The sequence below is a fragment of the Kitasatospora sp. NPDC048298 genome (genome assembly GCF_043201465.1).
Lineage (GTDB): Bacteria > Actinomycetota > Actinomycetes > Streptomycetales > Streptomycetaceae > Kitasatospora.
The window spans coordinates 1-115,343 of sequence record NZ_JBICYZ010000019.1 but is presented as its reverse complement, the minus strand read 5'-3'; the positions used below and the strand labels follow the sequence as shown (position 1 = coordinate 115,343).

The window sequence follows — 115,343 nt, the reverse complement described above, 5'->3', positions numbered from 1 at the left end:
GCATCAGGTCAGCGCTCGGCCTTCTCGCCGCTGGTCTCCAGTGGTCCGGGCCAGTGCGAGGAGGACGGTACGCGTGTCCTCGTTCACATCGGCGCGTTGTGCAGGGGCGGGCAGGACTCGGGTCACATCGGTCGGCATGTCAGAGCTCGCGACTACGCTGGCCGCTCCACAGAGATCGTTTGTCCCCGGCGTGCCCTGTAGGTGAGGCTTGGGCGGGGAGATGGAGCGGCAAGGTGCGTCCGAAGGGAGGTAGCCAGTTTGTTCGATATCATGACTATTTTCAGCTCGCTGCCTGGCGCCTCCCATCCCGCAGGCTCGACGTGTGTTGTACGGAGGAAGAATGTCTGCCCTTGAGGTTGTCGAGATCTGCGCAGGAGCAGGGGGGCAGGCCCTCGGCCTCGAAGGGGCAGGATTCGAACACCAGCTCGCAGTCGAGCTCGACCCGAACGCATGCGACACCCTCAGGCTGAACCGGCCGGCGTGGAAGGTCGCGGAGGGTGATGTCGCGGACGAGTCGGTCTGGAACCCAGAGGAGTACGAAGGGGTCTCGCTGCTGGCAGGAGGTGTCCCCTGCCCGCCGTTCACCATCGCGGGCAAGCAGCTCGGTGCCACCGACGAGCGTGACCTGTTTGCCTGGGCAGTCCAGTTGGCAGGCCGCATCAAGCCCAAGGCGCTCATGCTGGAGAACGTGCGAGGACTCAGTGCCAACCGCTTCTCGGCCTACCGGCAGCACGTCCTGGACACGCTCCGCGACTTCGGCTACGTGGGCGAGTGGAGGCTCCTCCAGGCATCCCAGTTCGGGGTGCCGCAGCTCCGGCCGAGGTTCGTGCTGGTGGCACTCCAGGACGAATACGCAGAGTACTTCCACTGGCCCGAGCCCCTCCCCGGCCCTGCGCCCACTGTCGGTGAGACGCTGAAGGACCTCATGGCAGCCAACGGCTGGGGCGGCGTCGAGGCATGGGCCGTCAAGGCCGACGGCATCGCACCCACGATCGTTGGCGGCTCCAAGAAGCACGGAGGGGCAGACCTCGGCCCCTCCCGAGCCAAGGCGGCCTGGGAGGCTATGGGCGTCAACGCCTGGGGCATTGCCAACGAGGCGCCGAAGCCGGACTTCAAGCCGGCAGTGAGCAAGAAGGGCGAAGTCAGGGGCGGCCCCAAGCTGACCAACCGCATGGCCGCGCGGATCCAGGGCTTCAGCGACGACTGGGAGTTCTCCGGAGGGAAGACCACCGGATACCGCCAGATCGGCAATGCCTTCCCGCCGCCGGTCGCCAAGGCTGTCGGGCTCTCCATCGCAAGGGCGCTCCGGAAGGAAGGCCAGCCCCGCGAGCGGGTCGAGACCACTCACGACCCGGTTTACCGGCTCCTCCGCGGTAAGAGCGAAGCCATGACCGCAGAGCAGATTGTCGCCGCACTGGACAAGACCGGTGTCGTCATGGGCATGCACGACGTCGAGCGACGTCTCTCCCACCTCGGCCGAGACTTCCACATCAAAGAGACCGAGGCCGGCCAGGACGGTGCCATGGCTTATCTGCTCCGCGACTTCAAGGCCTTCGTCGGGCAGAAAGACCACGACCGGCACGAACTCTTCAAGGCGAACAAGGCCAAGATCAGCTGAGTCTGATCGACCTGCCGCCCGCAGGCGTCAGCCTGCGGGCGGTCCTGCGCCTGGACACCCCTGCTTGCCCTCCATACGTCGCCGCTTTCGCTCGGCGAGCTCCCCCCGCCGCGCTACTACGGCGGCTACCACTGCGTCCGCGCATTCCTCAGGCGACTGGTGCGCCCAGAACCGCAGCACGAGCCACCCTTCGTCAGCGAGGCGTTCGTCGGTATCCCGGTCACGGGTGACGTTTCCGCTGATCTTCGACTCCCAATACGAGGGATTGGTCTTCGGCGGAACGAAGTGCTCCGGGCACCCGTGCCAGAAGCACCCGTCGACGAAGACGGCCACCCGTGTGGGACGGAACAGGAGATCAGCCGTCCGCCGCATACCGGGCAGCGGCTTTGCCGCCACCCGGTACCGAAGCCCCTCGGCGTGGACAAGGGAGCGCAGCGCGAGCTCGGGGGACGTGTCCCGGCTCCGGATCGCCTGCATGTTGCGGCGCCTGGCGGCTGAAGAGGCCCATGATCCTTCCGGGGGGACCCATGCGGCAGCATCCGCGCCTACCGCTCCGGCAGCAGCGGTGCCTCGACGACCGGGTCGCGTTCCCGCGCTACCACCCACTTGACGCCCTCCAGTTCCACCCATCGTGCGTCCACATGCTCCAAAGTCCAGGGTGCCAGGCGGACGCTCACGGACTCGCCAGCACCTGGTACCGGCATGCCGAGGCCCTCGGCTACCACCTGGTGATTCCCGTACTGCCCGAGAATCACGATTCCCTCCGGCCGGAGCGCCGATCGGGAGCCACCGTTGTACCGGACCCGCTTCATGAAGTCGTCCTGCTGTGCGACCGTGGCGACCACGCCACGCGAGACGACACGGCCCTGCGTACGCCGGAACAGCTCATGCACCCGCTGTGTGCCGTACCGTGACGCGAAGATCGCGGAGATGTCCTTCTCAGGCAAGCGCAGCAGGATGTTCTCGGGGAGCGGCGCATCCTCGAAGAGCCAGTGAACGGCGGTCTTCCGGGCAATGGCGGTAAGAGACCGCTTGCCGTCCCGGTTTCCTTCCTTCTTGGTAAGCAGCTCCTCAGCGACCCGGAACAGCCCCGCCGACCAGAGCCCAGCGTCATCACTGGCCCACACCCCGAGACACAGATGCCCCATCGCCTCCGGCGGGATCATCCAGCGGCCCAGGTCCTGGGAGTACTTGCAGTCCACGTCGATGCCGTGAATCGAGTAGTCCATCTTGTCGCCGTCAGCGAAACCGAAGGCGCGCTGGAGGTTGATCTCCACGAGGGTGCCGGCATGCGTCTTCTCGGTCTTGTGGAGGTCGTCCCAGCGGAACCGGCCCGTGTGCTGTCCGTCGAGCAGCATGTCGAAGGTGCGGCGCAGGGCTGCACCGAAGATCTCGCCGTACGGGTCCGCCGCCAGGATTCCGGCGTGGACGCGGGCAAGTTCCGGATCAGGGGGCACGGCGAAGGAAATGGGGAATAAGGTATCGGCTGACGTCATACCAACTCAATTCTTTGAATGGAAGATGTAGGAATTCCGGGATCTCGTCTCCGGTGCGTGGCCCGGGTCAGACCCCGGGCGCGGCGCGCTCAGCAGCTTTGCGCTCCCTGCGCCCTCGCTCGTAGCCGGCAACCGCCGCGGCTGCACCCTCCGCAGGCCACGGCTCGGAGCTGATCAGTTCGTAGGTCACCTCGGTAACGCCGTCCGTCTTCCTGCGGTGCGCGACGATGTCCCAGCCGAGGACGAAACGGAGTTCTCGCAGTCGCTTCTTCGGGTCGCCCTTGTGGGTGTCCTGTGCGACCAGCTCGACGAGCTCAACTGGCGTAGGCTTCCCCATCTCCTGGAAGGCGATCAGAAGTTCGCCGATGCGCTCCCACGGATCCGGGTACAGGAGCGCACGCCCGATAGCCGGGCCGAACTCGTCGAGCGACGCGAAGAACGCCTGCTTCCCGTGGTTGTGCTCCTCGCACAGCGGCTCCAGGTTCGAGTACTCCGTCTTGCCACTCCAGGACTCAGGCACGATGTGGTCGATCTGCAACCGGACACCCTCCTGGGGACCACGCCCACACATCTGACAGAAGCGGCCCTTCTGGCTGAAGACCTGCGCCTGCAGCCTGGGCGAGACCTTCACGGCCACGGAAGCCGCCTTCTTCCATCCCAGCAGCTCGTAGATCCACTCCCCGTCACCGGTACGGCGCCGACTCTGCACCACAAAGTGGCTCCGGACCTCGCGCAGGCGCCGCTGGCTTTGCACGTTGGACTTGCCGAACACCTGCTGTGACCGAGCCAGCCACTCCGCCATGGTCGGAGGGCTATCCCGCCGCATGAGGAGGAACCGACAGGCTTCTGCAGTCTCCTGGCTGCTGAAAAGATCGTCGATGGACGGATCAGTGGGGCCGGGCAGCGGGCGCTCACTGTCCACCTCTGCGTGTGTCATCTCTTCCTCCCGCTGAACACGGCGGACTTGAGGAGTCCGTTCCGATCCGTACCGCACCCTGGGCCCGTCACGGCTGAGGGTCCCGGGCCACACTCAATGCTTGTCCGTTGGGCAAGGCTGGGGGCTCAAGGTGGCGCAGGAGTTCCCGGATGTCCGCCATGTCCAGGCCGGTGCTGCCGACAGGCTCTTCGACGAGGTCAGCGAGCTGGCGCACCTCCGGGTCGTCCAGGATGCTGCCCATGAATTCCAGCTTTGCCTCAAGACGCAGTTGGACCACCTCGTCGACGGTGCCTTCCGCGACAAGGACCGTGACCCTCGTCTCCGTTCCGGGGGCCAGGCCCAGCCGATGGATGCGGTCGAGGCTCTGCAGGAACCGGCCGGCCATGAAGTCGCGGTCGACGTAGACCGCGTCGTGGCAGACGTGGTGCAGGCTGATGCCCTCGCCCAGGGTAGCCGGGTTGGAGAGCAGCACCATGCAGTCGGGATCCTCACGGAACCGTCGGATCTCCTCCTCCCGGTCGGCTGTGCCGCCGTGGACGACGGCTGGGGAGTAGGGGGAGAGGAGCTCGGCCAGGGTGGTGATGTTGCGTACGAAGGTGGTCCACACGATCGTCTTGCGGCCCGCTGCCGCGTTGGCGGCGACGATCTGGACGGCCTCCTGGAACTTAGGGGAGAGCTCGTAGCTGGGCAGGTCGCGCAGGAGCGCGTAGAGAGATTCGTCGGCGGCGGCCTCCAAGGGCGGCACCCGGTAGGCGAGTGGCTCGTACGGGCTGCTGCCTTCCACCAGAAGCGCGGGGCTGGTTGCAGCCATGAGCAGGCGCAGTGCAGCCCGCCCGAGGGCCTCGATGTTGCCGCGGGATGCCTCGGCCCGTGGGGAGAAGTTGCCCTTGAGCGCCTCGTACACCTCCCGGTGGATCGGGGGGAGGCTGACGTACCGGACCCTCGGCTCGAACGGGGGCAGGCCCAGTTCGCGCTTGGTGGTGCGGGTGAACAGCGGCCGCAGCACCGTGCTGGCGTAGGCTAGGTCGCCGCCGCGTACAGCGTCGGAGACGACGCGCTTGCCGCGGCCGGGCCAGACGAACGACAGCAGGTTCTCCAGGTCCCGGGCCCCGTTGGGCGCTGGGGTGCCGGTGAGGATGAGCCGCCGGGAAGCCGTGGGCCCGAGCGCGAGACAGGCGGAGCCGTAGGTCCCGTTGGCACCGAGCTTCATGCGGTGTGCCTCGTCGAGCACCAGCATCGACGGTGCCGCGCCAAGCCAGAGCGCGAGCCCCGGTACGGCCCGGGACAGGCGCTCGTAGTTGACCAGCAGCACCTCTGCGCCGTAGTCGGGGGTGCGGCCCATGACGGCGATGCGCGGCGGCGTGTGGAAGCAGAGCTGGCTCTCGGACTGCCATGCCTCGTAGGCCGACTTGGGGCCGACGACCAGGAGCCGCTTGGCCAGGCCCTGTTCACGCATGGCGGCATAGACGGCCAGCGAGACGCGGGTCTTGCCGGCGCCGGGAACGCTGAAGTTCGCGCCGTGCCCGAGCGACAGCAGCTGGGCGGCATCGCGGAGCTGGAAGGGAGTGAGATCTCCGGTCCAGCCGTCGCCCAGGAGACCCAGCACGTCGTCCGGTACGACCGAACCGTGGCCGGCGTCAGCGCCGCTGCTGAGGGTCTGCTCGGCCCGCTCGGCGTCGTCGAGGACGCCGGTGACGAGCTGGACCAGCGCCTCCTCCCACTCGACGCCGTCGTGGCGCCAGGAGCCGAGTTCGATGATGCGGTCGAGAAAGTCATCAAGGCCGAACTCGCCCACCAGCGGCCCGCGCTGGCCGCCAGGGGCGATGCGCGCGGCGAGATCCGCGAAGTCGTGCTCGTGCCCGGGCGTGGTGCGCAGGATCACACGGGTCCGCGACGTGTCGAAGGTGATCCGCAGAGACGGTTCTGTCGGGGTACTCGTCACTGCTGCTTCCCCACGGCCTCATTGAGCCAGGTCAGGCCCTCTCCAGGGAGAGGTACGCTCTTGCCGGCCTCGATGGCCACGCGCTTCATGATGGTGCGCAGCTGCTGCAGGGCATCATCGAACGCTCCTTCGTCCAGGCTCCCGTTGCCGCGGGCGAGGACGAGGTCGGTGACGCACTGCTCCAGGTCCTTGCAGGCGTCGGTCACCCGGTCAGGGGCGGCGAGGCGCTTCTTCCGGAGCCGGAAGTCCTTGCCGGCGAACTCCAGGGCCTCGTTGAAGACGGTCTTGGTGCGGTCGAAGACCTCGGCAGCCGCGGTCTGCTCCTCAGGGGTTGCGGCGGCGCCGGCCGCCTTGACGGCCTTGGCCTGCAGGAGGGAGTCGGTGAGCGCTCTGGCCTCGGCGACCTTCGCCCCGGAGGCCTGGATGGTGCGGCCGAGGCCCGGGATGGCCACTGCCGGGGCCGTGCTGACAGGGGCCGGCTTGAGGTCCGCAGGCAGCCGCTGGTCGAGGAAGCGCTCCTGGAAGTCGGGCTGGATGAACCGGACGTCCGTCTTGGCGAACTCCAGCACGATGGCCGCGAGCCGTCCCTCCCTGAGCAGGTCACCGCGCTCCCGGCTGCGTGCCGACTCGGTGTTGTACGAGCGGTAGAGCTCGAAGAACCGCTCCTTGGCCGCTTCGAAGTCCATGAGCCGCAGTGAGACGGCTCCGGTGGCACTGCGGCTGACGAGATCCCGGAGCTGGGCCAGGATCCACAGGTCGCGGTCGCAGGCCGGCGTGGTGGTGTGGAAGTTCCGGGCGATCTCCGGCATCGGTTTGCCGAGCGCAACCTGCTCCTCCAGCGCGAGCAGGTGGTTGATGTAGGAGTAGTCCCGCCGGGTGTCCGGACGCAGCTGGAGGGAGAGCTCGACGGCGTGGATGTCGTTCCACCCGCAGCTCTCCGGCAGGATGCCGACCCGCATGCTGGTTCGCCCGAGTTCCTTGAGGGCGGCGCGGCGGGTATTGCCGTTGACGAGGACGCCCTCGTGCGTGATCAGCCCGGGCTCGTTCTGCTGGTACTCGCGCAGGCTCTCCGTCAGGTCATCGAAGGCCGGGTCGGTCTTGGAGGGGTCAGCCGGCAGGGCCTTCAGCAGGAAGTGGAGGTAGTCCTGGCTCTCGGGGCTCCAGGGGTCCCGAGTCAGTGCCTGGTCCCGGGCCGGGTCGTAGGCCCGCTGGGCACGGATGCGGTGTGTGCCGGGGTTGTAGCGCAGGACCTCGACCGGCATGTCGATGACCTCGATGTGAATGGGCTTCCCACGCCACTCAACGGTCAGCGTCTCCGGGACGCCATTTCCGTTGCGCAGCTCCTTCAGCCGGTGGGCCACGAGCTCGCGGTTGCCGGCTGCTTCGTGGGGCTGGCCGAAGTCGATCAACACGGGTGTGCTCCTTCGTGTGTGTGAAAGCGATGCCGATACTGCCAGGGCCGGGAACGGGGCGGCACCGGGGGTTCCGCTGCCGCCCCGGGGCGGAACTACAGGAGCATGTCGCGGGCGGCGGTGCGAGCCGCCGCCGGCAGGGTGCGGTAGACGCCCCAGAGCTTCTCGACCTCGTTGAAGCCGCGAGCGTCCTGTTCCATCCAGACCGACAGCATCTTGCGCTCGTACGTCGACAGCCGCGCTACCGCCGCCGCGAAGGCGCCCAGATCGCTGTCGGCGTCGCGCCCGCCTACGCGGCACCGGTTGCACTCGGTGACCAGCTGAACTTCGGTGGCGCCGCCGGGCAGGGTGACCTGGCGCCGCGCGATGTCCAGGTGGGAGGCGACGCCGTGGCCATCGGCGTACGCCTCGCCGTTGCCGATGCCGCAGGTCCGGCACAGGTAGTTGTCGTTCAGGAGCACAGCGCGGCGCTGCACCGCTCCCACGGACCCGGCTGCTTTGCGGCTCCCCTTGCCGGGCTGCCACACCGGAACACCCTCAGTCACGAACCGGTGCTCACTGGGGTCGAGGGCCGGGTCCTCCCTGTTGGTATCGATCTGCCACTCGTGGTCGCGGAGCTCCCTCATGCGGCGGTCGACCTGGCTGACCCCCTCGAATGCGGTCCGCAGCTGTTCCTTGGTGAATACGCTGCCGACCCCGACCTCCTGCACCAGCCACAGCGCGACGCGCTTCATAGTGCCGAGTCCCTCGTCCGTCCAGGACGGAATTGCCACCATGCTCTTCGGATCCTCTCCTGCACAGCGCAGTGACGGCCCTGGTGGGCTGTCAACGGGCCAGTCCCGCCTGCTCTTCAAGCGAAGCGCATGACCCGGAGGCACGGGAAGGCTTCTCTGTCCCCCGGTGTCCCTCCTCTCCCGGTGTCCCGGAGTGTCCCTCCTGCGCTCATGACCGTTCAGCTGTCGTAGGCGTTTGCCAAGATGGGATGACACTTCGCCGACCCCTACCTCCAGGGAGTTTCGTTGCCTCCGCGCGGACAGATGAAGGCCCTTCCGTCCTCCGTTCCCCCCGGCACGCCGTGAACTGGCCGGGGCGGTGCGCGCCATGCTGAGGGCTATCGGCGGCTCGCTGCGTAGCGTCGCAGGTCAGATCCACATCTCCCGCTCGGCCCTCTACCGGCTTGCGTCAGGGAAGGTCCTGTTCCCTGACACGGACACCGTTCTGAAGCTGCACCAGCTCGCGCAGCGCAGGACCGGTGCCGAAGTGATGCCCGAGAGCGACCTGAGGGCTCTCCTGCAGCGGGTTCTCGATGAGGGTGAGCACGCTGCCGCCGCCGACAACAGCATTGCTGAAGCCGACAGGCCGGCTGGGGAAGAGGCCGCTGGCATGGGCGGCGGTGCGCAGGAGGACGGCACCGGTGCGCCAGCCGTTGCGCCGGTCCCGTCCGTTGAGGGGGACCGGCGCAACGAACGTGCGACCGGGCTGCAGTGGCCGGTCGACGAACTGGTGCTGCACCTTGACAGCGGCCGGTACGAGCATGTCGTCGGCATGCTGGACTATGCCGGCGACCAGGCGCCTGCGCTGGAGTCCGCTGCCGCGATTCAGACGTGCCGCAGCCGGGGTCTCGCGCAGGTCGCGGATGTTCTCCTGCGGAAGGTTGGCGGCCGGCCCGACCGTTTCGTCCTCGATGTGGTCGGCCACCTGATGGACGCCGGTGGCCACGCTGATGCCCGGGAACTGATCAGCCGCAGCACGCAGGCCGCATAGCTGCAGCAGTAAGTCAGTTTTAAAACAATGAAGTTGATGCGACGAATTGTGACAACGTTGTACGATCGCGAGCGCTGCTGGTACTAGAGGTCGCATGGCGGCACAAGGGAACTCTCGGGCGGGCTTAGGGGCTGGGTCGGTGGCGGAAGGCGGGTCTGCGCTCCGCGGCGCCTACCTGAGCACGGAGGGGCACTGGCGGAAGCTGCCCGAGTGGGCCGTGTGGTTTGCCCGGGCTGGCGGATGGGCCGCCGAGCTGAGCGAGGCCGGTGACAGCGCCGTCGTCGCGTTGTCCGTCCCGGCCCGTGAATACGCCGCCGTACTTCTCGCGCTGGGTTCGGTGGACCGGACGTCATGGACGGCGCGATCGCGTGCCGAGCGGGAACTCGGATTCGAGCAGGCATGGGCCCTCCCGGCAGGGACCTGCGTTCGGATCGTGCCGGCGGACTTACCAGGTGCGGGGAAGCGCGCATATTCGGGCCTCTTCCTGAGGGCGGTGGAGAACCATCACGGGAAGGTCTACGAGCTGTCGGGACGCCCGGGCCCCGGCGGGCGCCCGGGCATGGTGTCATGGTTCCCGGCGGATCAGTACCGGATTCAGACACTCCCCTGGCCCGATCAGCCCCGGGACTACACCGACCGCAACCGCTTCAGCGAGGAAACCGGAGCACCGGGCGGCGCCAGCGGACTGCTGACGGGCCCGCTGGACGAGTACTACCGGCACTGCTCGCTCGACTGCGTACTGGTGGGGGTCGTGAGCACGGTTCTGGCGGAAGCACAGGAGGTTGTCGCGGCTCCGGGCTGTCCCGGGCTGTCCCTTCAGGAGCTGATGCGTCTGCGCGGTGTGCACACGCCGGGCACTCACTACCGCAGCGTGGTCCTGTCGAGCAGGAGTGATCCGGAGGAGATCCGTGATCCTGTGCGGTCCCGCAAGCCGGCCGTGGCGGTGCTGGACGGTGCCGCGACGGTGCGGCGGTGGATGGCGGCGAGCCTGGCAGATGTGACGATGGCCGTGGTCGAGCGGACGAGTCCCTCGGCCGTGGCCGCGGCGGACGCGCTCTACACGAACCGTGCGCGCCGCCAGGCGGATCTGTCCATGCCCGCCGGTCTCGTACGGGCCCTGCCCGCCGGCGTCGAGGCGCTGGCCTGGCGGACCCGGCGGAGGCAACGGTGAGCATGCTGGATGCGGACAGTGTGTACCAGAGGGCCGACGCCGAGATAGCGGAGCAGCCGGTACGGCACGTCGGGGTCAGCGCGTTCATGCACGCGGCATCACAATTCCTGCGCACGGTGGGGGAGTCGGAGAGCTCCGACCTGTGGCGGCAGCCATGTGCGGAGATCCGCCGGGCACGGTGGCTCATCGGGACGGTGCCCCTGCCGCTCAGCTCCGGCGCACTGGGACTGCGGGAGACCGCGGAAGCCTTGGCCGACCGTGCGAGGGTAATCGAGCGGGTCGCCGACCGCGGCCTGCTGAGGCAGTTCGACGCGGTCACTGACGCGTTGCGGAAGCTGGGGCGGGAGCGTGAGAACCCGCTGGCCCGCGGCGTGATGACGTACCTGGAATCGTCCGGTGCGGGCAGCGTCCTGGTGGTGGTCACCAGCCGCGCCCACCAGGACGACGCGGTGGCCGCATTCACCGCACTGAGGTGCCTGGTCGACGTGGGCACCGCCCGGGACCTCGCCGGGACCTGCGTGTACGGTGCTGCGGTCGTTGTCGGGCCCGTGGGCTGGCTTCCGCCCGGGGTGCTGAACGCTCCGCGCGCCTCCCGGATCGGACTGGTGCACTATGACTTCTACCGCGAGCCGCAGGATGTCTGGCCGCTGTTCGGGGAAGGACCGGTCCGGCGCGGCCGGATGCCGTCGCGGGTCCTCCGGCGTCCGTCCCTCCTCCTCGGGGGATCGCAGGGTCTCCGGTCAGGCGTTCCTGAGGCCAGTGAGGCGCTGGAGCTGACCGGCTTCGATGTGCTCTCCCTGGCTGGCGAAGCGCTCGCGGGGCTGCCCGCAGACGTGCTGGAGCGCCCTGCTCCGGGCGCGCATGAGCGTGTGGCCGCTCAGGCGGCCCAACTGGCCGACGGCTCCTTCGTACTGCTGCCCCTGGACGTGGGCGTTCAGAAGGTGCTGCTCGTCGAGGCGGACGACGAGGGCAGGCCGGCCGTCGAGGCAGTGGACGCGGCGGCGGTGACGATCGGTGATGCCGTCGTACTGCGCGGCGGGTCCTACTACCAGAGCCTGGTCGAGCGCGCCGACGCCGCACTCGGCGAGGACGCCTTCATGCTGCGCGAGATCCAGCGGGCGTGGAAGGCGCAGCTGCGCGACCGCGTCGCCCGCCACCGGGACGGGGTCCACGGCGTCGCCGCCGATCTGAAGGCTCGGGGCGCGACGACCGCGAACCTGGGTTACTGGACGGGTCCTTGGTGCATCCGGACGCGCCTCAAAGCGGACTTCACCGTGGTGATGCGCTATCTCGGACGCGGCGACGAAGCCGACCACGCCTGGGACGCGTTGGGCCGCATCGACCACGCGCACCGCAGCGCCGGGCGCAACTACGCCGAGGTCGTCCAGCGGGCTGTCTCGGGCGGCACCTGGGAGACCCTGCAGTCCGACCAGTGGTGCGACATCTCCCTGGATGACACCCAGGCAGGCGCGCGGGTGGCCCTCATCGACGCGCTGCTGCCCGGGCAGCTGACCGTTCCCGTGCACTACCTGTGCCGGCTCCGTTCCCCGGAGGTTCCCTGATGGCACGTATGATCCCGCCTTCGTTCGATCCGGCCGGCACGCCGAGCCCGGGGGAACGGGAGGTGTTCCAGCGGCTGCGGGACGATCCCGCGACCGGGGGCTGGACCGTCCTCCACTCGCTCGGAATCTCCCAGCACCCGCGACAGATCCAGGGGGAGGCGGACTTCGTCATCATTGTCCCGGGCAAGGGGGTACTCGTCCTGGAGGTCAAGTCGCACCTCCAGGTGCGGCGGCTGCCGAGCGGGGAGTGGCGCCTCGGCAATCAGCCCCTGACCAATCGGAGCCCGTTCCAGCAGGCCGACGAGGCCATGCACGCCGTCAGGAAGAAGCTCCGGGGCCCCAGCGGCGGTGCCGGTGCGGTGCCGGTCGCATTCGCGGTGCTGTTCACCCACAGCCGCTTCGCGGTGTCCGGGCCGATGGAGTGGCACTCGTGGCAGGCACTGGACACGGTTGCCTTCCACAGCCGCTCCGTGGCGGCGCTGGTCACCGGGGTCCTGGACGCGCACCGGGCCCACCTCGCGGCCACACCGGGGGCGGCGTGGTTCGACCCGGCGTCCGTGGCACCCGATGCCGGGCAGGCCGAGCGGATCATCCGGGCTCTGCGGCCCTCGTTCGAGTTCGCCGAGCCGCCGAAGCTGAGGCGGCAGCGGATGGAGCGCGAGACGGAGGCGTTCACCCAGCAGCAGTACGAAGTGCTCGACATGATCGCCAGAAACCGGCGCTGCATGGTGGACGGCGCTGCCGGGACCGGCAAGACCTACGTGGCGGTGGAGGCGGCACGCCGCTATGCCGCCGGGGGACAGCGGGTGCTCCTGTGCTGCTTCAACCGCCACCTCGGCCGCTGGCTCAAGGAGGAGACTGCGGGCCTGCCAGGGGTGACGGCAACCAGCTTCCATTCCTACATGGCCGGGCTGGCCCCATCCGCCCGAGATGCCGGCGGCACCGGAGACTTCTTCACCGAGGTGCTGCCCGAGGCCGCCCTGGACGTCCTCATGGAGAAGGACGAGCCCCCGTTCGACGTGCTCGTCGTGGACGAGGCACAGGACCTGATGCGTGAGTCCTACCTAGATGTCCTCGACTTCTCCGTACGGGGCGGCCTGTCCGCAGGCCGATGGTTGGGCTTCGGCGACTTCACCCGTCAGGCTCTCTACGGTTCTGACGGCGAGGGCATGGACGTCCTGCACAAACGGGCTGGAGAGCTGCCCTCGGTCACGCTGAACCACAACTGCCGCAGCGTCCCCGGCATCACGCTGTACGTGGAGGTCACGTCGGTACTCGACCCCGGATACGCGGGCACCCTGAGGCCCTCCAACGACCGCCAGGCCACGAACTTTTGGTGGGCGGACGAAGAGGAGCAGCAGCGACAGCTGGCCAGCCGCCTCACGGAGCTCACCCGGGAGGGGTTCTCGCCCGAGGACATCGTCGTCCTGTCTCCGCTCCGGGACGAGCTCAGTGCCGCCGGCAACTGCCGTGCCCCCAGCTGGAAGGGACGGCTGACACCCCTGGACTCCCCGAAACCGGGATCCGTCCGGTACGGAACCGTGCACACGTTCAAGGGGCTGGACGCCCCCGCCGTCGTCCTCACCGACATCACCTCCTTCGGCACAGACCGGGACCGAACGCTCTTCTACGTCGGTGCCTCCCGGGCCAGGGACGAGCTCACCGTGCTGATGGCCCACAGCGCACGCCCCGGATACATCAAGCAGGTTCAAGGAGCAGGCAGAGCATGACCACGGCCAGTGACAACCTCGGGTCCAGGGAGGACGTCATCGACGCCCTGCGGGCCGAGCTTATGGGCCCGGCCCCCGCGGGCAAGCCCCTCCACCAGACGTCGTTCGACGGCTGGCCCGCCGCCCGCGGACCGTGGACCGACGCTGACAGCGGCGAGGAGATCCTCGACCGTGCTCCCCTGCTGCGCTACGGCGTTGGCGTCCTCTACCCGGCGACACCGGAGGACACCGCTGGCCAGCGCGCGGACTCCGAGGCGGACGCAACGGTGGACGCCGGCGAAGACGGGCAGGACGGGGAGGAGGACGAAGACGCTCCGGAGGTGCCCGAAGGCATCCAGGAGGCATACGCGCGCAAGGGAGGTCATGCCGACGACGATGACTTCGAACTCCTCGGCGCCAACGACCGGCGACCCAGCGCCATGGGCCTGTCGATCCTCCTGGCAGGAGAACGGGCCGGCCTGCGGATCTCCGCCACTGGTGGCCGCTACCGGCGCCGGACGGTGCACATCGGCAGCAGCGTCCGTCACTGGTGGGTCCGCGGCCCCGTCGCAGCCGTCTGGGATCTGTCGCCGGAGGCGCTCGCCAGCGCCGGCCCCCTCCTGCGAAAACCGCAGCCGTCCTCCGACACCTCGACCGGCCTCGATGGCTTGGACCTCGAACTCACCGTCCGCATCAGGCCCCACCGCGACGGGCGCCTCATTACGGTCGCCCTCGTTAACCGGACGCCGTTGGGCAAAGGGGCCCCCGACGCTCTCAGCCTCTTCCAGACCGAGATCACCGTCGAGCCGGTACAGGGCTGGCTGGCCCCGTACCCGGAGGCGGCCGAAGCCGGAACCCACCCGGACGATGCCTCGTTCAGCCTGATCTACCGGGGTGCCCGCACCTTCGCCGTCGGACACGGCTGTGCGGCGGACTGGGACACGCCGACGGCGGACCGCTCCTCCTGGGCCAGGGCCGATCCCATGCCGCAGTACGAAGCCCCCAGCATCACTCCCGACATCCGGCTGTCCGACGGCACCCCGCTGACCGTCTCCATGGACCAGCTGGCAGGAGACGGACCGGAAGGCCCCGAGCAGCTCAGCCGGGTCATCACCGCCTACGCGCAGTGGATCGAAGGACTCGAGGAGAAGGCCGCAGGACTCGACGGACGGTTCCAGCCGACCGCCGCCAAGCACATCGAGGGCTGCCGCACCGCCCTGGCCCGGATGCGGGAGGGCCTCGAACTCGTCCGCGACCCCAGCACGGATGCCGGCCGCGCGTTCCGCATGACGAACCGGGTGATGCTGCGCCAGCAGCTGCGCTCCGGTGCACCCCTGCGCAGAACCCGTTACGTCAACGGCTGTTACGAGGTGGACGGCGTCCAACTGGACGAAGACACGGCCCGCAGCCAGGGGAAGGGCAACTGGCGCGCGTTCCAGATCGCCTTCCTCCTCGCCGCTGTGCCGTCGACCGCGGACCCGTTCCACGACGACCGTGACACCGTCGACCTCATCTACTTCCCCACCGGCGGCGGCAAGACCGAGGCGTACCTCGGTCTGTCCGCCTTCACCATTCTCCTGCGCCGTCTGCGTGACCCCGCCGACGCTGGGGTCACCATCCTCATGCGCTACACCCTGCGTCTGCTGACCGCGCAGCAGTTCCTGCGTGCGGCCTCCCTCATCTGCGCGCTCGAAGAACTGCGGGAGGACGAGCCGGACCTCGGGGGTCCCTTCTCCATCGGCATCTGGGTGGGCAGCGACACGACCCCCAACAAGCGCGGCGATGCGACCTCGGCCCTCGGCCGGCTCCGGGCCGGCGGCGAGGACAATCCCTTCCTCCTGCTGCGCTGCCCCTGGTGTGCGGCCCAGATGGGTCCCGTCGCCGGCCAAGAAGAGAGCGGCGCGCCCCGCGGGCGTCCCCGCAGGGGCGGAAGGGGCGGTCAGGCTGCCTCCGCGAGCCGCACTCCTGTGGCCGGGTACGTCGAGTACGCGGGGACCGTACGGTTCATCTGTCCGGACTACGAGTGCCGCTTCTCGGCGGACGACACCCCGCTGCCCGTCTTCGTGACCGATGACGACCTCTACGACCGCCGGCCGACGCTCGTCATCGGCACCATCGACAAGTTCGCCCTGCTCGCCTGGCGCCCCGGGGCCCGCGCTCTGTTCGGTCTGGGAGCTTCAGGACTCGGCGCCGACGGTGCCCGGGAATTCTCGCCGCCGTCACTGGTCATCCAGGACGAGCTGCATCTCATCGCGGGCCCGCTCGGCTCCCTCGCCGGCCTCTACGAGGGCGTCATCGAAGAGCTGTGCACCGACCGGCGAAGCGGCACTCCCGTCCGCCCGAAGATCGTCGCCTCCACCGCCACAATCCGCCGCCACGAGGAACAGGTGCGCGCCCTCTACGGCCGTGAGCGGGTTCACCTCTTCCCGCCGCACGGCATCGACGCCTCCGACTCGTTCTTCGCCGTGTACGACCGGAACCCCGAGACCGGTCTGCTCAAGCCCGGACGGCGCTACATCGGCGTGCACGCCCCTGCTCTCGGCTCCATGCAGACCGTCCAGGTCCGCACCTTTGCGGCGCTTCTCCAGGCCGCCGGGGACCTCCCCGAGGACCAGCGCGACCCCTGGTGGACGCTGCTCGCGTTCTTCAACAGCCTCCGCGAGCTCGGCAACTCGCTCTCGCTCATGCAGTCCGACATCCCTGACTATCTGCGCACCATCAACAACCGCTCCACCGCGGACCGCAGCGGCATGCGCTATCTCAACTGGGTCGAGGAGATGACCAGCCGCCTCCGGCAGGATGAGGTTCCCGAGGCCATCCAGAAGCTGGAGCGGCAACTCACCCCGGAACAGCGGGCCGTGGACACCTGCCTGGCGTCCAGCCTGATCGAAGTCGGCATCGACATCCCCCGTCTCTCCCTCATGGCCGTCGTGGGCCAGCCCAAGAGCACCTCCCAGTACATCCAGGTCACCGGCCGTGTCGGCCGTCGGATCCCCGGCCTGGTCGTCACCCTCTACGGCGCTGGCAAGCCCCGCGACCGCAGCCACTTCGAACGCTTCCGCAGCTACCACGAGCGCCTGTACGCCCAGGTCGAGCCCACCAGCTCGACCCCGTTCGCCCCGCCCGCCCTGGACCGGGCGCTCAGGGCCGTCGCCGTCGCCTACATCCGCCAGGCCGGGGGCAAGGCCGTCGACGCTCCCCTCCCGTTCCCGGCCGATCGATGGGAGGAAGCCAGGGAACTGCTGCTCGGCCGCGCTGAATTCTGTGACCCCGACGAGGCCGGCCGTACAGCGGCCCTGCTGGACCGGATGCGCAAGGAATGGGAGGCATGGCGACCCGGCGAGTGGGGCGATTTCGGCCCCGTGGGCCACGGCCGGCTCCTGCGGCCGCTCGGCCGCTACGCACCGGAGAACCAGCGGAACCTGAGCTGGGCGATCCCCTCGTCGATGCGTGGCGTCGATGCCGAATCCGAGGTCAAGGTCACCGTGCAGTACGCGATCGAGGAAGGAAACTCATGATCCGCGGAAGTGTCCGCCGCTCCCAGCTGGTTGTCCCGTTCGGCCCCGGCGCCATGCACGTGCTCTCTGACGGTACGTCCGTCGTGACAGCGGGCCTTGACCACTGGTTCCCGACCGGGAAGGACCGCGACCGTGAGGAGTACCGGATCCACGAGTGGCGCTTGGAGCAGCATCTGAGTATCGACGCGCTCTACTCGCCGCCGGACTACCGGGCCTGGTCAGAGGACGAGATGAACAGAAAGGTCCGTGTCCCCGTCCTCCGGTTCCCTGTCTGGGGATTCTGCCCGAGCTGCCGGACGCTGACCAGAGACCGTCTCCACGCCGACCACCGACCCGTATGCGATCACCACGAGGGCACCCGCCGCAAGCCCGTCATCGCCCAGGTCCCCTTCGTGGCCATCTGCGAGCGGGGACACCTCCAGGACTTTCCGTGGTACGAGTGGGCGCACCGTTCCGCCGCGCCTTCCTGCCGCAACCACGTCCTCTCACTGCGTTCTTCCGGCGGAGGCACCCTCTCAGCCCAGCGGGTCTCGTGCAGCTGCGGCAAGGGCCGGAGCCTGGAAGGCGTGACCTCGACAACAGCCAGCAGGGACAACGGCTCCTCCACCGTTCTGTCCGAGGAACTCGAACCGGGCGGACCCGCCTACCTGTGCCGGGGTGCCGCGCCCTGGCTCGGCATCGAATGCGTGGGAGAGCCCTGTGGCAGTCCGCTCAGGGGAAGCCTCCGGGCAGCCGCCAATGTGTACTACCCCCTTCTGAGCAGTTCCATCTTCGTGCCCGAGGACGGCAGCAGCGCCGCTGACCCCAAGGTTCTGGAAGCCCTCCAGGACGGGACGATCGTTCAGGCCCGGTGGCGGGCAGCCGTGTTCGTGGGAGAGGGAGTGATCCCCTCGCCGGACCTGCTCCGGAGGGTCGCTCAGGGAAACGCCTTCATCCTCGAAGGCTTCACCGACCCGCAGATCGAGGCCGGCCTCAAGGCCCTCCACGACGCCGAGACCACCGGCAGCTCCAGCTCCAGCTCCAGCTCCAGCTCCAGCCCCGGCGGGCCTGTCCTGGCAGAAGACCCAGCGGACTTCCGGGTCACCGAGTACCAAGCGCTGCGTGACTCCATCGAGTCCAGCGAACTCGTGGTCCGCGAGCCAGCGGCGGACTACGGCCAGCCGGTGGCCGGAGCCTTCGCGCGTGTGCGGCTGGTGGAGAAGCTCCGGGAGACCCGGGTGCTCTGGGGCTTCAACCGTGTCTTCGCGGAGTCCTCGTACGACCGCACGTCCCGCAAGGCCCTCCTGCGGCGTACCCCGGCCCGTCCGGGCAGTGGATGGCTTCCCGCTTACGCGGTCAGCGGAGAAGGCATCTACCTCGAACTCGACACCGGCAGGCTCGCCCCCTGGGAGGAACAGTCCGGCGTACTTGAACGAACCGGCCTTCTCACCCGGCGCTTCGCCCGCCTGGCTGTGGACCGGGGGCTGCAGCAACGCGAGCTATCACCCCGTTTCGTGCTCCTGCACACCCTTGCCCACCTGCTCATCAACCAGCTCACCTATGAGTGCGGATACAGCTCGGCCTCCCTGCGAGAACGCCTCTACGTCAGCCCTGGTGCCGACGGCATGGCAGCCCTGCTCATCTACACCGCCGCCGGCGACTCCGAAGGCACCCTCGGCGGCCTCGTCCGGATGGGACAGCCCGGCCGCCTCGAAGACGTGCTCCAGAACGCCCTCGCACAGGCCGCCTGGTGCTCATCCGACCCTGTCTGTATCGAAAGCCCTGGCCAGGGCCCTGGGTCCTGCAACCTCGCCGCCTGCCATAGCTGCGCCCTTCTCCCCGAAACCGCGTGCGAGGAGTACAACCGGTTCCTCGACCGGGCGCTCGTCGTCGGGGGGCTGGAACGGACGGACCTCGGCTTCTTCCCGGCATCCTGAGCTTGGTTCTTACTTTTTTGTCGGGTTTGATGTGTGCCCGACCAGCACGAGAGGCAGGTCCGCCAGGGCGTGGTGGGAGAGGCGCGGGGACTTGTCGGGGACCACGCGTCGTTCTCCCTGGCTGCCTGAGTCGCATCGCGGCGAACGGACAGCGCGGGCTGTCTACCGTCTGATGTGCAGCGATGGCTATGGCCGGGCGACTGGGGGTCAAGGGGTCGCAGGTTCAAATCCTGTCGTCCCGACGTGAGTCGGAAAGGCCGTTGGCCGGGAGAAATCCCAGGCCAGCGGCCTTTCGTGCGATGCGGCATCAGATTCGGCAAGCATTCGTTCGTATGCGGCTGGGGGTCGGATGGGGACCAAGTAGCCCCGGAGCGGTCGAATTCGGGGGCGAGGCCTCCCTCAAGGGGCATTCCCGGTCCCAAAATTGACTACCCACAGTGACCGATATCAAGTCGTGGCCAACGGTTTTTCGACACCCCGCGACGCAATCTGGCCATGCTTTCGGGCAGTTGGGCGACAGTCCTCGAATCTGTCAAGACGTCAGTCGATTTCGCGACCTCGCGCCGGAGGTGTCTCGCGGCTCCTCCCGGACGCATCCGCGCGCCCGTCGGGGATCTGCCTGCTATCCATGATCATCTACGCACAGTGATCATCGCCGAGGCGGTGCAGGTGGGAGAAAGCGGCCGACGACCACGAGTGTGCGGAGGCTGCAGCATCAGACAGGTCCGATCCTCCTACCCGGCCGCCCGGCTGAGGTGGCCGCACGAAGGCTTGGTCCGCATACACCTGGGCCTCGGGCTCGCCCGTGAGGACCTGGTGCCTACGCTGCATGCGGCCAAGAGCGGGGGGCGGCTAGTGACCTGAGTCAGAGAATCGTCGTTGGTCGGGCAGGAGTCGTCCTGGACCTTGTTCGCGACAGGCCCCGGGTTCCTGTGGTACCCAGGAGCCCGTCGATCATGACCCGGAGCGGGCCGCAGAACGAGGGGGACTCTGTGACCGGGCCGTCCACGCCAAGCCGTCCTTCCGGGCCGCCGCCCGCACCCGGGACACTGTCGCGGCCGACCGCCCCGCCGGCGCCGACGGCCGCCCCGGTCCGCCGCAGCGGGATTGACCTCCAGGGGTGGAGCGCCGTGGTGACCGCCGCCGTCGCGGTCGTCGCCCTCGGCGCCGGCTTCGCGGGCGGCTTCTACACCCAGGCTCAGGTGACCGACGACTCCCGGCCGCAGCCGGCCGTCACGGTCACCGTGCCCGGTCCGACCGTCACGGTGACAGGCTCCACCGTGACCGCGCCCCCGGCGGGCAGCCAGGGCTCCGCACCGGTCCTGAACCCGTTGCCCAGCGGGATGGCCGGCAGCCCGACACCGACCGCGGTGCGGGTCCTCAGCGCCTCCCCGGATGGCGGTCAGGGCGGAACGAAGTCGGTCCTCACCGGCCGGGGCTTCCCACCCAACGAGGTCGTCCGGGTGTCCTTCATCATCAAGGGCGACCTCGGCGAGGACTACAAGACGCGCGACCTGCGCGACACCATGACGGACGCCACCGGGGCGTTCTCCGTCGAGGTGGTGATCCCCTCCGACCTGAAGTACGACGCGAACCTGAACGCGTACCTGCGGGCCCGCACGACTGCCACGAAGACCGAGACGGTGTTCGACCTCATCGCCTGATTGGTGCGGGCTGGTCTGCTGGCCAGGCGGAGCCGCCGAAGCGGTCCGCCGGCTCGTCCTGGGCCAGGCGCGGCGCCTGGCCCGGCTTCAGCAGCCGCCGTAAGTTCACCAGAACCAGTGCGATCCCCGTACCCGCTGAGGTTCCCCGCTGACTGGGGCACGCCAGCTCGATGGTGGCGGAACCGAGCGTCAGCAGACTGACGTCAGCCCCGTCAGGGCCGGATACGTTGGCGGCGTCGGAGATCCGGATGGCGCTGTTGACCAGCAGATCCCCCACCTCCGTGCAGGAAGGCCCCTCGCGCCATTTCAGGCAACGACTGGTGTTGCTCCGGCGCGCGGGCACGATCTCGGCGGTGTGGGGCCAGTGCCTCCACCAGGTGCTCGCGCGAACCATCAGCCGGCTGCGCAACGGCGTGCACGGGGTGGGGGCCCAGTGCGGGGCGGCACTTTCTTCGGCAGCCGTGATTCCCGCCGTGTACCAGAACGCGAGGTTCTCCGGGATCTCGGCGGAGCCGGTTTCCCACCGCAGGCGAGAGCGCATCGAGCGCGGGGTGCCGCAGTGGTATTCGCGCAGTTCGAGACGGCCCTGTGTAGGCAGGTGGAGCAAGTGGACGGCGCGAGCGGTGACACGTTCGATCCGCAGCCCCGGGATGCCGAAGTGCACGTGCGAGCCGTCAGCGTAGGTCACGGTCTGCGGCAGCAGGTAGTTCGCCACCTGTGGAGCCACGCTCGCCTGGATCGTCAGTTGGTGCGGCGCGGGTCCCTTACCAGCGCGCGGCGGCTGGTGCGCGCCGCCTTGAGCTGCGGATCGCACCGGTTGTCGCGAAGCCTTGACAGCGCGTCACAGGCTGAGAACCCTGGTGCTGTACTCCAGGGACGCGAGGGACACGGCATGCCATGGGTTGACGAGAGCGGGCGCCACCGGGGTTTCCCGGCGGCGGTGTTGGCGGACGGCAGCGAGCCGGCGCCGTTGCCGGACGGGCGCACCACCTGGTGGCTCTACAACGGTGCCGATGGTCCTCGGGCCGCTGCGGTGCGCGGTGGTTGCAGCTGCGGCTGGCGGGGTGAACGGGTGCACCTGCTGGACTTCGGTGACGACCAGGCGACCGAGGCGGTGGGCGAGGACACCGGGCCGTTCGCGGACTGGGAGTGGCACGTCGACCTGGCCGAGGGTGTGGTGCCGCGCGAGGTCGAGGAACTGGTCGCGGCGTTGGTGGACCAGATCTGTGACCTGATGGAAAGCAGGCCGTACGCCGCTGCCCGCGCGGCCGCCCGGTTCGAGCGCGCCGCGGGTTCGACCGCGCTGCTGGCCGGCCGCAGGGCCCACAGCAACCTGATGTCCTGGGAGTACATCGGCCGCGCCTTCGGCTGCGGGCCGCAGGCCGCGCGGGAGCGGTTCGGCGAGACGCTGCCCGACGTCGACCGGGGCGATGAGGCATAGGTCGTCAGCCTTCACGCGTCGCGCAGGCGGCCGGAGGCGGGCGCCGATCGGCTGATCGGAGCCCCGGGCCCGGACGCCGACATCCGGGCCCAGCGGCATGTTGTCGAGCAGCTCAGCGCCGTACCAGCCGGGCTACACCTGCCGGCCTTCGTCGTGCCACCCGCCTGGCCCGGCCAGGCTGATTGGGTGCGAGCCCTTGGAAGAGGGCATACGCTGACCAGCTTCTGTTGGCGCGGGTCATCGGCGAAGGAGGGCATGCGGCCGAGCGTCCCGGTGCCACCGTGGCCCCATGCAGCAACCGCTCGCCAGCCAGGCACCCTCGGCCACGCCCTGCTCCGGAGGGCCGATTCGTGAGCCAGGCCGGTCCCTGGCGGCCCGGTGACTCCCCCCGCAGTCCGGCTCGGCCGCGCTACCATGCCGGTCGCGGTGCCGGCGTCGCCGCGGACGATCGTGGTCGTGCAGGGGGTGGGCATCGCCATCGGCGTGTGTCGGCCGTTGCCATCGCGAGTGTGGGGCTACAGCACGTCCGGGGTCCAGTGGATCTCGCCGGGATAGACGTGGGCGCCGGGGGACAGGACGCGGGTGCCGTAGTCGGCGTCCGGGGCCACGACCCAGCCGACGCCGGAGTAGGCGGTGGGGGTGGCGGTGCGGGCAACGCTGCACCGGGCGGTGTCGGTGGTCAGTGTCTGGCCGGCCGGTACGGTCAGGATCTGGAAATCCTCCGCTTCCGCTCCGGGGCATGTGCGGAAGTCGGAGGTCTTGGCGGTGTACTTGAGTCGAGCCTTGACTGCCGCCGGTTCGGTGTCGCGGTTGGTGATCTCCAGGGCGAAAGAGACCCGGTCGGCCTGGACCCGCGTGCACACGCGCCACTTCACGGCCCCTGGCCCGGAGTTGGGTGGGCCGCAGCGGCTGTCGGCCCCGAGGGAGTCCTTCTCCAGGCCTGGCTGCTCGGATGGCGAGGCGGGCCTGAGCCGGGCCGGACCGTCGGAGGCGGTGCCGGCCGGCAGCACGGCGGCGGTCGCTGCGCCGGTTGGAAGAGTGTCGGCGGACGCCGAGCCCGGCGCGGACGTGGCCCGCAGAATGGGCCAGGCGACCGCGGTGACGACGGCGCACACGCCGACGCCGACGGCTAGGCGTGACCACCCGCTGGCCAAGGCTCGGCGCCGGGCCACTGGCAGGCCCGAAGGCACAGGGACGTTCGGCACATCTGCCGGCAGGGGCCCGGCGGCCAGCTCGCCGCCGGAGTCACCGATCGGATCGGGTGTGACGGTGGGCGTTGCGGGTGCCGGGGCGGGCCGAACGTACGCGGCTGTGGGCTGGGTGCGGCTCGACCTGTTCGTTGTCGGAACCTCCAGACCGTCGAGATCGGTGTCCTCGTCGTCGAGGTCGTCGAGGTCGTCGAGGTCGTCGAATGGCTCGAAACGCGGGGAGCCCCCATGGGGCGGGCATTTCGCCGGTGTCCGGCTGGCTGGGTTTTGACCGGCGGTGTAGATGTTGGTGTGTGCGGTGGTTCGGTACTTGGCGCGCCGCCTTGTCAGGTGGCGGATACCGGGCTGCGGAGCCGCGGCCGTCAGGTTCTGCAGCCGATGCGGGCGGCTCCGGGGAGCGACGGTGGTGGGCGAGGTTCGTCCCGCGCAGTGTCGCGGGCCGGGTGTTCGTGCTGCAGCTGGTGGTGGTGCTGCTGCTGGTCGTGGCCGCCGTGCTGGAGCTGGTGGTGCAGGCACACGGCGACATCAACGAGAGGGCCCGGAGCCGGGCGATGGGTGTCGCGCAGACCTTCGCCACCACGGCGGGGGTCGCGCCCGCGCTGGCTACCGGCAACCCGTCGGCGATCCTTCAGCCCAAAGCCGAGGCGGCGTCGCAGGCCCTGGGCGACACGGGCATCCAGGTCATCAACGCGCAGTACGTCCGGGTGGCCGACCGCTACCCGTACCGGGTCGGCACCACGCTGGAGCCCCGCATCGTGCCCACACTGTCCCGCGACCATCCGAACTTCGCCGAGGTCACCACCAGCGCGGGCGGCGAGCAGGTGGTTGCCCGGGTTCCGGTGTACGACAACGGCACCTTCGTCGGATGGGTGGCCGCCAGCACCCACATCAGCGACATCAACGGTGTCGTCGGCCAGCGCGTGCGCATCCTGTTCGCCGGGGCCGCCGGTGCTCTGGTGGTGTCCGTGCTGGGGACGGCCCTGATCAGCCGCAAGCTCAACCGGCAGACCCGGGGCCTGGGACCGGCCGAGATGACCCGGATGTACGAGCACCACGACGCGGTGCTGCACGCGGTGCGCGAGGGTGTCGTGATCGTCGACGGTGGAGACCGGGTGGTGCTCGCCAACGACGAGGCGCGGCACCTGTTGGAGCTGCCCCCGGACTGCGAGGGCCGCCCGGTGGCGGAACTGGGTCTGGAAGAGCCGGTGGCCGCACTGCTGGCCGGCGGCAGCGCGGCCAGTGACGAGGTGGTCGCGGCCGGGGAGCGGCTGCTGGCGGTGAACATCCGGACCACCGACGACGTCGGCGGTCCGCCCGGCAGCGTGGCCACGCTACGCGACACCACCGAACTGCGCGCTCTGTCGGGACGGGCGGAGAAGGCACGCGACCGCCTGCGTCTGGTGCACGAGGCCGGCACGAGCATCGGGACGACCCTGGACGTGACCCGTACCGCCCAGGAGCTCACCGAGGCGGTGGTACCCCGGTTCGCCGACTTCGTCACCGTCGACCTGGCCCCCGGAGTCGTGTCGGGCGACGAGCCCGCCGAGCGTGACCACCACGAGGTGGTCCGCGTCGCGATCAGCGGCATCCGCGACGACGCACCCTTCTACCGGCTCGGCCGCACCACCGCCTTCGGCCCGGCCACCCCCCAGGGCTGGAGCCTGGGCACCGGACAGTCCAGGCTCGAACCCCGCCTCGCCGACGCCACCGCATGGCAGGAGCACGACCCGCCCGCCACCCGCGCCCTGATGGACTACGGCGTGCACTCGATGATCGCGGCCCCGCTGATGGCCCGTGGCATCCTGCTCGGGGTCGCCGAGTTCTGGCGTGCGGACACCTCGGCGCCCTTCGAGGAGGACGACCGCTCGGTGGCCGAGGACCTGACCGCGCACGCCGCCCTGTGCATCGACAACGCCCGTCGGTACACCCGCGAGCACACCCTCGCCACCAGCCTCCAACGCCGCCTGCTGCCCGGCGACCTGCTCCCGCAGTCCGCCCTGGAGGTCGCCCACCGCTACCTGCCCGCCCAGGCGGGCGCCGGCGGCGACTGGTACGACGCGATCCCGCTGCCCGGCACGCGGGTCGCCCTGGTCGTCGGTGATGTCGTCGGACACGGGATCCACGCCGCTGCCACGATGGGCCGCCTGCGCACCGCCGTCCACAACTTCTCCAGCCTCGACATCCCTCCGGACGAACTCCTCGCCCACCTCGACGAACTCGTCCAGCGCATCGACCAGGAAACCGCCGACCCCGAGGACACCATCACCGGCGCCACCTGCCTGTACGCCATCTACGACCCCACCACCGGAACCTGCACCATGGCCACCGCCGGCCATCCGCCGCCCGTCGTCGTCCACCCCGACGGCAGCGCCCACTACCCCGACATGCCCCAGGGCCACCCCCTCGGCCTGACCGCACTGCCCTACGAGACCACCCGGCTCGACCTGCCCGCGGGCAGCCTCTTGGTCCTGTACACCGACGGACTCGTCGAAAGTCGCGACCACGACATCGGCACCGGCATGCAACTACTGCGCGAGACCGTCGCCTACCCGCAGCGCACCCCCGAACAGGCCTGCGCCGCCATCCTGCGCAGCCTGGCGCCCGCCCACCAGAGCGACGACGTCACCCTGCTCGTCGCCCGCACCCGCACCCTCGACCCCGGCGACATCGCCGGATGGGACGTTCCCCAGGGCCCCGCCGCCGTGGCCCGCGTCCGGGCAGCGGTGAACGACCAACTCGACGCCTGGGGCATCGACGAACAAGCCTTCGCCACCGAGCTCATCCTCAGCGAACTGGTCACCAACGCCATCCGCTACGGTGCCCCACCCATCCACGTGCGCCTGATCCGCGACGCCGCCCTCGTCTGCGAGGTCTCCGACGGCACCAGTACCGCGCCCCACCTGCGTTACGCCGCCGCCACCGACGAGGGCGGACGGGGACTCTTCCTCGTCGCCCAACTCGCCGACCGCTGGGGCACCCGCTACACCGAAACCGGCAAGATCATCTGGAGTGAACAAGCACTTGCCCACTTTTGAGTCCTGGTGAGCTGTCCCGACCTTCGGGGAGTTCTCGTGACCGCATCGCGGAGCACGTCCGGCGGGGCGTTCGAACGGGGAACTACGGCTGGGCCGGTCCACGGAGGCCCCGGTACCCATCCGGTGAGCCGCCGGGCGGCTGTGGAGCACGGGGGCTGTCGGCCGTGGACGGGCGTTCGCTCCGGTCGTTCTGGGCCGGGGCGAACACCCGTCCCAGGGGGTGTCAACGGGAGCCGCGCTGTGCTGCGGTGGGCGCTGCCTCAGGCTGTGAACGTCTTGTCGCCCTTGCAGGTGACGTCCATCGTCCCCAGGTGGAGTTGGAGGGCGTGGTGGAGCGTTTCCTTGAAGTGGTTGATCAGCCAGAGCACGTAGGGGTACGAGTGGCCCTCTTTCATGGTCAGGCCCTTGATGACCAGTTCCTGTCTGTGCCCTGCTCCTGCTGTGGCGCGTACGGCTGGGGGTGGGTGTCCTGGTGCGGCGGTGCGGGCCACTGGGAGCAGGGCGGCGACTGCGGTGAGTGCGGTGTGTCCGTGCGGTGCTGGGGGGTGGGTCGGGTGGTGGTGCGTCCGGGGCGCAGGGGCCACCACAGGCTGCGGCCGAGGATCGCGGCCAGGGCGGGCACCAGCACGATGGACAGCAGGAACGAGGAGAGCAGGATGCCGAGCCCGGTGGCGAAGCCGATCTGCTGGGTGGAGGGTTGCGGGGTCACCGCGAGGCTGGCGAAGGAGCCGGCCAGGACGAGGCCCGCCGTCGCGATGGCCGGGGCGGTGTGCCGCAGGGCGCGCGCGACCGCTGCCCGGGGCGGCCCGGGGTGTTCCATCTCCTCCCGGATCCGGTCGCTGATCAGGATGTTGTAGTCGGTGCCGAGCGCGACCACGAACAGGAACAGGACCAGGGGCAGCATGAAGTTGACGCCCGGCTTGTCCATCGCGTGCTGGAACGTCAGGGCGGCCGCGCCGAGGGTGGCCGCGAAGCCGAGGCCGACGGAGAGCATCAGGACCACCGGCGCGAGCAGGCTGCGCAGCAGCAGGAGGAGGATCACCGCGATCAGTGCCGCCGCGACCGGGAAGACCAGCCGGAGGTCGCGGCCGGCGGCGGTGGAGACGTCGGCGAAGACGGCCGGGGTGCCGCCGACGTGCGCGGTCAGTTCGGCGGGCGTGTTCTGGGTGACGGCGGCGCGGATCGGGCCGGAGACCAGGTCGCGGGCCCGCTGGGACTGCGGGTCCTCGGTGAGGAACAGGTCGATCCGCGCGGCCTGCCGGCTCTCGTTCAGGACCGGCGCGGCCACCTGGCCGACGCCGGCGACCCGGGTGAGGTGCTGGGTCAGGCCGTCGAGTGCGCCCGGGGAGAGGGGGGCGGCGTTCTTGGTTTCGACGTAGACGCTGGTCGGGTCCGCCACGCCGGCGGGCAGGGCGCGGGCGATTTCGAGGGCGGTGGTCTGGGACGCGGTGCGCGGGCCGCCGCCGCCGACGCCGTAGTCCATCGTGATCCCGGCCAGCCCGCCGGCCAGGGCGCCCAGGAGGGCGAGCGAGGCGACGACCATGGTCAGCGGCCGGCGGGTCACCAGGTCGGCGAACCGGGCCGCGGAGCCGGCGCGGGGTTCGGCGTCGAGGGAGCGGGAGGGCCAGAAGAGCTTGCGTCCGCAGGCGGCGAGCAGGGCGGGCATCAGGGTGAGGCTGGCCAGCAGCATGACCAGGACCGAGATCGCGACGGCCGGGCCGAGCACCCGGAACTGGCCGAAGCTGGCGACGCCGAGGGTGGCGAAGGCGGCGACGATGGTCAGCGCGGCCGAGGTGATCGCGGTGCCGACCTTCTGGCTGACCTCGGCGGCGGTGACGCGGTGGTGGCGGTCGGGTCGGGCCCGCAGCTGCTCGCGGAAGCGGAACATCAGGAACAGGAAGTAGTCGATGCCGATGCCCAGGAGCACCACGCTGATGAGGCCCGGGACGGAGGCGTCGAGCTTGATGCCGGTGAGCAGCGCGGTGCCCACGACCGCGCCGGCGGCCACGCCGCCGATGAGGGTCACCGCGATCAGCGGCAGCAGGGCGGCCAGGACGCTGCGGAACACGAGGACGTGGAGCAGCACGATCAGGGCGAAGGAGCCGACGGCGGCGACGATCTTGAGGGTCTTCCCGTCGTCGGCGGAGTCGATCTGCTCGGGGAGCATGCCGGTGAAGCCGGTTCGCAGGCCCTGGGCGGCGAACTCCGCCCGGGCGTTGTCCCGGAACGCCCGGAAGGTGTTCTCCAGGCCCGGGTCGGCGGGGTTGCCGGTGAGGTTGACGGAGAGCAGCTGGAAGGTTCCGTCGGGTGCCGCCAAGGCCGGACCGACCTCGGGGACCTGCGAGTAGTCCCGCTGGAGGGGCGCCGCGTCCTTGGGCTTGGGCATGGTGACCTTCAGGCGGCTCAGCCGCTTCGCCCCGGCGTCGACCTGCTCGCGGTCCGCGGGGGTCAGCGCCCGGCCGTCGGTCCGCGCGACCAGGACGGTCACCGGGTTGGCGTCGGGCTTCGTCCCGAAGTGGTCGTGGGCGATCTGCATGGCGGCGGCCGAGTCGTAGCTCTTCGGCAGGAAGTCGGCCGTCTGCGTTGCGGTCACCCGGTAGATCAGGGTCTGGCTCAGGACGGTCAGGAGCATTCCCAGGACCGCCCATACGGCGATCACCTTCCACGGATTCCTGGTGGAGAATCCGGTCAGGGCGCGGATCACGATGTCCTCCGGCTTCGGTGCTTCAGCCGGGGGGTTCCGGCACGTCTCCAGACCATCACGGCGTACCGGGCGTTCTCGTCCGAGCGGGGGAGGAGAACGCCGCCGGGACCCGGGCCCGGTACACGGCCCCGACCAGGACCAGGGGCCTGGTCGGGGATCGGTCCGGGGTACCTGCCCGGGTCCGGGGGCCGCTGCGAGAATGGGCCGCGGAGGCTTTCTCCCGGGGGCCGCGGGCCGTCGCGGGAACGGCACCCGGCACCCGGCACCCGGCTCGTGGCACAGGGAACGCGGCTCACGTAGGACGGACGACGGTCGCGGTGAACCGGCGGAGGCCAGTGCCGACCGGCCACAGAAAGGACCAGCACCAGCATGTCGACGCACCACGAGCCCCCGCCCCCGCCGCCGTCGCCGAGAACCGACGGCCTGCCCTGGACGGCCAGTGACGGACTGCTGGCCGTCGGGGCGGCCGCCCTGGACCTCCTCGGCTACGGGCTCGGCGGTCCGGACGGAAGCCGGCCGGTCGCCCTGACCGCGCTGGTCCTGCTCGTACTGGCGGCCATGCCGCTGCTCACCAGGCGCCGCTACCCGCTGGCGTCACTGGCGGTCGTGCTGGCCCTCGGCCTGGCACTGAACCTGAGCGGGCCGGTGCCGCACCACTTCAACTGCACGCTGTGCGTCGCGCTGTTCGCCGTGGCCCGCTCCCGCGGCATCGCGGTGGCGGCGCCGGCCGGCCTGGTGGCGGTCGCCGTGCCCCTGGTGGGCCCGGGGCATCCGCTGCCCCCTCCGGTCGGGGACGTGGCGGCCAACGTGCTCGCCGCGGCGCTGGTCATCAGCGCCGCCGAGGTGCTGAAGCGCTGGCAGCAGGAGGTGGAGGTCAGGCGCAGGTTGCTGGCCGACCGCGCGGTGGCGCAGGAACGGCGCCGCATCGCACGGGAGTTGCACGACATCGTGGCCCACCACATCACCACCATGCAGCTGATGGCCGGCGGCGCTCGAGCGAACCTCGGGCGTGACACCGAGGTGGTGCGCGACGCCCTGGTCACGCTGGAGGGCTCCGGGCGGATGGCGCTGCGCGAGATGCGCCAACTGCTCGACGTGCTCCGGGCGGGCGACGCGCCGGAGGAGGCGGACGGGGCGCCGGCCGCGCCGCAGCCCGGCGTCGGGCACCTCGAAGGGCTCGTCGAGGAGTCCCGCAGGGCCGGTCTGCCCACGGAGTTCGCCGTCCTGGGGGAGGAGCGTCCGCTGCCGCCGAGCACCGGCCTGGCGGTGTTCCGGATCGTCCAGGAGTCCCTCACCAACACCCGCAAGCACGCCGGCCGGGCCCAGGCGCGGGTCCTGCTGACGTACCACCCGGACCGGGTCACCGTCGAGGTGTCCGACAACGGCGCCGGCACGCCGGCCGACGCCCTGGTGGGAGCCCTGGCGGGGGCGGGCGGTGCGGCCGCACCGAGGGCGGGCCGCTCCGGGTACGGTCTGATCGGCATGCGCGAACGCGTCGCGCTGCAGGGCGGCAGCATGGTGGCCGGCGGTGTCGACGGTGGTGGCTTCCGGGTGGTGGCCAGCCTGCCGGTGGCGCCAGGCGGCGGAGAGGAACGGCTCGGATGACGGGAACCCCGGAGCGGATCAGGGTGCTGATCGCGGACGACCAGCCGCTGGTGCGGCGGGGCCTGGCCCTGATCCTGGGACCGGACCCGGCGTTCGAGGTGGTGGCCGAGGCGGACGACGGGCAGCGAGCGGTCGACCTCGCGCACCTGCACCGGCCACATGTCGTGGTGATGGACATCCGGATGCCGGTTCTCGACGGCGTCCAGGCGACCGAGCGGCTCGCGCGGGAGCTGCCCGAATGCCGGGTCCTGGCGCTGAGCACCTTCGACATGGACGAGTACGTGGTGGCCGCGCTGCGCGCCGGCGCCTCCGGCTTCCTGCCCAAGGACGTCTCCCCGGAGGAGCTCTCGGCGGCCGTGCGCACCGTGCACACCGGGGAGGCGGCGGTGGCTCCGCGCCTGCTCACCCGGCTGATCTCCACCTACGTCACCACGCCCCGCCTGCCGCGGACGCCGTCGCCGGTGCCGGTGTCCGACTTCGGCGAACTGACGCCCCGCGAGGTCGAGGTGTGGCACCTGCTGGCCACCGGCCTCGACAACGCCGAGATCGCGTCGGCGATGGGCATCAGCGTCTCCACGGTCAAGAACTACATCACCAGCATCTTCGCCAAGCTGAGTGTCCGCGACCGCGCCCAGGCGGTGATCGCGGCTTACGAGTCGGGCCTGGTGGAGGCCCGGGGCGCGAACCCGGCGGGCTGAAGCGGGTCGGGTAGGACCGGGTCGGAACGGGTCGGGTAGGACCGGGTCGGGCCCGGCCGGGAGGCCTCGCAGAAGGCTGACGGGCTGAGGGAGAGCGGGCAGAAGGCCCCGGCAGTCACGGAGTCGTTCCGACGTTCCGTGACTGCCGGGGCCTGGGCGTGCACCGCACCCCGAGGGTGGGTCAGCGGCAGAGGGCCGCGTCCAGGGCGTCCGCCATGTGCTGCGCGGCGACCGCGCCCGGGATGGTGGTGACCGTGATGGCGGCGGCACGGCCGTCGTCGGTGACCCCGTTGCGGGAGCGGTAGCTCGCGGTGGTGCCGCCGTGGCCCCAGAGGACGCCGCCGCACGACAGCGGCTTGCTCTGCAGGCCCAGCCCGTAGCGGACCCCCGGGCCCAGGAGCTCGGCGGGGACGGTGGTGCGCATCTCGGCGAGCTGCGCCGCGGGCAGGAGCCGGCCCCCGATGAGCGCGGCGTAGAACGCGTTGAGGTCGGTGTTGGTGGAGACGATCGCCCCCGTCGCCCAGGCCGCCGAGGAGTCCGCCTCGGTGTAGTCGACCGGAGCCGCGTCCGGCGAGCTGCGGTAGTAGCCGTGCGGGTGGGCCTCGTGGATGCTCATGTCCCCGGGGGTGGGGAAGTAGGTGTGGCGCAGGCCGATGCGGTCGATGACGCGCTTGGTGATCTCCTCGCCGACGGGCCGTCCGGTGACCTTCTGGACGAGGAGCCCGGCGACGATGTAGTTGGTGTTGCTGTACTCCCACTCGGTGCCGGCGGGGAAGCGGGCCTTCTGGGCGAGGGCGCCGTCGAGGAGGTCGCGGGGCTCGAAGTAGCGGTACTGGATCGCGGCGAAGTCCGAGACCGCGGGGTCTTCCATGTAGTCGGGCAGGCCGCTGGTGTGCTGGAGCAGCTGGCGGACGGTGATGGCGCGGCCGTCGATGCCGTCGCCGCGCAGCAGGCCGGGGAGGTAGGTGTCGACGGGCGAGTCGAGGCCGACCTTTCCTTCGGCGACGAGCTGGAGGACGACGACGGCGGTGAACGCCTTGGTGTTGCTGCCGGCGCGTATCTGCCCGTCCACGGGGACCTTGGCTCCGGTGGCGAGGTCGCCGACGCCGGCGGTGTAGGTGCGGGTGCGGCCGTCGCGGCCCTTGACGGAGGCCAGCGCGGCGGGCATGCCGTCGTCCTTCACCAGCGCGTTCAGGCTCGACTGGACGCTGTCCGGCCTGCCGCCGGCGAACGCCGCGGTCGGCGCCACCGCCGAGGCCGCCACGACGCCGACGGCCAGCGAGGCCATGGCCGCCGCCAACCCGCGCCGGCCGCGCCCGCCGTGGCGGCGCCGGTCGGCCCGGTCGTGCTGTACGTGCTCGTTCACGGAGGAACTCCTGTGCTGCGAAAGGGAATCGGTGGGGAGAGCGGGTTCTGCGCGCAGGTGCGCGCAGAACCCGCCGGTCGTACCGGCGCGGATGCTCAGGCCGGATCGGGGAGGGAGGTCAGCGGCACAGGGCGGAGTCCACGGTGGCCCCCACGTGCTTCTTGACCGTGTCACCCGGGATCACGGTCACCGTGAGGCTGATGGCGCGGCCGTCGTCGGTGGCGCCCCCGGAGCTCTCGTAGCCCGGAATGGTCCCGCCGTGGCCCCAGTACACGCCACCGCACGACAGCGGCATGCTCATCAGGCCCAGTCCGTAGCCGATCCCCGGGTCCATTCCTTCGGCGGGGACGGTGGTGCGCATCTCGGCGAGCTGCGCCGCGGGCAGGAGCCGGCCGCCGAGGAGCGCGCCGAAGAACGCGTTGAGATCGCTGTTGGTGGAGACGACGGCGCCCGCCGCCCAGCCCCAGGACGGGTCCAGTTCGGTGTACTCGCGGAACGAGCCGTCGGCCTCCTGGTGGTAGCCCTTGGGGTGGGCCTCGCGGATGCCCATGTCCCCCGGGGTGGGGAAGTAGGTGTGGCGCAGGCCGATGCGGTCGACGATGCGCCGGTTGATCTCCTCGCCGAGCGGCCGCCCGGTGACCTTCTGGACGATCAGGCCCGCCATCAGGTAGTTGGTGTTGCTGTACTCCCAGTGCGCGCCCGGGGCGAAGTGGGCCTTCTGGGCGAGGGCCAGGTCGAGCAGTTCGCGCGGCTCGTAGTACCGCGTCGGTCCGGCGAGGATCATGTCCTTGTTCACGTACTCGGGCAGGCCGCTGGTGTGCTGGAGCAGCTGACGGACGGTGATGACGCGTCCGTCGATGCCGTCGCCACGCAGCAGGCCCGGCAGGTAGGTCTCGACGGGGGAGTCCAGGCCCACCTTTCCCTCGGCGACGAGCTGGAGGACGACGACGGCGGTGAAGGGCTTGGTGTTGCTGCCGATCCGGACCTGCCCGTCCACGGGGACCCTGGCTCCGGTGGCGAGGTCGCCGACGCCGGCGGTGTAGCTGCGGGTGCGGCCGTCGCGGCCCTTGACGGAGGCCAGCGCGGCGGGCACGCCGTCGTCCTTCACCAGCGCGTTCAGGCCCGACTGGACACTGTCCGGCCTGCCGCCCGCGAACGCCGCGGTCGGTGCCAGCGCCCCGGCCGCCATGACCCCGGCGGCCACGGCGGTCACGACCGCCACCGCCCGGTGCCGGCCGCCGCGGCGGGAGAGCGGGAAACGGCTGTGCGGTGCGTGCTCGTACACGAAAGGACCCCTCCGATGAATGGCGCCGGTGATTCCCGGCCTTCATCAAGAGGACCATTCGGGGGCAGGGGAGTTCGTCCGCGCCCAGGACGAAACCGCGCCCGGGAGCAGACTCCGGGAGTCGCCCCCGGCCAGGACCGTACTCCTGGCCGGGGGCGCCGATCGACCCCGGCAAGAGAGGAGTGCTCGCACTCCTCTCCCACGACAGGACACCGGCCGCCCCGCGTCCGCGGGCCCGCACCGAAGGCGGCCGGCTACTGGCGGGTGCAGGTCGGGTCGGTGTCCGGAAGGCGTCCGCCGGCCAGGTAGGCGTTGACCGTGTCGTCCACGCAGGCGTTGCCGTAGATCCCGTACAGCTGGTGCTGGTTGGCGCCCTGGAGGGTCAGCAGGCGCGAGCCGGGCAGCATGTCGTGCAGGGCGACGCCGCCGCGGTAGGGGGCGCGGGGGTCGCCGGTGGCGGAGAGGATCAGCGCCCGGGCGTCGCGGAGCACCTGGGTGGGCGCCTCGCGCGGGCGGTCCCAGAAGGCGCAGGGGGTGATGTTGTCGAGCAGCGGGCCGAACAGCGGGCTCTCGGCGCGACTGCGCTCGATCTCGCGCCAGTAGTCTTCGGGGTCGCGGGACGCGGTTCCGTCCGCGCACGCGATGGCCTGCATGGCGCTGCCGGCCGGCGACCCCTGCGGGCTGAACAGGAACTGCAGCAGGGCGGTGGTGTCCGCGGTCGGGGTGACCGGCCGGCCCGCCGCAGCCTCGGCGAGCATCGCCACCTGCTCGGCGAGGGAGGCCCGTTCCGGGGCGGAGTCGCCCTGGAGCCCCGCGAAGAGCAGCAACGGCACCCGGGAGTCGTCGAGTTCGAAGGCGTCGGCGCCGGTGCCGACGACGAGCGGGCGGTTCGCGGCCGTCTCCACGGTGTGCAGGATCCCGGCGGTCACCTCCTCGCGGGTGCGGCCGAGCCCGTACGTGCCGTGGCGGGCCGCCGTCCAGTCCGCCCAGTCGGCGAACGCGTGCTCGAGCCCGGGCAGTTGGCTCGGGACCAGCGCGGGGCCGACGTGGCCCGGGTCCAGCGCGCTGTCCAGGACCATCCGGTCGACGCGGCCCGGGAACATCTGGGTGTACACCGTGCCGAGGTACGTGCCGTAGGACAGACCGAGGTAGGAGATCCTCCGCTCGCCGAGCGCGCCCCGGACCACGTCCAGGTCCCGGGCCGTGTCGCGGGTGCTCGCGTACGGCAGCAGATCGCCGGCCGCCGAGCGGCACCTGGCCGCGAGGTCCCGCTGGAGAGTGACCTGGCGTTCGAAGCCCGCCCGGCCGGTCCCGGAGGACTGGATGCTGAAGCCGACGGGCCAACCGCAGTCGATCTGCGCGCTGCGGCCGACGAAGCGCGGGTCCAGCCCGACGATGTCGAAGCGGTCGGCGGTCTCCTTGAGGGCGGCGTGCACCCGGGGTGGTGCGCCGAGCGTCGGGCTGCCGGGGCCGCCGTCGTTGAGCAGCAGCGCGCCGATCCGGTGGCGGGTGTCGGTGGCCTTGATCCGGGAGAGCGCCAGCGTGACAGTGCGTCCGCCGGGGTTCGCGTAGTCGAGCGGCACGGTGACGTCCGTGCAGCGGGCGCCGGCCCGTTCGAGTGCGGCACCGTCCTGGTCGTCCGGGCCCAGGACGCAGCCGTGCCAGTCGAGGTGTTGCCCGTAGTAGCGGTCGAGCCCCCGGGCGAGGCCTTCCGCGGCTTGCGCGGGCAGGGTCGCGGCGGCGGGCGCGGTCAGGCAGGCCGTGAGAGCGAGGCCGGCCGTGAGGGCGCGGCCGGCCGCGACGGTGCGCCGGAGGATCCGGGGCCGTCGGGCGGCGGGAGCGGAGCGGCTGCGCTGGGGGTCGGGCATGAGGCCTCCTCGGCGACGTGGACCTCTTCCCCGCAGAACCAGCGGAGGAGAGCCCCTGTGATCAGCCTTTCCTTCTCCGTCCCCGGGCCGGATTCGTCGTGGTGGAGCACCCGGGACGAAGCGAAGCACCTGGACCCCGAGGCCGTCATGGAGACGGCTCTGCGGTACAAGTACTTCAGCGTAGACGCCGAACTGTCCTTGGATGGTGCAGAGTTCGTATTGCGTCGTAGTTTCGTCCCGGTGGTCGACCTTGCGCTCTCCTTTCACGCCGCTTGCCCGTCGTGGGTCTTGTGGGCCGGACTCCGTGGGGCCGTCCGGCCGGTGTGGTCGGTGCCCGGCGCCGCGTCGGCGGGGTTGCCCTCTCCCCACTGCTGGGCGCCCTGCTTGGGCCGGGGGATGAGGAAGGTCGCCAGCATGCCGAGGGCGAGCAGCGAGGCACAGGTGTAGCCGTTGATCTGAATAGCGTGGGACATGGCGTCGCGGGCGGCGTCGGCGGCGGACGCCGTCTGCGGGTTGTCGCCCAGCCCGGAGATCATCGCGCCGGCGCTGTCGGAGACCGCCGAGGACAGCTGGTCGGCGGCGGCCTCGGGTGTTCCCTGCCGGACGAGCCGGTCCGACAGGTCGGAGGCCAGTGCCGTGAAGAACGTCGAGGTCAGGACCGCGATACCGAGTGCGGAGCCGAGCTGGCGCGCGGCGCTCTGGATTCCGGAGCCCTGGCCGGCCTGCCGCGGCGGCACGTCCGCCAGGACGACGTTGGTGACCTGGGCGGTGGCGAAGCCTACCCCCATGCCGTACAGGAACAGGGCGATGGCGATGACCCACCACTGGGAGTCGCTGCCGGCCAGCAGGCCGAACATCAGCAGGCCGGCGGCCTCAAGGACCAGGCCGATCCGGACCAGGCGGATCGGCCCGGTCTTCTGGGCCATGCCGAAGCTCGCGCCGCTCGCGAAGAAGCTGCCGACCGCGACGACGAAGACCAGCAGCCCGGTCTGGACCGGGGAGTAGTCCAGGGCGTACTGGAGCCACAGCGGCAGCACGGCGAGCATGCCGAACTCGGCCAGGGCGATGACGAGTGTCGCGATGTTGCCCGTACTGAAGGACTTGATGCCGAACAGCGAGGTGTCCATCAGCGGCGCCGTACCGTTGCCCCGGGTGAGCCGTACCTGGAGGAACAGGAAGAGGGCGAGACACACCATCGCGACGGCCAGGGCGACCGGGATGACCGACAGGCCCGTGCCGTCCCCGAAGGGACCGAAGTCCTTGCGCGGTTCCCACCACCCGTAGTTGCGTCCCTCGATCAGCGCGAACGCGAGAAGTCCGAGGCCCAGTACCGACAGCACCGAGCCGATGGCGTCGATCCGTCCCGGCTGGCGGGGGGAGGGCCGGAGGAACTTCATGATGCCGACGAGGATCAGCACGACGACCACGATGTTGATGCCGAAGGCCCACCGCCAGGAGTAGTCGGCGAGCCAGCCGCCCAGCAGCGGTCCGACCGCGGCGGCCGCCCCGATCGTCGACCCCCAGATGGCGAACGCCTTGCCGCGGTCCGGCCCTTGGAAGGTCAGGTTGAGCAGCGCCAGCGAGGTCGGCATGATGATCGCGCCACCGACACCCTGCGCGAACCGGCCGGCGATCAGCAGTTCCCCGGTGGGCGACACCGCCGCGGCGATGCCGGCCAGCCCGAAGATCACGGTCCCGACCACGAACAGCCTGCGCGCTCCCAGGATGTCCGAGAAGCGGCCCATCACCAGCAGCAGGGCGGCCAGGATGATCGCGTAGGACTCCTGGATCCACTGAGCGCCGAAGGCCGAGATCTCCAGGTCGTCGATAATCGGCGGCATCACCACGTTGACGATGGTGAAGTCCACGACCACCAGCGAGACACCGAGGGAAATGGCGACAAGGCCCAACCACGCGTCCCGGTTGGTGGGTGAGGGCCGAGCCGGATTCTCGGACACAGCGTTCCTCCGTTCTGTTCGATGGGGTGCACCCGGTTCCGTCGCCGAGGGCGAGGTACTGGGGTGCCGGGGAGGCGTCCCGCCTCCGAGCCACTGGCACCCTGCCAGAAGAAGAGGACGTATTCTGACCTCTACTCACACCGACCCGGAGGGCAGTCCGTGATCGCCAACCGAACGCTGGAACTGCTCAGCCTGCTTCAGGCCCAGAAGGAGTGGACCGGTGACGGTCTGGCCGAGCGGCTGGGGGTGTCCCCGCGGACGGTCCGGCGCGACATCAACCGACTGCGCGAACTGGGCTATCCCGTCACGGCGCGCAAGGGCCCCTCAGGCTTCTACCGGCTGTCCCGCGGAGCGCGGCTGCCCCCGCTGATAGTCGACGACGAGCAGGCCATCGCCATCGCGCTGGCCCTGCAGACAGCTCCGGCCTCGGTGACCGGCATGGGGGACGCCACGAAGCGGGCGCTGAACTCCATCAAGGAGCTCCTGCCTCCCCACCTGGCCCGCAGGCTGGCGACCTTCTCGATCGAGCAGATCGAGAACGCCTGGGAGCTGGCCCCGCCCCAGGTCGATCCCGCGCTGCTGGCGCAGCTGAGCGTCGCCGCGCAGCAGCGCGAGCTGGTGCGGTTCGTCTACCGGTCCATCGACCGCGACCCGGTGGAGGACGACGAGGTCCTGGCCGAACCCCATCGACTCGTCGTCTGGTCCGGTCGCTGGTACCTGGTGGCGTACGACCAGCGCAGGAACTCCTGGCACACCTACCGGCTCGACCGCATAGGGCAACTGGCCTCCACCGCCTGGCGGTTCGGTCCTCGGGAAGTGCCGGAGGCGGACATCACCAGCTTCGTCCAGAGCCAGCCCGACCGGGGGGACACCGCGGACACCTGGCCGTGCTGGGGCACCGTCCTGATGGAGTGCCCCGCGACGCTGGTGGCGAAGTGGGCTCCGGGCGCGGCGAGCTTCGAGGCGATCGACGAGCGGATCACCCGGATCCGGATGGGGGCGTGGTCCTGGTCGGCGCTCATCGGCTTCCTCGTCACCTTCAACTGCCGGTTCACCGTCGAAGGCCCACCCGAACTCGCCGAGGCGGCGCGCCAGGTGATCGGCCGCCTCGCGGACTGCGGGCGGTTGATCACGGACGGCCGGTAGGCGACGGGCTGCCTGAGTACTTCCGGACGGCGGATCTGCCTGCACTACTCCTTCGGGTTCCGGGCGCCGCCCCCGCCGGGGTCGGGGCGGCGGGGGCGCCCGGTGGGGTGGGGTGTCAGGACGGGACGGAGATCAGTGCGGTGACGAGTTCCCGGCGGCCGGAGATGGAGAGCTTGCGGTACACGCTGGAGAGGTGGAACTCGATGGTTCGGACGGTCAGGCAGGTCATCTGGGCGATGTGCCGGTTGCTGTGTCCGGCGCGGGCCAGGTAGGCGATCTTCTCCTCCTGGCGGGTGAGCTTCGAGGTGTTGGCGGGGGCCTGGAGGCGTTCCAGGGCGAAGCGGACGCGTTTCTGCCAGAAGGCGTTGCGGCACTCGTACGCGACCATGGCCGCCTCGACGAGCCGCCTGCGGCCCGCTGACACGTCCTGGCGCCGGATCTGCATCATGCCGAGGTCGTAGAGGGCCTGCATGAACTCGGTGCGCGCGTGGCCCTGGGCCAGCAGTGCCACGGCCTCCTCGAGTGCGGCGACGGAGGTGTCGTCCCGGCGTGCCACGCCCACGGCGTGCAGGGCGATGCCGATGCCGCGCGGCGATCCCCACTTCCTCGCCGCGATGAGTTCCTCCTCGGCGAGGGCGAGTGCCAGGTCGTACCGTCGGATGCCCAGCGCCCCGAACACGGCCCTCGAACGCCAGGGGATCACCGCGGGGTTGACGACGAAGCAGGTGTCGAGGACCCAGCCGCACGCCATGTAGTCGTCGATGGCGTGCCGGAACTGCCCGCCGGCCAGGTGGAGGGCCCCGCGGGCGGCCAGGACGTGGGCGCGGTCCGGCAGGTCGGGGTCGAGCGGGCCGGCCAGCTTGCTGTCGAGCAGTACCTGGTGCGCCCGGTCGAGTTCGCCGAGGTGGACCAGCGCCTCGATAAGCCAGGCGATCGCGAGGCAGGCCGACTGCGTGGACGTGCCGCGATCGAGCATGGTCTGGAGCATGTCCGCGGCCTGGCAGGCCTTCCCCGCGAGCAGGCTGCTCCGCGCCCGCAGCAGGGTGAGCAGTTCCCGGCGCGGGGCCGAGCCCGTCCACGCGGGGTCGTCCCTGAGCCTCCTGCACTGCGCGTCGGCGGATTCGAGGTCTCCGGCGTAGAGCAGGGCCAGGATCGCGAGCCAGGCGCGGTGCGGGTTCCGGTGCGGTTCCGCCGTGTCGAGCAGCCATTTGGCCTGCTCGTTGACCATCACGCGGTCGACTCCGCGATTCGCGAACTCGATGGTGCTCAGGGCGAGACTCAACTCGTCGGGTGGCAGGAGTGCGCGGTTCTCGGTGAGGGGGATTCCCGGTACGTAGGTATTCGCCACGTTCCTGGCCGTCGGGAACGCGGGGGCCTCATCGGTTCTGGTAGCGATCTTTGTGGTTTGGCAATTCCTATCGTCTCCGGCCATTTTCTGCCACCCCCATAGCTGACGAATGGTGCCACTTCACAGCACGACGCGGACTGGGGCGCGTCGGGCCGGCCGCCCGCGGCTGACCTCGGGATCTGCGGCATCGCCATTGATGGCCGTCGGCGGAGGTCGGGCTGGGAACTGCTCGGCGAAACGGGGAAGTCACGACCTGGGCCGTGCCCCCGGTGCCGGCAGGGGATTTGACGGTGATATCGGTCGGAAAATGTAACGAGGCCGCCGCCCCGCCCTTGGGTGAACCCTCTTGCCGAGAGCGGCCCCTGGCTCTGAAAGCTCCGCGCGGTGAATCTCTATTGATACTGGACCGATCGGTCCACGCCCCGGTGTGGGAATCATGTCACGATACGAAGCTTCTGTCAAAAGGTAAACAAGCGGTAAGGCGTCGAGCCCCGCGGGGTCATGGGGGAGGGCCGCGGGAGGGGCGGGGAATCTGGTGGAGACCCGTAGAGACAGCGCGGCCGGTCCGGGTCCAAGGTCGCCTGACGGGCAGACCCGGACGCCCAGGACCAGGGAGGAAACGTGGAGCAGTCACAGCGGGTGGTGCTGATCAGCGGTGCGAGCCGCGGGATCGGAGCGGCTACCGCGCGGGAGATGGGAAGGCGCGGCTACCACGTGGTCGTGAACTACCGTCAGAACGCCGACGCGGCAGCGGAGGTGGTGCGTTCGATCGAGGCCGCGGGCGGATCGGCCCAGGCGCTGCGGGCCGATGTCTGCGACCCCGGGCAGGTGTCCGGGATGCTCGACCGCGTCCGCGCCGACCGGGGTCGCCTCGACGCCCTGGTCTGCAACGCCAACACGGTGAACCCGCCGTTCGAGCCCCTGCTCACGCTCTCCTGGGACCACTTCATCGGGAAGGTGACCGGGGAGTTGGCGGGAGCGTACTTCCTCACCCAGGCCGTGCTGGGCGCCATGGTGGAGGAGCGCAGGGGCCGGATCGTCTACGTCTCGAGCACCGCGGCGGACTCGATCGGCACCGTCGCGGCCCACTCCACGGCCAAGGCCGCGCTCAACACCTTCAGTCGGCACGTCGCGGGAGTCGCCGCCCAGTACGGGGTCGTCGTCAACACCGTCGCCTTCGGCGCGGTGCGGACCGACGCCACCGCGGGTGTCATGACGGACGACCTCCGCACGTTCATGGAGAGCCGGTCGGCGTCCGGCCGGCTGCTCGAGGCCGACGAGGCGGCCCGCAGCATCGCGATGCTCGCCGACGAGGACTTCAGCGGATCGGTGGGCCAGGTGATCCGGGTGGACGGCGGATTCGAGGTCCTGGACCGGCAACTCAACCCGATGGTGCGGCACTTCGAGTAGACCCGCGGGCGCTCGCGTCGCGCCGGGTGCCCGCCGCGCACCGGGCGTCCCGTGGGGCCGGCCGCCGGCGCCCGGCCCCACGGGAGCGCCGTCAGCGGAAGCTGTGCGCCAGGGGGTGCAGCTGCTGGTCGAGGACCTCGAAGCCGCCGTCGACCCGGATCACCTGGCCGGAGGTGAAGGCGAAGCCGTCGTCGGCGACGAGGGCCACGGCGCGCGCGGCGTCCGCCGGCTCCACCGGGCGTGCCGCCACCGAGCGGTCGGTCGTGTACTTCCAGAACTCCTCGCTGAACTCCGCCGTGGCGTCGGTGTGCACGGCGCCGAGGGCGACGGTGTTCACGGTCACCCCGTACTCGGCGGCGATGCCGGCGATGTGGCGGCTGAAGGTGTTCAGCGCCGCCTTGGCGACGGAGTGGGGCAGGGCCATGCCGATGGTGTCCGAGGCCGTGCTGGAGATGTAGACGATCCGACCCGACCGCTGTTCGCGCATGACGGCGAGCGCGTGCTGGGTGAGGAAGAAGGAGCCGGCGAGCTCCCCGTTGACCTTCGCGGCGAACGCGTCCCAGCTCAGCTCGGCGAAGGAGGCGAAGGGCGGTGTCACGGTGTTGGCGTTGCAGATCAGCAGGTCGATGCGCCCGTGGTCGGCCCGCACCCGCTCGACGAGGGCGCCGACCTGGTCGGCGTCGCAGACGTCGGCCTGCGCCGCCTCGGCCGTGCCGCCGCGCGACTCGATCTCCGTGACTACGTCCGCCGCCGCCTCGGCGTCGCTCCGGTAGTTCACGATCACGTGGTAGCCGCGGCCGGCCAGCTCCTTGGCCGTCGCGGCGCCGATGTTGCGGCCCGCACCACTGATCAGGGCTATGCGCTTCGACTGCTTCACGGTGTCTCCCGTCGGGTGTCGCCGGCGTTCCTGCAGCTCGACCCTAGTCGCGCGGGGGAGTTGGAGGATTGCGGGCCGACCACAGGAAAGGCGTGCGGGCCTTGTGACGCCTGTCCCGCGGCTGCGACTCTCGGTCCGGTTCCGGCACGAGGCGGAACGGGATCCGAGGCGCTCGGGAGGATGCACGATGGCGGACGAGGTTGACCTGGCGGCACGGATCGACGAACTGTCGGCCAGAGTGCGGGAGCTGGAGGCGGTCCGTGAGCTCACGAAGCTGCGCAACGCCTTCCACCACTGCCTCAACTCGCGGGACTGGCAGGGCCTCGGCGCCCTGTTCACGAAGGACGCGCACCTGGACTACGGAAGCTTCGGCGACGCCCGTGGGCGCGCGGCGATCCAGGAGTACTACAGCGCGCTGCTGCCGAAGATGGTCGAGCTCCAGGGCGCCTCCGAGGTGGCCCTGAGGAACTTCAACCAGGTCCACCAGGTGGAGGTCGAGGGCGACGACCGGGCGTCCGGCGCCTGCTTCTTCGTGGAGCACGTCCGGTTCGACCGGGCGGACCTGGTGCACCAGAGCGTCGGCCGGTTCTCCGACACCTATGTGTTCGAGGACGGACGGTGGCTGTTCGAGCGTGTCGAACTGGAGCACTACTGGGTGGTTCCGCAGAACAAGGAGTGGCGCTGGCCCTGGTGAGGTCGCACGCGTGCGGCGGATTGACACGTGGATAAAACCGCTACTAGCGTGGTTGCAGTTGGATCGGCGAGGCGACCGTCGCGAAGGGGTCATCACGGTGAGCATCAGCAGCAGGAGCGCGGTCGCGATCCACGCACTCACCATGCTGGGGCGCTGGGACCACTCGCTGACCTCCGTGGAGATCGCGGAGAGCCTGGCCAGCAATCCGGTTCTGGTGCGGCGGATCCTCGGCAGCCTGCGGGACGCCGGCCTGGTCTGGTCCACCGAGGGGCGCAACGGCGGTTGGTCGCTCGCCAAGCCCGCCCGCGAGATCACGCTCTACGACGCGTACACCGCGGTGGAGGCGGGGCCGATCCTGTCGCGGCACCCGCATCCGCCGAGCGCGGAGTGCGAGGTGGGGCGGAACATGCAGAAGCTGCTCGAGGCGGAGTTCCAGGACGCGGAGCGGGCCATGAAGGAACGGCTCGGGCGGACGACGATCGCCCACCTCGTCCGGCAAGTGCTGGCCAGTGAGCGCGAGCTCGCGCAACGCGTCACCAGCTGACCGATGGCGGAGGCAGTGCCTCCGCCGTCCTTTTGCCCTAACTGTAACTATCATGGTGGCGGATAAGTCACCCGAAGGGCCTGGAATGACTTCCACGTCGACAACGACCGAGCGGACCGGCTCGGGGATGGGCTTACTCGCCGTCCTGATGCCGGCGATCCTCGCCACGGTCACGGCCAGCGACATGGTCAACCTGATGCTTCCGACGATCGGGTCCGAGTTCGGCGCCTCCGAGGCGGAACTCGCCTGGGTCGTCACCGGCTTCCTGCTGATGTTCTCCGTCGGGATCCCCCTGTACGGCCGCATCTCGGACCGGGTGAGCCTGCGCCGGCTCTTCGCGTTCGCGCTGCTCACCTACGCCCTCGGAAGCCTGATCTGCGCGCTCTCCCCGAACCTGGCCGTGCTCGTGACCGGGCGGATCGTGACGGGCATCGGCGCGGCCGCGATCCCGGTGCTCTCGATCATCGCCGTCACGACGCTGCTGCCGCCGGAGCGGCGCAGTGTCGGGATCGGCGTCGTCTCCGCCGGTGCGGGCGTCGGCACCGCCGCCGGACCGGCGCTGGGCGGCGGCATCGGGGACGCGCTCGGCTGGCCCGCGCTGTTCTGGATCATGCTCGCGGTCTCGCTGCTGCTGCTCGTCCCGGCCCTGCGCGTACTGCCGGACGAGACTCCGCAGGGCTCGGGCCGGCTCGACCTCCCCGGCGGCCTCCTGCTCGGCCTCGGCGCCGGCCTCGTCCTGTTCGGCATGACCCGGGCGCAGGTCTCCGGCTTCACCGACCCGCTGGCCTGGGGCAGCCTGTTGGTCGCCGTCGTGGCGCTGGTGGTCTTCGGGGTGCGCACCGTCCGGGTCGACCAGCCGTTCGTCCCGCCGGCGCTGTTCACCAACCGCGTCTACCGGACCGGCATCCTCGTCGCGTTCCTGGCGATGATCGTCAACCTCGGTGGTCTGGTGTTCGTCCCGCTGCTGCTCGTGGAGGTCAACGAACTCACCCCGGGCAAGGGCGCGTTGGTCATGATCCCGGCCGGCGTCGTGACCGCGCTCCTCTCGCCGTGGATCGGCCGCCTGGCCGGCCGCGTCAACGCGCGTGTCCTGGTGATCTTCGGGCTCGGCCTCATCGGGCTGTTCTCGCTGTTCCTCTCGTCCTTCACCGGCGGCTCCTCGGTGGTCTTCGCCGGCATCGGGATCCTCGGGCTGAGCATCGGCTTCATGTTCGTGATGACCACCATCATCGGAGCCGCGGCGAGCGAACTTCCGCCCGAGCAGGTCGGTGTCGGTCTCGGGATCCTCCAGGGCGCCCAGTTCCTCGGGGCCGGTACCGGCCCGGCCGTGTTCGGTGTGCTGGTGTCCGCGAGGCAGCAGAGCGGCAGCGACGCCATCAACCCCCTCTTCTCCGGCCACCACGGTGCGGCCTACTCCGACGTCTTCCTGGCCATGGCCGTGGTCGTCGTCCTCACGCTCGTCGTCGCGTCCCGGATGCGTCCCACGGCGGCGGCCGCGGCCGGAGCGAACGACGAGGCGGGAGCGAAGGGCGAGGCCGGAGCGAAGAGCGAGGCCGCGGCGAAGGCCGAGGCGGCCCCGGTGGCCGCGTCGGCGCAGGAAGTGAACAACGTCCAGTAGGAACGCGACTCGCCCCGTCCGGGGCGCACCGGATCCACCGAGTGTTGGTTGACGAGCTTGCGAGCGACAAGGGGACCGGCATGACCACGAAGCGGACTTTCTCCCAGGACGACAAGGAATACGAGGCGTTGTACGCGGGGCGCGCGTCCTTCGACGGCGTCGCCCCCGGTGAGGTGTTGATCCCCTGGGACATCGGCGAGCCCCAGCGGGCCGTGGTGGACCTGGCGCGCGCGGGAGGCTTCAGCGGCAAGGTGCTCGACGTGGGCTGCGGACTGGGCGAGAACGCCATCCTGCTGGCGGGCCAGGGGTACGAGGTGACCGGCGTGGACGGTTCGCCCAGCGCGATCGAGGAGGCGGCGCGGCGGGCCGGGGCCCAGGGCGCGCGGGTGCGGTTCCTGACCTCGGACGCCACCGAACTGGACGGTGTCGGAAGCGACTTCGACACCGCGCTCGACAGCGGCCTCTACCACTGCCTGAACGACGAGCAGCGCTCGGCGTACGCCGCCGCGCTCCACCGGGTGTGCCGGCCGGGTGCCACGCTGCACCTGTTCTGCTTCGCGGAGTCCATGCCGTCGGGGACGCCGATCACGGAGGAGGCCCTGGTCAGCGAGGCCAACCTGCACGCGAACCTCGGCCCGCACTGGGAGATCGAGGACATCGCCGAAGCCGTCTTCGCGACGACCTTCACCCGCGAGATCCTGGCCAAGCTGGGTACGGCGGGCGCCCCGGACACCGGGGTCAGGCCGGGCCCGGACGCGATCCGGGTGGACGAGCGCGGCCGGGTGCTGACACCGATGTCCCATGTGCGTGCGCGGCGCAGGTGAGGCTCCGTCGTCCTGGGCCGCGCGGGTGGCGCGGCCCAGGGCCCAGGGCCCGCGCACGGTGGCCGCGGTGCGCCGCAAGTGCGGTCGTGACGACCGGTGTTCGGCCGGGACGGGACCGAATGGTCTGCTAGCCTCGGCCCATGGCCCGGAAACCTGCTGCCGGTACCCGCGAGCGCATCCTGGACGCCGCTGCCCACCTCTTCGACCAGCGGGGCGTGCACGCGGTCGGCATGCAGCAGATCATCGACGAGGCCGGCTGCGGAAAGCAGTTGCTCTACCGGGAGTTCTCCGGCAAGGACCAGCTGGTGGTGGCCTACCTGGAGCGGTCCGCCGAGGACTGGGACCGGCTCGTGACCGGTGTGTGCGCCGCGGTGCAGTCACCGGAGGAGCGGCTCGTCGAGTTGGTCCGGGCGGTCCGGGCCATGGCGCCGAACGCCAGGGGCTGCCCGCTGCGCAACACCCAGGCGGAGTTCCCCGACCCGGACCACCCGGCGCACCAGGTCTCCGTGAAGCACTTCCGGCGCGTGCGCGAGCAACTGCGGGACCTCGCGCGCAGGACCTCGGCCGCGAACCCGGAGCGGCTCGGCGACCGGATCATGCTGATCATCGACGGTGTCTACGTGAACGGGTCGACCCTGGGTTCCACCGGCGCCGCGGAAGCGGCCGTCGAGTTCGCCGGCGACGTGGTCCGGGCGGAGATCGCCGCCGCGGTCGGCTGATCTCCTTTCGCCGACCCCTTTTCCCGATTTCTCTCTTTCCCGATTTCTCTCTTTTTCGCAATCCGTCCCGGGGTGAAGTCTGCCCGCGGGCGGGAGCTCTTCTGCTGCGCAGAATCTCACGACCCAGTGTTCCGAGGAGGATCACGGTGAAGACCATTGTTGTCACGGGGGGCACTTCCGGTATCGGGCAGGCGCTCGCGAACACCTATCTCGGCCGGGGCGACCAGGTGGTCGTCATCGCTCCGGACCCGGTGAAGGGGAAGAAGTACCTCGACACGGCGCAGAAGTCGGGCGCGGCCGACCGCGCCTTCTTCATCGAGGCCGACCTCAGCCTCGTCAGCGAGAACCGGCGCGTCATCGCGGAGATCGAGGACCGGTTCGAGGCGGTGGACGTCCTCGTGCTGTGCGCGCGGTACTTCCGCAGCCACCGGATGGTGACCTCCGAGGGGATCGAGCACAACTTCGCGCTGTACTACCTCAGCCGGTACCTGCTCGGGTACGGCCTGGCGGACCTGATGAACAAGGCCGAGACGCCGGTCGTGATGAACATCGCCGGTCCCGGTGTGGGGGCGCCGGGCGTCCACTGGAACGACCTCGGCCTCGAACGGGGCTACGACGGCTGGTCGGCCATGTTCCAAGGCGGCCGGCTCAACGACCTCCTCGGCGTCTCGTTCGCCGAGGGCGGGAGCGCGCGTCGCGCCCGGTATGTGCTGCTGTTCCCCGGTGGGACGCGCACCGGCTTCGCGGGCGAGTTCGACGCCGCCACCGCGGCGCACATCGACCAGATGAAGCGGGCCGCGCAGCCGGTCGAGTTCACCGTCCCGCCGATCCTCGAGATCATCGACGCCCCGCCGCGGGAGCCGCTGAGCGCCTTCGTGGAGGGCACGCCCCTCAGCCTCCTGCGCCCGGCGTTCGACAAGGGCGCCGCGGCGCGGCTCGACGGCATCACCCGGGAACTCCTGCGCGAGAAGGCGAGCGCCTCATGACGAACCGCCCGCAACCGGTGGCCGCTCCGCGCTGAATCGCCCTCGTGCCGTCAGGAAGGAAATGAACGCCATGACCGAACCGGTGTCGATGCCGCACAACCACCGTCAGGCCGAGTGTCCGTTCCGGCCCGGGCCCGCTCTGGTGGAACTGCACCAGGACCCGTCGCTGCACCGGGTCCCGGTGCCGAACTCCCAGCTCGGCGAGGTCGGAGCCGTCCTCATCACCCGGGAGGACGACGCCCGTACGGTGCTGTCCGACGCCCGCCACGAGGTCGGGTTCGCCTTCGATCCGCACTGGACCGGCCCGCGCTCGGTGATGAACCAGCCGGGCGTCCTGCTCAACTACGACGGGGACGAGCACACCCGGTACCGCCGGATGCAGGCCGGCGCCTTCACGATGAAGCGGATCCGGGCGCTCAGCGGCGTGATCGAGCAGATCGTCGAGAAGCACCTCGACGCGGTGGAGGCGGCCGGTCCGGGCGCCGACCTGATCAGGACCTTCGCCGAACCGCTGCCCCTGATCGTGATCTGCGAGCTGCTGGGGGCACCGATCGAGGACCGGGCGGGCATCCTGGAGCGCAGTTCGATCGCGAGCAGCGTCGACACCACGCTGGAGGTCCAGCAGGAGAACTTCGCGGCCATGACCGACTACATGGCCCAATTGGTCGCCGCGCACCGGTGGGATCCGGGCGACAACATCCTCGGGGACCTGGTGCGCAAGCACGGCGAGGAGCTCAGCAACGACGAACTCGTCGGCATGGGCCTGGACGTCCTCGTGGCCGGACACGGGACGCTCTCCGGCATGATCGGGCTCAGTGTCCTCGCCCTGTTGTCGCACCCGGAGCAGCTGGCGGTCCTGCGCGACGAGGACGAGCTGTCCGGTGGCGCCGTCGAGGAGCTGCTGCGGTTCCTCGCGGTGGCGCCCCCGCTGGTCAGGAGGGCGAGCACCGACCTGTCGGTCAACGGCCAGGAGGTACGCGCCGGCGAGTACGTCGTCGTCTCGACGCTGATGGCCAACCACGGCGCCGACCTGCCCTCGCCCGCGGACGCGCTCGACCTGCGCCGCAAGCCGGTGCCGCACCTGGCCTTCGGCTACGGCCGACACCAGTGCGTCGGTCAGCAGCTCGCCCGCCTCGAACTCGGCATCGCGCTGCCCGCGCTGTTCCGCCGCTTCCCCGGCCTGCGGCTCGCCGTCCCGTTCGAGGAGATCGAGTACCGCACGGAGTCGCTGGTGTACGGGGTCAGGAGCCTTCCCGTCGAGTGGTGACCGTGTGGCCTTCCGCCCGGGGACGCCCGGGCGGAAGGCCACACACGCGTGAGCCGCCCTCCTGGTCGGAGGGCGGCTCCGGGCTGCTCGCGGGCCGCTCGCGACGGGCGGTCGGGGGTCAGCCGCGCGGCCGCGGCCCCTGCGCCACGCGGATGGCGGCGGCCGGGCAGAGGGCCGCCGCCGCGCGCACCCCGTCGTGGGCCGCGGCGGGCGGCCGGGCGTCGAGCAGGATGACGACACCGTCCTCGTCACGCTGGTCGAAGACCTCCGGCGCGGTCATCACGCACTGCCCCGAGGCCACGCAGCGGTCCTCCTCGACGGTGATCTCCAGGGAAGCGGTCATGGCGAGTTCCTCTCCGTGCGCGGCCCGGGGCCGACGCGGGCGACGCCCGGCCGGCCGGAGCGCGTCCCGGTGACCGCGACGCCGACCCCGGCCGCCCCGGCGAGCGCGACGGCCAGGAGCGCCGGCCGGTGGCCGCCGAAATGGGTGAGCAGGGCGGCGGTCAGCGGCAGCATCAGGACGCCGCCGAGCTGCACGCCCGTCTGGAACAGCGGCACCGCCGCCGCGCGCAGGCCCGGTTCGACGTCCTGGGTGGCCTGCATGTTCAGGGCGGCGAAGGACAGGGCCATGGCGGCGCCGACGAGGAGGAGCGTCGGCAGCAGACCACCGGCGTACGAGGCGGGTTCGGGGCGCAGCAGCAGGAGCAGCTGGCCCGCGAACGCGGCCGCCGCCCCGGCGGCGATCTGCCGCCGGGTACCGAAACGGGCGACCAGGCGGCCGGCGAACGGCACGGACACCGCGAGCGGCACGCACGCGGGGAGCAGCGCCAGCGCCACCTGCCAGGGCCGCCACCCGAAGCGGTCGTGCGCCTGGAAGGTGACCAGGAGGAGCAGTGCCGCGTAGGTGCCGTTGAGGGTGGCCGCGCCGAGCGTCGCGCGGACCAGCGAGCCGTTGCGGGCGAGTTCCGCCGTCAGGCGCGGCGGCGTCCGGCGTCCGGTGTCCGGGATCACCCGCAGGCCCCACACCAGGAGCACGAGGGCGAGCGGCGCGGGGAACAGGAACGTCCAGCGCCAACTCGCCGCGGTGAGCACCCCGGAGAGCAGCAGGCCGAGGGTGAACCCGGCCGCGCCGAACAGGGAGTACACCGACACGGCCCGCCGCTGCGGCGGGCCGTCGGGGACCGTGGTGGTGATCAGGGCCAGCCCGGCGGGCGCGGTGAGCGCGGCGCAGCCGCCCTTGAGGACGCGCGAGGCGATCAGGAGGGCGGTCGAGTCGGCCAGGCCGCCCGCCACCGAGGCCGCGGCGAACACCAGCATCGCCACGAGGTAGCAGCGGCGCAGGCCCCAACGGGCGGTGGCGCGGGGGCCGAGGAGCAGCATCGCGGCGAATCCGGCGGCGAAGCCGCCCATCAGCCACTGCACCGTCCACACGGACAGGCCGCGGTCGGCGCCGATCCAGGGCAGGGCGACGAGGACCACCGAGACCTCGATGGCGTCGAGGACCATGTTGCCCGACAGGATGAACAGGAGCCGCCAGGTGCCCTGTCGGGCCGGCGCGGAGAGGGGCTGCGCGGCGGGCGCCTCAGTCACCTGCGGGCACCTTGCCCGGGCGGGATCCGGCGCCGGCCCCGGATCCGGTGGCGTCGGACCCGGCGGCCTCGGCGAGCAGCGCGGGCAGGCGCTCGCTGACCAACTCGATGTTGCGTACGACGAGGTCGTCCGGCATCCCGGCGATGCTCGCCCAGAAGATCAGGTGCTTCACCGGGAGGCCCTTGGTCCGCTCGTGGATGCGGGCCGCGGCGTCCTCGGGGGTGAGGATCTCCAGCGTCGACCAGGAGCCGTCGGCCTTCGGCGCCTCCGGGAAGTCGTCGGCGCCGAGCAGCGGCGGCCTGGGGTGGTCCGTGCCCTCCACCGAGCCCTGCCGGTAGGTGTTCATCTGGTGGGCGAGGTGCGGTGCGACGCGGGGCCAGGCCGCTTCGGGGTCGTCGGCGAGCATCACGGGGAGCAGGTCGGAGACCCGGGCGAGCTCGGGGTCGTGGCCGCCCTCGATCAGGCCCTCGCGGTAGTGCCCGTACGACGCGTGCGAGATGTGCAGGAGACCGATGCCGAGCCGGCCCGCGATGCGGGCGCCGCGCGGACCGTAGAAGCCGCCCCACAGCGGGACCGGCGACTGGAGCGGTCCCGGGGTGATGCCGCCCTCCTCCCAGAGCCGCCTGACCTCGCTGATGTTGCGTTCGACCTGGGTGAAGCGGCTCGTGAAGTCGGCGTCGAACAGGTCGTACTCGGGCACCCGGTAGCCGGCGCCGAAGCCGATCTCCAGCCGGCCGCCGCTGATCAGGTCGACGACCGCGGCGTCCTCGGCGAGCTGGGCGGGCTTGTGGAGGTTGGGGAGCACGACCGCGGTGCCGATGCGGGCGTTGCGGGTGCGGGCGGCGGCGGCCGCGGCGAACGTCAGGGGCGAGGGCAGGTAGCCGTCCTCGAAGAGGTGGTGCTCGGTGAACCAGAGGCCGTTCGCGCCGAGCCGGTCGGCCTCCTCGCAGAACTCGAGGGAGCGGGCGTAGTGGTCGGCCCAGGGCCGGTGCCACTGGTCGGGGTTGCGCAGGTCGAAGAGAAGTCCGACATCCATGCTCTGGTCTCCGTGTCTTGGGGGGTGCGGTGCTCAACTGAGGCCGTGCCGCCAGGTCCTCGGGCCCCGGAAACCGGGCGAGCGCTCCAGGCGGCGCCAGCGCGCCGACGGGTGCCCGGACTCCCGCGGCTCCTCCTGAGCCGCGGCCAGCCGGGCGTACAGGACGGTGACGAGGGCGCCCAGCTCGATCGGGTCCGGGCTGCCCCGCTCCACGCGCAGGAACGAGGACCCGTCGGAGCCGGCCGGCCGGCCGCTCACTGCGGGGGGTTGCCGTGCTTGCGCTGCGGCAGGTCGACGTCCTTGCGGCGCAGCATCGCGAACGCGCGGATCAGGACGGAGCGGGTGTCGCCGGGGTGGATGACGTCGTCGACCAGGCCGCGTTCGGCCGCGTAGTAGGGGTGGACGAGCTCCCGCCGGTACTCCTTGATCTTCTGCTCGCGGGTGGCGGCCGGGTCCTGGGCCGCGGCGATCTCACGGCGGAAGACGACGTCGGCCGCGGCCTCCGCGCCCATCACCGCGATCTCGTTGGTGGGCCAGGCGTAGGACAGGTCGGCGCCGATGGAGCGGGAGTCCATCACGATGTACGCGCCGCCGTAGGCCTTGCGCAGGATCACCGAGACCCGGGGCACGGTCGCGTTGCAGTAGGCGTAGAGGAGCTTCGCGCCGCGCCGGATGATGCCCTCGTGCTCCTGGTCGACGCCGGGCAGGAAGCCCGGCACGTCGACGAGGGTGAGCAGCGGGATGTTGAAGGCGTCGCAGAACTGCACGAACCGCGCGCCCTTCTCGCTGGCCTTGATGTCCAGGACGCCGGCCAGCGAGGACGGCTGGCTCGCGACGACGCCGATCACCTGGCCGTCGAGCCGGGCCAGGGCGCACACGAGGTTGGCGCCCCACTGGGCGTGCACCTCCAGCACCTCGTCGTCGTCGACGATCTCGGTGATCACGTCGCGGATGTCGTACGACCGGTTGCCGTCGGCGGGCACCAGGTCGAGCAGGCGGTCCACGCGCCGGTCGGCCGGGTCGCCGTTCGGGGCCGCGGGCGGCAGCTCCCGGTTGTTGGACGGCAGCATCGACAGCAGCAGGCGCACGTCCGCGAGGCAGCTCTCCTCGTCGTCGTGCACGAAGTGCGCGACGCCCGACACGCCGCCGTGCACGTCGGCGCCGCCGAGCCCGTCCTGGGTGACCTGTTCGCCCGTCACCGAACGCACCACGTCCGGGCCCGTGATGAACATCTGCGAGATGCCGCGGACCGCGAACACGAAGTCGGTGAGCGCGGGCGAGTAGGCCGCGCCGCCGGCGCAGGGCCCGAGCATCACGCTGATCTGCGGGATGACCCCGGAGGCGCGGGTGTTGCGCTGGAAGATGCCGCCGTACCCGGCGAGCGCCGAGACGCCCTCCTGGATGCGGGCGCCCGCTCCGTCGTTCAGCGAGACCAGGGGGGCGCCCGCCGCGATGGCCATGTCCATGATCTTCTGGATCTTCTGGGCGTGCGCCTCGCCGAGCGCGCCGCCGAAGATGCGGAAGTCGTGCGCGTACACGAAGACCGTCCGGCCCTCGACGGTGCCCCAGCCCGTGACCACGCCGTCGGTGTGGGGGCGCTTCGCCTCCAGGCCGAAGCCGGTCGCCCGGTGCCGCCGAAGCTGCTCCACCTCGGTGAAGGAGCCCGGGTCGAGCAGCAGGTCGATGCGTTCGTAAGCGGTGAGCTTGCCCTTGGCGTGTTGGCGCTCGGTGGCCTTCGGGTCGGCTCCGAGCCGCGCCAGTTCCTTGAGTTCCCTGAGTTCGCCGAGCCGGTCGCCGGCGGTGGTCACGGGTGCCTGCGCGGTGGTCATCGTCGCTCCTGGTGGTCCGGTCGGATCGGCTCAGGTCGGGTCAGCCGAGCAGGGTGCCGCCGCTGGCGTCGACGAAGGACCCGGTGATCCAGCGGGCCTCGTCGGTGGCCAGGAAGGTCACGACGTCCGCGACGTCCCCCGCCTGGCCGACCCGCTTGAACGCGGACAGCTGGGCCATCTGCTCCACGGCCTCGGGGATGTCGAAGACCGCGCTGCCGTTGTCGGTGATGCCGGGCGCCACGCTGTTCACGGTGATGCCGCGCGGGGCGAGGTGCCGGGCGAAGTGCAGCGAGAGCTGCTCGATGGCGCCCTTCGTCATGGCGTACGCCACCTGGTCGGGGCTGGCGAAACGGGTGAGACCCGACGAGATGTTGATGACGCGGCCGCCGTCGGCGAGCAGCGGGAGCGCCCGCTGCACGATGAAGAACGGGGCCTTCGCGTTCACGGCGAAGAGCCGGTCGAACTCCTCGGCGGTGACGTCCTCGGGGGCGAGCCCGGCCGGAGTGGTGGCGCCCGCGTTGTTGACCAGGATGTCGAGCCTGGTCTCCCCGGTCCGCTCCTTCAGGCCCCGCTCCACGCCGAGGAACAGCTCGTGCACGTCGCCGGGGACGCCTAGCGGCGCGCGGACCGGGAAGGCGCGCCCGCCGTCCCGCTCGATCAGCTCCACGGTCTTGTCGGCGGAGGCCCGGTCGGAGGCGTAGTGCACGATGACGAGGGCGCCTTCCCGGGCGAGGCGCTGTGCGGTGGCGCGGCCGATGCCCCGGCTGGAACCGGTGACCAGCGCCGTCTTGTCGGTGAGCCTGCCCATCGTGGAACTCCTGTCGGTCGATGCGGTCGGGACGGGTGGGGCGCCCGCGAGGGGGGAGGTGTGCGGTGCCGTGGGGGCGTGGGGGCGGCCGAGGCCGCTGATCATGCGGGCCAGGTGGCGGCGGACCCGGGCCAGGCCGAGGAGTTCGCCGAACACGTCCCGCAGCTGCTCCACTTCGGGCCCGCCGAGGAGCAGCAGCGACTGCGCCCGGATGTTGTCGAGGGTGTGCGCGCCGATGGGCCTGCGCACGAGGTCGTAGCCGTCGAGCAGGTCGTCGCGGTCCTCGGACCCGACCCGTTCCGCGAGGCGCCCGCCGAGTTCGGCGGCGTCCTGCAGGCCCAGGTTGAGCGCCTGCCCGCCGACCGGCATCTGCACGTGGGCGGCGTCGCCCGCGAGCAGGACCCGGCCCCTGCGGTACCGGGTCGCCTGCCGGCTCGTGTTGTCGAAGGCGTTCAGCCACCGGGGCGTGCCGTGGCCGATGTCCTCACCGGTGACCTCCGCCCACGCGGTGACGACCTCGTCGAACGTGGGCGGCCCGGTGCGCTCCTTCGGGTCCGTGCCGAAGACGTGGACCATCACCCGGGTGCTGCCGTCCGGCCAACGGTGCGCCACGGCAAGGCCGTTGGGGTGTCGCTCGAAGCGCCGGGCCGGCACGTCGATGCCCGCCACGTCGGCCCGCAGCATCTCGCGGGTCGCGGCGTGGCCCGCGAACTCGAAGCCGGCGAGCCGCCGTACGGTGCTGTCGCCTCCGTCGCACCCCACCACGAACGCGGCGGTGACGCGGACGCGTTCGCCGTCCTCCCCGACGGCCTCGACCAGGACGTGCCCGTCCCGGTCGGTCAGGGACACCACGCGCAGCCCGCGCCGCAGCCGCGCCCCGAGCTCCACGGCCCGCTCCTGGAGGACCGACTCGATGCGGGTCTGCGGGCACTTCCACTGGCCGGCGTACCGGTGGCCGGGGTCGGCGGCGGTCAGGTCGAGCCGCATGCCCCCGAAGTGGCCGGGGCCGCCGTCCGGCAGCTCACCGAGCCGATCGAGGATGCCGCGCTCCTCGAACAGCGTCATGGTGCGGGCGTGCAGCGTGGACGCCCGGGACTCGGTCATCGGCGCGCCGAGCTGTTCCAGGACGGTGGTGCGCACGCCGTGCGTGCGCAGGTCCCCGGCGAGCAGCAGCCCGACGGGCCCCGCGCCGACGATCACCACGTCGGTGTCCGTCGGGGGAGTCGAGGTGGACGGCATGGGTCAGCGCCGCGCTTCCGCGTACCGCTTGGCGTGCTCCAGGGTGGCCCGGCTGTTGGTGCCGAGCGCGTCGCGCAGGAACGTCCTGGCCCGCTCGACGTCCGCGTCCGGGCCCAGGATCCTGGCGATGTTCTCCGCGTTGACGACGACGGTGTGCTGCGAGGAGGCCGTGACGACCCCGTCCTCGCCCTCCTCGAACTGCCAGGTCCCGGTGTGCAGCGTCATGAGCGCGGGCAGCGTGGTCTGCTTGTACGCGATCCGCCGGTGCGGGAAGCACACCCGCACCGACTCGGTGGTGTGGGTGGAGCCGTCCCTGGCGACGGTGTCCATCCGCAGGACCTGCAGGCCGGGGGTGTCCTCGGTGAGCTTGACGGTACCGACGTGCGGCAGGCGCTCGACCCACCGGTCGGCCTCGTTGACGAAGTCGTACAGGTCCTTCGTGGACCCCTCGACCCGCACCGAGTCCGTGAACGACAGCGTCAACTCCGCGGTCCGCGCGGCCTCTTCGAGCCCGGCCTTGAGCGAGGGCAGCTCGGCGCGGCTGTTGCTGTCGACCGCCTCGTCGATCCAGGCGAGCGACCCGGGGTCGTCGTCGACGGCCCGGTAGGAGTGCAGCAGCCGCAGCCGGGTCTCCTCCGGGCCCAGCGGCTCGATGATCCAGGTGCCGCTCATCTCGGCGATCGGCGGGGACGACACCTCCTGCCGGAAGGTGATGCGCAGCCCCTCCGGGTCGAGGTCGCGGCGCGAGGTCCAGTTCTTGGCCTCGCCGTTGGCGGTGGCCCAGATCCGGATCCGCTCCCGGTCGCCCTCCCGCTCCAGGGTCTCGACGTACACGTTCGGCGGGAACAGGCGCGGCCAGTTCTCCACCTCGGCGAGCAGCCGGTAGACCTCCTTCGCCGTCGCCGCGACGGTGATCTCGTGCTCGACCTCACGGGTCGTCATGATGGGTGCTCCTCAGTCGGGTCGGGCGGGATCAGAAGTTGCCGAGGCCGCCGCACACGTTCAGCGCCTGGGCGGTGATGGAACCCGCCAGGTCGGAGGCGAGGTAGCCGACCAGGCCCGCGACCTCCTCGGGCGTCGAGTACCGGCCGAGCGGGATCTTCGACTGGAACTTCTCCAGGATCGCGTCCTCGGTGGTGCCGTACGCGTCCGCGTAGCCCTGGCGGACCCGCTGCGCCATGGGGGTCTCCACGTAGCCGGGGCACACCGCGTTCACCGTGACGCCGGTCGGCGCGAGCTCGTTGCCGAGGGCCTTGGTGAAGCCGACCACGCCGTGCTTGGACGCCGAGTAGGGGGCGCCGAGCACCACGCCCTGCTTGCCGGCGGTGGAGGCGATGTTGATGACGCGGCCGCGCGCCTTGGCGCGCATCCCGCCCGCGTTGAGGACCTCGCGGGTCACCAGGAACACGCTGGTGAGGTTGGTCGCGATGACGTCCTCCCACAGCTCGTCGGCCAGGTCGGCGGTCACCCCGCCGCCCGAGCGGCCCGCGTTGTTCACCAGGACGTCGATCGGCCCGAAGCGGGCGACCGCGGCCCGCACCACGTCGGCCACCTGCTCCTTGGAGCGCACGTCGCCGGTGGTGCCGTCCACGTCGAGGCCCTCGTCCCGCAGGGTCTTGACGGTCTCGGCGACGGCCTTCTCGTCGCGGGCGCACAGGAACACCCGGTGCCCCTGCTCTGCGAGCAGCCGGGCCGAGGCCAGGCCGATCCCGCTGGTCGCGCCGGTGACCAGGGCGACCCTGCGTGCGGTGGTGTCGGTCATGTTCGGCTCCCGGTCAGGCGGCGTGGGCGGCGGGCAGGTGGGCGGTGACGAGGTCGATCAGGGCGCGCGGGGTGCGGGCCTCGCCGAAGGCGTCCTCGTCGAGGCTGATCCCGTACTCGCGCTCGATGCGCCCGGCGGTCTCCAGGAGGGCGAGCGACTCGTAGCCGAGGTCGGCGAACTCGGTGTCGAGGATGTCCCCGTCCAGGTCGGCCTCCGCGTCGGCGCCGGCGGCCTCCAGGAGGATCCGCTTGAGCTCGGTGAGGGTGAAGTCGGTGGTGGACACGGGGTTCCTTCCGTCAGTGGTGGGCGGCCCGCACGACCATCGCGGAGTTGAATCCGCCCTGGCCGCGGGCGAGTACGAGGGCGGCGCGCACCGCGTGGGGGCGGGGGGCGCCGGTGACCAGGTCGATGTCGTAGTCCGGGGACAGGGTGGAGCCGGTGGTCGGCGGGATCACGCCGTCGCGCATCGACAGGAACGCGGCCGCCAGGTCCAGCGGTGCCGCGCCCGAGTAGAGGCGGCCCGTCATCGTCTTCGGGGCGGTCACCGGTACGGCGCGCACCCCGAACACCTTGGTGATCGCCTCCGCCTCGGCCCGGTCCAGGTCGGGCACGGCCGCCGCGTCGGCGAACACCACGTCGATGTCGTCCGGCGCCAGGCCGGCGTCGGCCAGGGCCAGTTCCATGGCGCGCTGCAGGGTCGGCGCGCGGTCGCTGCCGGGCCGCGGGTCGACCGTGGAGGCGTGCCCGGCGATCTCCCCGTACACCTGCGGGGCGCCGCGTTCCAGGGCGTGCTCGGCGTTCTCCAGGACGAGCAGGGCGCCGCCCTCGCCCGGCACGTGGCCCGAGGCCCGGTCGTCGAAGGGCAGGTAGGCGCGGTCCGGGTCGTCGCTGGTGGTCAGGCGCCCGCTGGTCAGCTGGGCCACCCAGCCCCACGGGCAGATGGAGGCGTCGACCGCCCCGGAGATCACCATGCGGGTGCCCTTGCGGATCTGCCGGCGGGCCTGCGCCACCGCGTCGAGGCCGCCGGCCTGGTCGCTGACCACCACGCTGCTCGGGCCGCGCAGTCCGCCGCGGATGGAGATCTGGCCGCTGTTGACCGCGTAGAACCAGGCGAACGACTGGTAGGCGCTGACGTACTGGCCGCCCTTGCTCCACAGCGCGCGCAGCTCGTTCTGCCCGAACTCGAAGCCGCCGGAGTGGCTCGCCGTGATGACGCCGACGTCGTAGTCGGGCAACTCGGACGGGACGACGCCCGCGTCGGCGAACGCCCAGTCGGCGCCGACCAGGGCGAGGCGGGTCATCCGGTCCGTCTGCGGGAGCAGCCTGCCGGGAAGGTGCTCCTTGGCGTCGAAGCCGTGGATCTCGCCCGCGAGCCGGGAGTCGTACGGCGTCGGGTCGAACCGGGTGACCCGGCCGATCGCGCCCCGTCCGGCGAGCGTCGCCGCCCAGTAGTCCGCCAGCCCGAGGCCGGTGGGCGCGACGACGCCCAGTCCCGTGACCACCGTGCGCGAGCTCATCGGGCGCCCGCCCGGTCGGGGGCGGCGAGCACGATCGCGCTCTGGAAGCCGCCGAACCCACTGCCCACGGAGAGCACCGCGTCGGTCTTCCACTCCCGGGCCGTCAGCGGTACGTAGTCCAAGTCGCACTCCGGGTCGGGGTTGTGGAGGTTCGCGGTCGGGGGCACGACGTCGTGGGCCATGGCGAGGACCGAGGCGGCCACCTCGATCGAGCCGATCGCGCCGAGCGAGTGCCCCACCATCGACTTGATGGAGCTGACCGGCGTGCGGTAGGCGTGGTCGCCGAGGCTGCGCTTGAACGCGGCCGTCTCGTGCCGGTCGTTCTGCTTGGTGCCGGAGCCGTGCGCGTTGATGTAGTCGATGTCCTGCGGGGCGAGCCGCGCCTCGTCGAGGGCGACCCGGATCGCCTCGGCCATCTCCTTGCCGTCGGGCCGCAGCCCCGTCATGTGGAAGGCGTTCGAGCGGGTCGCGAAGCCGGCGACCTCGGCGTAGATCCGCGCGCCGCGCCTGCGGGCGCTCTCCAGCTCCTCCAGGACGAAGACCGCCGAGCCCTCGCCCAGGACGAAGCCGTTGCGGCTGTTGTCGAAGGGGCGCGAGGCGTGCCGCGGATCGTCGTTGCGCGGTGTGGTCGCCTTGATCGCGTCGAAGCAGGCCACCGTGATGGGCGAGATGGGCGCGTCGGCGGCGCCCGCGATCATCACGTCCGCGGAGCCCTCCCGGATCACGTCGGCGGCGTATCCCACCGCGTCGAGACCGGAGGTGCAGCCGGTGGAGACGACCGTGCTCGGGCCCTCGGCGCCCACCGCCCAGGCGACCTCCGTCGCGAAGGAGCTGGGCACCATGTAGTTGTAGAGGTGCGGTACGGCGTAGGCCTGGTCGACCAGTTCGAGGCGGCCGCCGTCGCTGACGGTCCGGTACTCCTGGTCGAGGCCCATCGTGGCGCCGACCGCGCTGCCGATCGTCACTCCGGTGCGGTGCGGGGCGAGCGTCTCGAACTCCAGGCCGCTGTCGGCGACCGCCTCGCGCGCCGTGACCACCGCGAACTGCGCGGCCCGGTCCATGCGCCGGATCTCCTGGGGGGTGAGTCCGGACAGCTCCGCGTCGAAGTCGACCTCGGCGGCCACCTGCGAGCGGAACGGCGACGGGTCGAAGAACGAGATGCGGCGCGTCGCCGTGCGGCCGTCGGTGAGCAGCTTCCAGAAGCCCTTGGTGCCCTGACCGCCCGGCGCGGTCACCCCGACACCGGTGATCACGACCCGCCGGCCGTGGGCGTCGCCCATCACGCGCTCCATTCGTAGAAGCGGCGGGCCATGGCGTCCGCGGGGGAACGCCAGGTCGCCGGGTCGTACGCCTCGATGTACGGCCTGAGGTCCTCGCTGACCGTGGTGAACAGCGGGTCGGTCTTGGCCTCCTCGATGCGGCTCGCGCCGTTGTCGTCGTCGAAGTCCTGGAGGTGGAAGTACAGGCCCCGGTAGGAGAAGAGCTGGCGGCGGCGGGTGCCCATCCGGCCGGGCATGTCGGTGCGGTCGAAGGCGCCGAAGAGCTGGGCGACGTCCTGGGCCGAGGAGGGGGCCATCCTGGCCACGATCAGAGTGCTGTGCATGGTTTTCCCTACTCCCTTGCTTGTCGAGCGGGCCCGAACCAGCGGTCCAGGGCCATCGGTAGGTCGTGGTGGCTGCCGGGAGCGGCCCAGGCGACGTGTCCGTCCGGGCGCACGAGCACCGCCGAAGTGCCCTTCAGGTCGCTGCCGTCGGGTACGCCGACGGGGGTCGCCGTCACGATGTCGATCCGGTCCCGCCAGGCGTCGGCCCGCCCGCGCAGCGTCGCGTTGTCGTCGAGGTCGAGCAGCAGGCCGCGCCCGGTGCGCAGCAGCGCGGTGCTCGTGGTGCGCCCCCGCTCCCGGGTCAGGTCGAGGTGCGGCAGACGCGCGCCGAGCAGCGGACTGGGCCCGCCGCCGACGTCGTAGCGGATGTCGAGGCCGCTGACCCGCGCCGCGAGATGGCGGACCACCTCGGGGTGGACGAGGAGTTCGCCGAGCATCTCCCGTACGGGGGAGACCTCCTCGCCGCCGAGGATCAGCAGGCTCTGCGCCCGCGTGTTGGCCAGCAGCCGGCGGCCGACCTCGTGCCGCTCCTCGTGGTAGCTGTCGAGCAGCGCCTCGTGCGCCGTGCCCCGCACCACCGCGGCGAGTTTCCAGCCCAGGTTGACCGAGTCCTGGACGGAGGTGTTCATCCCCTGGCCGCCCGCGGGGAGGTGGACGTGCGCGGCGTCCCCGGCGAGCAGCACCCGGCCGCGCCGGTACTCGGTGGCCTGCCGGGCGGCGTCGCTGAACGAGCTCACCCAGACCGGCTCGGCACCGGTGAGGTCGATGCCCGTGAGCCGCTTCCACACGTCGGCGACCTCACCGAACTCCGGCGGCCCCGAACGGCGTTGCGGAGGGGTGCCGCGCTCTCCGACGATGATCCGGTGGATGCCGCCGGGCAGTTTGGCCACCATCACCAGGCCGCCGTCGGTGGGCTGCCCGGTCATCCGGGGCTCCAGGTCCACGCCCTTGAGGTCGGCGAGGAACAGCTCGGTGGTCGCGGGCGTGCCGGGGAAGTCGAATCCGGCGAGCTTGCGGACGGTGCTGCGACCGCCGTCGCAGCCCACCACGTAGCGGGCCCGCAGCGCCCGGGCCGAGTCCCGGAGGATCACGGTCACGCCCTCGCCGTCCTCGGCGAGGCCGGTGACCTCCGTGCCGCGCCGGATGTCGGCGCCCAACTCCCGTGCCCAGGACTCCAGTACGGCCTCGGTGGCGGACTGGGGGATGGCGCGCGCCGACGCGTGGGCGGCGTTCAGGGCCGCCAGGTCGAGCGGGAGGCCGCCGAAGTGCCCCTCCTCGCTCGTCCGGATCCCGCCGAACCGGGGCAGCAGGCCGCGCTGGTCGAACACCTCCATCGTGCGGATGGTGAAGCCGATCCCGCGCGACTCGCCGGTCCGTTCCGGCAGTCGGTCGAGCACGATCGTGTCGACGCCCGCCAGACGCAGTTCTCCGGCCAGCATGAGACCGGCCGGCCCGGCGCCGACGACAATGACTGAAGCGTCCATGTGAATCTCCAGAGCGTCCGGGGAGCCGATCCCGGGGGTGGATGTCGGAAAATCCCTACTTGTTCTCGATGTTGGCGGCTATGCGAGCCAGTACGTCATTGGCGGCGAGGAATTCGGCTTCGGAGATTCCGGTGAGCGAGCGGGCCGCGTGGTCGTTCACCAGGACCTCGGCCCGCTGGTGCGCCGCGACGCCGGATTCGGTGAGCGTCACCGTGTCGCCCTGACGGAGCACCCAGCCGCGGTCCACGAATCCGTCGACCACCGACCGGTAGGAGTCGGAACGGTCCACGGCCAGGAACGGGGAGAATGCCGCGTCGATGTCCGCGACGGTCCGCACGCCGATACTGATGGCGTGCAGAACCTGCCACTGCCGTCGGTTCAGATTCTCTCCGGCGAGGGCCTTCGCGGTGGCCTCGTCGAAGAGCCGGTGCAAATGCAGAAGCCAGTATCCGATGCGCTTTGTGGTGTTCTGCTGGAGCATGAAGCGCCTACTTCCTCGGCGGCGGGGAGGGATTCTCGACCCGCCTGTTCCAACTCGCGGTTGAATGTCCGACCACTCGACATTCGCATGATCGGCTGCCGCGCTACAAGGCTCCACGGGCAAGCCTACGGGCGACCCGCAGGGTCCCTTGCGGGTCGCCCGTAGGACCCTTTGTAGGAACCCCTGAGACGCGGCTCTTCCGGCGCGTCGGTGGGTGTGTCCACGCGGATCGGCGGGGTGGCCACGCGGGTCGGCGGGCGCGGCCGTGACGGGGCCGGCGGCGGCGTCGCACCGGGCGCGGCGGGCACCGCGTCGGGTTCCGCGAGGCGAACCGTGGTCGGCGTGAGGAGCCGGGAAATGCGAAACGCCGCCCACCCGGACCACGGGTGAGCGGCGCGTGAACGGAGGGGTTACACGGCGGAGGAACAGTGGTCGGCCCGGAAGGAGGAGAGCCGCTGGGTGTGGAGTGCGGAGTGCAGCTCGCTCCGGCCGGAGATGGCGAGTTTGCGGTAGACGCTCGACAGGTGGAACTCGACGGTGCGGATCGCCAGGAAGAGGGTCTCGGCGATCTGCCGGTTGCTGTAGCCGGCGCTCGCCAGCTGGCCGATGTGCAGCTCCTGGCTGGTGAGGCTGGGGGCGTCCAGGCGCTCCAGGGCGGACCGCAGGCTGCGCTGCCGGCGCCGGTTGCCGCTCTCCCGGGCCACCATGAGGGCGGCCTCCAGGTGGCGGCGGCCCGCGGACTGGTTCTCGCGGTCGATCTGCAGGGTCCCGAGGTCGTCCAGGACCTGGATCAACTCGCCCCAGGCGTAAGCGAGATGGAGCAGCACCACGGCCTCTTCCAGGAGCGCCACCGAGGTGTCGTCCCGGCGGGCGACCGCGACGGCGTGCAGCGCCAGGCCGATACAGCGCGGCGAGCCCCAGGTGCGGGCCGCGGCCAGTTCCTCCTCGGCCAGCGCGAGCGCGAGATCGCCCTGCTGGGTCGCGAGCGCGGCCGACGAGGCCCGTGAACGCCAGGGAATGACGGCGGGGTTGGCGACCTGGTGCTCGGCGAGCAGCCGTCCGCACGCCATGAAGTCCTTCAGGCTGTGCTGGAACTGGCCGGCCGCCTGCTGCAGTGCGCCGCGCGCGGCCAGAGTGTGGACGAGGTCCGGGCGGCTGGTGTCGAGCGGTCCGGCCAGGCCGTGCGCCCGCAGCACCTGGTGCGCGTGCCCCAGTTCGCCGGACAGGACGTGCGCCTCGATGAGCCAGGCGACGGCGAGCCCGCCGAGGTGCGGCGAGAGCCCGCGGGTCAGCTGTGCGGTGAGCAGGCCGGACGCCTCGACGCCGTGGCCCTCGAGCAGGCTGATCCGCGCGCGCAGCAGGGTCAGTACCTCCTGGTGCCGCGGTGAGCCGGACCAGCGGGCGTCGTCGGCCAGTCGACGGCACTCGGCGTGCGCGGTGACGATGTCGCCGGTGTAGAGGAGCGTCATGATCGCCGGCCACATGCCGTACGGGTCGCCGCGGTCCTCCTCCGCCGCGAGGGCCGCCTCGACCTGCTGGTGGACGAGGGCGCGCCTGATCCCCAGGTTGGCCAGTTCGACGGTGCGTAAGGAGAGGCCCCGCTCGGGAGGTGATATGTGTTCGTTCTCGACGGAGTCGAAGCGTCCCGGTACGTAGACGTCGCGGCCTTCCCGCAGGACCCCGGCCTTCGTCCCGGTCGCGGTGGCCGCCCGGGCCGCGGCGAGGTGTCTCGGCCGGGGCATGTTCCTGAGGTCGTGATCGAGCATCTTTTCCCCCTTGCTGTTCATCCGGTCACTGGCATCGATCTGCCGCCGGGCGCGGGCGCGGGCTGTCCCCGGGTGTATTCCGCTTCGTGGACGCCTCATTCGGATCCACGCTACAGGGCGCCCATTGCACACGCATCAACGATCCCGGCCGCCCGATAACGTGTCGACCGGTGGGTGCCGACCGAATGCCGGGGCGACGCCCGGTGCGCTGTCCCGGCGCGCTGACCTGGTGATTCCCGGGTGGGTTCGGGCGCGCTGTCCGGTGCGCTCCTTACGGCTTCCTGATGCGGGCGAGATGACGAAACGTGACCGTTGCCACAATCCGTCGACCGGTACGCCGATAGCGCCACCGGCGGAAATGTGTGGCGTTCCTCCGGGAAATGGGAAGAATTGATTCCATTTGCCTCACCGTGAGTGCCGGGGGCTTGAGCCGCGGATATCGGTGCGAAACGCGGACGGTGGCGGTGACGGTGGTGCCCATTCGGGAGGTCCCGGGGGGTTCGGCATTCGCGGATGCGGCGTCGTTCCCTCGGGGGCCGTGCACGCCGAGTCACCGTTCATGGTGCCGTGGTGGTGCTTCGGTGAAGAATTCGGCGCCGCGGGGATGAAACTCCGCCCATCTCGTTCCTTGAGACGGGGTGTCGGCTGTCGGTGCCGCCCGGGGCGGGCGCCGGGTCTTCGGCGACCGGCCACGAGGACCGTCGGCCCGGGAGGAGAGCCGACGGCGATGTAGCGTTGGGTAGAGATGGCATGTACGCTGCGTGTCGCTGGTTGAGCGGAACGAGGGCCCGGCCGCTGCTCCGTGGGGGGAGTCGCGCCCAGGCCCGATGGCCGGCCGGGGCCCGGTCGCACTCGTGGGGGAGTCGCGGCCGGGCCCGTCGCCGGTGGGACGCCGCAAGGGCGGGTCAGACGTACCGGCGCTCGCCGGTGCCGTCGAGAGGGGACCACCACTGGTCGTAGTTGGTGGCGCCGTCGCCGAAGAAGCCGGCGTGGCCCTCGACGATCAGGCCGTCCTCCCAGCGGAAGACCTGGACGCCGCGGGCGTCGAGGACGTCGTACGGCGAGGTGCTGCCCTCCGGGGCCCCGGGGCGGACGGCGTGGACCTGGACGACGTCCATGTTCTCGTTGCCGCTGATCATCGAAGTGACCAGCTCCACCTCGAAGTTGCCGCCGGCGGCCGCGGTGAGGGCACGGCGGAAGGAGAGGAGGGCGTCCAGGCCGACGTGCCAGCCGGCCTGGAGGTGGCGGCCGGGGACGGAGAAGCGGACGTCCTCCGACCAGTACTGGGCGGCCTCGGCGCGGTCGCAGGAGATCAGGGCGAGGTAGGCCTTCTCGACCAGCTCGGGGGTCACGTCGGTCATGGGGTCGGCTCCTGTTCGTCGGTCAGCGGGCGGGTGAGCCAGCTGTGTACGGCACGGGCGGTGGGGGCGGCCTGCTCCTCGAGGAGCGAGAAGTGGTCGCCGGGGGTCTCCCGCACGGTGGCGGCGCCGGCCCAGGACGTCGCCGGGGACGTGGTGCCGGGCAGGGCGTCGGTGGCGCGCAGGAAGAGGGTGGGGGCGGCGACGGGTCCGGGGGTCCAGTTCTCGAACACCCGGAAGTAGGCGCCCATGGCGGTGAGGGAGTGCGGGTCGGCGGTCGCGTCGGCCTCCCCGCGGCGGGCGAACAGGCCGTCGGTGAAGGCGGTCGCGAGGGCGTCGTCGGTGTCGCCCTGCAGATAGGTGTCGAGCAGGACGAGGGCCCGCGGCCCGTGGCCGGACGCTTCGAGCCGGGCCGCCACCGCGTGGGCGACCCAGCCGCCGGAGGAGTAGCCGAGCAGCGCGACCGGGGCGCCGTCGGCGTACCGCAGGACGGCCTCGGCCTGGGCGGCGACGAGCGCGTCGAGGTCCGCCGGCAGCGGTTCGCCGGGCAGGAATCCGGGCTGCGGCAGCGCCACCACCTCGCGCAGGCCGCGCAGGGCCCCGGCGAACCGGGCGAACTGGTGCGGCCCCGAGTGGGCGACGACGGCGGGCAGGCAGACCAGCGCGGGCTCGGCCGGGCCGGCCGCCAGCCGGACGGGCCGGGGCGGGGCGGGCAGCTCGGCGGGGGTGCGGAAGGCGGGCAGGAAGCGGGAGGCCGTGCGCAGGAGGCCGATCCCCTCCAGGGTGTGGCCGGCGCCGCGGGCCTGGTGGAAGAGGGCGGCGAGGGCGGCGGTGGCGTCGGTGGCAGCCGGGGCGGGGGCCTCGGCGGGGGCGTCGGCGGTACGGGTGGCCAGTCGGCTGCGCAGGTGCTCGACCAGGGCCGGGAGGGTGGGATGGTCGAAGGCCACGGTGGCGGCCAGGCGCAGCCCGGTGGCCGCGTCGAGGCGGTTGCGCAGTTCGACGGCGGTGAGCGAGTCGAGGCCGAGTTCGGGCAGCGTGCTGTGCTCGTCGACGACCTCGGGGGACGGGAAGCCCAGGACGGTCGCGACCTCGGTGCGCACCACGGCCGGCAGGTCCGCCGCCGTCGCCGGGGCCGGGACGCCGCGGGGCTGGCGCGGGCGTCCCGGGCCGGTGTCGGCGAGGCGGTGCGCGGGGGCGGTGCGCAGCGGGACGAGGAGCGGGTCCGCGACCGCGCCGGTGAGGGCGGTGTCGAACAGGGCGAGGCCCTGCGCGGGGGTGAAGGCCTCGACGCCGCCCCGGCTGAGGCGCTCCAGCTCCCCGGCGCCCGCCATGCCGCCGCCGTCCTGGTCCCAGGGGCCCCAGGCGAGGGAGTGGGCGGGCAGCCCGAGGTGGCGCCGGTGGTGGGCGAGGGCGTCCAGGAAGGTGTTGGCGGCGGCGTAGTTGGCCTGGCCGGGGGCGCCGAGCACGCCGGCGGCGGAGGAGAACAGGACGAAGGCGGCGAGGTCGTCGCGCAGCGTCAGGTCGTGCAGGTGCCAGGCCGACCGGGCCTTGGCGTGCAGGGTGCGGACGAGCCGGTCCGGGGTGAGGGAGGCGACCACGCCGTCGTCCAGGACGCCCGCGCAGTGGACGACCGCGGTGAGCGGGTGCCCGGCCGGGACGGTGGCGAGCGCGCGCGCCAGGTCGGCGCGGTCGCCGACGTCGCAGCCGGCGACGGTGACGGTGGCGCCGGTCCGCTCCAGCTCCGCGGTGAGGGCGGTCAGCCGGGCGTCGTCGGCGCGGCGGCCGAGGAGCAGCAGGTGCCGTACGCCGTGGGCGCAGGCCAGGTGCCGGGCGACCAGTCCGCCGAGGGCGCCGGCCGCGCCGGTGATCAGCACGGTGCCGTCGGGGGCGAACCCCGGGGTGCCGGCGTCGGCGGGGCCGTCGACGGCGGCGGGCGGGTCGAGGGGCGTGAGCCGGGGGGTGCGTGGCGCGCCGTCCCGGATCGCCACCTGGGCGGCCTCGGCCGCGACGGCCGTCGGCAGCGCCTGCCAGGACGACTCGGTGCCGTCCACGTCCACCAGGGCGAAGCGGCCCGGGTGTTCGGAGGCGGCCGAGCGCAGCAGGCCCCAGAGCGGGGCGTGGGCGAGGTCGGGGACGTCCTCGGCGGGTGAGGCGGCGACGGCGCGTCGGGTGAGCACGACCAGCCGGGAGTTCTTCCACCGGGAGCCGGACAGCCAGGCCCGGACCAGGTCCAGCGCCCGGGAGACCGGGGCCGGGTCGTCGGGCCGGTGCGCGTCGAGGAACGGGACCAGCACGACGCCCTCGGCGTCGTCGGGCACGGAGTCCAGGTCGTGGGCGCGCCGGTAGGCCCCGGGCGGGGTGTCGGCCGAGCCGAGGACCGTCCAGGTGTCCGGCGCCGGGGCGCCGGGGACGGCGGTGAGCGGCTCCCAGACGAGGCGCCGCAGGGCGCTGTCGGGGACGGCGCGCGGGACGGAGACCGGACGGAGGGTCAGGGCCTCGACCGAGGCGACCGGGGCGCCGGTCGGGTCGCTCAGTTCCACGGCCACCGTGTCGCCGTCCGGGGTCAGCCGGACCCGCAGCGCCCGTGCGCCGGTGCGGTGCAGCCGGACGCCGCGCCAGGAGAAGGGCAGGACGGCCGGTGCGGCCGCGCCGTCCCGGGGCAGGCCGAGGGCGTGCAGGGCCGCGTCGTGCAGGGCCGGGTGGAGGGCGTACGGGCCGGAGGCGTCGTCGGGCAGCGCGACCTCGGCGTAGAGCTCCTCGCCGCGGCGCCAGGCGGCGCGCAGGCCCTGGAAGCCCGGACCGTACGACAGGCCGGCCTCGGCGGGGCGCCGGTACAGGTCGGCGAGGTCGGCGGGGTCGACGGGCTCCGCGCCGGCGGGCGGCCAGGGCGTATCCCGGTCGGCCGGGGCCGGCGGGCCGGCGGGGGCCAGGGTGCCGGTGGCGTGCGGGGTCCACCGGTCCTCGGCGGCCCCGTTGTCGGCGTCGTCGTCGGCGGTGCGGGCGAAGAGGCCGAAGGCGCGTCGGCCGGTCTCGTCCGGCGGCCGGACGGAGAGCCGCAGCGGCACCGCGGCGCGGTCCGGCACCGGGAGCGGCGCCCGGACCACCAGCTCCTCGACGGCGGGGCAGCCGAGTTCGCCGCCCGCGTGCAGGGCCAGCTCGACGAAGGCGGCGCCGGGCAGGACCGCCGTGCCGCCGATCCGGTGCTCGGCCAGCCACGGCAGGTCGTGGGCGTCCAGCGTGCCGGTGAACACCGTGCCGTCGAGGCCGGGGGCGGCGATGGCGGCGGAGAGCAGCGGGTGGTGCCGGTCGTCGCCCTGTGCCGGGCCGGCCGGCAGCCAGTACCGGAGGCGCTGGAAGGCGTACGTCGGCAGCGGTACCGGGCGGGCGCCCGAACCGGCGTGGACGGCCGCCCAGTCGACGGCGACGCCCCGCACGTGCAGTTCGGCGACGGCCGTGGTGAGCGCCCGCGGCTCCGGCGTGCCGGGGCGCAGCAGCGGGACGGAGGCGCGCTCCCGGTCGGTCAGGCAGTCCCGGACCAGGGCGGTGAGCGTGGCGCCGGGGCCGAGCTCGACGAAGGTGGTCACACCGTCGGTCTCCAGACGGTGGACGGCGTCCCGGAACCGGACCGGCTGCCGGAGTTGGCGCACCCAGTACTCGGGCGAGCACAGCTCGGCGGCGGTGGCGCTGCGGCCGGTCACGGTGGAGACGACGGGCAGCGCGGGCTCCCGGAAGGTGAGGCCCTCGGCGACCCGCCGGAATTCGTCGAGCATGCCGTCCATCCGCGGGGAGTGGAAGGCGTGGCTCACCCGCAGCCGTCGGGTGCGGTGGCCGGCGGCGGCCAGCCGGGCGAGCAGTTCCTCCAAGGCGTCGGCGTCGCCGGACAGCACCACCGAGGACGGGCCGTTGACGGCGGCGAGCGCGATCCGGTCGGTGAGCAGCGGCAGGACCTCCTCCTCCGGGGCGTCGACCGCGGCCATCGCCCCGCCGTCCGGCAGCGCCTGCATCAGCCGGCCGCGGGCGGCGACCAGGGCGGCCGCGTCGGGCAGGTCGAGGACGCCCGCCGCGTGGGCGGCCGCGAGTTCGCCGATGGAGTGGCCGGCCAGCACGTCCGGCCGTACGCCCCAGGCGGCGAGGCGGCGCAGCAGGGCCACCTGGACGGCGAACAGGGCGGGCTGGGTGTACCGCGTCCGATCCAGGAGCTCGGCGGCCGCGGTGCCGGGCTCGGCGGCGAGGACCTCGCGCAGCGGCCGGTCGAGCAGCGGGTCGAAGACCGCGCAGACCTCGTCCAGGATGCCGGCGAACTCGGCGTCGGCGGCGGCGAGTTCACGGCCCATGGCGGGGCGCTGGCTGCCCTGGCCGCTGAACAGGAAGGCCACCCGGCCGCCGTCGGCGCGCCCGGTCGGGGTGCCGGGCGCGGCGCCGTCGTCGGCGAGCCGTGCCAGGGCCGCCAGGCGGGTGTCCCGGTCGGCGCCGAGGACGGCCGCGCGGTGCGGCAGGGCGGCCCGGGTGGTGGCCAGGCTGAGGGCGAGGTCGGCGTCGGGGGTGTCGGGGTGCGTACGGAGGTGCTCCAGCAGGCGCCCGGCCTGGCCGCGCAGGGCCTGCGGGGTGCGGCCGGACAGCAGCCACGGCGCGGACACGGGGGTGACGGCCGGCGCGGGGGCCGGCTCGGTGGCCGGGGCGTCGTCCGGGGCCTGCTCCAGCACGGCGTGGGCGTTGGTGCCGCTGATGCCGAAGGAGGAGACCCCGGCCCGGCGGGGCTCTCCGGTGGCGGGCCAGGCGGTCGGCTCGGTCAGCAGCCGCATCCCGCCGGCGGACCAGTCGACGTGCGGGGTGGGTTCGTCGACGTGCAGGGTGCGGGGCAGGACGCCGTGCCGCATCGCCTGGACCATCTTGATCACACCGCCGACCCCGGCCGCGGCCTGGGTGTGGCCGAGGTTGGACTTGAGCGAGCCGAGCCACAGCGGCCGCTCCTCGGTGTGCTCGCGGCCGTAGGTGTCGAGCAGCGCCTGGGCCTCGATCGGGTCGCCCAGGACGGTGCCGGTGCCGTGCGCCTCCACCGCGTCGACCTGGCCCGCCGTCAGTCCGGCGACGGCGAGCGCCCGGCGGATCACCCGCTGCTGGGCGGGGCCGCTGGGGGCGGTGAGGCCGTTGCTGGCGCCGTCCTGGTTGACGGCGGTGCCGCGCACCACGGCGAGCACGGGGTGGCCGTTGCGGCGGGCGTCGGAGAGCCGCTCGACCAGCAGCACGGCGACGCCCTCGGCCCAGCCGGTGCCGTCGGCGCCGGCGGCGAAGGACTTGCACCGCCCGTCCGGGGCGAGCCCGCGCTGGCGGCTGAACTCGACGAACGGGCCGGGCGTCGCCATCACGGTGGCGCCGCCGGCCAGCGCGAGCGAGCACTCGCCGGCCCGCAGCGCCTGGGCGGCCAGGTGCAGGGCGACCAGGGAGGAGGAGCAGGCGGTGTCCACGGTCACCGCGGGTCCTTCGAGGCCCAGCGTGTAGGCGACCCGGCCGGAGGCGACGCTGCCGGCCGTCCCGGCGCCGAGGTAGCCCTCCACGTCCTCGGGGGTGCGCCGCGCCCAGGAGCCGTAGTCGTGGTACATCACGCCGGTGAAGACCCCGGTGTCGCTGCCGCGCATCGCCAGCGGGTCCAGGCCGGCGCGCTCGAACACCTCCCAGGAGACCTCCAGCAGCAGCCGCTGCTGCGGGTCCATGGCGAGGGCCTCGCGCGGGCTGATGCCGAAGAACCCGGCGTCGAATTCGGCGGCGTCGGCCAGGAAGCCGCCGCGGCGGGTGTAGAAGGAGCCGCGTCGGCCGGGCTCGGGGTGGTAGAGCCCGTCGATGTCCCAGCCGCGGTCGCGGGGCATGTCACCGGTGGCGTCCCGGCCGGCCAGGACGAGGTCCCACAGCTCCTCGGGGGAGGCCACCCCGCCGGGGTAGCGGCAGGCCATGCCGACGATCGCGATCGGCTCGTCGTCGTGCCGGGCGGCGTTCGCGGCGGGCTCGGGGGCGGCCCGGTCGGCGGCGCCGAGGAGCAGGTCCCGCAGCCGTACGGCGAGGGCGCCGGGGGTGGGGTGGTCGAACACGGTGGTGGCCGGCAGCCGGAGGTCGGTGGCGGCGCCGAGACGGTTGCGCAGGTCGACGGCGGCGAGCGAGTCGAAGCCGAGCTCGGAGAACGCGCGGTCGCCGGGGACGTCCTGCGGGTTCCGGTAGCCGAGGACGGCGGCGGTCTCGGCGCGGACCAGCTCGGTCAGTTCGCGCAGCCGCTCGGCCGCGGGCAGGGCGGCGAGCCGCTGGGCGAGGCCGGTGCGGACGGGGCGCGCCGTGGCGGCCGCCCGGCGCCGGCGCCGGGGCCGGGCCAGGGCGCGCAGCAGGGCCGGCGCCGTGTCGGCGTCGAGGCCTTGCGGGTCCAGGTGGAGCGGCGCGGCCAGCGGCTCGGTGCCGGCGAGGGCGGCGTCGAACAGGGCCAGGCCCTCGGCGGTGGGGATCGGCCGCATGCCGAGGGCGGCGAGCCGGCGCCGGGAGGCGTCGTCGACGCCCGTGGCCATGCCGGAGTCGCCCTCCCACAGGCCCCAGGCGAGGGACAGGGCGGGCAGTCCGGTGGCAGCCCGGTGCTGGGCGAGGCCGTCCAGGAAGCCGTTGGCGGCGGCGTAGTTGGCCTGGCCGGGGGCGCCGAGGAGGCCGGCGGCGGAGGAGAACAGGACGAAGGCGGTGAGGTCGTGGTGCCGGGTGAGTTCGTGGAGGTGCCAGGCGCCGTCGGCCTTGGGGCGGAGGGTGTGGTGGAGGTGTCGGGGGGTGAGGGTGGTGAGGGTGGCGTCGTCGAGGACGCCGGCGGCGTGGATGACGGTGGTGAGGGGGTGGTCGGTGGGGATGGTGGCGAGGAGGGTGGTGAGGGCTTCGCGGTCGGCGGTGTCGCAGGCGGTGATGGTGACGGTGGCGCCGGTGGCGCGCAGGTCGGTGGCGAGTTGTTGGGCGCCGGGGGCGGTGGGGCCGCTGCGGCTGGTGAGCAGGAGGTGGCGGACGCCGTGGGTGGTGACCAGGTGGCGGGCGAGGAGTGCGCCGAGGGAGCCGGTGCCGCCGGTGATCAGCACGGTGCCCTCCGGATCCAGCCCGGGGGCGGGCCGGTCGGCGGCGGGGGCGGGGGCCAGCCGGGGGATCAGCGGGCGGCCCCGGCGCAGGGCGACGCTCGGCTCCTCCGGGCCGAGCGCCCGGGGGAGGTCCGCGGGCCAGTCGTCCGGTGCGTCGGTGTCCACGAGGACGATCCGGCCCGGGTGCTCCGACTGGGCGGAGCGCAGCAGGCCCCGGTCGGCGGCGCGCGGCAGGTCGCGGACGTCCTCGTCGGGGCCGACGGCCACGGCGCCGCTGGTGACGACGACGAGGCGGGTGTCGGCGAACCGGTCGTCGGCGAGCCAGGCCTGGACGAGGCCGAGGGTCCGGGCGGTGGACTCGGCGGCCGCGCGGTCGGGGCGCGGCGCGGTCGGGGCGTCGAGGAGCGGGAGCACCAGGGTGTCGGGCGGCGGCGCGGTGGAGCCGAGGGCGTCGGTGAGCAGTCCGGTGCGGCCCGGCGCCGCGAGGGCGTGCGGTGCCTGCGGATCGGTCCAGACCAGGTGGAGCAGCGGCTCGCGGGCGGTGCTGCCGGTGGTGGCGAGCCGGCCTGCGGGCCGCAGCAGCAGCGACTCCACGGTGAGGACGGGGCGGCCGGAGGTGTCGGTGGCCTCCAGGGCGACCGCGCCAGGCCCGGCGGGGGCGAGCCGGACCCGCAGGGCGGTGGCGCCGACGCCGTGCAGGGCGACGCCGTGCCAGTCGAACGGCAGGCTCGCGCTCTCCGGGGCGCCGGGGAGCGCGCCGAGGCCCAGGGCGTGAAGCGCGGCGTCGAGGAGGGCGGGGTGCAGCCCGAACGCGCCGGCCGCGCCGTCCTGTTCGGCGTCCAGGGCGACCTCGGCGAACAGCTCCCCCTCGCCCCGCCAGACGGCCCGAAGCCCCTGGAAGGCCGGGCCGTAGTGCAGGCCCTCGGCGGCGAGGCGCTCGTACAGGCCGTCCGGGTCGAGGGCTTCGGCGCCGGCCGGGGGCCAGGCGGTGAGCGGGGGCCGGGTGGACGGGGAACCGGCCGACAGCGACCCGGAGGCGTGCCTGGTCCAGGGCCGCCCGGGCAGGGCGTCCTCCTCGCGGGCGTACACCTCGACCGCGCGGCGGCCGGTGCCGTCGGGCGCGCCGAGGCGGATCTGCAGGGTCACCGCGCCCTGCGCCGGGACGACCAGCGGTGCGGTGAGGGTGAGTTCGTCGAGGTGGTCGCAGTCCGCCTGTTCGCCGGCCCGCAGGGCGAGTTCGACGAAGGCGGTGCCGGGCAGCAGCACGGCGTCACCGACGCGGTGGTCGGCCAGCCACGGCTGGGTCCGCAGGTCCAGCCGTCCGGTGAACAGGAACTCCTCGGAGTCGGCGACGACGATGCTGGCGCCGAGTAGTGGGTGGTCGGGGAAGCCGAGCCCGGCCGGGGTGACGTCGAGCCGGCTCCCGGCCGGGGCCTCCAGCCAGTGCCGCTCCCGCTGGAAGGCGTAGGTCGGCAGCTCGACCCGGCGGGCGCCGCTGCTCCGGTGGCCGCTGCTCCCGTGGTAGGCCGCCCGGTCGATGGCGGTGCCGCGCGCGTGCAGCCGGCCGAGGGCGGTGGCGGCCTCGGCGGCCTGGTCGCGGTCCGCGCGCTGGGCGGCGACGGCGGCGGAGCCGGCCTCGGTGAAGCAGGCCTCGGCCATGGGTGTGAGGGCGGCCTCCGGGCCGAGTTCCAGGAAGGTACGGGTGCCCTGGGCCTCCAGGTGCCGGACGGCGTCGGCGAACCGGACGGCCTGGCGCGCGTTGCGCACCCAGTACTCGGCGGTCCGCAGTTCGTCCCCGGCGGGTTCGCCCGTGACGGTGGAGACGAAGCCGATCCGGGGCGGCCGCAGCTCCAGCCCGGCGGCGATCTGCCGGAACTCGGCCAGCATCGGGTCCACCCGGGCCGAGTGGGAGGCGTAACTGACGTTCAGCCGGCGGGTCTTGCGGCCGAGGGCGGCGAAGTGCGCGGCAAGCGCCAGGACGGGCTGTTCGTCGCCGGAGAGGACCACAGCGTCCGGACTGTTGATCGCGGCGATCTCGGCGCCGGCGGTCAGCAGCGGGCGGACCTCCGCCTCGGCGGCGGCGACCGCGACCATCGCCCCGCCCGGCGCCAGCGCCTGGGTGAGCCGGCCACGGGCGGCGACCAGGGCGGCCGCGTCCGGCAGGTCGAGGACGCCCGCGACGTGGGCGGCCGCGAGTTCGCCGCCCGAGTGGCCGAGGACGTGGTCGGGCCGTACGCCCCAGGAGGCGAACAGCCGGAACAGCGCCACCTCGACGGCGAACAGCGCGGGTTGGGCGTACGCCTGGCCGGTGAGCGGCGGGGTGCCGCCGGTCGAGGAGCCGAAGACCGCCGGGCGCAGGGGGGACGGCAGGTGCCGGTCCAGCTCGCCGCAGACGGCGTCGAAGGCGTCCGCGAAGGCCGGGAAGGCGGCGTACAACTCCCGCCCCATGCCAGGGCGTTGGCTTCCCCCGCCGGTGAACATGACGGCCAGGCCGCCGGTGCCGGCGCGCTCGTGCAGCACACCGGCGGTGGGACGCCCGGCGGCGAAGGCGTCCAGTTCGGGCAGCAGGGACTCCCGCTCGCGGCCGACCAGGACGGCGCGGTGCTCCAGCGCGGTGCGGGTGGTGAGCAGGGCGTGGCCGACGTCGGCCGGGTCCGGCGCGGGACCGCGGCGCAGGTGGGCGGCGAGTCGGCCGGCCTGGGCGCGCAGCGCGGGCTCGGTGGCGGCACTCAGCGTCCACAGCGCGGCGGGCGCGGCGCTCGCCCCGGCGGCGGTGCCGTCGGCGGCGGGGCGACCGTCCGCGGGGAGGTCGGCGGCGGGCGCGGGCGGCTCCTCGATGACGGCGTGCGCGTTGGTGCCGCTGAACCCGAAGGAGGAGACCCCGGCGCGGCGCGGGGTCTCCCGGCGGGGCCACGGCTGCGGCTCGGTGAGCAGTTCCACGGCGCCCGCGGACCAGTCGACGTGCGGGGTGGGTTCGTCGACGTGCAGGGTGCGGGGGAGTTCGCCGTGGTGCAGGGCGAGGACCATCTTCATGATCCCGCCGACGCCGGCCGCGGCCTGGGTGTGGCCGAGGTTGGACTTGAGCGAGCCGAGCCGCAGCGGGCGGTCGGCGGGGCGGCCCTGGCCGTAGACGGCGAGCAGGGCCTGGGCCTCGATCGGGTCGCCGAGCTTGGTGCCGGTGCCGTGCGCCTCGACCGCGTCGACGTCGGAGGGGGCGAGGCCGGCGTCGGCGAGCGCCTGCCGGATCACCCGCTGCTGGGACGGGCCGTTGGGGGCGGTGAGGCCGTTGCTGGCGCCGTCCTGGTTGACGGCGGTGCCGCGCACCACGGCGAGCACCCGGTGGCCGTTGCGGCGGGCGTCCGAGAGCTTCTCCAGCAGGAGCATGCCGACGCCCTCGGCCCAGCCGGTGCCGTCGGCCGCGGCGGCGAAGGACTTGCAGCGGCCGTCCGAGGACAGGCCCTCCTGGCGGCTGAAGTCGACGAACGGCAGGGGCGAGGCCATCACGGTGGCGCCGCCGGCCAGCGCGAGCGTGCACTCGCCGCCGCGCAGGGCCTGGGTGGCCAGGTGGAGGGCGACCAGGGAGGAGGAGCAGGCGGTGTCGATGGTGACGGCCGGGCCCTCCAGGCCGAAGGTGTACGCGATCCGGCCGGAGGCGATGCTGCCCGAGGTGCCGGTGCCGAGGTAGCCCATGACGTCCTCGGGCAGCTCGCGGAGCCGGGCCGCGTAGTCGTGGTACATGATCCCGGCGTAGACGCCGGTGCGGCTGCCGCGCAGGGTGGCCGGGTCGATGCCGGCGTGCTCGAAGGCCTCCCAGGAGGTCTCCAGCAGCAGCCGCTGCTGGGGGTCCATCGCGGTCGCCTCGCGCGGGCTGATGCCGAACGGCGCGGGGTCGAAGTCGGCGACGTCGTAGAGGAATCCGCCCGCGTGCGCGGTGCTGGTGCCGGCCGCGTCGTCCGGTCCGCGCAGGGCGTCGAGGTCCCAGTCGCGGTCGGTGGGGAAGGCGGAGACGGCGTCCCGGCCCCCGGCGACGAGCTGCCAGAGCTCCTCGGGCGTGCGGACGCCGCCCGGGTAGCGGCAGGCCATGCCGACGATCGCGATGGGCTCGTGGGCCGCCTCCTCGTTCTCGCGCAGCCGCCTGCGGGTCTGCCGCAGCTCGGCGGTGAGCCGCTTGAGCGAGTCCAGGACCTTCTCGTCGGTGCCCGTCATCAGGCGTCCCCCAGTTCGTCGTCGATGATGGCGAGCAGTTCGTCGATGCCGGCGGCGTCGAGGTCGTCCCCGTCTCCGTCCGGGTCCCCGCCGGGTTCGGTGGCGGCCCGGTCCCGGTCGGCGGCGGCCTGCTCCAGGGCGGCGAGCAGGGCCTTGAGCCGCAGCCGGACCTGCTCGGCGTTCTCCGGGTCCCCGGCGAGGTCAGGGACGGACTCGCGCAGCCGGTCGAGGTCCGCGAGGGCGGCGTCGGCGGGGCTCGGTGCGGCGGGGACGAGGACGTCCCTGAGGTGCGCGGCGAGCCCGGCGGGCGTCGGGTGGTCGAAGACCGCGGTGGCGGGCAGGCGCACGCCGGTGGCGGCGTCGAGCCGGCCGCGGATCTCCACGGCGGCGAGCGAGTCCAGGCCGGACTCGGTGAACGGCCGGTCCGGGGCGACGGCGCGGGGCGAGCTGTGGCCGAGCACCGTCGCGGTCTGGGTGAGCACGAGGTCGAGCAGCAGGCTCTCGCGCTCGGCGTCGTCCAGCGGGAGCAGCCGCTCGGCGAGCGAGGCGGCGTCCTGCCGGGCGGGGGCGCCGGAGGGGGCGGTACGGGCGCGGGTGGGGCGCACCAGGCCGCGCAGGACCGGCGGGAAGTCCGGGTCACCGCCGCGGGTCTGGAGCAGCGGCAGGTCGAACCGGGCCGGGACGAGCAGGGGTTCGGGCCGGCCGAGGGCGGCGTCGAACAACGCCAGGCCGGTGGCGGAGGCGATCGCCCCGAACCCGGAGCGGACGATGCGGCCGCGTTCGGCCTCGGTCAGGCCGCCCGCCATGCCGTCGTCGGTCTGGTCCCACAGGCCCCAGGCGAGGGACACGGCGGGCAGTCCGGCGGCGGCCCGGTGCTGGGCGAGGCCGTCCAGGAAGCCGTTGGCGGCGGCGTAGGCGCCCTGGCCGGCGGAGCCGAGGACCCCCGACGCGGAGGAGAACAGGACGAAGGCGGTGAGGTCGTGGTGCCGGGTGAGTTCGTGGAGGTGCCAGGCGCCGTCGGCCTTGGGGCGCAGGGTGTGGTGGAGGTGTTCGGGGGTGAGGGTGGTGAGGGTGGCGTCGTCGAGGACGCCGGCGGCGTGGATGACGGTGGTGAGGGGGTGGTCGGTGGGGATGGTGGCGAGGAGGGTGGTGAGGGCTTCGCGGTCGGCGGTGTCGCAGGCGGTGATGGTGACGTGGGCGCCGGTGGCGCGCAGGTCGGTGGCGAGTTGTTGGGCGCCTGGGGCGGTGGGGCCGCTGCGGCTGGTGAGCAGGAGGTGGCGGACGCCGTGGGTGGTGACCAGGTGGCGGGCGAGGAGTGCGCCGAGTGAGCCGGTGCCGCCGGTGATCAGCACGGTGCCCTCCGGATCCAGCCCGGCGGGCTCGCTGTGGGCGTCCGTCCTGGCGAGCCGGGGGAGCAGCAAGGTGCCGTCCCGCAGGGCCAGTTGGGACTCGCCGCCGGCGAGGGCGGCGGGCAGGGCCTGCCAGGAGGCGTCCTCGCCGTCGAGGTCCGCCAGCACGATCCGGTCGGGGTACTCCGCCTGGGCGGCGCGGGCCAGACCCCAGACGGCGGACTGCGCCGGATCGACGGGCCGCGGCGGTGCGGCCGGCGCCCCGGCCGGGGCGCAGTCGGCGGCGTTCCGGGTGAGCAGGGCCAGCCGGCCCCGGGCGGAACCGCCGTCGGCCAGCCAGGAGCGGACCACGGCGAGCGCCCGCTCCACCGCCGCCAGGGTGGCGGCCGGGCCGGCGGCCGCGTCGACCGTGACCGGGACGAGGGCGACCTCGGCGTCCCCGTCGGCGGGGAGCGCGGCGAGCGGCGCCGGCGCGGGGCCGTCGCCGAGCCAGCGGAGCGTGACCGGCTCCGCCGCGCCGGAAGCGCCCGGCACCCAGTCGATCCGGTACAGCGCCCCCGCCGCCTCGGCCTGCCGGGCGTCGAGGTCCCGCGCGTCCGCCCGCCGGGCGGCCAGCCGTTCGACGTCCACCACCGGCTCGCCCCGGTCGTCGGCGATCGCCATGGTGACGGCCCCCGGCCCGGCCGGCGCGATCCGCACCCGCAGCCGGGCGGCGCCGGTGGAGTGCACCCGCACGCCCGACCAGGAGAACGGCACCGCCGCCCCCGAGTCGGAGCCCAGGCCGTCCATCGCGGCCGGGTGCTGGGCGGCGTCCCACAGCGCGGGGTGCAGGGCGAAGGCCTGCGGGTCGGCGCCGTCCGGCAGCGCCGCCTCGGCGAACAGGGTGTCGCCGTCGCGCCAGGCGGCGCGCACGCCCCGGAACAGCGGGCCGTACGCCACCCCCTGGGCGGCGAAGGCCTCGTAGAGGCCGTCCACGGGGACGGGCTCGGCTCCCGCGGGCGGCCAGGCGCGCAGGTCGTGGCCCGCCGGGGCCGGCTCGTCGTCGGCCAGGACGCCGCTCGCGTGCAGGGTCCACGGCGCCGCGCCGGTGGTGTCCCGCGGGCGCGCGTAGAGCCGCAGGGCGCGGCTTCCGGCGCTGTCGGAGGGGTCGGACTCCTCTACCAGCAGCTGGAGTTCGGCCTCCTCCTCCGGCCCGAGGACGAGCGGCGCGTGCAGGGTCAGCTCCCGTACCCGGGTGCGGTCCGCGGCCTCGGCGGCCTGCGCGGCCAGCTCGACGTACAGGGTGCCGGGCACGACGGTGGAGTCGAACAGCCGGTGCTCGGCGAGCCAGGGCGCGGTCTCCGGGGAGAGCCGGCCGGTGCCCACCAGGCGGTCGCTGTCGCCCAGCGGCACCAGGGCGTCGAGCACCGGGTGCCCGTCGCCGCCCGGACCGCGCCGGGAGGTGAAGCCGCGCTGCGGCCAGTAGCGGCTGCGCTGGAAGGCGTAGGTGGGAAGCTCCACCGCGCGCGCCCCGCGCCCGGCGAACACCGCCCGCCAGTCCACCGGGGCGCCCTGGACGTGCAGTTCGGCGGCGGCGAGCAGCAGCGCGGCCTCCGGCGGCCGGTTGCGGCGCTGCGCCGCGACGACGACGCCCTGCCCGGCCAGGCTGTCGGCGGCCATCGAGCTGAGCGCGCCCTGCGGCCCCACCTCGACGAACAGTTCGGCGCCCGCCCCGGCCAGGCCGCGCACGGCGTCGTGGAAGAGCACCGCGTCCCGGACGTGGCGGACCCAGTGCTCGGCCGCGGCCGGTTCCTCGGCGGTCACCGGCCGCCCGGTGAGGGCGGAGACCAGCGCGACGCGTGGGGCGTGGTACGTCAGCTTCCGCGCGACCCGCTCGAACTCGTCGAGCATCGGGTCCATCAGCGGGGAGTGGAAGGCGTGGCTGACCCGCAGCCAGGACACCCGGCGCCCGCGTCCGCGCAGCTCGTCGACCACCTCGGCGACCGCCGCGCGCTCGCCGGACAGGACGCTCGCCCGGGGGCCGTTGACCGCGGCGACCGCGACCACGCCCGCCCGGCCGGCGAGCAGGTCGGCGAGTTCGGCCGGCGTCGCCTCGACCGCGGCCATCGCGCCGCCGGCCGGCAGCGCCTGCATCAACCGGCCCCGCGCGGCGACCAGTTCGGCCGCGTCGGCGAGCGAGAGGACGCCCGCCACGTGCGCGGCCGCGAGCTCCCCGACCGAGTGCCCGGCCAGCAGGTCCGGGACGACGCCCCAGGACTCCAGCAGCCGGAACAGCGCCACCTCGAAGGCGAACAGCGCGGGCTGGGCGTACTCCGTCCGGTCGATCAGCTCCTCGGCCCGCGCGTCCCCGGGCTCGGCCAGGACGACCTCGCGCAGCGGGTGCTCGGCCCGGGCGTCCAGGTGCGGTTCGAGGGCGGCGCACGCGGCGTCGAAGGCGTCGGCGAAGACCGGGTACCCGCGGTGCAGTTCGCGCCCCATGCCGGCGGCCTGGCTGCCCTGCCCGGAGAACAGGAACGCCGTCCGGCGGCCCTCCCCGGCCTGCCCGAGCACCACCCCGGCGGCGTCCCGGCCCTCGTGCAGCGCGGTGAGCGCGGCCAGCGCCCGCGGACCGTCCTCGGCCAGGACGACGGCGCGGTGCCGCAGGGCGGCGCGGGTGGTGGCGAGCGACCAGGCCACGTCCAGCGGGCGGGCGTCCGGGCGGGCCGCCAGGTGCTCGGCCAACCGCAGCGCCTGGCCGCGCAGCGCCTCGGGGCTCCGGGCGGACAGCGTCCAGGGCACCACCCGGTCGTCCGGGGCGGCGGGCGGGGTCTGCGGCTCGACGGCCGGCGGCTCCTCGATGACGACGTGCGCGTTGGTGCCGCTGATCCCGAAGGAGGACACCCCGCCGCGCCGGGGGCGGCCGGTGCGCGGCCACGCCCGGGCCTCGTCGAGCAGCCGCACCGCCCCGCTCGACCAGTCGACGTGCGGGGTCGGCTCGGTCAGGTGCAGGGTCTTCGGCAGCCGCTCGTGCCGCAGCGCCTCGACCAGCTTGATGATGCCCGCGAGGCCCGAAGCGGCCTGGGTGTGGCCGAGGTTGGACTTCAGCGAGCCCAGCAGCAGCGGCCGGTCGACGGCCCGCCGCGCGCCGTACGTGGCGAGCAGCGCCTGGGCCTCGATCGGGTCGCCGAGCTTGGTGCCGGTGCCGTGCGCCTCCACCGCGTCCACGTCGTCGGGGGTCAGCCCGGCGTCGGCGAGGGCACGGCGGATCACCCGCTCCTGGGCCGGGCCGTTGGGCGCGGTCAGGCCGTTGCTGGCGCCGTCGGAGTTGATGGCGGAGCCGCGCACCACGCCGAGCACCCGGTGGCCCTTGCGCCGGGCGTCGGACAGCCGCTCGACCACCAGGACGGCCACGCCCTCGCTCCAGCTGGTGCCGTCCGCGTCGGCGGAGAAGGAGCGGCAGCGGCCGCTCGGGGAGAGCACCCGCTGCCGGTTGAACTCGGTGAACAGCAGCGGACTGGTCATCAGGGTGACGCCGCCCACCAGCGCCAGGTCGCAGTCGCCGCGCCGCAGGGCCTGGCCGGCCCAGTGCAGTGCCACCAGGGAGGAGGAGCAGGCGGTGTCGACGGTGACCGCCGGTCCGCCGAACCCGAAGGCGTACGCCAGCCGGCCGGACAGCACGCTGGCGGTGTTGCCCGTCCCGATGTACCCCTCCAGGTCGTCCTTGCCGGTGGCCAGCACCCGGGGGTAGTCCTGGCCGTTGGTGCCGACGAACACGCCGACCGGCCCTTCGGCGGCCGTCGCCACCGGGTCGATGCCGCCGCGCTCGAACGCCTCCCAGGAGGTCTCCAGCAGCAGGCGCTGCTGCGGGTCCATGGCGAGGGCCTCGCGCGGGGAGATCCCGAAGAAGGCCGCGTCGAAGTCGGCGACGGTGTCGATGAAGCCGCCCTGGCGGGCGTAGGTGGTGCCGGGCCGGTCGGGGTCGGGGTGGTAGAGGCCGGCGAAGTCCCAGCCGCGGTCGGTGGGGAAGTCGCCGATGACGTCCGCCCCGGTGTCCAGGACCTCCCAGAGCTGTTCCGGGGAGCGGACGTCGCCGGGGAAGCGGCAGGCCATCGCGACGATCGCGAGCGGTTCGGCGGGATCGCCGGCGGGCCTCGGCGGGGTGTCGGCGCCCTCGTCGTCCCGTGCGCCGGTGAGGGCGAGGACGTGGTCGACGACGGCCCGGGGGGTGGGGTGGTCGAACACCAGGGTCGCGGTGAGCCGCAGGCCGGTCGCCGCGCCGAGCCGGTTGCGCAGCTGGACGGCGGTGAGCGAGTCGAGCCCGAGCTCCTGGAAGCGCTGGTCGGTGCCGATCGCCCGGGCGTCGGCGTGGCCGAGCACGGCGGCGATCTCGGTGCGGACGAGGTCGAGCAGGAACTCCCGGCGGGCGGCGGGCTCCAGGGCCCCCAGCGTGGTCCCGGGGGCCGGGGCGGGGACGGGACGGTCGGGGCGCGTGGAGGACCGCAGCGTGAGCACCGCCTGGCCCGCGTGCCGGGCCCGGCCCAGGTGCTCGAACGCCTCGGCGGCCCGCTCGACGTCCCAGGCGGGGACGGCCGGCGGGGGCAGCGTGCCGTCCGCGAACAGGGCGGCCAGCTCGCCGAGGACGGCCCGCAGGCGGTCCGGACCGGCGTCCGCGAGGTCGGCGACCAGGTAGCGCACGCCCGGGTGGTCGGCGGCGACCCGCCCGGCGTCGCGCCGGTCGGTGCGTCCGGTCTCCACGAAGCGGCCGCCGTGCGGCAGCAGCCGCAGCGAGGCGTCGGTGGACTCGCCGGCGAGGCAGTTCAGCACGACGTCGGCGCCGCGTCCGCCGGTGGCGGCGAGCAGCTCCGGCGCGAAGCCGGGATCGGCCGAGGAGGCGAGGTGCTCCTGGGGCAGGCCCAGCGCCAGCAGTGCCTCCCGGTGCTCGGGAAGGTCGGTGGCGAGGACGTTCGCCCCCAGGTGGCGGGCCAGGTGGACGGCGGCCAGTCCGGCGCCGCCGCTCGCGGCGTGCACCAGGACGGTCTCGCCGGGCCGGAGCCCGGCGAGCCCGACCAGGGCGTGGTGCGCGGTCAGGTGGGCGAGCGGCGCGGCGGCGCCCTGCTCGAAGGTCCAGCCGGCCGGGAGGGCGCAGGACAGCCGGTGGTCGGTGACCGCGACCGGGCCGGCCGCTCCGTCCGGGAACAGGCCCATCACCCGGTCGCCCGGGGCGAGCCCGCCGACCTCGGCGCCGACCTCCAGGACCACGCCCGCCGCCTCCAGCCCCAGCCCGCCGCCGGTGTCGCCGTGCAGGGCCAGGCCGAGGCCGACCAGGACGTCCCCGAAGTGCAGGCCGACGGCGCGGACGGCGACCCTGACCTCGCCCGGTCCGAGCGGGCGGTCCGCCTCGGCGGACGGCACCGGGGCGAGGGTGGCGAGGTCGCCGGGCTCGGTGACGGCGAGCCGCCAGGCCGCCCCGGGCCCGCCGGGCGCCCGGGCGCCGGACGACTCGGCGGCCGGGGTGGGTCCGTCGGCCGGGGTGGGCTCGTCGGCGGCCAGCCAGTAGCGGCTGCGCCGGAAGGCGTAGGTGGGCAGGCCGACGCTCCGGGCCGGGCCGAAGTAGCGGTCGGCGTCCAGCCGGGCGCCGCCCGCCACCGCCTCGGCGACCGCGTCGGCGAACCGGTCCGGGGTCCCGTGGTCGCGGTGCAGCGAGCCGACGACGACGGCCTCGGTGCCGGCCTCCTCGACGGTCTCCTGAAGGGCCTGGGTGAGCACGGGGTGCGGACCGCACTCGATGAACAGGTCGAAGCCGTCCGCCAGCATGGCGCGGGTGGCCCGTTCGAACTCCACCGGCTGCCGCAGGCTGTGGTACCAGAACCCGGCGTCCTGGGCGCCCGGTTCGAGCAGCCCGCCGGTGGCCGGCGAGTACATCGGGAGCCTCGGCTGATGTGGCGTCACCGTGCCGAGCAGGGTGGTCAGTTCCTCCCGGACGGACTCCACCTGCGGGGTGTGCGAGGCGTAGTCCAGCGGGATCCGCCGGGCCCAGACGCCCTCCGCCTCGCAGCGCGCCCGCAGCTCCTCCACCGCCCGGTTCCGGCCCGCGACCACCACCGAGCGCGGGCCGTTGACCGCCGCGACGGTCAACTCGCCCTGCCATTCGGCCAGTCGCTCGCGGATCCGGGCGGGCGTGGCGGACACCGCGAGCATCCCGCCGTCGAGCCGGCCGAGCGACACCAGAGCCCGGGCGCGCAGCGCCACCACCCGGGCCGCGTCCGACAGCGACAGCGCGCCGCTGACGGCGGCGGCCGCGATCTCGCCCTGGGAGTGGCCCAGCACCCCGGACACCTCGACGCCGCAGGACTCCCAGAGCGCGGCCAGCGACACCGTCACCGCCCAGAGCGCGGGTTGGGCGACGTCGGTGCGCTCCGGTCGCGGTGCGCCCGGTGCGCCGCGCAGGACGTCGGTCAGCGACCAGTCCACGTGCGGGCGAAGCGCCTCGGCGCACTCCGCCAGGCGGCGGGCGAACGCGGGGGAGGAGTCGAGCAGTTCGGCGGCCATGCCGGCCCACTGGCTGCCGGCGCCGGGGAAGACCAGGGCGGCCCGGCCGGAGCCGGCGAGCGACCGGGCGACCCTGGCGGCGGTCGTGCCCGGGGCCGTGCCGGTCGCCAACGCGTCCAGTCCGGCGAGGAGTTCGGCGCGGTCCCGGCCGGTCACGGCGGCCCGGTGGGGGAAGGCCGTCCGGGTGCGCAGCAGCGACCAGCCGACGCCTGCGGGGTCCAGCTCCGGCTCGGCGCGCAGGTGGGCGGCCAGCCGCTCGGCCTGGGCGGGCAGGGCCTCGGCGCTGCGGGCGGACAGCAGCCACAGCGGCGGGAGGCCGGAGGGTTCGGCGGCGGGTACGGGCGGCTGCTCGGGAGCGGCCTCCTCGGCGGGGGCGTCCGGGGCCTGTTCGAGCAGGACGTGCGCGTTGGTGCCGCTGATGCCGAAGGCGGAGACGCCCGCCCGGCGCGGCTCGCCGGAGTCGGGCCAGGGGCGGGCCTCGGTGAGCAGTTCCAGCGGGCCGTCCGACCAGTCCACGTGCGGCGACGGCCGGTCGGCGTGCAGAGTGCGCGGCAGGACGCCGTGGCGCATCGCCATCACCGTCTTGATCACCCCGGCGACGCCCGCAGCGGCCTGGGTGTGGCCGAGGTTGGACTTGAGCGAGCCCAGCCAGAGCGGCCGGTCGGCGGCCCGGCCCTCCCGGAACACCGCCTGCAGCGCCTGGGCCTCGATCGGGTCGCCGAGGGTGGTGCCGGTGCCGTGCGCCTCGACGGCGTCGATCTGGGCGGGCAACAGCCGGGCGTTGTCCAGCGCCTGGCGGATGACGCGCTGCTGGGCGGGCCCGTTGGGCGCGGTCAGCGCGCCGCTGGCGCCGTCCTGGTTGACGGCGCTGCCGCGGACCACGGCGAGCACGGGGTGGCCGTTGGCTCGGGCGACGGACAGTCGTTCGAGCAGCAGCAGCGCGGCGCCCTCCGACCAGCCGGTACCGTCCGCGTCCGCGCCGAAGGCCTTGCAGCGGCCGTCCGGTGCCAGGCCGCGCTGGCGGCTGAAGCCGACGAAGGTGGCCGGCGTCGCCATCAGCGACACCCCGCCGGCCAGGGCGAGGTCGCAGTCGCCCTGGCGCAGGGCCTGGGTGGCCAGGTGGAGGGCGACCAGGGAGGAGGAGCAGGCGGTGTCGACGGTGACGGCCGGGCCCTCCAGGCCGAAGGTGTACGCGACCCGGCCGGAGGCGACGCTGCCCGCGCTGCCGGTGCCGAGGTACCCCTCGGTGTCCTCGTCCGGCCGGCGGACGCGGCTGCCGTAGTCGTTGTACATCACCCCGGCGAAGACGCCGGTCCGGCTGCCGCGCAGCCGCTCGGCGGGCAGCCCGGCCCGCTCGAAGGCCTCCCAGGCGACCTCCAGCAGCAGGCGCTGCTGCGGGTCCGTGGCCAGGGCCTCGCGCGGGCTGATCCCGAAGAAGGCGGGGTCGAAGTCGGCGTAGCCGTCGACGAATCCGCCGTGCCGGGTGGTGGAGGTGCCGGCGTGGTCCGGATCCGGGTGGTAGAGCGCGTCGAGGTCCCAGCCCCGGTCGGTGGGGAAGCCGGAGACGGCGTCGGTGCCGTCGGCCACCAGTCGCCACAGCTCCTCGGGCGAGTGGACGCCGCCCGGCAGTCTGCAGCTCATCGCCACGACGGCGATCGGCTCGTGGGCCGCCTCCTCGATCTCGTCCAGGCGCCGGCGGGTCTGCTGCAGGTCGCCGGCCATCCATCGGAGGTAGTCGACGAGCTTCTCGTCCTTCTCGTCGTCGGCCATCGGAACCTCACTCGTCGTCATGTCGCGGGGAACGGGTCGGGCGTGCCGGCCCGGGGGTGGTCGTGGGTGGTGGTCAGGGCCTTCTGAGGTTCTCGTCGATGAAGGCGAGCAGTTCGTCCCGGCCGAGACCGGCGAGGGCGGGGTCGGCCGCCGCCGGGTGGTCGGGTGCCTCTTCGGCTGCAGGATCGGCGGGTGGGGCGGCCGGCGCGGGCGCCGTGGCGGCGGGGGCCGCGGTCCCGGCCGGGCCGTCGTCGAGCCGCTCCAGCAGGTGGGCGGCCAGGCGCGCGGGGGTGGGATGGTCGAAGACCAGCGTGGTCGGCAGCTGGAGGCCGCACAACTCGCCGATCCGGTTGCGCAGTTCCACCGCCGTGAGGGAGTCGAAGCCCAGGTCGAGCAGCCGGTCGTGGGCCGCCACGGCGGCGTGCGAGGGCCGGCCGAGGACCTTGGCCACCTCGCGGCGCACCAGGTCGACCAGCAGGTGCTCGCGCTGCCCCGCCGCGGTGTCCCGCAGCCGCTCCCGCCACGCGGGGGCGGGCGCCGGGCGGGCGGCGGCGGCGCGGCGGTGGACCGGGCGGGCGCCGCCGGTGGCCAGCTCCTTCAGGACCGGGGAGAGCACGTCCTGGTCGGCGCGGGCCCGCAGCACGGCGGGGTCGAGCCGGACCGGGGCGAGCGCCGCCGCGTCCAGGCCGAGCGCGGCGTCGAACAGGGCCAGTGCCTCCGGCGGTTCCAGGGCGGCGATGCCGGCCCGGGCCAGCCGGGCCCGGTCGGCCTCGTCGAAGGCGCCGGCCATGCCCGCCCCGCCGCCCCACCAGCCCCAGGCGAGCGCGGTGGCGGGCAGTCCGAGGGCGCGGCGGTGCGCGGCGAGGCCGTCCAGGAAGGCGTTGGCGGCCGCGTAGTTGCCCTGCCCGGCGGAGCCGAGCGTGCCGGCGACGGAGGAGTACAGCACGAACGCGGCGGGCTTCAGTTCCGTGGTCAGTTCGTGCAGGTGCCAGGCCGCGTCGGCCTTGGGGCGCAGCACCCGGTCGAGGCTCCCGGGCGTGAGCGATTCGAGCACGCCGTCGTCGAGCGCCCCGGCGCAGTGCACCACGGCGGCGAGCGGCCGGTCGGCGGGCAGGGTGTCGAGGAGCCGCGCGAGGGCGGTGCGGTCGGACACGTCGCAGGCGGCGATCCGCACCCGGGCGCCCAGTTCGCCGAGTTCGGCGGCCAGCCGGTCGGCGCCGGGCGTGTCCGGGCCGCGTCGGCCGACCAGCAGCAGGGAGCGGACGCCGTGCCCGGCGACCAGGTGCCGGGCGAGCAGCGCGCCCAGGCCTCCGGTGCCGCCGGTGACCAGCACGGTGCCCTCGGGCCCGAACACCGGCGCGGCGGGCGGGCCGGACGGGCCGGGCGCCGCGGTGAGCCGGGGCACCAGGGCGGCGCCGGCGCGCACGGCGAACTGGGGCTCACCGGAGCCGACGGCCGCGGGCAGGGCCGCGTCGGCGCCGAGGCGGGTGTCGACCAGCACGACCCGGCCGGGGTGCTCGCTCTGGACGGACCGCACCAGGCCCCACACCGCGGCCGCGGCCGGATCGACCGCCGGGTCCTCGGGCGTGGCGGCCACCGCGTCGCGGGTCGCCAGGACCAGCCGGGTGGCGTCCAGGCGCTGGTCGGACGTCCAGCAGCGAAGCAGCGCGGTGGTGTGGTTGACCGCCGTCCGGGTGCGCTCCGGAACGCTGCCGCCGGTACCGGCGGCCGCCCGGACGGACACCGCGTCCGGCGCCGGGGTGCCGTGCTCGACGGCGGCGAACAGCGCGTCGACGTCGGCGTACCGGACGGTCCTGGTGCCGGGCGGTCCGGCCGGGGCGTCCGGGCCGATCGCGGCCCAGCTCTCCTCGGCGGGCGCCGGGTCGGCGGGCGCGGGGCGCCAGCGCAGCTCGTACAGCGGGCGGTCGGCGGCGGTGCCGGGGCCGGCGGGGCGCAGCAGCAGCGAGCCGACGGTCGCGACGGGCGCCCCGGTGGCGTCCGCGACGTCGAGCGTCAGGGTGTCGCCGTCGACGGTGATCCGCACCCGCAGCCGGTCCGCGCCGGTGGCGTGCAGCGCCACCTCGGACCAGGTGAACGGCAGCCGCGGTACGGCGGCGGGCGCGTCCGCGTCCGGACCGAGGAGCGCGGCGGCGTGCAGGGCGGCGTCGAGCAGGGCGGGGTGCAGTCCGTACCGGCCGGCCCCGGCGGCGGCCTGCTCGGGCAGCGCCACCTCGGCGAGGACCCGGCCGTCGTGGATCCAGGCCGCGCCCAGGCCCCGGAAGGCCGGGCCGTACCCCACCCCGGTGGCCGCCATCCGCTCGTACAGGCCGTCGACCTCGACGGGGACGGCGCCGGGCGGCGGCCACTCGGCCAGCTCCGCTCCGGGGGGTGTTCCCTCGGCGAGGACACCGGTGGCGTGCAGGGTCCACAGCGCGCCCCGGGCGGCCCGGTCGGGGCGGGCGTACACCGACAGCGGGCGGCGCCCGTCGGCGGTGGGCTCGGCGACCCGGATGCGCAGTCGGACGCCGTCCTGCTCCCGTTCGGGCAGCACCAGCGGGCTGCGCAGGGTGAGTTCGGCCAGTCGGTCGCAGCCCAGGCGGGCGCCCGCCTCCAGCGCGAGTTCCACGAAGGCGGCGCCGGGCAGCAGGACCTCGCCGCGCACGGCGTGGTCGGCCAGCCAGGGGTGGGTGGCGAGGGAGAGCCGTCCGGTGCACACCAGCTCGTCGCTGTCGGGCAGTTCGACGAACGCGCCGAGCAGCGGGTGGCCGGAGGCGTCGAGGCCGGCGCTCGCCGGGCCGGGGCCGTCCGGGTCCGGGTCGGGTGAGGCGGGCAGCCAGTAGTGCTCCGGCTGGAAGGCGTAGGTCGGCAGGTCGACCCGCCGTGCGCCGGAGCCGGTGAAGTACGCCGCCCAGTCGACGGCCGTGCCGCGCACGTGCAGTCGGCCCAACGCGTCGGCCAGCGCGTCCGGTTCGGGCCGGTCGCGGCGCAGTGCGGCGACCGCCCGGCCGGCCTCCTCGCCGGCGGCGAGGGTGGCGAGCGAGCCGTCCGGGCCGACGTCCAGCAGGGTGGTCACGCCGTCCTCGGTCAGCTGCCGTACCGCGTCGTGGAACCGGACGGGCCGGCGGACCTGCTGCGCCCAGTAGTCCGGCGAGCCGAGCTCCTCCGCCGTCGCCGGGCGTCCGGTCACCGTGGAGACGATCGGGATCCGAGCCTGACGGTACGTCAGCGAGGCCGCTACCGCTCGTAGTTCGTCCAGCATCGGGTCCATCAGCGGGGAGTGGAAGGCGTGGCTGACCCGCAGCCTCGCGGTCCGCCGGCCGTGCCCGGCCAGCTGCTCGGCGATCGCCAGCACCGCGTCCGTCCGGCCGGAGAGGACCACGGCGGACGGCCCGTTGACGGCGGCGAGGGCCGCGCCCTCGGTCAGCAGCGGCGACACCTCGGCCTCGGCGGCGGCCACCGCCACCATCGCCCCGCCCGGCGGAAGGGCCTGCATCAGCCGCGCCCGGGCGGTCACCAGCACGGCCGCGTCGGCCAGGTCCAGTACCCCGGCGACGTGCACGGCGGCGAGTTCCCCCACGGAGTGGCCGGCCAGCACGTCCGGCCGTACGCCCCAGGACTCCAGCAGCCGGAACAGCGCCACCTCGACCGCGAACAGGGCGGGTTGGGTGTACTCGGTGCGGTCCAGCAGCCCGGCCGCCTCGGAGTCCGGTGCGGCGTCGAGCACCTCCCGCAGCGGGCGCGGCAGGTGCCGGTCCAGCTCGGCGCAGACCTCGTCGAAGGCCGCGGCGAACACCGGGTGACGCGTGTGGAGGCCGCGGCCCATGCCGAGCCGCTGGCTGCCCTGGCCGGCGAACAGGAAGGCCAGCCGCCCGCCGGTGCGCCGCCCGGGCGGCGCCGGGTCGGCGATCAGCTCGTCCAGCCGCTCCAGGAAGTCCGCGCGGGTCGTGGACACCAGCGCGGCCCGGTGCTCGAAGGCCGTCCGTCCGGTGGCCAGCGAGTAGCCGAGGTCGAGCGGGCGCAGGTCCGGGCGTTCGTCGAGGCGTTCGCGCAGCCGGACGGCCTGGGCGCGCAGCCCGTCGGCGCTGCGGGCGGACAGCAGCCACGGGACGGCCGAGCCGTCGGTGCGGCGCGGCGGCGTGGCGGCCCGGGCCGCGGCCCGCTCCACCGGGGCCTGTTCCAGGATGACGTGGGCGTTGGTGCCGCTGATGCCGAAGGAGGAGACGCCGGCTCGGCGGGGGCGGCCGGCGGCGGGCCAGGGGGTGTTCTCGGTGAGGAGGGTCACGGTGCCGGTGGACCAGTCGACGTGGGGGGTGGGTTCGTCGATGTGGAGGGTGCGGGGCAGGGTGCCGTGGCGCATGGCCATGACCATCTTGATGACGCCGGCGACGCCGGCGGCGGCCTGGGTGTGGCCGAGGTTGGACTTGACGGAGCCGAGGTGCAGTGGTTGTTGCGGGGTGCGGTGGGGGCCGTAGACGGCGAGGATCGCCTCGGCTTCGATGGGGTCGCCGAGGGTGGTGCCGGTGCCGTGGGCCTCGATGGCGTCGATGTCGGTGGTGGTGAGTCCGGCGTTGGTGAGGGCCTGGCGCAGGACGCGTTCCTGGGCGGGGCCGTTGGGGGCGGTGAGGCCGTTGCTGGCGCCGTCCTGGTTGACGGCGCTGCCGCGCAGCAGGGCGAGGACGGGGTGCCCGTTGCGACGGGCGTCGGAGAGGCGTTCCAGCAGCAGGACGCCGACGCCCTCGCCCCAGCCGGTGCCGTCCGCGGCGGCGGCGAAGGGCTTGCAGCGGCCGTCGGGGGCGAGCCCGCGCTGGCGGGAGAACTCGATGAACGGCGTGGGCGTCGACATCACCGTCACGCCACCGGCCAGGGCGAGGTCGCTCTCGCCCGAGCGCAGTGACTGGGCTGCCAGGTGCAGCGCCACCAGCGAGGACGAACAGGCGGTGTCGACGCTGACGGCCGGGCCCTCCAGCCCCAGCGCGTACGCCACCCGGCCGGAGGCCACGCTGCCGGCCGTTCCGGAGCCGAGGTAGCCCTCGACCTCCGCGGGCACCCGGCGCGCCCACGAGCCGTAGTCGTGGTACATCACGCCCGCGAAGACGCCGGTCCGGCTGCCGCGCAGGCCGGTCGGGTCGATGCCGGCCCGTTCGACGGCCTCCCAGCCGGTCTCCAGCAGCAGCCGCTGCTGCGGGTCCATGGCGAGCGCCTCGCGCGGGTTGATCCCGAAGAACGCGGCGTCGAACGCGGTGGCGTCGCGCAGGAACGCCCCGTGGCGCGCGTAGCTCTTGCCGGGCTTGCCCGGGTCCGGGTCGTACAGCCCGGCGAGGTCCCAGCCGCGGTTCCCGGGCAGCTCGCCGACGGCGTCGACGCCGTTCGCGACCAGCGCCCACAGGGCCTCGGGGGTGGTGGCGCCGCCGGGGTAGCGGCAGGCCATCGCGACGATCGCGATCGGCTCCTCGGCGGTGGGCGCCGCCGCGCGCGCCGGGGCGGGCGCGGCCTCCTCGGCACCCAGCAGCCGGGACGCCAGGTAGCCCGCCAGCTCCTGCGGGGTCGGGCGGTCGAAGACCAGCCCGGCGGGGAGCGTCAGCCCGGTCAACGCGCCCAGCCGGTTGCGCAGTTCGAGCGCGGTCAGGGAGTCCATGCCCAGCTGGGCGAAGGCCCGGCCGTCCTGCGACTCGTCCAGGGCGTCGAGCCCGAGGACGGCCGCGGCCTCGGCCCGTACCGCGGCGGCCAGTTCGCGCAGCCGCTCCGTCTCGTCCAGGGTGCGCACCCGGGTGGACAGCCCGGCCGTCGGGGCGGGCGCCGGGGCGGGGCGGTGGGCCGGCTCCGGACGGACCAGGGCGCGCAGCAGCGGCGCGAGCGGGGCCGCTCCGGGAGCGCCCCCGGTGCCCGCCGCCGAGGCGGGGTCGAGGCGCGCCGGTGCGAGGAACGGTTCGTCGGCGGCCAGCGCGGCGTCCAGCAGGGCCAGCCCGTGCGCGGTGCTCAACGGCCGTACGCCCACCCGGGCGAGGCGGGACAGGTCGGCCTCGTCGAGTCCGGCGGTCAGCCCGCTGCGCTCCGCCCACAGCCCCCAGGCCAGCGAGGTCGCGGGCAGGCCGAGGCCGCGGCGGTGGACGGCGAGGGCGTCCAGGAAGGCGTTGGCGGCGGCGTAGTTGCCCTGGCCGGCCGAGCCGAGCAGCCCGGCGGCCGAGGAGAACAGCACGAACGCCGAGAGGTCCAGGCCCTGCGTCAACTCGTGCAGGTGCAGGGACGCATGGGCCTTCGGGCGCAGGACGCCCGCCAGCCGCTCGGCGGTCAGCGAGCCGATCGCGCCGTCGTCCAGGACCCCGGCCGCGTGCACCACGGCCGTCAGCGGGTGCTCGGCGGGCACGCCCGCCAGCAGGGCCGCCACCTGCGCGCGGTCGGCGAGGTCGCAGCCGACCACCGTGGTGCGGGCCCCCAGCCCGGCCAGCTCGGTCACCAACTCCGCCACACCGGGCGACTGTTCGCCGCCGCGACTGGCCAGCAGCAGGTGCCGGGCGCCGTGCTCGGAGACCAGGTGGCGGGCGACGAGCCGCCCGAGCAACCCGGTCCCGCCGGTGATCAGCACCGTGCCGTCCGGGTCGAGCGGACGCGGCGACCGCAGCTCGGGGACGCCCGCCCGGGCCAGCCGGGGCACCCGTACGGTGCCCGCGCGCAGGGCCAGTTGGGGTTCCTCGCCGGCCGCCGCGGGCGCCAGCGCGCGGGCGGAGGCGGGGGCGTCGTCGAGGTCGGCGAGGACCAGGCGACCGGGGTGCTCGGTCTGCGCGGAGCGCAGCAGCCCCCAGACGGCGGCCTCGGCGGGGTCGGGCGTCTCGCCGTCGGCCACGGCCACGGCCACGGCGGAGCGGGTCACCAGGACCAGCCGCGCCGGGGCCAACCGCTCCTCGGCCAGCCACGCCTGGACCAGGGCCAGCGCCCGAGCCGTCGTCGCCAGGGCCCGGTCGGCGGCGGAGCCGGGGTCCGGGGCGTCCGCCGGGCGTACGGCGGCGAACACCAGGTCCGGCACCGGCTCACCGGCGTCGAGCGCGGCGCGCAGCGCGGTGAGGTCGGCCCAGCGCGGGGCCGGCTCACCCGGCAGCAGGTCGTCCGCGCCGAGCACCGCCCGCCGTCCGGTCGGTGCCGCCGCCACCGGGGCGGGGGCGGCGGGCCAGTCGAGCCGGTAGAGCCCGCTCTCGCCGGCCTCCGGCCGCCCGGCCGTCAGGTCCGCCGGTGCCGGGCGCAGCACGACGGCCCCGACGGAGGCCACCGGGTGCCCGTCCGCGTCGTGGGCGGTGAGCGTGGCCTCGCCCGGCCCGGCGAGGCCGAGCCGGACCCGCAGGGCGGCCGCGCCCCGGACCGGCGCCGACACCCGCTGCCAGGCGAACGGCAGTACGGCCGGAGCCTCGCCGTCCGCGACCAGGCCGATGGTGTGCAGGGCCGCGTCGAACAGGGCCGGGTGCACCGCGTACCGCTCGGCCTCGGCCTGCTCGGCGCCGGTCAGGGCCACCTCGGCGAGGACGTCCTCGCCACTGCGCCAGGCCCGGACCAGGTTCCGGAACGCCGGGCCGTAGCCGTAGCCCCGGCGGGCCAGCCGCTCGTACAGGTCGGCGGTGTCGATCGCCGTGGCGCCTGGCGGCGGCCACTCCTCGGCCGGGTCGGCGGGCCGCTCGGGAACGGGCGCGAGCAGCCCGGTGGCGTGCTGCGTCCACGGCAGGCCCGCGCCGGCGTGTTCGGCGCGGGAGAAGATCCGGATGCTCCGGCGGCCCGCTTCGTCGGCCGCGCCCACCGCCACCTGGAGGGCGACGCCGCCGGCCGGCGGGGGCAGCAGCGGTGCGGTGAGGCCGAGTTCGTCGACCGACGCGCAGCCGACCTGCTCGCCGGCGCGGAGCGCGAGTTCGACGAAGGCGGTGCCGGGCAGCAGGACGGCGCCGGCGACCCGGTGGTCCCCGAGCCAGGGCTGCGTCCGCTCGGCCAGCCGGCCGGTGAGGACGTACTCGTCGGTTCCCGCGAGGTGCAGCACCGAGGACAGCAGCGGATGGTCCACCGGCCGCTGACCGGTCGCGTGCGGCGCGCCCCCGGCCGGGGCGGCGGGGGTCTCCAGCCAGTACCGGGTGCGCTGGAAGGGGTAGGTGGGCAGCTCGACCGCGGGGCGGTCGGCGGCGCCGAGGACGGCCGTCCAGTCCACCTCGAGCCCCTGGGCGAAGTCCTCGGCGGCGGCCGGGACCTGCCCGCCGGGGGCCACCACGCCCTCGCCGCCGGCCGCGACGGCGGCGAGCCCGGCGAGCAGTTCCGCGCGGTCCCGGCCGACCACGACGGCGCGGTGCTCGAAGGCCGACCGGGTGGTGGCCAGGGCGCGGGCCACGGCCGCCGGGTCGGGGCCGGGCTGCCCGGCGGCCAGGGCGAGCAGCTGCTCGGCGCGGGCCCGCAGCGCGCCGGGCGTCCGCCCGGAGAGCACCCACGGCACGGCCTCGGGGCCGGCGGGTGCCGAGACGGGCCCGGGCTCGGGCCGGGGCTGTTCCAGGATGACGTGGGCGTTGGTGCCGCTGATGCCGAAGGAGGAGACGGCGGCCCGGCGCGGGTCGTCGCCGGTGCTCCAGGGGGTGTTCTCGGTGAGCAGCGCCACCGTGCCCGAGGACCAGTCGACGTGCGGGGTCGGCTCGTCCACGTGCAGGGTCCGGGGCAGGACGCCGTGGCGCATCGCCATGACCATCTTGATCACCCCGGCGACGCCGGCGGCGGCCTGCGGGTGGCCGAGGTTGGACTTCACCGAACCGAGCCGGACCGGGCGGTCCGCCGGGCGGTGCTGCCCGTAGGTCGCCAGCAGGGCCCGGGCCTCGATCGGGTCGCCGAGGGTGGTGCCGGTGCCGTGCGCCTCGATGGCGTCGACGTCGGCGGGGGTGAGTCCGGCGTTGGCGAGGGCCTGGCGGATCACCCGTTCCTGGGCGGGGCCGTTGGGGGCGGTGAGGCCGTTGCTGGCGCCGTCCTGGTTGACGGCGCTGCCGCGGACCAGGGCGAGGACGGGGTGGCCGTTGGCGCGGGCGTCGGAGAGCCGCTCCAGGACCAGGACGCCGACGCCCTCGCCCCAGCCGGTGCCGTCCGCCGCCGCGGCGAACGGCTTGCAGCGCCCGTCGGGGGCGAGCCCGCGCTGGCGGGAGAACTCGACGAAGACGCCGGGGCTGGACATCACCGTCACCCCGCCCGCCAGTGCCAGCGAGCACTCGCCGGAGCGCAGCGACCGGGCGGCCAGGTGCAGTGCCACCAGGGAGGTGGAGCAGGCGGTGTCGATGCTGACGGCCGGGCCCTCCAGCCCCAGCGCGTAGGCGAGCCGACCGGAGACCACGCTCGCGGCGCTGCCGGTCAGCACGTAGCCGTCGGCGGTGCCGGCCGGCTCCGCCAGGCGCGGCCCGTACTCGCCGTTGGACGCGCCGACGTAGACCCCGGTGTCGCTGCCGCGCAGGGTGGCCGGGTCGATGCCGGCCCGTTCGACGGCCTCCCAGCCGGTCTCCAGCAGCAGCCGCTGCTGCGGGTCCATGGCGAGCGCCTCACGCGGGCTGATCCCGAAGAACGCGGCGTCGAACTCGCCCGCGTCGTAGAGGAATCCGCCGTGCCGGCTGTACGAGGTGCCGGGCCGTCCCGGCTCCGGGTGGAACAGCCGCCCGATGTCCCAGCCGCGGTCGTCGGGCAGGTCGCCGATCGCGTCGGTGCCGGAGAGGACGAGGTCCCACAGGCCGTCGGGGGAGGTCACGCCGCCGGGGTAGCGGCAGGCCATGCCGACGATCGCGATCGGCTCGTCGTCGTCGGCGGCCCGCGCCGCGACGGCGGGGGCCGGCCGGGCGTCGTCGCCGGTGAGCCCGGCGAGGACGACCTCGGCCACCGCGCGCGGGGTGGGGTGGTCGTAGACCAGCGTGGGGGACAGCCGCAGCCCGGTCGCGGCGCTCAGCCGGTTGCGCAGTTCCACGGCCGTCAGCGAGGTGAGCCCCAGCTCGGAGAAGATCCGGTGCTCCCGGACCTGCTCGGCGGAGGCGTAGCCGAGGACGGTCGCGACGGCCCCGCGCACGACCTCCGACACCGCCTCCGCGCGCCGCAGCGGATCGAGTCCGGCCAGCCGTCGGGCCGGCCCCTCGCCGTCCGGGCCGGGGGCGGCCGAACCGGCGGCCGCCTCACGGGCCTCGGGGACGGTGTCGAACAGCGGGCGCGGGCGGCCGAGCGTGACGGCGGGGACGAGGGCGTCCCAGTCGACCCGGGCCACGGTCACGCAGTCGTCGCCGGCGGCGAGCGCCCCCTCCAGCGCGGCGAGGCCCTGCTCGGGGGCGAGACCGGGCAGGCCGAGGCGGTGGAGCTGGTCCGCGACGGCGGTGCCGGTCGCCATCCCGGCACCGGCCCACGGCCCCCAGGCGATGGAGGTGGCCGGCAGGCCCTCGGCGCGGCGGTGCTCCGCGAGGGCGTCGAGGAAGGCGTTGCCGGGGGCGTAGCCGCCCTGCCCGGGCAGGCCCCAGGTGGCGGCCACGGAGGAGAAGAGCACGAAGGCGGACAGGTCGGCGCCCCGGGTCAGCTCGTCCAGGTTCCGCGCGGCGGTGGCCTTGGCGCGCAGCGCCCGGTCCAGCCGGTCGGGGGTGAGGGCGTCGAGCAGGGCGTCGTCGAGCTGCCCGGCGGCGTGCACCACGGTGGTCAGCGGGAGGTCGTCCGGCAGGGCGGCGAGGACGGCGGCGAGCGCGTCCCGGTCGGCCGCGTCGCAGGCGGCGAACGTGACGCGGGCGCCGAGCGCGGCCAGTTCGGCCCGCAACTCCTCGGCGCCGGGCGCCTGTTCGCCGCGGCGGCTGACCAGTAGCAGGTGTTCGGCGCCGGCCCGCGCCAGCCGCCGGGCGACCAGTGCGCCGAGCGCGCCGGTGCCGCCGGTGACCAGGGCGGTGCCCCGGGTGCGCCACGCGCGGTGGGCGTGCGGCGGGGCGGGGGAGCGTTCGAGGCGGCGGGCGAACACCCCGAGCGGCCGGATCGCGAGCTGGTCCTCCGCGCCGTCGCCGGTCAGCACCTCGGCCAGGTGGTCCGTGGACGCGTCGTCGGCCTCGGCGGGCAGGTCGACCAGCCCGCCCCAGCGCTCGGGGTGCTCCAGGGCGACGATCCGTCCCAGGCCCCACAGTTGGGCCTGCTCCGGGTCGCGCACCCGGTCCCCGGCCCCGGTGCCCACGGCGTCGCTGGTGGCGTACCAGACCGGGGCAGCCGGCTCCAGCTCGCCGAGGGCCTGGGTCAGCGCGAGCGAGGCGGCCAGGCCGGCGGGTACGGACGGGTGGTCGGCCAGTGGTCCTTCGGCCAGGGCGAGCAGGGACAGCACTCCGGTCGGGCGGAAGCCGTCCAGTGCGGCGCGCAGCCGCTCGGCGACGCGGGTCCGGTCCGCGGCCGGGTCGACGGCGACCTGCCGGACCTCGGCGCCCCGGACGGTCAGCGCCCGTACGGCCGCCTCCGTCCACGGACCGCTCCGTCCGGCTTCCGCCGGGACGGCCAGCAGCCAGCGTCCGCCGGGGGTGGCGTCCGTGGCCGGGCCGACCCGGTGCCAGCGGACCCGGTAGCGCAGGGCGTCCTGCGCGGCCCGCGCGCGTCGGCGCCCGTGCCAGCGGGACAGCACCGGCAGCGCCGCGGACAGCGCCTCGGCGGCGGGGGCGTCCGGCGCGGAGCCGAGGTCGAGCTCGGTGGCGACGGCCTCGGCGTCGCCCTGCTCCACCGCGGCCCAGAACCGCTGCTCGGCCTCGTCGGGGGCGGCGCCGGCGGAGTCGGGGCGTGCGGCGGGCTGCCACCAGTACCGGTCCCGGCGGAACGGGTAGGTGGGCAGCTCGACCACCCGGGCGCCGCTGTCCGTGAACAGCACCGCCCAGTCCACGGCCAGCCCCTGGACGAAGTCCTCGGCGGCGGCCGCCGCGAGGCCGGCGGCGCCCTCGGCGGGGGCCGTCACGCCGGTGCGGCCGGCGGCCACGGCGGCGAGCCCGGCGAGCAGCTCCGCCCGGTCGGCGCCGAGGACCACCGCGCGGTGCTCGAAGGCGGAGCGGGTGGTGGCCAGGGTGTACGCCACGTCGGCCGGATGGGCCTCTGGGTCGGCGTTCAGGTGCCGGGTGAGCCGTAGGGCCTGCTCGCGCAGCGCCTCGGGGGTCTTCGCGGACAGCACCAGCGGCAGCGGGCCGTCGGCGGTCGCCGGTGCGGCGGACGGCGCCTCGTCCGGCTCCTCGAGGATGACGTGGGCGTTGGTGCCGCTGATGCCGAAGGAGGAGACGCCGGCTCGGCGGGGGCGGCCGGCGGCGGGCCAGGGGGTGTTCTCGGTGAGGAGGGTCACGGTGCCGGTGGACCAGTCGACGTGGGGGGTGGGTTCGTCGATGTGGAGGGTGCGGGGCAGGGTGCCGTGGCGCATGGCCATGACCATCTTGATGACGCCGGCGACGCCGGCGGCGGCCTGGGTGTGGCCGAGGTTGGACTTGACGGAGCCGAGGTGGAGCGGTTGTTGCGAGGTGCGGTGGGGGCAGTAGACGGCGAGGATCGCCTCGGCTTCGATGGGGTCGCCGAGGGTGGTGCCGGTGCCGTGGGCCTCGATGGCGTCGATGTCGGTGGTGGTGAGTCCGGCGTTGGTGAGGGCCTGGCGCAGGACGCGTTCCTGGGCGGGGCCGTTGGGGGCGGTGAGGCCGTTGCTGGCGCCGTCCTGGTTGACCGCGCTGCCGCGCACCACGGCCAACACCCGGTGCCCGTTGCGGCGTGCGTCGGAGAGGCGTTCCAGCAGCAGGACGCCGACGCCCTCGCCCCAGCCGGTGCCGTCCGCCGCGGCGGCGAAGGGCTTGCAGCGCCCGTCCTCGGACAGCCCGCGCTGGCGGCTGAACTCGACGAAGGTGCCCGGTGTGGACATCACCGTCACGCCGCCGGCCAGGGCGAGGTCGCTCTCGCCCGAGCGCAGTGACTGGGCGGCCAGGTGCAGCGCCACCAGCGAGGACGAGCAGGCGGTGTCGACGCTGACGGCCGGGCCCTCCAGCCCGAGCACGTAGGCGAGCCGGCCGGAGGCCACGCTGCCCGCGCTGCCGGTGAGCAGGTAGCCGTCGGTGCCGTCCTCGCCCTCGTGGAGGCGCGGCCCGTAGTCGGAGGCCATCAGTCCGGTGAAGACGCCGGTCCGGCTGCCGCGCAGCGGCGCGGGGTCGATCCCGGCCCGCTCGAAGGCCTCCCAGGCGACCTCCAGCAGCAGCCGCTGCTGCGGGTCGGTGGCCAGGGCCTCGCGCGGGGACAGGCCGAAGAACCCGGCGTCGAAGCGGTCGGCGTCGTACAGGAAGCCGCCGTGCCGGGTGTAGGAGGTGCCGGAGTGCCCCGGGTCGGGATGGTGGAGCGCGTCGAGGTCCCAGCCCCGGTTGTCGGGGAAGCCGCTGACGGCGTCCCGTCCGTCGGCGACCAGCCGCCACAGTTCCTCCGGGCCGTTCGCCCCGCCGGGGAAGCGGCAGGCCATGCCGACGATCACCACCGGGTCGTCGGTGTCGGCGGCGGGCGGGGCGACGGGCTCCGACGGCCCGGCGGCGGGCGTGCCGAGCAGCCCGGTCAGCAGGTGGGCGGCCAGCGCCCGGGGGGTGGGGTGGGCGAAGACGGCGGTGGTCGGCAGTCGCAGCCCGGTCGCCGCGTTCAGCCGGTTGCGCAGTTCGACGGCGGCGATCGAGTCGAAGCCCGACTCCTTGAAGGCCCGGCCCGGGTCGACCGAGCCGCCGGACTCGTGGCCGAGGACGGCCGCGGTCTGCTCCCGTACCAGGTCGAGCAGCGGGGCCTCCCGCTCGGACTCCGGCAGTGCGGCCAGCCGGTCGGCCAGCGGCCGTGCCGTCCCGGACCGGTCGGCCGGGGTGCCGCCGGGCCGCGGGGCCTCGGCGGCGGGCGCCGACGGGGCGGGAGCGGCGGTCCCGGGAAGCCAGTACGGCGTGCGCTGGAAGGCGTAGGTGGGCAGCCCGACCGGCCGGGCGGCGCCGAAGAACGGCGTCCAGTCCACGGCGGCGCCCGCGACCTGGGCCTGGGCGAGCGAGCCGAGCAGCCTGGTGCGGCCGCCGTCCTCACGCCGGAGCGTGCCGACGACGGCGGCCGGGTCCTGCGGGGTGGTCCACGCCTCGGCGGCCTCCTGGACGCCGACGGCGAGGACGGGGTGCGGGCTGGACTCCACGAACAGCCGGTGCCCGTCGGCGAGCAGGGCGCGGACGGTCTCCTCGAACCAGACGGTGCCGCGCAGGTTCCGGTACCAGTAGTCGGCGTCCAGCGCGGTGGTGTCGGCGACCGGGCCGGCGGTGACGGTCGAGTAGAAGGCGACGTCCGCGGCGGCCGGGAGCGGGGTGATGTCGGCGAGCGCGGCGAGCAGTTCGTCCCGGACGGCCTCGACGCCGGGGGAGTGCGAGGCGTAGTCGACGTCGATCCGCCGGGCCCGGACGTCCTCCGCCTGGTAGGCGGCGAGCAGTTGGTCGAGGACGGCGCCGTCGCCGGCGAGCACGGTGGCGGAGGGGCCGTTGACGGCGGCCACCGAGACCCGGTCGCGCCAGGGCGCGATCCGCTCGGCGACCTCGGCGACGGGCAGCGGCACGGAGGCCATCGCGCCGGTCCCGGCGAGCCGGGTGAGCGCCTGCGCCCGCAGGGCGACGACCTTGGCCGCGTCCCGCAGCGACAGCACCCCGGCGACGTGGGCGGCGGCGATCTCGCCCTGCGAGTGGCCGACCACGGCGTCCGGCGTCACGCCGTGGGCCCGCCACACCGCGGCGAGCGAGACCATGACCGCCCACAGGGCGGGCTGCACGACGTCCACCCGCTCCAGTGACGGCGCCCCGGGCTCGCCGCGCAGCACCGCGGTGAGCGACCAGTCGACGAACTCGGCGAGCGCCTCCTCGCAGGCGGCGATCCGCTCGGCGAAGACCTCGCTGTCCGCGAGCAACTCCCTTCCCATGGCCGCCCACTGGGACCCCTGGCCGGGGAAGACCAGCACGGTGCGGCCGTGCACGGCCGGGGTGGTGGGCGCCACGGCGTTGCGGGCGGGCCGGTCCTCGGCCAGGGCGGTGAGGCCGGCGAGCAGCTCCGCGCGGTCGGCGCCGACCACCACCGCGCGGTGCTCGAACACCGAGCGGGTGGTGGCCAGGGCGAGCCCGACCTCGGCCGGCCCGGCGTCCTGGTGTTCCGTCAGGAAGTCGGCGAGGCGGGCGGCCTGGGCGCGCAGCGCGGCGCCGCTGCGGGCGGACAGCGGCCACGGTACGGCGGCGGGTTCGGCCGGCGGCTGGTCGGCCCCTCCCGTCGGGGTGTCCGGCGGGCCGGTCACCACCACGTGGCAGTTGGTGCCGCCGAGCCCGAACGAGCTGACCCCGGCGACGAGTCGGCGGCCCTGCCGCGGCCAGGGCGACAGCTCGGTGTGGACCGCGAGGTTCAGCTCGTCCAGCGGGATGTCCGGGTTGGGCGTCCGGTAGTTGAGGCTCGGCGGGACGAGCCCGTGCCGGATGCTCAGGGCGACCTTGAGGAAGCCGGCGATGCCGGCCGCGCCCTCGAGGTGGCCGAGGTTGGTCTTGACCGACCCCACTCGCAGCGGGCCGCGGGCCCCTTCGTCGTGCGCCGCCCGGCGCGCGCGGCCCACGACGGCGCCCAGGGCGGCCGCCTCCACCGGGTCGCCCGCCCGGGTGCCGGTGCCGTGCAGCTCCACGTACTGGACCTCGGCCGGGTCGATGCCGGAGCGGCGGTAGGCCCGCCGGATCACGGCCTCCTGGGCCCGCGCGTCGGGCGCGGTCAGGCTGCCGGAGCCGCCGCCGTCGTTGTTCACCGCGCTGCCCCGGATCACGCACAGGACGGGCGAGCCCTGGGCGAGCGCGTCGTCGAGCCGCTGGAGCACCACCAGGCCGCCGCCCTCGCCGCGGACGTAGCCGTTGGCGCGGGCGTCGAAGGTGTAGCAGCGGCCGTCCGGGGAGAGGCCGCCGAGCTTGGCGGCGGTGACCGCGTTCTCCACCGCGAGGTCCAGGTTCACCCCGCCGGCCAGGGCGAGGGTGCTCTCGCCGCGGCGCAGGCTCTCGCAGGCCAGGTGCAGGGCGACCAGGGAGGAGGACTGGGCGGTGTCCACCACCAGGCTCGGCCCGGCCAGCCCCAGGGCGTGGGAGAGCCGGTTGGCGATCACCCCGCGCTGCAGGCCCGCCGCCCAGTGCCGGGTGGTGGCGCCGGCGCCGTCGCGGTGCAGCAGGGCCGCGTAGTCGTCCCAGATCGCGCCGACGAAGACGCCGGTCGCGCTGCCGGCCAGCCGCTCGGGCAGCAGGCGGGCGTTCTCCAGCGCCTCCCAGCCGAGTTCCAGCATCAGGCGCTGTTGCGGGTCCGTCGCGGCGGCCTCGCGCGGGCCGATGCCGAAGAACTCGGCGTCGAAGCCGGTGACGGTGGGCCAGTCCAGGAAGCCGCCGTGCCGCAGGTCCGCCCGCCCGGGGGCGTCGAGGTCGCCGTCGCCGTACCAGGCCTCGGCGTCCCAGCGCTCGGGCGGGGTCGGGCCGACGGCGCTGCGGCCCTCGCTCAGCAGCCGCCAGTACGCCTCGGGGGAGGACGCCCCGGGGAACCGGCAGGCCAGGCCGATCACCGCGACGGGGACGTCCGGCTCCTCGTCGAGGGCTGGTCCGGCGGCGGGCGGCTGGTCCATCGGTTCCGACTCCCTTGTGCCGTGTGGGGACGGCCGGTTCCAGGGAGCCGACCGGTGGGGCTGGTCGCACGAAGAATTGCCCGGTCCGGGCGGAGCGGGGGCATCGACACCGGGGCAGGCGGGTGCCTGACCCGGTCGGTGCCCGGACCGGGAGTCCGAGAGGGTGGGCCGACGCGGTGGCGTCAGATGCCCATGCCGATGCCGCCGCCGACCGGGAGGACCGCGCCGGTGATGTAGCTGGCCTCCTCGCTGGCGAGGAAGCGCACGGCGGCGGCCACCTCGCGGTCGGTGCCGGGGCGGCCGAGCGGGGTCATCTTCATGGTGTCGCGCATCCGCCGGTCGGACAGCGACTTGGTCATGTCGGTCTCGATGATGCCCGGGGCGACCAGGTTGACGGTGATGCCCCGCGAGCCCAACTCCCAGGCCAGCGACCGGGCGAAGCCCAGCAACGCGGTCTTGGTGGCCGCGTAGTTGGTCTGGCCGGGGGAGCCGAGGAAGCCGAGCGCGGAGGAGAGCAGCACGATCCGGCCGCGCCGCTCGGCGAGCATGGTCGAGGCCGCGGCGCGCACCGTGCGGAACACGCCCCGCAGGTTGACGTCCAACACCTCGTCGAAGGCCTTGTCGTCCATCCGCAGCAGCAGGGTGTCCCGGGTGATGCCGGCGTTGGCGACCAGCACCTCGACCGGGCCCTGCTCGCGGGCGACGGTCTCCAGCGCCTCCTCCACCGAGGCCTGGTCGGTGACCTCGCAGCGCACCCCGAGGAAGCCCTCCGGGACGTCACCGCCCCGGTGGCCGACCGCGACCCGGTCGCCGTCCGCCGCCATCGCACGGGCCACCGCCAGACCGATGCCGCGGTTGGCCCCGGTGATGAAGACTGATCGAGACATGGTTCGTGGGTCGCCTTTCGTGAGGTGGTCGTTCGGTGCGGCCCGCCGAACCGGCGGCGGGCGTGCGGCGCACTGGCGCGGTCAGCGCTCCGGGGCCTGGACCAGCAGGCAGGACCAGGTGAAACCGGCGCCCGCGCTGAACACCAGGGCGGCCTCGCCGGGGGCGAGCACGTCCGCCTCCAGCAGGTCCGCGAGGCCGGCCACCGCGTCGCCCGCGCCCAGGTGGCCGGTGGCGCGGCCGAAGTCCAGCGGCTCGGCGGAGGTCTCCTCGGCGAGGATGGTGAGCCAGGAGTCCTGGAGGGTCTTGCGGCCGAAGCGGGGCAGGACCGCGTAGCGCAGCCGGGGGTCGCCCGGGTGCATGCCGGCGCCGTCCAGGGCGTCGGTGATGATCATGCGGATGCTGCGCCGGTTGACCTCGACGAACCGCTCGTTGCCGTGTTCGCGCAGGTAGGCGCGCTTGGTGATCCGCATGTCGACCCGGTCGCGCACGCCGCGCGAGACGGGGGCGAAGGGGTCGACGCCCCGGTGCATCGCCTCCAGCTCGGCGGCGGCGGTGCTCGCCGTCGAGCGCAGCAGCAGCCCGTCGTCGGTCTCCGCGCCGGGGCCGCTCAGCACGACCGCGGTGCCGCCGTCACCGTAGGCCACGCCGTAGTCGCTGGCCCAGCGGTCGAAGCCGGGCGCGGTGAAGCGGTCGGCGGTGGTGACCAGGGCGCGTCGGGGAGTGTCCCCGGCGCCGGCCGAGGTCAGGTAGGTCGAGGCGAGCTGGATGGCGGTGCTTCCACCGTTGCACACCTGCTGGATGCCGATGGGCAGGGCCCGGTCGGCGCCGATCCGGTGCGCGATGTAGTGGGCGGGCGACCACAGGTCGTGCCCCTGGTAGTACATGCTCGCGTGGAAGGTCAGGTCGAGTTCCTTGGGCGCGATGCCGACCGCGTCCATGGCCTTGCGGGCGGCGGCGACCGCCATGTCGGGTGCCGTCTCCTCGACGGCGGCGGGGACGTCCTCGTGACCGAGGTCCCGGGCGTGCCGGGGCGTCAGCCGGCCCTCCTGGACCGCGCACTCGACGCGGTCGCGTTCCTCGGGGAGCCACAGTGCCGCGGCCGTGATGCTCACCGGTTCCGCCAGCCTCATCCCCGACCTCCTTCCGGAATTCGCTCTGCGGGTACTTCCCGGCCGAGTCTGCGGCGGGCAGATAGAAACGGGTTAAAAAAACGGCACCGACGTCCGGTCGAACGGCCCGAATGTGTCGATTTGGGTCATGCCACCTTAGACACATGGCCGCCTGCAACTATCGACGGGTTGCCGCCCCCCCGGTCGCTGCATTCGAATTGCGGGGAACTCGCCGACCTGCCGGGAAAGATCTCCGGAGGGTCGGACGTGACCAATTGAGGGGAAGAGGAATATGGGCAACAGCCAGCTTCCGGGCGAAATTCGGGAGAAGATCCGCGAAATCGTCGCCGAGGTGCTCGAAGCGGACATTGCCGACCTCACCGACGAGCAGAGCTTCGTCGACGACCTCGAGGCCGACTCGCTCCTGGTGATCGAGATCATCTCGCGCTTCGAGCGTGACCTGCACATCAAGATCCCCAAGGACGACCTGTCCGAGCTGGACACCCTGCCCGAGGCCTACGAGCTCGTCGCCAAGCACTACGTGGCCGAGGCCGTAGGTGCGTAGCAGGACGTCCCGGCGGGTCGTCGTCACCGGGCTCGGGGCCGTCAGCGGCCTCGGGCTCGGGGTCGGGGAACTGATCGAGGGCATCCGGCACGGCCGCAGCGGCATCGGTCCGATCGAGCAGTTCGACCCGACCGGCTTCGAGCACACCCTGGCCGGTGAGGTCCGCGGCTTCGACCCGTCGGAGCACCTGCACCGCACCACCCCCGAGCGCTGGGGGCGCAGTGGCCAACTCGCCGCCGCCGCAGGGAGGATGGCCGTCGAGGACGCCGGCCTGGACACCGCGGCCGGGCTCCCGGACGGGGGCGTCAGCTGCTTCGGCACCACCAACGGCGAGTCCCAGGCGGTCGAGCACGCGGTGGCCCGCTGGGTCGCCGACGGGCCCGCCGCCCTGCGGCCGGAGCAGATCGCCCGCACCGAGCCGGGCAACATCGCCGGCGCGGTCTCCGCCGAGCTGGGCCTCACCGGCGAGTCGCTCACCTTCGGCACGGCGTGCGCCGCCGGCAACTACGCCATCGGCTACGCCTACGACCTGATCCGCTCCGGCGAGGCCGACTTCGCCGTCTGCGGCGGCGCGGACGCCTCCAACCGGGCCACCCACGCGGGCTTCCACGCGCTCGGCGCCCTCGCCGAGACCGTGCCGCGCCCCTTCGACGAGCACCGCGACGGCATCGTCACCGCCGAGGGCGGCGCGGCGCTCGTCCTGGAGCCCCTCGACGAGGCGCTGCGCCGCGGCGCGCGGATCTACGCCGAGGTGCTCGGCTACGGCATGACCTGCGACGCCAAGCACATGACCAACCCCAACGCCGCGACCATCGCCGAGTGCGTGCGGATCGCGCACGCCAACGCCGGGGTCGAGCCGGGGGACGTCGACTACATCTGCGCGCACGGCACCGGAACCCGGGCCAACGACGTCACCGAGGTGAGCGCCGTGCGCGAGGTGTTCGGGGAGACCCTGCCCCCGATCAGCTCCGTCAAGTCGATGCTCGGGCACACCATGGGCGCGGCCGCGGCCTTCGGCGCGCTGGTGTCCTGCGCCGCCCTGCACGAGGGGTTCCTGCCGCCGAGCGCGACGCTGCGCACGGTGGACCCCGAACTCGGCGAGGTGGACGTCGTTCCCGGCACCGCCCGGGCCGCCGCCCCCCGCGTCGTGCAGAACCACGGCTTCGCCTTCGGCGGCAACAACGCGGTCCTCCTGCTAGGGAAGGTCGAGGCATGACCGGAACCACTCTGCTCGACGCGGCGCCGTCCGCCCGCCCGGCCGACGAGCGGGAGCACACCGAGCCGTCCGTCCTGCCGATCGACATCCTCGGCCACGCCGTGTTCAGCGCCGCCGGCCACGGGACGGCCCCGATCGCGGCCGCGCTGGCCCGGCCGGAGCCGCCGGCCGGCGCGCCCGGCGAGGACTGGCCGGAGCTGGCCGTGCGGCCGGTGGCGGACTTCGACCCGCAGGCCGTCCTCGGCCGCAAGGGGCTGTCCCGGCTGTCCCGCACCGACCAGCTGGTCATGGCGGCCTGCGTGCTCGCCACGGACGGGACCGTCGCCGGGTCGACGGCCCGTACCGGCATCGTGCTCGGCACCACCGTGGGCAGCTCCGGCGCCCAGGAGGTGTTCTTCCGCGACACCTTCGTGCAGGAGCGTCCGTACCTGGTCAACCCGTCGGCCTTCCCCGGCACGCTGATGAACTCGGCGGCCGGCAAGACCGCGATCCGGCTCGGGTTCACCGGGATCAACGCGACCGTCTCCGGCGGCCCGCTGGCCGCCCTGCACGCCCTGCGCTACGCCCGGACCGCGCTGGTCAACGGCCACGCGGACCGGCTGCTCGCGGGCGGCGTGGAGGAGCTGTCCGCCGCCGCCGCCTGGTCCTGGCGGCAGAGCGGCGCGCTGCGCCCGGAGTCGGCCCTCGGCGAGGGCTGCGGCGTCTTCGTGCTGGAGCGCGAGGGGGCGCGGGGCGAGGGCCGCAGCGTCCTCGGGCAGCTGCTGGCCTGCGAGAGCGGCCACGCCGACCCGGTCGTCGACGGCCCGCTCGGCGTGGCCGCCCGGCTCGCCGCCGTGGTGCGCCGCGCGCTGCGGCGCAGCGGACTGCCGGCCGACGAGCCGGTGGCCGTGGCCCCGGGCGCGGCGGCCCGGCGCGGCTGGTCCGCGGTCGAGCGGCGCGCCCTGCGCGAGGCCCTCGGCGCCGTCCCGGCGGAGCGGATCGTCCGCACCGACACCGCGCTCGGCGAGACGTACGGGGCCTCCGTCGCCCTGCAGCTGGCGGCCGTCCTGGGCCGCTGGCAGGCGGGGCAGGCCGCACCGGGGGAGCGGGCGGCCGTGCTCACCGCGGTCGGCCCCGACGGGTCCGTCGGCGCCGCGGTGATCGCCAGGCCCGACCCGCGCTGAACTCCCGTCCGCGCATGTCCACCGCACCGATCTGGAGAACTCTCATGGAAAGCACGTCTCTGCTCGACCCCTCGGACCGGACCGAGGAGGCCCCGGCCCCGCTGGCGTACGAGCAGACCGTCCCCCGCAGCCTGGTGCACCGCTGGTCGCTCTCCGAGGTGTTCCTGACCGGATCGCGTGCGGTGGACGAGCGGCGGTTCCAGGCCGCCGCCCAACTGCCGCTGTCCCACGGGTACTTCAGGGACCACCCGGGCCGTCTCGACCACCACGACGTGCTGCTCGTGCTGGAGGCGTGCCGGCAGTCCGTCACCGCCGCGGCCCACCTCCACCAGGGCGTCCCGGCCGCCACCACCTTCATGGTGACCGCCTGGACCCTGGAGATCACCGACGGGGACGCGCTGGCGTGCGGAACCCGCCCGGGCGAGCTGGCCATCGACGGCGACGTCACCGGCCGGCACGAGCGCGGCGGACGGCTGCGCCGGCTGGAGTTCGCGATGGACCTCAGCCTGGACGGCAAGCCGCTCGGGCACCTCACCATGGACGTCCGCTCGACCGCGACCGACCAGTACCACAACCTGCGCTACATGCAGCGCGGCAGCGAGGTGCCGACCGCCTTCGGCCTGCCCGCCGACCCGATCGGCGAGCCGGTCGACCCGGCCGCGGTGCGCCGCCTCGACCCGGTGAACGCCGTCCTCGACGACGTCCGCCGCGAGGACGGCACTCTGGCCGCGGTGCTCAGCCCGCGCACCTTCCGCAACCGCAGCATGTACGACCACCCGTACGACCACGTCCCGGCGATGGTCTTCAGCGAGGCCGCCCGCCAGTGCGCGCTGCTCCTGGCCGACGGCGCGGAGGGCGCCGGCCGGGTGCTGCGACTGGACGGCTCGTTCGACCGCTTCGCCGAACTGGACCAGACCGTTCGGCTCACCGCCGCGCCGGATCCGGACCGCGGCGCCACCTCCTACCTGTTGCGGGCGGTGCAGGGCGAGCAGGCCGTGGCATCCGTCTCCGTCACGCTCGCCTGACCCGTTCACACCACCTCTTTTCGGAAGGCATCACCATGTCCCACCTGTCCATGGTCTGGTTCGACTTCGGCGGCGTCCTGTCCCCGCCGCTGGAGCGCATCTACGAGGCGTACGAGGTCAAGACCGGCATCAGCCCCCGCCAGCTCAAGGCCGCGATCAAGGGCGTCGCCGACGAGATGGGCCTGCCCACCATGGCGCCCGTCGAGGTCGGCGTGATCAGCGAGCCCGAGTGGGGCCGCCGGCTGGCCCGGGTGCTGGCCGAGCAGAACCCCGGCATCGACCTGTCCCGGGCCGAGCTGGAGACCTTCGGCCGGCAGTGGTTCGACGGCATCAAGGCCAACCCGGTCATGGTCCGGGCGTACCGGTACATCCAGGACAACGGCGTGCGCGTCGGCGTCCTGTCCAACAACGTCACCGAGTGGGGCCCGTACTGGAAGGCGATCATCGCCCCGGTCGGCGAGGTCGACGTCCTGATCGACTCCTCCGAGGTCGGCCACCGCAAGCCCGACCCGGAGATCTTCGAGATCGCCGCCAAGACCGCCGACGTCTCGCCCGCCGAGTGCCTGCTCATCGACGACGTCGAGGAGAACCTCGCCGCCGCCCGCGCCCAGGGCTGGAAGACGGTGCTCTACCAGAACGACGAGCAGACCCTCGCCGACCTGCACGCCGCGACCGGCCTCGCCGGTCTGACCGACCTGCTCTGAGCCCGCCCGGCCGGACACCCCGGAGGAGCCACCATCATGACCACCTCACTCGACGCGTCCGTCTCGGTCACGGACATCCCGGGCCTGGACCCGACGCCGCTGTACACGCCGGTGCCCGAGCGCTCGGCCGGCGGCCTGCCGCAGATCGCGCTGCCCAGCGGCCACAAGGCCGTGCACCTCACCCGCTACACGGACGTGCACAAGGCGCTGACCGACCCGACCTACGGCCGGACCGAGACCAACGTCGAGGGCGGCCCGACCTTCTTCCCCACCACCCTGCCGCCCGAGATGCTGATCAACCTGGACGGCCAGGACCACTCCCGGCTGCGCCGGTTCGTCACCGCGGACTACAGCGCCAACGCGGTCGCCAAGCTGCGCCCGTACCTGGACGAGGCGATCACCCGCAGCTTCGCCGAGCTGCGCGCCCAGGAGCGGCCCGACCTGTACACCGCCGTCCTGGACCGGGTGCCGATCGAGCTGACCTGCCACTTCCTCGGCATCCCGGTGGAGGACGTGGCGTACTTCCGCCCGCACTCCCGCACCATCCAGATGGCGCTGCACGACGACGTGCCGCAGCTGGTGGAGGACTTCTTCACCGCGTACAACTACGTCGCCGACATGGTCGCCGGCAAGCGCCCCTACGTCCCGGGCGGCCTGATCGAGAAGTTCATCCAGGGCCGCGACGAGACCGAGCCGCCGCTGGAGGACAAGGAGCTCGTCGGCATCATCTTCACCGCCGTGGTGTCGGTGGACCAGAACGTGCTCTCGGTCCTGGCCAAGGCCGCCCACGTGCTGCTCAGCGCGCCGAGCCTGTGGCAGCGGGCCGTCGCCGATCCCGAGGTCATGCCGCAGCTGGTCGAGGAGATCATCCGACTGGTCCCGCTGGGCCGGATGTCCACCTTCCCGCGGGTCGCCCACCGGGAGGTGGTGACCTCCGAGGGAACCATCCACACCGGTGACCTCGTCTACGCGGACGCCTTCCTCGGCAACCGCGACCCCGAGGTGTTCGAGAACCCGCTGGTCATCGACCCGGACCGGAAGGGCAAGCGCCACCTGCAGTTCGGCTACGGCATGCACCACTGCCTCGGCGCGGCGCTGGCCCGCCTGGAGATCGCCGAGATCCTCGGCCGTGTGGTGCGCGAGTTCCCGACCATGACGCTGGACGGCGACCCGGCCGACCTGGTCTGGGACGAGGGCGCGCTGCTGCGCCGTCCGATCGGGCTGCCGGTGCGCTGGTAGCCGCACGGTGCCCGCGGGGGAAGCCCTCCCGCGAGGACGCACCCGGGCCCCGTCTGCTGGCAGGCGGGGCCCGGGTGCGTCGCGTGTGTCACCCGGCATGTTCCTTTGGACGTACCCGGGGTGGCACCTGAGGAGCAGATCCATTGAGTCCCCCGGTGCGGGACCGATATTTTCTGAAGCGTCGGCCGGGGGGCCGGACGAGATCCCGCCATCGCGCGGGAACCACGGGGGATACATGTCGGACGTGATGCGTGTCGATGTGCTGGGCACACTGGAATTCCGTTTCACCGACCGGGTCTTCGCACTTCGGGGACCCAAACTGCGAAAAGTACTGGCCCTACTCGCACTGCGGGCGAACGAGGACGTGAACATCGACGTGATGGCGCATGAACTGTGGGGGGAGAATCAGCCCGCCACCGCCGTCATGACCGTCCGCACCCACATTTACCACCTGCGGAAGTGGTTCGCGGCCGTCCCGGTCGCAGAGGAATGCAAGCCGCAGATCGCCAGCCAGCCGTACGGCTACCGGCTGGAGATATCCGAGGAGCACGTCGACGCCACGGAGTTCCGGCTCCGCTGCGCCTACGGGTCCAAGCTGCTGGACGCCGGCCGGGTGGACGCGGCCGCCGAGACCTTCGGCCAGGCGCTGGCACTGTGGCGCGGCCCGGTGCTCACCGACGTGCGGCACGGCGCCGTGATCGAGCAACTCGCCTCGGAACTGGGCGGGTTGCGCGAGCGGGCGATCGAGCAGCGGCTGGAGGCGGACCTCGACCGCGGGCGCCACCGGGACGTCGTCGAGGAGCTGCGGCTGCTGGTCGCGGCCCAGCCGTTCAACGAGTGGCGGCACGCCCAGCTCATCCGCGCCCTGCACGCCTCCGGCCGCCGGGTCGAGGCGCTCGGGGCCTACCAGTCGCTGCGCACCCTGCTCAACCGCGAGCTGGGCGTCGAGCCCTCCGGGGACGTCCAGCGGCTGCGCACCGAGATCCTCCGAGGCGTCGCATGAGACCCGGCCAGGAAGGACGTGACATCCCGTGATCGAGGAACTGCTGCCGGGGCCGGTCGTCGGCGCCGAATCGTTCGACACCGCGCAGGAGGCGGCCCTCTTCCCCGAGGAGGAGAGGTGGGCCGCCCCGATGGCCACCGCCCGGCGGGCCAGGTTCACCACGAGCCGCGACTGCGCCCGGCAGGCGATGGTCCGGCTCGGGCTGCCGCCGGCCCCGATCCTGCGCGGCCGCTCGGGCGAGCCGCTCTGGCCGAGCGGGCTCACCGGCAGCATGACCCACACCCGCGGCTACCACGCCGCGGCCGTCGCCCCCTCCCTGGACATCCTGGCGATCGGCGTCGACGCGGAGCCGAACCAGCGGCTGAGCAACAGCGACGCGCTGCCGCTGCTGTCGCTCGCCGCGGAGCGGGCCTGGGTCGGCACCCTGTTCGAGCGGCGGCCCGAAGTCAGCTGGGACCGGCTGCTGTTCAGCGCCAAGGAGTCCGTCTACAAGGCGTGCTTCCCGCTGGTCGGGCCGTTGGGCTTCGACGACGTGCTGATCACGGTCGACCCCCGGGGCGGCACCTTCCGGGCCCGGGTCAGGCTTCCGGGGCCGGCCGGGCGGGACTCCCGCTCGACGCAGCTGGCGGGCCGCTGGCTCGCCCGCGACGGCCTGATCGTGACCGCGATGGTGCTGCGGCGTCCGAGTCGTCGGCGGCGTCGTGCTCCGGATCTGGCCCGGGTGGCGGGTTTTGGCTGATCAGGTCCAGCAGCCCGGGGAAACGCGACTCCAGGTCCTCCCGTCGCAGGTGCGCCTTCCTGCTGTTGCCCCGGTTGATCTGCAGGACCAGCCCGGACTCGCGCAGGATTCGGAAGTGGTGACTGAGCGTGGACTTCGAGACCCCGAGGTCGAAGGACAGGCAGGTGCGCTCGGTGCCGTCCGGCAACCCCACGAACTCCTGGACGACCTTGTACCGCAAGGGATCTGACAGAGCGTTCAGGATTGTCGGAAGCTCCATCTCGTCCCGGCTCGGGTGACCCTCCGCGTCGACCATTCTCCTCCGCCTCCCTGTCGCTCGTGGCCTCAACTCGTAGGCCAGGTTTGACTTGCATCATACCTCCGCTCCGTGCAAACCTTAGGTTCTATAAGAACCGAACCTAAGGTTCGGAGCCCTCCGGAACGGGAGCTTCCCCAACCATGGCTGCACAGACCGAATCCCCCCTCGTCGGGGAAGACGCCGGATCCCAGGCGTCAGGGCGCCAGCGGCAGACGCTGATCCTGGTCGCCGTCCTTCTGGCCGTCTTCGTCGTCCCCACGTCCATCTCCGGCACCGGTGTGGCGCTGCCGTACATCGGCTCCGACCTGGACGCCAACCTGGTGCCCCTCCAGTGGGTCGTCAACGCCTTCAACGTGGCGTTCGCCTGCTTCACCCTCGCCTGGGGTTCCATCGCCGACATCATCGGCCGCGTCCGCGCCTTCGCCCTCGGCGCCACGATCTACGCGGTCGCCTCGCTGGTCAGCGTCTTCGCCGGCAACGTGATCCTGCTGGACGCCGCCCGCGCCCTGGCCGGCATCGGCGGCGCCGCGATCTTCTCCTGCGGTGCGGCGATGCTCTCCACCGTCTTCGAGGGCCCCGCCCGCGGCCGGGCGTTCGCGCTCTTCGGCACCGTCGCCGGCATCGGCGTCTCCTTCGGCCCGTCGCTCTCCGGCGCGCTGATCGAGAACGCCGGCTGGCGCTGGGTGTTCGCCGTGCACGTGATCGTGCTGGCCCTGGTCCTGCTCGCCGTCCCGACCATGAGCCGCGCCGTCCAGGAGACCCGCACCGAGGGTGCGCGCATCGACGTCGTCGGCTCCGCCCTGTTCATCCTCGCCATGCTGCTGCTCACCACCGGCATCGCGCAGGGTTCGCAGTGGGGCTGGGCCAGCCCGGGCGTGCTCGGCCTGTTCGCCGGCACGATCGTCGCCCTCGTGGTCTTCGCCGCGGTGGAGAAGCGCAAGTCGCACCCGATGCTCGACCTGAGCATCGTCACCAACCGCCGCTTCATGGCGCTCTGCCTGGTGCCGGTGGCCGGCTCCTTCGGCTTCGTCACCATGCTGACCTACCTGCCCAGCTACCTCACCGCCGCCGGTGGCTACTCCAGCGGCACGGCCGGTGCGATCATGCTGATGCTCACCGTCCCGATGCTGGTCCTCCCGCTGGTGGCCGCGAAGCTCGTCGCCAAGGGCGTCTCCGCGATGGGCATCATCTACCTGAGCCTGGTCTTCCTGGTGGTCGGCGCCGCCGGCCTGGAGCTCTACAAGCCCGACGTCAACCTCGGCCTGGTCGCCCTGCCGATGCTGATCGTCGGCGCCGGCTACGCCCTCGCCGCCGGCCTCGTCGACGGCAAGGCCCTGGAGCTCGTCGCCCCGGAGCGCGCCGGTATGGCCGCCGGTTTCCTCAACACCATGCGCCTCGGCAGCGAGGCCATCGCCGTGGCGATCTACGGCTCGCTGCTCGCCACCGTCATCAGTGGCAAGACCCAGGACAGCATCGCCAGCTACGCCGGCGCCGGTGACGCGACCACCGTCGCCGGGACCGTCGCGAGCGGCAACATCTCCGGCCCGGCCGGCGACGTGGCCGAGGCGCAGCGCGGCAGCTTCACCGACCTCCTGGTCAACGCCTACGACGGCGCCTTCCACACCGTCCTGTGGGTGCTCGGTGGCATCTGCCTGGTGCTGCTCGTGCTCATCGCGCTGCTGCTGAGCGGCCGCAAGGCCGAGCCGGCGAAGGCCAACTGACCCCGCGGCCGCTTCCGGAGCGGCCCGCGGCCCCCGACCCGGTCGGGAGGCGCCTACACCCCCGGGGCGCCTCCCGACCGGTCCCAGGGCCGGTCGTCGAACCCGCTTCGAGGACCGACCACCGGGCCGGGGCACCCGTCGGATCCGTCCGACCCCCATCCGCTACGTCTGGAGAACAGCATGACTGGCACCGTGCAGCAGGCCTCGGCCGCTGCTTCGAGCGGGCCCAAGCCGATCCGCAGACTCGATCGGGTGATCATTCGTTTCGCCGGTGATTCCGGTGACGGCATGCAGCTGACCGGTGACCGTTTCACTTCGGAGA

General features: G+C 73.5%; 67 protein-coding genes and 1 pseudogene. 30 read left to right on the top strand and 38 right to left on the bottom strand.

The annotated features are described in order from the left end of the window. The first annotated feature begins 340 nt into the window (after positions 1-340). The gene (locus ACGF0D_RS17095; protein ID WP_392916893.1) at positions 341-1,618 is read left to right on the top strand and encodes a DNA cytosine methyltransferase; all 1,278 of its coding nucleotides are present in this window, start codon (positions 341-343) and stop codon (positions 1,616-1,618) included. A 27-nt stretch (positions 1,619-1,645) separates the two neighbouring features. Here ACGF0D_RS17095 and ACGF0D_RS17090 read toward each other — a convergent pair whose 3' ends face one another. The 6 genes from ACGF0D_RS17090 to ACGF0D_RS17065 form a co-directional block, all read right to left on the bottom strand. Then, complete coding sequence (locus ACGF0D_RS17090) at positions 1,646-2,224, bottom strand: very short patch repair endonuclease (RefSeq protein WP_392916890.1); 579 nt, start codon at positions 2,222-2,224, stop codon at positions 1,646-1,648. Further along, on the bottom strand, positions 2,164-3,114 hold the full coding sequence (locus ACGF0D_RS17085) for a NaeI family type II restriction endonuclease (RefSeq protein WP_392916887.1): 951 nt from the start codon (positions 3,112-3,114) through the stop codon (positions 2,164-2,166). Before ACGF0D_RS17085 ends, ACGF0D_RS17090 begins: the two co-directional genes overlap by 61 nt. Before the next feature lie 67 nt (positions 3,115-3,181). Then, the gene (locus ACGF0D_RS17080; protein ID WP_392916884.1) at positions 3,182-4,051 is read right to left on the bottom strand and encodes an HNH endonuclease; all 870 of its coding nucleotides are present in this window, start codon (positions 4,049-4,051) and stop codon (positions 3,182-3,184) included. A 67-nt stretch (positions 4,052-4,118) separates the two neighbouring features. Beyond that, the gene (locus ACGF0D_RS17075) at positions 4,119-5,993 is read right to left on the bottom strand and encodes a DEAD/DEAH box helicase (protein WP_392916881.1); all 1,875 of its coding nucleotides are present in this window, start codon (positions 5,991-5,993) and stop codon (positions 4,119-4,121) included. Then, positions 5,990-7,405 carry a transcriptional regulator gene (locus ACGF0D_RS17070; protein ID WP_392916878.1) on the bottom strand — a complete coding sequence of 472 codons (1,416 nt, stop codon included), beginning with the start codon at positions 7,403-7,405 and terminating at the stop codon, positions 5,990-5,992. Before ACGF0D_RS17070 ends, ACGF0D_RS17075 begins: the two co-directional genes overlap by 4 nt. 95 nt (positions 7,406-7,500) lie before the next feature. After that, complete coding sequence (locus tag ACGF0D_RS17065) at positions 7,501-8,139, bottom strand: hypothetical protein (RefSeq protein ID WP_392916875.1); 639 nt, start codon at positions 8,137-8,139, stop codon at positions 7,501-7,503. 358 nt (positions 8,140-8,497) lie between these two features. On the opposite strand from ACGF0D_RS17065, the gene ACGF0D_RS17060 reads away from it, so the two are divergent. The 7 genes from ACGF0D_RS17060 (at position 8,498) to ACGF0D_RS17030 (ending at position 20,709) form a co-directional block, all read left to right on the top strand. Further along, a complete protein-coding gene (locus ACGF0D_RS17060; RefSeq protein WP_392916873.1) occupies positions 8,498-9,169 on the top strand; it encodes a hypothetical protein in 672 nt (223 codons plus the stop codon). Between the two features lie 139 nt (positions 9,170-9,308). Further along, a complete protein-coding gene (locus ACGF0D_RS17055) occupies positions 9,309-10,340 on the top strand; it encodes a hypothetical protein (RefSeq protein WP_392916871.1) in 1,032 nt (343 codons plus the stop codon). A gap of 194 nt (positions 10,341-10,534) precedes the next feature. Further along, a complete protein-coding gene (locus tag ACGF0D_RS17050) occupies positions 10,535-11,902 on the top strand; it encodes a hypothetical protein (protein ID WP_392916868.1) in 1,368 nt (455 codons plus the stop codon). Beyond that, complete coding sequence (locus ACGF0D_RS17045; protein WP_392916865.1) at positions 11,902-13,632, top strand: NERD domain-containing protein; 1,731 nt, start codon at positions 11,902-11,904, stop codon at positions 13,630-13,632. Before ACGF0D_RS17050 ends, ACGF0D_RS17045 begins: the two co-directional genes overlap by 1 nt. Next, positions 13,629-17,129: a helicase-related protein gene (locus ACGF0D_RS17040; RefSeq protein ID WP_392916862.1), complete on the top strand. Its 3,501-nt coding sequence runs from the start codon at positions 13,629-13,631 to the stop codon at positions 17,127-17,129. The genes ACGF0D_RS17045 and ACGF0D_RS17040 overlap by 4 nt, the downstream gene beginning before the upstream one ends. Continuing rightward, entirely contained in the window at positions 17,126-19,045 is a 1,920-nt protein-coding gene (drmB, locus tag ACGF0D_RS17035; RefSeq protein ID WP_392916859.1) for a DrmB family protein, read from the top strand. Before ACGF0D_RS17040 ends, drmB begins: the two co-directional genes overlap by 4 nt. Positions 19,046-20,178: 1,133 nt before the next feature. After that, positions 20,179-20,709 carry a hypothetical protein gene (locus tag ACGF0D_RS17030; RefSeq protein WP_392916856.1) on the top strand — a complete coding sequence of 177 codons (531 nt, stop codon included), beginning with the start codon at positions 20,179-20,181 and terminating at the stop codon, positions 20,707-20,709. Here the strand turns inward: ACGF0D_RS17030 and ACGF0D_RS17025 are convergent. After that, positions 20,699-21,424 carry a hypothetical protein gene (locus ACGF0D_RS17025; protein ID WP_392916853.1) on the bottom strand — a complete coding sequence of 242 codons (726 nt, stop codon included), beginning with the start codon at positions 21,422-21,424 and terminating at the stop codon, positions 20,699-20,701. The two genes, ACGF0D_RS17030 and ACGF0D_RS17025, sit on opposite strands and share 11 nt — an antisense overlap. Before the next feature lie 177 nt (positions 21,425-21,601). On the opposite strand from ACGF0D_RS17025, the gene ACGF0D_RS17020 reads away from it, so the two are divergent. Further along, positions 21,602-22,150 (top strand): hypothetical protein, encoded by a 549-nt coding sequence (locus tag ACGF0D_RS17020; RefSeq protein WP_392882865.1) that lies wholly within the window; start codon positions 21,602-21,604, stop codon positions 22,148-22,150. A gap of 515 nt (positions 22,151-22,665) precedes the next feature. On the opposite strand, the gene ACGF0D_RS17015 is transcribed toward ACGF0D_RS17020, so the two are convergent. Continuing rightward, entirely contained in the window at positions 22,666-23,013 is a 348-nt protein-coding gene (locus tag ACGF0D_RS17015) for a hypothetical protein (RefSeq protein ID WP_392916850.1), read from the bottom strand. A 788-nt stretch (positions 23,014-23,801) separates the two neighbouring features. Between ACGF0D_RS17015 and ACGF0D_RS17010 the strand changes: the two genes are divergently transcribed. Then, complete coding sequence (locus ACGF0D_RS17010) at positions 23,802-26,393, top strand: SpoIIE family protein phosphatase (protein ID WP_392916848.1); 2,592 nt, start codon at positions 23,802-23,804, stop codon at positions 26,391-26,393. Between the two features lie 260 nt (positions 26,394-26,653). Here ACGF0D_RS17010 and ACGF0D_RS17005 read toward each other — a convergent pair whose 3' ends face one another. Together ACGF0D_RS17005 and ACGF0D_RS17000 are read right to left on the bottom strand one after the other, a co-directional pair. After that, positions 26,654-26,788, bottom strand: a complete 135-nt coding sequence (locus ACGF0D_RS17005; RefSeq protein ID WP_392916845.1) for a hypothetical protein — start codon at positions 26,786-26,788, stop codon at positions 26,654-26,656. A 2-nt stretch (positions 26,789-26,790) separates the two neighbouring features. Continuing rightward, entirely contained in the window at positions 26,791-29,097 is a 2,307-nt protein-coding gene (locus tag ACGF0D_RS17000; protein WP_392916843.1) for an MMPL family transporter, read from the bottom strand. 369 nt (positions 29,098-29,466) lie between these two features. Between ACGF0D_RS17000 and ACGF0D_RS16995 the strand changes: the two genes are divergently transcribed. After that, complete coding sequence (locus tag ACGF0D_RS16995) at positions 29,467-30,702, top strand: sensor histidine kinase (RefSeq protein ID WP_392882878.1); 1,236 nt, start codon at positions 29,467-29,469, stop codon at positions 30,700-30,702. Next, entirely contained in the window at positions 30,699-31,400 is a 702-nt protein-coding gene (locus ACGF0D_RS16990; RefSeq protein WP_392916841.1) for a response regulator, read from the top strand. The genes ACGF0D_RS16995 and ACGF0D_RS16990 overlap by 4 nt, the downstream gene beginning before the upstream one ends. 181 nt (positions 31,401-31,581) lie before the next feature. Here ACGF0D_RS16990 and ACGF0D_RS16985 read toward each other — a convergent pair whose 3' ends face one another. The 4 genes from ACGF0D_RS16985 to ACGF0D_RS16970 all read right to left on the bottom strand — a co-directional run bounded on the left by ACGF0D_RS16985 (position 31,582) and on the right by ACGF0D_RS16970 (position 37,877). Continuing rightward, complete coding sequence (locus ACGF0D_RS16985; protein WP_392916838.1) at positions 31,582-32,766, bottom strand: serine hydrolase domain-containing protein; 1,185 nt, start codon at positions 32,764-32,766, stop codon at positions 31,582-31,584. 118 nt (positions 32,767-32,884) lie between these two features. Then, positions 32,885-34,051: a serine hydrolase domain-containing protein gene (locus tag ACGF0D_RS16980; protein ID WP_392916836.1), complete on the bottom strand. Its 1,167-nt coding sequence runs from the start codon at positions 34,049-34,051 to the stop codon at positions 32,885-32,887. A 254-nt stretch (positions 34,052-34,305) separates the two neighbouring features. Further along, positions 34,306-35,919 carry an alpha/beta hydrolase gene (locus ACGF0D_RS16975; protein WP_392916833.1) on the bottom strand — a complete coding sequence of 538 codons (1,614 nt, stop codon included), beginning with the start codon at positions 35,917-35,919 and terminating at the stop codon, positions 34,306-34,308. A gap of 263 nt (positions 35,920-36,182) precedes the next feature. Further along, positions 36,183-37,877 carry an MFS transporter gene (locus ACGF0D_RS16970; RefSeq protein WP_392916831.1) on the bottom strand — a complete coding sequence of 565 codons (1,695 nt, stop codon included), beginning with the start codon at positions 37,875-37,877 and terminating at the stop codon, positions 36,183-36,185. Between the two features lie 159 nt (positions 37,878-38,036). Between ACGF0D_RS16970 and ACGF0D_RS16965 the strand changes: the two genes are divergently transcribed. Continuing rightward, on the top strand, positions 38,037-39,023 hold the full coding sequence (locus tag ACGF0D_RS16965) for a helix-turn-helix transcriptional regulator (protein ID WP_392916828.1): 987 nt from the start codon (positions 38,037-38,039) through the stop codon (positions 39,021-39,023). A gap of 115 nt (positions 39,024-39,138) precedes the next feature. On the opposite strand, the gene ACGF0D_RS16960 is transcribed toward ACGF0D_RS16965, so the two are convergent. Then, positions 39,139-40,371 carry a LuxR C-terminal-related transcriptional regulator gene (locus ACGF0D_RS16960; RefSeq protein ID WP_392916825.1) on the bottom strand — a complete coding sequence of 411 codons (1,233 nt, stop codon included), beginning with the start codon at positions 40,369-40,371 and terminating at the stop codon, positions 39,139-39,141. Positions 40,372-40,992: 621 nt separating this feature from the next. Between ACGF0D_RS16960 and ACGF0D_RS16955 the strand changes: the two genes are divergently transcribed. Continuing rightward, positions 40,993-41,781: an SDR family oxidoreductase gene (locus ACGF0D_RS16955; protein ID WP_392882895.1), complete on the top strand. Its 789-nt coding sequence runs from the start codon at positions 40,993-40,995 to the stop codon at positions 41,779-41,781. Positions 41,782-41,872: 91 nt separating this feature from the next. On the opposite strand, the gene ACGF0D_RS16950 is transcribed toward ACGF0D_RS16955, so the two are convergent. Further along, entirely contained in the window at positions 41,873-42,658 is a 786-nt protein-coding gene (locus tag ACGF0D_RS16950; RefSeq protein WP_392916822.1) for an SDR family oxidoreductase, read from the bottom strand. A 187-nt stretch (positions 42,659-42,845) separates the two neighbouring features. Here ACGF0D_RS16950 and ACGF0D_RS16945 point away from each other — a divergent pair, with 187 nt between their 5' ends. From ACGF0D_RS16945 to ACGF0D_RS16915, 7 genes are all read left to right on the top strand, one after another. Next, complete coding sequence (locus ACGF0D_RS16945; protein WP_392916819.1) at positions 42,846-43,352, top strand: nuclear transport factor 2 family protein; 507 nt, start codon at positions 42,846-42,848, stop codon at positions 43,350-43,352. 97 nt (positions 43,353-43,449) lie between these two features. Further along, the gene (locus ACGF0D_RS16940; protein ID WP_392916816.1) at positions 43,450-43,896 is read left to right on the top strand and encodes an RrF2 family transcriptional regulator; all 447 of its coding nucleotides are present in this window, start codon (positions 43,450-43,452) and stop codon (positions 43,894-43,896) included. Between the two features lie 85 nt (positions 43,897-43,981). Then, a complete protein-coding gene (locus ACGF0D_RS16935) occupies positions 43,982-45,514 on the top strand; it encodes an MFS transporter (RefSeq protein ID WP_392916814.1) in 1,533 nt (510 codons plus the stop codon). A gap of 80 nt (positions 45,515-45,594) precedes the next feature. Next, complete coding sequence (locus ACGF0D_RS16930; RefSeq protein WP_392882907.1) at positions 45,595-46,338, top strand: class I SAM-dependent methyltransferase; 744 nt, start codon at positions 45,595-45,597, stop codon at positions 46,336-46,338. Positions 46,339-46,478: 140 nt separating this feature from the next. Continuing rightward, positions 46,479-47,057 carry a TetR/AcrR family transcriptional regulator gene (locus ACGF0D_RS16925; protein WP_392882910.1) on the top strand — a complete coding sequence of 193 codons (579 nt, stop codon included), beginning with the start codon at positions 46,479-46,481 and terminating at the stop codon, positions 47,055-47,057. A 146-nt stretch (positions 47,058-47,203) separates the two neighbouring features. Next, complete coding sequence (locus ACGF0D_RS16920; protein WP_392916811.1) at positions 47,204-48,043, top strand: SDR family NAD(P)-dependent oxidoreductase; 840 nt, start codon at positions 47,204-47,206, stop codon at positions 48,041-48,043. A 70-nt stretch (positions 48,044-48,113) separates the two neighbouring features. Next, positions 48,114-49,310, top strand: a complete 1,197-nt coding sequence (locus tag ACGF0D_RS16915; protein WP_392916808.1) for a cytochrome P450 — start codon at positions 48,114-48,116, stop codon at positions 49,308-49,310. Between the two features lie 118 nt (positions 49,311-49,428). Here ACGF0D_RS16915 and ACGF0D_RS16910 read toward each other — a convergent pair whose 3' ends face one another. The 21 genes from ACGF0D_RS16910 to ACGF0D_RS16810 form a co-directional block, all read right to left on the bottom strand. Continuing rightward, on the bottom strand, positions 49,429-49,641 hold the full coding sequence (locus ACGF0D_RS16910; protein ID WP_392883004.1) for a ferredoxin: 213 nt from the start codon (positions 49,639-49,641) through the stop codon (positions 49,429-49,431). Between the two features lie 8 nt (positions 49,642-49,649). Next, positions 49,650-50,900 carry an MFS transporter gene (locus ACGF0D_RS16905; protein WP_392916805.1) on the bottom strand — a complete coding sequence of 417 codons (1,251 nt, stop codon included), beginning with the start codon at positions 50,898-50,900 and terminating at the stop codon, positions 49,650-49,652. Beyond that, on the bottom strand, positions 50,893-51,936 hold the full coding sequence (locus ACGF0D_RS16900; protein WP_392916803.1) for an LLM class flavin-dependent oxidoreductase: 1,044 nt from the start codon (positions 51,934-51,936) through the stop codon (positions 50,893-50,895). Before ACGF0D_RS16900 ends, ACGF0D_RS16905 begins: the two co-directional genes overlap by 8 nt. A gap of 33 nt (positions 51,937-51,969) precedes the next feature. Then, positions 51,970-52,194, bottom strand: a complete 225-nt coding sequence (locus tag ACGF0D_RS16895) for an acyl-CoA carboxylase subunit epsilon (RefSeq protein ID WP_392916800.1) — start codon at positions 52,192-52,194, stop codon at positions 51,970-51,972. Beyond that, positions 52,191-53,765 (bottom strand): acyl-CoA carboxylase subunit beta, encoded by a 1,575-nt coding sequence (locus tag ACGF0D_RS16890; protein ID WP_392882923.1) that lies wholly within the window; start codon positions 53,763-53,765, stop codon positions 52,191-52,193. Before ACGF0D_RS16890 ends, ACGF0D_RS16895 begins: the two co-directional genes overlap by 4 nt. A gap of 40 nt (positions 53,766-53,805) precedes the next feature. After that, on the bottom strand, positions 53,806-55,812 hold the full coding sequence (locus ACGF0D_RS16885) for an SDR family oxidoreductase (protein WP_392916797.1): 2,007 nt from the start codon (positions 55,810-55,812) through the stop codon (positions 53,806-53,808). Positions 55,813-55,815: 3 nt separating this feature from the next. Continuing rightward, entirely contained in the window at positions 55,816-56,754 is a 939-nt protein-coding gene (locus ACGF0D_RS16880) for an aromatase/cyclase (protein WP_392916794.1), read from the bottom strand. A gap of 31 nt (positions 56,755-56,785) precedes the next feature. Next, positions 56,786-57,574: a 3-oxoacyl-ACP reductase FabG gene (gene fabG, locus ACGF0D_RS16875; RefSeq protein WP_392916792.1), complete on the bottom strand. Its 789-nt coding sequence runs from the start codon at positions 57,572-57,574 to the stop codon at positions 56,786-56,788. 13 nt (positions 57,575-57,587) lie between these two features. Then, positions 57,588-57,857, bottom strand: coding sequence for an acyl carrier protein (locus ACGF0D_RS16870; protein WP_392882932.1), 270 nt, complete (start codon positions 57,855-57,857; stop codon positions 57,588-57,590). A 13-nt stretch (positions 57,858-57,870) separates the two neighbouring features. Continuing rightward, on the bottom strand, positions 57,871-59,091 hold the full coding sequence (locus ACGF0D_RS16865) for a ketosynthase chain-length factor (RefSeq protein ID WP_392882934.1): 1,221 nt from the start codon (positions 59,089-59,091) through the stop codon (positions 57,871-57,873). Further along, a complete protein-coding gene (locus ACGF0D_RS16860) occupies positions 59,088-60,371 on the bottom strand; it encodes a beta-ketoacyl-[acyl-carrier-protein] synthase family protein (RefSeq protein ID WP_392882936.1) in 1,284 nt (427 codons plus the stop codon). Before ACGF0D_RS16860 ends, ACGF0D_RS16865 begins: the two co-directional genes overlap by 4 nt. Continuing rightward, the gene (locus ACGF0D_RS16855; protein WP_392882938.1) at positions 60,371-60,694 is read right to left on the bottom strand and encodes a TcmI family type II polyketide cyclase; all 324 of its coding nucleotides are present in this window, start codon (positions 60,692-60,694) and stop codon (positions 60,371-60,373) included. Before ACGF0D_RS16855 ends, ACGF0D_RS16860 begins: the two co-directional genes overlap by 1 nt. Positions 60,695-60,702: 8 nt before the next feature. Beyond that, on the bottom strand, positions 60,703-62,178 hold the full coding sequence (locus ACGF0D_RS16850) for an FAD-dependent monooxygenase (protein WP_392882941.1): 1,476 nt from the start codon (positions 62,176-62,178) through the stop codon (positions 60,703-60,705). Positions 62,179-62,233: 55 nt separating this feature from the next. Then, positions 62,234-62,659, bottom strand: coding sequence for a MarR family winged helix-turn-helix transcriptional regulator (locus tag ACGF0D_RS16845; protein WP_392916789.1), 426 nt, complete (start codon positions 62,657-62,659; stop codon positions 62,234-62,236). Between the two features lie 410 nt (positions 62,660-63,069). After that, positions 63,070-64,425 carry a LuxR C-terminal-related transcriptional regulator gene (locus ACGF0D_RS16840; RefSeq protein ID WP_392916786.1) on the bottom strand — a complete coding sequence of 452 codons (1,356 nt, stop codon included), beginning with the start codon at positions 64,423-64,425 and terminating at the stop codon, positions 63,070-63,072. A gap of 905 nt (positions 64,426-65,330) precedes the next feature. Continuing rightward, the gene (locus ACGF0D_RS16835; RefSeq protein ID WP_392882948.1) at positions 65,331-65,786 is read right to left on the bottom strand and encodes a nuclear transport factor 2 family protein; all 456 of its coding nucleotides are present in this window, start codon (positions 65,784-65,786) and stop codon (positions 65,331-65,333) included. Then, the gene (locus ACGF0D_RS16830) at positions 65,783-77,074 is read right to left on the bottom strand and encodes an SDR family NAD(P)-dependent oxidoreductase (protein WP_392916783.1); all 11,292 of its coding nucleotides are present in this window, start codon (positions 77,072-77,074) and stop codon (positions 65,783-65,785) included. The genes ACGF0D_RS16835 and ACGF0D_RS16830 overlap by 4 nt, the downstream gene beginning before the upstream one ends. Continuing rightward, positions 77,074-86,721, bottom strand: a complete 9,648-nt coding sequence (locus ACGF0D_RS16825) for a type I polyketide synthase (protein WP_392916781.1) — start codon at positions 86,719-86,721, stop codon at positions 77,074-77,076. The genes ACGF0D_RS16830 and ACGF0D_RS16825 overlap by 1 nt, the downstream gene beginning before the upstream one ends. Positions 86,722-86,794: 73 nt before the next feature. Next, entirely contained in the window at positions 86,795-103,351 is a 16,557-nt protein-coding gene (locus ACGF0D_RS16820) for an SDR family NAD(P)-dependent oxidoreductase (RefSeq protein ID WP_392916779.1), read from the bottom strand. A 182-nt stretch (positions 103,352-103,533) separates the two neighbouring features. Continuing rightward, positions 103,534-104,238: an SDR family oxidoreductase gene (locus ACGF0D_RS16815; RefSeq protein WP_392882958.1), complete on the bottom strand. Its 705-nt coding sequence runs from the start codon at positions 104,236-104,238 to the stop codon at positions 103,534-103,536. Positions 104,239-104,319: 81 nt separating this feature from the next. After that, a complete protein-coding gene (locus ACGF0D_RS16810) occupies positions 104,320-105,369 on the bottom strand; it encodes a ketoacyl-ACP synthase III family protein (RefSeq protein WP_392882960.1) in 1,050 nt (349 codons plus the stop codon). Positions 105,370-105,640: 271 nt separating this feature from the next. On the opposite strand from ACGF0D_RS16810, the gene ACGF0D_RS16805 reads away from it, so the two are divergent. The 8 genes from ACGF0D_RS16805 to ACGF0D_RS16770 all read left to right on the top strand — a co-directional run bounded on the left by ACGF0D_RS16805 (position 105,641) and on the right by ACGF0D_RS16770 (position 113,002). Then, positions 105,641-105,913: an acyl carrier protein gene (locus ACGF0D_RS16805; RefSeq protein WP_392882962.1), complete on the top strand. Its 273-nt coding sequence runs from the start codon at positions 105,641-105,643 to the stop codon at positions 105,911-105,913. Next, complete coding sequence (locus tag ACGF0D_RS16800; protein WP_392882964.1) at positions 105,906-107,129, top strand: beta-ketoacyl-[acyl-carrier-protein] synthase family protein; 1,224 nt, start codon at positions 105,906-105,908, stop codon at positions 107,127-107,129. The genes ACGF0D_RS16805 and ACGF0D_RS16800 overlap by 8 nt, the downstream gene beginning before the upstream one ends. After that, positions 107,126-108,292, top strand: a complete 1,167-nt coding sequence (locus ACGF0D_RS16795) for a beta-ketoacyl synthase N-terminal-like domain-containing protein (protein ID WP_392882966.1) — start codon at positions 107,126-107,128, stop codon at positions 108,290-108,292. The genes ACGF0D_RS16800 and ACGF0D_RS16795 overlap by 4 nt, the downstream gene beginning before the upstream one ends. A gap of 44 nt (positions 108,293-108,336) precedes the next feature. After that, a complete protein-coding gene (locus tag ACGF0D_RS16790; protein ID WP_392916777.1) occupies positions 108,337-109,317 on the top strand; it encodes an AfsA-related hotdog domain-containing protein in 981 nt (326 codons plus the stop codon). 35 nt (positions 109,318-109,352) lie between these two features. Then, on the top strand, positions 109,353-110,021 hold the full coding sequence (locus tag ACGF0D_RS16785) for an HAD family hydrolase (RefSeq protein WP_392882972.1): 669 nt from the start codon (positions 109,353-109,355) through the stop codon (positions 110,019-110,021). Between the two features lie 36 nt (positions 110,022-110,057). Beyond that, positions 110,058-111,260, top strand: a complete 1,203-nt coding sequence (locus ACGF0D_RS16780; protein WP_392882975.1) for a cytochrome P450 — start codon at positions 110,058-110,060, stop codon at positions 111,258-111,260. 379 nt (positions 111,261-111,639) lie between these two features. Beyond that, positions 111,640-112,263: a BTAD domain-containing putative transcriptional regulator gene (locus ACGF0D_RS16775; RefSeq protein WP_392882978.1), complete on the top strand. Its 624-nt coding sequence runs from the start codon at positions 111,640-111,642 to the stop codon at positions 112,261-112,263. A gap of 28 nt (positions 112,264-112,291) precedes the next feature. Then, positions 112,292-113,002: a 4'-phosphopantetheinyl transferase gene (locus ACGF0D_RS16770; RefSeq protein WP_392882981.1), complete on the top strand. Its 711-nt coding sequence runs from the start codon at positions 112,292-112,294 to the stop codon at positions 113,000-113,002. A 94-nt stretch (positions 113,003-113,096) separates the two neighbouring features. On the opposite strand, the pseudogene ACGF0D_RS16765 reads toward ACGF0D_RS16770, so the two are convergent. After that, positions 113,097-113,261, bottom strand: a pseudogene (locus ACGF0D_RS16765) (ArsR/SmtB family transcription factor); the annotation flags it as partial. Positions 113,262-113,440: 179 nt separating this feature from the next. Here ACGF0D_RS16765 and ACGF0D_RS16760 point away from each other — a divergent pair. Next, positions 113,441-115,021 carry an MFS transporter gene (locus tag ACGF0D_RS16760; protein ID WP_392882984.1) on the top strand — a complete coding sequence of 527 codons (1,581 nt, stop codon included), beginning with the start codon at positions 113,441-113,443 and terminating at the stop codon, positions 115,019-115,021. Positions 115,022-115,343 lie beyond the last annotated feature (322 nt).

Coding starts and splice junctions, on each gene's coding strand:
- ACGF0D_RS16795 (WP_392882966.1), top strand. CDS start 107,126: ATGACCGGAACCACTCTGCTCGACGCGGCGCCGTCCGCCCGCCCGGCC.
- ACGF0D_RS16780 (WP_392882975.1), top strand. CDS start 110,058: ATGACCACCTCACTCGACGCGTCCGTCTCGGTCACGGACATCCCGGGC.
- ACGF0D_RS16760 (WP_392882984.1), top strand. CDS start 113,441: ATGGCTGCACAGACCGAATCCCCCCTCGTCGGGGAAGACGCCGGATCC.
- ACGF0D_RS16825 (WP_392916781.1), bottom strand. CDS start 86,721: ATGGCCGACGACGAGAAGGACGAGAAGCTCGTCGACTACCTCCGATGG.
- ACGF0D_RS16845 (WP_392916789.1), bottom strand. CDS start 62,659: ATGCTCCAGCAGAACACCACAAAGCGCATCGGATACTGGCTTCTGCAT.
- fabG (WP_392916792.1), bottom strand. CDS start 57,574: ATGACCGACACCACCGCACGCAGGGTCGCCCTGGTCACCGGCGCGACC.
- ACGF0D_RS17040 (WP_392916862.1), top strand. CDS start 13,629: ATGACCACGGCCAGTGACAACCTCGGGTCCAGGGAGGACGTCATCGAC.
- ACGF0D_RS16935 (WP_392916814.1), top strand. CDS start 43,982: ATGACTTCCACGTCGACAACGACCGAGCGGACCGGCTCGGGGATGGGC.
- ACGF0D_RS16855 (WP_392882938.1), bottom strand. CDS start 60,694: ATGCACAGCACTCTGATCGTGGCCAGGATGGCCCCCTCCTCGGCCCAG.
- ACGF0D_RS16925 (WP_392882910.1), top strand. CDS start 46,479: ATGGCCCGGAAACCTGCTGCCGGTACCCGCGAGCGCATCCTGGACGCC.
- ACGF0D_RS17085 (WP_392916887.1), bottom strand. CDS start 3,114: ATGACGTCAGCCGATACCTTATTCCCCATTTCCTTCGCCGTGCCCCCT.
- ACGF0D_RS16830 (WP_392916783.1), bottom strand. CDS start 77,074: ATGACGGGCACCGACGAGAAGGTCCTGGACTCGCTCAAGCGGCTCACC.
- ACGF0D_RS16890 (WP_392882923.1), bottom strand. CDS start 53,765: ATGACCACCGCGCAGGCACCCGTGACCACCGCCGGCGACCGGCTCGGC.
- ACGF0D_RS16995 (WP_392882878.1), top strand. CDS start 29,467: ATGTCGACGCACCACGAGCCCCCGCCCCCGCCGCCGTCGCCGAGAACC.
- ACGF0D_RS16885 (WP_392916797.1), bottom strand. CDS start 55,812: ATGCCGTCCACCTCGACTCCCCCGACGGACACCGACGTGGTGATCGTC.
- ACGF0D_RS16880 (WP_392916794.1), bottom strand. CDS start 56,754: ATGACGACCCGTGAGGTCGAGCACGAGATCACCGTCGCGGCGACGGCG.
- ACGF0D_RS16850 (WP_392882941.1), bottom strand. CDS start 62,178: ATGGACGCTTCAGTCATTGTCGTCGGCGCCGGGCCGGCCGGTCTCATG.
- ACGF0D_RS16810 (WP_392882960.1), bottom strand. CDS start 105,369: ATGAGGCTGGCGGAACCGGTGAGCATCACGGCCGCGGCACTGTGGCTC.
- ACGF0D_RS16860 (WP_392882936.1), bottom strand. CDS start 60,371: ATGGGCGACGCCCACGGCCGGCGGGTCGTGATCACCGGTGTCGGGGTG.
- ACGF0D_RS16975 (WP_392916833.1), bottom strand. CDS start 35,919: ATGCCCGACCCCCAGCGCAGCCGCTCCGCTCCCGCCGCCCGACGGCCC.
- ACGF0D_RS16785 (WP_392882972.1), top strand. CDS start 109,353: ATGTCCCACCTGTCCATGGTCTGGTTCGACTTCGGCGGCGTCCTGTCC.
- ACGF0D_RS17080 (WP_392916884.1), bottom strand. CDS start 4,051: ATGACACACGCAGAGGTGGACAGTGAGCGCCCGCTGCCCGGCCCCACT.
- ACGF0D_RS17065 (WP_392916875.1), bottom strand. CDS start 8,139: ATGAAGCGCGTCGCGCTGTGGCTGGTGCAGGAGGTCGGGGTCGGCAGC.
- ACGF0D_RS16835 (WP_392882948.1), bottom strand. CDS start 65,786: ATGACCGACGTGACCCCCGAGCTGGTCGAGAAGGCCTACCTCGCCCTG.
- ACGF0D_RS17095 (WP_392916893.1), top strand. CDS start 341: ATGTCTGCCCTTGAGGTTGTCGAGATCTGCGCAGGAGCAGGGGGGCAG.
- ACGF0D_RS16775 (WP_392882978.1), top strand. CDS start 111,640: ATGGCGCATGAACTGTGGGGGGAGAATCAGCCCGCCACCGCCGTCATG.
- ACGF0D_RS17045 (WP_392916865.1), top strand. CDS start 11,902: ATGGCACGTATGATCCCGCCTTCGTTCGATCCGGCCGGCACGCCGAGC.
- ACGF0D_RS16815 (WP_392882958.1), bottom strand. CDS start 104,238: ATGTCTCGATCAGTCTTCATCACCGGGGCCAACCGCGGCATCGGTCTG.
- ACGF0D_RS16865 (WP_392882934.1), bottom strand. CDS start 59,091: ATGAGCTCGCGCACGGTGGTCACGGGACTGGGCGTCGTCGCGCCCACC.
- ACGF0D_RS17020 (WP_392882865.1), top strand. CDS start 21,602: ATGCCATGGGTTGACGAGAGCGGGCGCCACCGGGGTTTCCCGGCGGCG.
- drmB (WP_392916859.1), top strand. CDS start 17,126: ATGATCCGCGGAAGTGTCCGCCGCTCCCAGCTGGTTGTCCCGTTCGGC.
- ACGF0D_RS17005 (WP_392916845.1), bottom strand. CDS start 26,788: ATGAAAGAGGGCCACTCGTACCCCTACGTGCTCTGGCTGATCAACCAC.
- ACGF0D_RS16930 (WP_392882907.1), top strand. CDS start 45,595: ATGACCACGAAGCGGACTTTCTCCCAGGACGACAAGGAATACGAGGCG.
- ACGF0D_RS16915 (WP_392916808.1), top strand. CDS start 48,114: ATGACCGAACCGGTGTCGATGCCGCACAACCACCGTCAGGCCGAGTGT.
- ACGF0D_RS16900 (WP_392916803.1), bottom strand. CDS start 51,936: ATGGATGTCGGACTTCTCTTCGACCTGCGCAACCCCGACCAGTGGCAC.
- ACGF0D_RS16990 (WP_392916841.1), top strand. CDS start 30,699: ATGACGGGAACCCCGGAGCGGATCAGGGTGCTGATCGCGGACGACCAG.
- ACGF0D_RS16790 (WP_392916777.1), top strand. CDS start 108,337: ATGGAAAGCACGTCTCTGCTCGACCCCTCGGACCGGACCGAGGAGGCC.
- ACGF0D_RS16820 (WP_392916779.1), bottom strand. CDS start 103,351: ATGGACCAGCCGCCCGCCGCCGGACCAGCCCTCGACGAGGAGCCGGAC.
- ACGF0D_RS16840 (WP_392916786.1), bottom strand. CDS start 64,425: ATGCTCGATCACGACCTCAGGAACATGCCCCGGCCGAGACACCTCGCC.
- ACGF0D_RS16945 (WP_392916819.1), top strand. CDS start 42,846: ATGGCGGACGAGGTTGACCTGGCGGCACGGATCGACGAACTGTCGGCC.
- ACGF0D_RS16805 (WP_392882962.1), top strand. CDS start 105,641: ATGGGCAACAGCCAGCTTCCGGGCGAAATTCGGGAGAAGATCCGCGAA.